This is a genomic window from Nitrospinota bacterium (genome assembly GCA_016208975.1).
Classification (GTDB): domain Bacteria; phylum Nitrospinota_A; class UBA7883; order UBA7883; family JACRLM01; genus JACQXA01.
On sequence record JACQXA010000004.1, the window covers coordinates 227339 to 341546 of the forward strand.

Annotated in this window: 113 protein-coding genes, 1 tRNA gene and 1 other RNA gene (2 of these 115 cut by a window edge); 38 read left to right on the plus strand and 77 right to left on the minus strand. The window is 56.0% G+C overall.

Going from position 1 to position 114208, the window contains the following annotated elements; all coding sequences use genetic code 11:
• The 6 genes from HY751_04620 to HY751_04645 form a co-directional block, all read right to left on the minus strand.
• Positions 1–65, minus strand: partial view of a type II toxin-antitoxin system HicB family antitoxin gene (locus HY751_04620; GenBank protein MBI4665678.1) — the start only. The gene continues 154 nt to the left of window position 1, outside the view; the window shows 65 of its 219 coding nt (coding positions 1–65); it begins with the start codon at positions 63–65; its stop codon lies beyond the left edge, outside the window.
• A gap of 47 nt (positions 66–112) precedes the next feature.
• The gene (locus HY751_04625; GenBank protein MBI4665679.1) at positions 113–610 is read right to left on the minus strand and encodes a YajQ family cyclic di-GMP-binding protein; all 498 of its coding nucleotides are present in this window, start codon (positions 608–610) and stop codon (positions 113–115) included.
• 6 nt (positions 611–616) lie between these two features.
• Positions 617–2359 carry a threonine--tRNA ligase gene (gene thrS, locus HY751_04630; protein ID MBI4665680.1) on the minus strand — a complete coding sequence of 581 codons (1743 nt, stop codon included), beginning with the start codon at positions 2357–2359 and terminating at the stop codon, positions 617–619.
• An 80-nt stretch (positions 2360–2439) separates the two neighbouring features.
• Positions 2440–3048 carry a threonylcarbamoyl-AMP synthase gene (locus tag HY751_04635; protein MBI4665681.1) on the minus strand — a complete coding sequence of 203 codons (609 nt, stop codon included), beginning with the start codon at positions 3046–3048 and terminating at the stop codon, positions 2440–2442.
• A 97-nt stretch (positions 3049–3145) separates the two neighbouring features.
• Entirely contained in the window at positions 3146–4357 is a 1212-nt protein-coding gene (locus HY751_04640; protein ID MBI4665682.1) for a molybdopterin molybdotransferase MoeA, read from the minus strand.
• A complete protein-coding gene (locus HY751_04645; protein ID MBI4665683.1) occupies positions 4357–5088 on the minus strand; it encodes a class I SAM-dependent methyltransferase in 732 nt (243 codons plus the stop codon). Before HY751_04645 ends, HY751_04640 begins: the two co-directional genes overlap by 1 nt.
• Before the next feature lie 84 nt (positions 5089–5172).
• On the opposite strand from HY751_04645, the gene HY751_04650 reads away from it, so the two are divergent.
• The gene (locus tag HY751_04650) at positions 5173–5520 is read left to right on the plus strand and encodes a PilZ domain-containing protein (protein ID MBI4665684.1); all 348 of its coding nucleotides are present in this window, start codon (positions 5173–5175) and stop codon (positions 5518–5520) included.
• 31 nt (positions 5521–5551) lie between these two features.
• On the opposite strand, the gene ispD is transcribed toward HY751_04650, so the two are convergent.
• From ispD to pheA, 10 genes are all read right to left on the minus strand, one after another.
• A complete protein-coding gene (ispD, locus tag HY751_04655) occupies positions 5552–6256 on the minus strand; it encodes a 2-C-methyl-D-erythritol 4-phosphate cytidylyltransferase (protein MBI4665685.1) in 705 nt (234 codons plus the stop codon).
• Between the two features lies 1 nt (position 6257).
• A complete protein-coding gene (locus HY751_04660; GenBank protein ID MBI4665686.1) occupies positions 6258–9212 on the minus strand; it encodes a DEAD/DEAH box helicase in 2955 nt (984 codons plus the stop codon).
• 1 nt (position 9213) lies between these two features.
• Positions 9214–10281, minus strand: coding sequence for a chorismate synthase (aroC, locus tag HY751_04665; GenBank protein ID MBI4665687.1), 1068 nt, complete (start codon positions 10279–10281; stop codon positions 9214–9216).
• 11 nt (positions 10282–10292) lie between these two features.
• Positions 10293–10874 (minus strand): hypothetical protein, encoded by a 582-nt coding sequence (locus HY751_04670; protein MBI4665688.1) that lies wholly within the window; start codon positions 10872–10874, stop codon positions 10293–10295.
• 33 nt (positions 10875–10907) lie between these two features.
• Positions 10908–12380, minus strand: a complete 1473-nt coding sequence (locus tag HY751_04675; GenBank protein MBI4665689.1) for a glycosyltransferase family 39 protein — start codon at positions 12378–12380, stop codon at positions 10908–10910.
• Position 12381: 1 nt separating this feature from the next.
• Positions 12382–13209: a signal peptide peptidase SppA gene (gene sppA, locus HY751_04680; protein MBI4665690.1), complete on the minus strand. Its 828-nt coding sequence runs from the start codon at positions 13207–13209 to the stop codon at positions 12382–12384.
• Between the two features lie 130 nt (positions 13210–13339).
• Positions 13340–15121 (minus strand): 30S ribosomal protein S1, encoded by a 1782-nt coding sequence (locus tag HY751_04685; GenBank protein ID MBI4665691.1) that lies wholly within the window; start codon positions 15119–15121, stop codon positions 13340–13342.
• A 61-nt stretch (positions 15122–15182) separates the two neighbouring features.
• Positions 15183–15887: a (d)CMP kinase gene (locus HY751_04690; GenBank protein MBI4665692.1), complete on the minus strand. Its 705-nt coding sequence runs from the start codon at positions 15885–15887 to the stop codon at positions 15183–15185.
• 38 nt (positions 15888–15925) lie between these two features.
• The gene (locus tag HY751_04695; protein ID MBI4665693.1) at positions 15926–16807 is read right to left on the minus strand and encodes a prephenate dehydrogenase/arogenate dehydrogenase family protein; all 882 of its coding nucleotides are present in this window, start codon (positions 16805–16807) and stop codon (positions 15926–15928) included.
• Positions 16808–16825: 18 nt separating this feature from the next.
• A complete protein-coding gene (pheA, locus tag HY751_04700) occupies positions 16826–17929 on the minus strand; it encodes a prephenate dehydratase (GenBank protein MBI4665694.1) in 1104 nt (367 codons plus the stop codon).
• 174 nt (positions 17930–18103) lie between these two features.
• On the opposite strand from pheA, the gene HY751_04705 reads away from it, so the two are divergent.
• Positions 18104–18679, plus strand: coding sequence for a hypothetical protein (locus HY751_04705; protein ID MBI4665695.1), 576 nt, complete (start codon positions 18104–18106; stop codon positions 18677–18679).
• On the opposite strand, the gene HY751_04710 is transcribed toward HY751_04705, so the two are convergent.
• Together HY751_04710 and HY751_04715 are read right to left on the minus strand one after the other, a co-directional pair.
• Positions 18676–20844, minus strand: coding sequence for a PAS domain-containing sensor histidine kinase (locus tag HY751_04710; protein MBI4665696.1), 2169 nt, complete (start codon positions 20842–20844; stop codon positions 18676–18678). The two genes, HY751_04705 and HY751_04710, sit on opposite strands and share 4 nt — an antisense overlap.
• A 30-nt stretch (positions 20845–20874) precedes the next feature.
• On the minus strand, positions 20875–22599 hold the full coding sequence (locus HY751_04715; GenBank protein ID MBI4665697.1) for a proline--tRNA ligase: 1725 nt from the start codon (positions 22597–22599) through the stop codon (positions 20875–20877).
• A 180-nt stretch (positions 22600–22779) separates the two neighbouring features.
• On the opposite strand from HY751_04715, the gene nhaB reads away from it, so the two are divergent.
• On the plus strand, positions 22780–24285 hold the full coding sequence (nhaB, locus tag HY751_04720; protein MBI4665698.1) for a sodium/proton antiporter NhaB: 1506 nt from the start codon (positions 22780–22782) through the stop codon (positions 24283–24285).
• 15 nt (positions 24286–24300) lie between these two features.
• On the opposite strand, the gene HY751_04725 is transcribed toward nhaB, so the two are convergent.
• Positions 24301–25227 (minus strand): hypothetical protein, encoded by a 927-nt coding sequence (locus tag HY751_04725; protein ID MBI4665699.1) that lies wholly within the window; start codon positions 25225–25227, stop codon positions 24301–24303.
• Positions 25228–25349: 122 nt separating this feature from the next.
• On the opposite strand from HY751_04725, the gene HY751_04730 reads away from it, so the two are divergent.
• Both HY751_04730 and ligA read left to right on the plus strand, forming a co-directional pair.
• Positions 25350–25595: a hypothetical protein gene (locus tag HY751_04730; protein ID MBI4665700.1), complete on the plus strand. Its 246-nt coding sequence runs from the start codon at positions 25350–25352 to the stop codon at positions 25593–25595.
• A gap of 40 nt (positions 25596–25635) precedes the next feature.
• Complete coding sequence (ligA, locus tag HY751_04735; GenBank protein MBI4665701.1) at positions 25636–27687, plus strand: NAD-dependent DNA ligase LigA; 2052 nt, start codon at positions 25636–25638, stop codon at positions 27685–27687.
• Here the strand turns inward: ligA and HY751_04740 are convergent.
• From HY751_04740 to HY751_04755, 4 genes are all read right to left on the minus strand, one after another.
• Positions 27684–28019, minus strand: a complete 336-nt coding sequence (locus HY751_04740; protein ID MBI4665702.1) for a nucleotidyltransferase domain-containing protein — start codon at positions 28017–28019, stop codon at positions 27684–27686. The two genes, ligA and HY751_04740, sit on opposite strands and share 4 nt — an antisense overlap.
• A gap of 5 nt (positions 28020–28024) precedes the next feature.
• The gene (locus HY751_04745) at positions 28025–28420 is read right to left on the minus strand and encodes a nucleotidyltransferase substrate binding protein (protein ID MBI4665703.1); all 396 of its coding nucleotides are present in this window, start codon (positions 28418–28420) and stop codon (positions 28025–28027) included.
• Between the two features lie 5 nt (positions 28421–28425).
• Complete coding sequence (locus HY751_04750) at positions 28426–29544, minus strand: 6-phosphofructokinase (GenBank protein ID MBI4665704.1); 1119 nt, start codon at positions 29542–29544, stop codon at positions 28426–28428.
• A gap of 123 nt (positions 29545–29667) precedes the next feature.
• On the minus strand, positions 29668–30063 hold the full coding sequence (locus tag HY751_04755; GenBank protein MBI4665705.1) for a hypothetical protein: 396 nt from the start codon (positions 30061–30063) through the stop codon (positions 29668–29670).
• Positions 30064–30438: 375 nt separating this feature from the next.
• Here HY751_04755 and infA point away from each other — a divergent pair, with 375 nt between their 5' ends.
• Complete coding sequence (infA, locus tag HY751_04760; protein ID MBI4665706.1) at positions 30439–30747, plus strand: translation initiation factor IF-1; 309 nt, start codon at positions 30439–30441, stop codon at positions 30745–30747.
• A gap of 54 nt (positions 30748–30801) precedes the next feature.
• Here the strand turns inward: infA and HY751_04765 are convergent, their stop codons facing one another.
• The 10 genes from HY751_04765 to HY751_04810 all read right to left on the minus strand — a co-directional run bounded on the left by HY751_04765 (position 30802) and on the right by HY751_04810 (position 39112).
• On the minus strand, positions 30802–31065 hold the full coding sequence (locus HY751_04765; GenBank protein ID MBI4665707.1) for a redoxin domain-containing protein: 264 nt from the start codon (positions 31063–31065) through the stop codon (positions 30802–30804).
• 57 nt (positions 31066–31122) lie between these two features.
• Positions 31123–31254 (minus strand): redoxin domain-containing protein, encoded by a 132-nt coding sequence (locus HY751_04770; protein MBI4665708.1) that lies wholly within the window; start codon positions 31252–31254, stop codon positions 31123–31125.
• A gap of 22 nt (positions 31255–31276) precedes the next feature.
• A complete protein-coding gene (locus HY751_04775; protein MBI4665709.1) occupies positions 31277–32470 on the minus strand; it encodes a pyridoxal phosphate-dependent aminotransferase in 1194 nt (397 codons plus the stop codon).
• A gap of 26 nt (positions 32471–32496) precedes the next feature.
• Positions 32497–33207: a methyltransferase domain-containing protein gene (locus HY751_04780; GenBank protein MBI4665710.1), complete on the minus strand. Its 711-nt coding sequence runs from the start codon at positions 33205–33207 to the stop codon at positions 32497–32499.
• A gap of 32 nt (positions 33208–33239) precedes the next feature.
• Complete coding sequence (gene coaD, locus HY751_04785) at positions 33240–33725, minus strand: pantetheine-phosphate adenylyltransferase (GenBank protein ID MBI4665711.1); 486 nt, start codon at positions 33723–33725, stop codon at positions 33240–33242.
• Positions 33726–33962: 237 nt separating this feature from the next.
• Positions 33963–34190 (minus strand): hypothetical protein, encoded by a 228-nt coding sequence (locus tag HY751_04790; GenBank protein ID MBI4665712.1) that lies wholly within the window; start codon positions 34188–34190, stop codon positions 33963–33965.
• 217 nt (positions 34191–34407) lie between these two features.
• Positions 34408–35721 (minus strand): 6-phosphofructokinase, encoded by a 1314-nt coding sequence (locus HY751_04795; protein ID MBI4665713.1) that lies wholly within the window; start codon positions 35719–35721, stop codon positions 34408–34410.
• 108 nt (positions 35722–35829) lie between these two features.
• On the minus strand, positions 35830–36561 hold the full coding sequence (locus HY751_04800; GenBank protein MBI4665714.1) for a hypothetical protein: 732 nt from the start codon (positions 36559–36561) through the stop codon (positions 35830–35832).
• A gap of 77 nt (positions 36562–36638) precedes the next feature.
• Positions 36639–38465, minus strand: a complete 1827-nt coding sequence (locus tag HY751_04805; protein ID MBI4665715.1) for a tetratricopeptide repeat protein — start codon at positions 38463–38465, stop codon at positions 36639–36641.
• Positions 38466–38611: 146 nt separating this feature from the next.
• Positions 38612–39112 carry a DUF721 domain-containing protein gene (locus HY751_04810; GenBank protein ID MBI4665716.1) on the minus strand — a complete coding sequence of 167 codons (501 nt, stop codon included), beginning with the start codon at positions 39110–39112 and terminating at the stop codon, positions 38612–38614.
• 108 nt (positions 39113–39220) lie between these two features.
• On the opposite strand from HY751_04810, the gene HY751_04815 reads away from it, so the two are divergent.
• From HY751_04815 to galU, 7 genes are all read left to right on the plus strand, one after another.
• Positions 39221–39634, plus strand: a complete 414-nt coding sequence (locus HY751_04815) for a YjbQ family protein (GenBank protein ID MBI4665717.1) — start codon at positions 39221–39223, stop codon at positions 39632–39634.
• 47 nt (positions 39635–39681) lie between these two features.
• Entirely contained in the window at positions 39682–40830 is a 1149-nt protein-coding gene (gene gcvT, locus HY751_04820; GenBank protein ID MBI4665718.1) for a glycine cleavage system aminomethyltransferase GcvT, read from the plus strand.
• Positions 40831–40858: 28 nt separating this feature from the next.
• The gene (gene gcvH, locus HY751_04825; GenBank protein MBI4665719.1) at positions 40859–41245 is read left to right on the plus strand and encodes a glycine cleavage system protein GcvH; all 387 of its coding nucleotides are present in this window, start codon (positions 40859–40861) and stop codon (positions 41243–41245) included.
• Positions 41246–41248: 3 nt separating this feature from the next.
• A complete protein-coding gene (gene gcvPA / locus HY751_04830) occupies positions 41249–42598 on the plus strand; it encodes an aminomethyl-transferring glycine dehydrogenase subunit GcvPA (protein MBI4665720.1) in 1350 nt (449 codons plus the stop codon).
• A 22-nt stretch (positions 42599–42620) separates the two neighbouring features.
• A complete protein-coding gene (gene gcvPB, locus HY751_04835) occupies positions 42621–44102 on the plus strand; it encodes an aminomethyl-transferring glycine dehydrogenase subunit GcvPB (GenBank protein ID MBI4665721.1) in 1482 nt (493 codons plus the stop codon).
• Positions 44103–44240: 138 nt separating this feature from the next.
• A tRNA-Glu gene (locus HY751_04840) sits at positions 44241–44316 on the plus strand.
• Between the two features lie 171 nt (positions 44317–44487).
• Positions 44488–45354 carry a UTP--glucose-1-phosphate uridylyltransferase GalU gene (gene galU, locus HY751_04845; protein ID MBI4665722.1) on the plus strand — a complete coding sequence of 289 codons (867 nt, stop codon included), beginning with the start codon at positions 44488–44490 and terminating at the stop codon, positions 45352–45354.
• Between the two features lie 88 nt (positions 45355–45442).
• Here the strand turns inward: galU and HY751_04850 are convergent, their stop codons facing one another.
• Positions 45443–46081, minus strand: a complete 639-nt coding sequence (locus HY751_04850) for a DUF4412 domain-containing protein (protein MBI4665723.1) — start codon at positions 46079–46081, stop codon at positions 45443–45445.
• 269 nt (positions 46082–46350) lie between these two features.
• Between HY751_04850 and HY751_04855 the strand changes: the two genes are divergently transcribed.
• The 4 genes from HY751_04855 (at position 46351) to HY751_04870 (ending at position 52303) form a co-directional block, all read left to right on the plus strand.
• Entirely contained in the window at positions 46351–46752 is a 402-nt protein-coding gene (locus HY751_04855) for an Hsp20/alpha crystallin family protein (protein MBI4665724.1), read from the plus strand.
• The gene (gene lon, locus HY751_04860; protein MBI4665725.1) at positions 46753–49287 is read left to right on the plus strand and encodes an endopeptidase La; all 2535 of its coding nucleotides are present in this window, start codon (positions 46753–46755) and stop codon (positions 49285–49287) included.
• Positions 49288–49413: 126 nt separating this feature from the next.
• Positions 49414–50679, plus strand: a complete 1266-nt coding sequence (locus tag HY751_04865; protein ID MBI4665726.1) for a carbohydrate porin — start codon at positions 49414–49416, stop codon at positions 50677–50679.
• 40 nt (positions 50680–50719) lie between these two features.
• On the plus strand, positions 50720–52303 hold the full coding sequence (locus HY751_04870) for a restriction endonuclease (GenBank protein ID MBI4665727.1): 1584 nt from the start codon (positions 50720–50722) through the stop codon (positions 52301–52303).
• A gap of 245 nt (positions 52304–52548) precedes the next feature.
• Here HY751_04870 and HY751_04875 read toward each other — a convergent pair whose 3' ends face one another.
• Positions 52549–52977 (minus strand): hypothetical protein, encoded by a 429-nt coding sequence (locus tag HY751_04875; GenBank protein MBI4665728.1) that lies wholly within the window; start codon positions 52975–52977, stop codon positions 52549–52551.
• Between the two features lie 157 nt (positions 52978–53134).
• Here HY751_04875 and HY751_04880 point away from each other — a divergent pair, with 157 nt between their 5' ends.
• From HY751_04880 to HY751_04895, 4 genes are all read left to right on the plus strand, one after another.
• Positions 53135–53551: a glycine zipper 2TM domain-containing protein gene (locus HY751_04880; GenBank protein MBI4665729.1), complete on the plus strand. Its 417-nt coding sequence runs from the start codon at positions 53135–53137 to the stop codon at positions 53549–53551.
• 110 nt (positions 53552–53661) lie between these two features.
• Positions 53662–54669, plus strand: coding sequence for a thiamine-phosphate kinase (gene thiL / locus HY751_04885; protein MBI4665730.1), 1008 nt, complete (start codon positions 53662–53664; stop codon positions 54667–54669).
• A gap of 272 nt (positions 54670–54941) precedes the next feature.
• On the plus strand, positions 54942–58544 hold the full coding sequence (smc, locus tag HY751_04890; GenBank protein ID MBI4665731.1) for a chromosome segregation protein SMC: 3603 nt from the start codon (positions 54942–54944) through the stop codon (positions 58542–58544).
• Between the two features lie 186 nt (positions 58545–58730).
• Positions 58731–59072 carry an alkylphosphonate utilization protein gene (locus HY751_04895; protein ID MBI4665732.1) on the plus strand — a complete coding sequence of 114 codons (342 nt, stop codon included), beginning with the start codon at positions 58731–58733 and terminating at the stop codon, positions 59070–59072.
• A 175-nt stretch (positions 59073–59247) separates the two neighbouring features.
• Here HY751_04895 and HY751_04900 read toward each other — a convergent pair whose 3' ends face one another.
• The 7 genes from HY751_04900 to HY751_04930 all read right to left on the minus strand — a co-directional run bounded on the left by HY751_04900 (position 59248) and on the right by HY751_04930 (position 64513).
• Positions 59248–59478, minus strand: a complete 231-nt coding sequence (locus HY751_04900; protein ID MBI4665733.1) for a hypothetical protein — start codon at positions 59476–59478, stop codon at positions 59248–59250.
• A 174-nt stretch (positions 59479–59652) separates the two neighbouring features.
• Positions 59653–60399, minus strand: a complete 747-nt coding sequence (locus HY751_04905; GenBank protein ID MBI4665734.1) for an ankyrin repeat domain-containing protein — start codon at positions 60397–60399, stop codon at positions 59653–59655.
• 13 nt (positions 60400–60412) lie between these two features.
• Positions 60413–61168 carry an MBL fold metallo-hydrolase gene (locus tag HY751_04910; GenBank protein ID MBI4665735.1) on the minus strand — a complete coding sequence of 252 codons (756 nt, stop codon included), beginning with the start codon at positions 61166–61168 and terminating at the stop codon, positions 60413–60415.
• A 4-nt stretch (positions 61169–61172) separates the two neighbouring features.
• Positions 61173–62516, minus strand: coding sequence for an acetyl-CoA carboxylase biotin carboxylase subunit (accC, locus tag HY751_04915; protein ID MBI4665736.1), 1344 nt, complete (start codon positions 62514–62516; stop codon positions 61173–61175).
• A gap of 12 nt (positions 62517–62528) precedes the next feature.
• Positions 62529–62990: an acetyl-CoA carboxylase biotin carboxyl carrier protein gene (locus HY751_04920; GenBank protein ID MBI4665737.1), complete on the minus strand. Its 462-nt coding sequence runs from the start codon at positions 62988–62990 to the stop codon at positions 62529–62531.
• 154 nt (positions 62991–63144) lie between these two features.
• Positions 63145–63729, minus strand: coding sequence for an HD domain-containing protein (locus tag HY751_04925; GenBank protein MBI4665738.1), 585 nt, complete (start codon positions 63727–63729; stop codon positions 63145–63147).
• A gap of 16 nt (positions 63730–63745) precedes the next feature.
• The gene (locus HY751_04930) at positions 63746–64513 is read right to left on the minus strand and encodes a protein-L-isoaspartate(D-aspartate) O-methyltransferase (GenBank protein ID MBI4665739.1); all 768 of its coding nucleotides are present in this window, start codon (positions 64511–64513) and stop codon (positions 63746–63748) included.
• 160 nt (positions 64514–64673) lie between these two features.
• Here HY751_04930 and HY751_04935 point away from each other — a divergent pair, with 160 nt between their 5' ends.
• The 4 genes from HY751_04935 to HY751_04950 are packed head-to-tail and all read left to right on the plus strand — an operon-like array spanning position 64674 to position 68538.
• Positions 64674–65240 carry a YkgJ family cysteine cluster protein gene (locus tag HY751_04935; protein MBI4665740.1) on the plus strand — a complete coding sequence of 189 codons (567 nt, stop codon included), beginning with the start codon at positions 64674–64676 and terminating at the stop codon, positions 65238–65240.
• A 14-nt stretch (positions 65241–65254) separates the two neighbouring features.
• Positions 65255–66550 carry a tRNA (N(6)-L-threonylcarbamoyladenosine(37)-C(2))-methylthiotransferase MtaB gene (mtaB, locus tag HY751_04940; protein ID MBI4665741.1) on the plus strand — a complete coding sequence of 432 codons (1296 nt, stop codon included), beginning with the start codon at positions 65255–65257 and terminating at the stop codon, positions 66548–66550.
• 1 nt (position 66551) lies between these two features.
• Positions 66552–67352 carry an SAM-dependent chlorinase/fluorinase gene (locus HY751_04945; GenBank protein ID MBI4665742.1) on the plus strand — a complete coding sequence of 267 codons (801 nt, stop codon included), beginning with the start codon at positions 66552–66554 and terminating at the stop codon, positions 67350–67352.
• Positions 67330–68538: an MltA domain-containing protein gene (locus HY751_04950; GenBank protein MBI4665743.1), complete on the plus strand. Its 1209-nt coding sequence runs from the start codon at positions 67330–67332 to the stop codon at positions 68536–68538. The genes HY751_04945 and HY751_04950 overlap by 23 nt, the downstream gene beginning before the upstream one ends.
• Positions 68539–68546: 8 nt before the next feature.
• On the opposite strand, the gene HY751_04955 is transcribed toward HY751_04950, so the two are convergent.
• Positions 68547–69188, minus strand: a complete 642-nt coding sequence (locus HY751_04955; protein MBI4665744.1) for a hypothetical protein — start codon at positions 69186–69188, stop codon at positions 68547–68549.
• A gap of 64 nt (positions 69189–69252) precedes the next feature.
• The gene (locus HY751_04960; GenBank protein MBI4665745.1) at positions 69253–69834 is read right to left on the minus strand and encodes a CoA pyrophosphatase; all 582 of its coding nucleotides are present in this window, start codon (positions 69832–69834) and stop codon (positions 69253–69255) included.
• A gap of 116 nt (positions 69835–69950) precedes the next feature.
• Here HY751_04960 and HY751_04965 point away from each other — a divergent pair, with 116 nt between their 5' ends.
• Entirely contained in the window at positions 69951–71381 is a 1431-nt protein-coding gene (locus HY751_04965; protein ID MBI4665746.1) for a formylmethanofuran dehydrogenase subunit A, read from the plus strand.
• Here HY751_04965 and HY751_04970 read toward each other — a convergent pair.
• A complete protein-coding gene (locus tag HY751_04970; GenBank protein ID MBI4665747.1) occupies positions 71378–72868 on the minus strand; it encodes a response regulator in 1491 nt (496 codons plus the stop codon). The genes HY751_04965 and HY751_04970 overlap by 4 nt on opposite strands.
• A 168-nt stretch (positions 72869–73036) precedes the next feature.
• On the opposite strand from HY751_04970, the gene ccmA reads away from it, so the two are divergent.
• The 6 genes from ccmA to recO are packed head-to-tail and all read left to right on the plus strand — an operon-like array spanning position 73037 to position 77070.
• Entirely contained in the window at positions 73037–73771 is a 735-nt protein-coding gene (ccmA, locus tag HY751_04975; GenBank protein ID MBI4665748.1) for a heme ABC exporter ATP-binding protein CcmA, read from the plus strand.
• 18 nt (positions 73772–73789) lie between these two features.
• Complete coding sequence (locus HY751_04980) at positions 73790–74467, plus strand: heme exporter protein CcmB (protein ID MBI4665749.1); 678 nt, start codon at positions 73790–73792, stop codon at positions 74465–74467.
• A 51-nt stretch (positions 74468–74518) separates the two neighbouring features.
• Entirely contained in the window at positions 74519–74635 is a 117-nt protein-coding gene (locus tag HY751_04985) for a CcmD family protein (GenBank protein MBI4665750.1), read from the plus strand.
• Complete coding sequence (gene ccsA / locus HY751_04990; protein MBI4665751.1) at positions 74632–75321, plus strand: cytochrome c biogenesis protein CcsA; 690 nt, start codon at positions 74632–74634, stop codon at positions 75319–75321. The genes HY751_04985 and ccsA (HY751_04990) overlap by 4 nt, the downstream gene beginning before the upstream one ends.
• 45 nt (positions 75322–75366) lie before the next feature.
• Positions 75367–76293: a GTPase Era gene (gene era / locus HY751_04995; protein MBI4665752.1), complete on the plus strand. Its 927-nt coding sequence runs from the start codon at positions 75367–75369 to the stop codon at positions 76291–76293.
• A 21-nt stretch (positions 76294–76314) separates the two neighbouring features.
• Positions 76315–77070: a DNA repair protein RecO gene (gene recO / locus HY751_05000; GenBank protein ID MBI4665753.1), complete on the plus strand. Its 756-nt coding sequence runs from the start codon at positions 76315–76317 to the stop codon at positions 77068–77070.
• 6 nt (positions 77071–77076) lie between these two features.
• Here recO and HY751_05005 read toward each other — a convergent pair whose 3' ends face one another.
• Genes HY751_05005 through HY751_05015 form a run of 3 tightly spaced genes read right to left on the minus strand, consistent with a single transcriptional unit; the run spans position 77077 to position 79111 of the window.
• Positions 77077–77994 (minus strand): zf-HC2 domain-containing protein, encoded by a 918-nt coding sequence (locus HY751_05005; protein ID MBI4665754.1) that lies wholly within the window; start codon positions 77992–77994, stop codon positions 77077–77079.
• Positions 77995–78039: 45 nt separating this feature from the next.
• Entirely contained in the window at positions 78040–78681 is a 642-nt protein-coding gene (locus tag HY751_05010; protein MBI4665755.1) for a hypothetical protein, read from the minus strand.
• Between the two features lie 13 nt (positions 78682–78694).
• Positions 78695–79111 carry a hypothetical protein gene (locus HY751_05015; protein MBI4665756.1) on the minus strand — a complete coding sequence of 139 codons (417 nt, stop codon included), beginning with the start codon at positions 79109–79111 and terminating at the stop codon, positions 78695–78697.
• A gap of 204 nt (positions 79112–79315) precedes the next feature.
• On the opposite strand from HY751_05015, the gene HY751_05020 reads away from it, so the two are divergent.
• Positions 79316–80332 carry a cytochrome-c peroxidase gene (locus HY751_05020; protein MBI4665757.1) on the plus strand — a complete coding sequence of 339 codons (1017 nt, stop codon included), beginning with the start codon at positions 79316–79318 and terminating at the stop codon, positions 80330–80332.
• 90 nt (positions 80333–80422) lie between these two features.
• Here HY751_05020 and HY751_05025 read toward each other — a convergent pair whose 3' ends face one another.
• The 12 genes from HY751_05025 to ffs form a co-directional block, all read right to left on the minus strand.
• The gene (locus HY751_05025; protein MBI4665758.1) at positions 80423–80848 is read right to left on the minus strand and encodes a hypothetical protein; all 426 of its coding nucleotides are present in this window, start codon (positions 80846–80848) and stop codon (positions 80423–80425) included.
• A 16-nt stretch (positions 80849–80864) separates the two neighbouring features.
• Positions 80865–81305 carry a hypothetical protein gene (locus tag HY751_05030; GenBank protein MBI4665759.1) on the minus strand — a complete coding sequence of 147 codons (441 nt, stop codon included), beginning with the start codon at positions 81303–81305 and terminating at the stop codon, positions 80865–80867.
• Between the two features lie 212 nt (positions 81306–81517).
• A complete protein-coding gene (locus tag HY751_05035) occupies positions 81518–81910 on the minus strand; it encodes a response regulator (GenBank protein MBI4665760.1) in 393 nt (130 codons plus the stop codon).
• Positions 81911–82149: 239 nt separating this feature from the next.
• Positions 82150–82566 carry a hypothetical protein gene (locus HY751_05040; GenBank protein ID MBI4665761.1) on the minus strand — a complete coding sequence of 139 codons (417 nt, stop codon included), beginning with the start codon at positions 82564–82566 and terminating at the stop codon, positions 82150–82152.
• A 286-nt stretch (positions 82567–82852) separates the two neighbouring features.
• A complete protein-coding gene (locus HY751_05045) occupies positions 82853–83650 on the minus strand; it encodes an SDR family oxidoreductase (GenBank protein MBI4665762.1) in 798 nt (265 codons plus the stop codon).
• A gap of 5 nt (positions 83651–83655) precedes the next feature.
• On the minus strand, positions 83656–84108 hold the full coding sequence (gene fabZ / locus HY751_05050) for a 3-hydroxyacyl-ACP dehydratase FabZ (protein ID MBI4665763.1): 453 nt from the start codon (positions 84106–84108) through the stop codon (positions 83656–83658).
• A gap of 243 nt (positions 84109–84351) precedes the next feature.
• On the minus strand, positions 84352–85092 hold the full coding sequence (fabG, locus tag HY751_05055; protein MBI4665764.1) for a 3-oxoacyl-ACP reductase FabG: 741 nt from the start codon (positions 85090–85092) through the stop codon (positions 84352–84354).
• A gap of 1 nt (position 85093) precedes the next feature.
• Positions 85094–86503: an NAD(P)/FAD-dependent oxidoreductase gene (locus HY751_05060; protein ID MBI4665765.1), complete on the minus strand. Its 1410-nt coding sequence runs from the start codon at positions 86501–86503 to the stop codon at positions 85094–85096.
• 21 nt (positions 86504–86524) lie between these two features.
• A complete protein-coding gene (locus tag HY751_05065; GenBank protein ID MBI4665766.1) occupies positions 86525–87910 on the minus strand; it encodes an NAD(P)/FAD-dependent oxidoreductase in 1386 nt (461 codons plus the stop codon).
• A 50-nt stretch (positions 87911–87960) separates the two neighbouring features.
• Positions 87961–88212 (minus strand): acyl carrier protein, encoded by a 252-nt coding sequence (locus HY751_05070; protein MBI4665767.1) that lies wholly within the window; start codon positions 88210–88212, stop codon positions 87961–87963.
• Positions 88213–88269: 57 nt separating this feature from the next.
• Entirely contained in the window at positions 88270–89511 is a 1242-nt protein-coding gene (locus tag HY751_05075) for a beta-ketoacyl-[acyl-carrier-protein] synthase family protein (GenBank protein ID MBI4665768.1), read from the minus strand.
• 151 nt (positions 89512–89662) lie between these two features.
• Positions 89663–89759, minus strand: an RNA gene (gene ffs, locus HY751_05080) — signal recognition particle sRNA small type.
• Between the two features lie 172 nt (positions 89760–89931).
• Between ffs and HY751_05085 the strand changes: the two genes are divergently transcribed.
• The 5 genes from HY751_05085 to HY751_05105 all read left to right on the plus strand — a co-directional run bounded on the left by HY751_05085 (position 89932) and on the right by HY751_05105 (position 95234).
• Positions 89932–91245 carry a radical SAM protein gene (locus HY751_05085; protein MBI4665769.1) on the plus strand — a complete coding sequence of 438 codons (1314 nt, stop codon included), beginning with the start codon at positions 89932–89934 and terminating at the stop codon, positions 91243–91245.
• A 179-nt stretch (positions 91246–91424) separates the two neighbouring features.
• Positions 91425–93269: a TonB-dependent receptor plug domain-containing protein gene (locus HY751_05090; protein ID MBI4665770.1), complete on the plus strand. Its 1845-nt coding sequence runs from the start codon at positions 91425–91427 to the stop codon at positions 93267–93269.
• A 117-nt stretch (positions 93270–93386) separates the two neighbouring features.
• The gene (lptG, locus tag HY751_05095; GenBank protein ID MBI4665771.1) at positions 93387–94478 is read left to right on the plus strand and encodes an LPS export ABC transporter permease LptG; all 1092 of its coding nucleotides are present in this window, start codon (positions 93387–93389) and stop codon (positions 94476–94478) included.
• A 145-nt stretch (positions 94479–94623) separates the two neighbouring features.
• Complete coding sequence (locus HY751_05100) at positions 94624–94848, plus strand: AbrB/MazE/SpoVT family DNA-binding domain-containing protein (GenBank protein ID MBI4665772.1); 225 nt, start codon at positions 94624–94626, stop codon at positions 94846–94848.
• Positions 94845–95234: a type II toxin-antitoxin system death-on-curing family toxin gene (locus HY751_05105; protein ID MBI4665773.1), complete on the plus strand. Its 390-nt coding sequence runs from the start codon at positions 94845–94847 to the stop codon at positions 95232–95234. Before HY751_05100 ends, HY751_05105 begins: the two co-directional genes overlap by 4 nt.
• Positions 95235–95297: 63 nt before the next feature.
• Here HY751_05105 and HY751_05110 read toward each other — a convergent pair whose 3' ends face one another.
• The 17 genes from HY751_05110 to HY751_05190 all read right to left on the minus strand — a co-directional run.
• Complete coding sequence (locus tag HY751_05110) at positions 95298–96467, minus strand: iron-containing alcohol dehydrogenase (protein ID MBI4665774.1); 1170 nt, start codon at positions 96465–96467, stop codon at positions 95298–95300.
• Positions 96468–96479: 12 nt separating this feature from the next.
• Complete coding sequence (locus HY751_05115) at positions 96480–97640, minus strand: ATP-grasp domain-containing protein (protein MBI4665775.1); 1161 nt, start codon at positions 97638–97640, stop codon at positions 96480–96482.
• 111 nt (positions 97641–97751) lie between these two features.
• Positions 97752–98675 carry a hydroxymethylbilane synthase gene (gene hemC / locus HY751_05120; GenBank protein ID MBI4665776.1) on the minus strand — a complete coding sequence of 308 codons (924 nt, stop codon included), beginning with the start codon at positions 98673–98675 and terminating at the stop codon, positions 97752–97754.
• A gap of 130 nt (positions 98676–98805) precedes the next feature.
• On the minus strand, positions 98806–99036 hold the full coding sequence (locus HY751_05125) for a type II toxin-antitoxin system PrlF family antitoxin (GenBank protein ID MBI4665777.1): 231 nt from the start codon (positions 99034–99036) through the stop codon (positions 98806–98808).
• Between the two features lie 77 nt (positions 99037–99113).
• The gene (locus HY751_05130; GenBank protein ID MBI4665778.1) at positions 99114–100382 is read right to left on the minus strand and encodes a glutamyl-tRNA reductase; all 1269 of its coding nucleotides are present in this window, start codon (positions 100380–100382) and stop codon (positions 99114–99116) included.
• Positions 100379–101164, minus strand: a complete 786-nt coding sequence (ccsA, locus tag HY751_05135; protein MBI4665779.1) for a cytochrome c biogenesis protein CcsA — start codon at positions 101162–101164, stop codon at positions 100379–100381. Before ccsA (HY751_05135) ends, HY751_05130 begins: the two co-directional genes overlap by 4 nt.
• A complete protein-coding gene (locus tag HY751_05140) occupies positions 101161–101793 on the minus strand; it encodes a bifunctional precorrin-2 dehydrogenase/sirohydrochlorin ferrochelatase (protein ID MBI4665780.1) in 633 nt (210 codons plus the stop codon). The genes ccsA (HY751_05135) and HY751_05140 overlap by 4 nt, the downstream gene beginning before the upstream one ends.
• Positions 101790–102251 (minus strand): transcriptional repressor NrdR, encoded by a 462-nt coding sequence (nrdR, locus tag HY751_05145; protein MBI4665781.1) that lies wholly within the window; start codon positions 102249–102251, stop codon positions 101790–101792. The genes HY751_05140 and nrdR overlap by 4 nt, the downstream gene beginning before the upstream one ends.
• Positions 102252–102260: 9 nt before the next feature.
• Positions 102261–103535 (minus strand): serine hydroxymethyltransferase, encoded by a 1275-nt coding sequence (locus HY751_05150; protein ID MBI4665782.1) that lies wholly within the window; start codon positions 103533–103535, stop codon positions 102261–102263.
• A gap of 6 nt (positions 103536–103541) precedes the next feature.
• Positions 103542–104021, minus strand: coding sequence for a ribose 5-phosphate isomerase B (gene rpiB, locus HY751_05155; protein ID MBI4665783.1), 480 nt, complete (start codon positions 104019–104021; stop codon positions 103542–103544).
• A gap of 82 nt (positions 104022–104103) precedes the next feature.
• Positions 104104–105915 (minus strand): PAS domain-containing sensor histidine kinase, encoded by a 1812-nt coding sequence (locus tag HY751_05160; protein MBI4665784.1) that lies wholly within the window; start codon positions 105913–105915, stop codon positions 104104–104106.
• Positions 105908–106453: a hypothetical protein gene (locus tag HY751_05165; protein ID MBI4665785.1), complete on the minus strand. Its 546-nt coding sequence runs from the start codon at positions 106451–106453 to the stop codon at positions 105908–105910. Before HY751_05165 ends, HY751_05160 begins: the two co-directional genes overlap by 8 nt.
• A gap of 9 nt (positions 106454–106462) precedes the next feature.
• The gene (locus HY751_05170) at positions 106463–108580 is read right to left on the minus strand and encodes a TonB-dependent receptor (GenBank protein MBI4665786.1); all 2118 of its coding nucleotides are present in this window, start codon (positions 108578–108580) and stop codon (positions 106463–106465) included.
• Between the two features lie 833 nt (positions 108581–109413).
• On the minus strand, positions 109414–110646 hold the full coding sequence (locus HY751_05175; protein ID MBI4665787.1) for a PilZ domain-containing protein: 1233 nt from the start codon (positions 110644–110646) through the stop codon (positions 109414–109416).
• A gap of 16 nt (positions 110647–110662) precedes the next feature.
• The gene (locus HY751_05180) at positions 110663–112147 is read right to left on the minus strand and encodes a DUF3391 domain-containing protein (protein ID MBI4665788.1); all 1485 of its coding nucleotides are present in this window, start codon (positions 112145–112147) and stop codon (positions 110663–110665) included.
• A 2-nt stretch (positions 112148–112149) separates the two neighbouring features.
• On the minus strand, positions 112150–113721 hold the full coding sequence (locus HY751_05185; GenBank protein ID MBI4665789.1) for a diguanylate cyclase: 1572 nt from the start codon (positions 113719–113721) through the stop codon (positions 112150–112152).
• A 92-nt stretch (positions 113722–113813) separates the two neighbouring features.
• Positions 113814–114208, minus strand: partial view of a PocR ligand-binding domain-containing protein gene (locus HY751_05190; protein MBI4665790.1) — the 3' portion only. The gene runs 244 nt beyond the window's last position; 395 of the gene's 639 nt are visible here — the last part of the coding sequence; its start codon lies beyond the right edge, outside the window; its stop codon occupies positions 113814–113816.

The window sequence follows — 114208 nt, forward strand, 5'->3', positions numbered from 1 at the left end:
TCGGGAACATCCACGACATAGCCGCCGTATTCAGGATCGCTCATTATTATCACTTTGTATCGCATTCCCGAGCCTCCATTTACGATTATTATATCGCTGGCCGCAATCTCCCTCACCTGTAATTGGTGAACTGCATGTCTATCCCCAAATCCTCCTTCTTCACGGCGGCGATGACGGTTTGCAGGTCGTCCCGGCTTTTGGCGGTAACGCGAACCTGCTCGTCCTGGATGGAGGCGTTCACCTTGAGTTTCAGGTTCTTGATCAGCTTCACTATCTCCTTGGCCTTTTCCGTGGGTATGCCCTGCTGGAGCTTTATTTTCTGCCGCACGGTGTCGCCCCCGGCTGGCTCCACATCCCCGTATTCCAGCGCCTTTAACGATATGCCGCGTTTTACCAGCTTGGACTGCAAAATGTCCGTAACGCTTCTAAGCCTGGTCTCGCTCTCGGCGGACAATGCCAGCGAGTTCTCCTTCTGGTCCAGCTTCACCTCGGCGTTGGAGCCTTTAAAATCGAACCTCTGTTTGATCTCCGCCATGGTCTGGTTAACGGCGTTGGTCACTTCCATAAGGTCGGTCTTGCAGACGATGTCGAAAGAACTGTCCTTGGACATATTTTCCTACTCCTCCAATCCGGCCCAAAGCTCATTGGCCCGCGCCATCTCCACGGCGCGCAGGCCTTCTATAAACTTTTCCAGCGGCATGGCGCCCAAATCTTTCCCGGTCCGCAAACGGACGGCCACGGCGCCGCTTTCGGCCTCCCGTCCGCCCACCACCAGCATGTAGGGGATCTTCATAAGCTGGGCGCTCCGGATTTTTTTCTGCACCCGCTCGGCGGAATCGTCCACCTCGGCGCGAACCCCCGCGGCTATTAACCTGTCCTTCAAACCTCTGGAGTATTCGTTCTGCCCGTCGGTGATGGGCAAAACGATGGCCTGCGTCGGAGCCAGCCACGCGGGGAAGGCGCCCATGGTGTGTTCTATGAGTATGCCGATGAACCGCTCCAGCGAGCCGAATATGGCGCGGTGAACCATGGCGGGCCGTTGCATGCTCCCGTCCGGCGCCACATATTCCAGCCCGAACCGCTCCGGCAGGAAAAAGTCCACCTGCGCCGTGCCCAACTGCCACTGGCGGCCGATGCAGTCTTTCACGTTGAACTCTATCTTCGGCCCGTAGAAAGCGCCTTCCTTGTCTTTTATCTTGTAGGCCAGCCCTTTTTCATCCAGCGACTCCTTCAGCACCTCTGTCGCCATGTCCCACACCGCCGGGTCGCCAATGGCCTTGTCCGGCCTGGTGGCGATGTATATGACATACTCGTTGAAGCCGAAATCGCGATAGACCTCTATGGTGTAGTCCACGATATCTTTAATCTCGGCTTTCAGGTCATCCATCGAACAATAAACATGGGCGTCGTCCTGGGTGAAGGCGCGCACCCGGAACAGGCCGTGTAGCACGCCGGAGAGCTCATGCCTATGCACCAGGCCGAATTCCGCCACGCGCATGGGCAGGTCGCGGTAGGAGCGCAGTTCTTCTTTGTAAAGCAACATGGCGCCGGGGCAGTTCATGGGCTTTATGGCGAACTGCCGCTCGTCCACCGTGGAGAAATACATGTTCTCCCGGTAATACTCCGCATGACCGGAGGTATGCCACAGGTCTTCCACCAGCATTTGCGGGGTGGATACCTCCACATAACTCCGGGCGGCGTTTTTCTTGCGGTTATAGTCTATTAGCAGGTTGAAAATGGTCTTGCCCGAAGGGAGCATGAAGGGGAACCCCGGCCCCTCGTCGCGCCAGGTGAACAGTTTTAGCTGTTTGGCCAGCAGGCGGTGATCCCGTTTCTTGGCCTCCTCCATCATTTTCTCGTAGGCGTCCAGCTCCGCTTGGGTGGGGAAACAAAGGCCGTACACCCGCTGGAGCGGCTCGTTTTTCGCGTCCCCCAGCCAATAGCTTCCGGACACCTTGTTCAACCTGAACGCGCCGATATCCCTGGTATTCTCCACGTGGGGGCCACGGCACAGGTCCAAAAACCCGGCCTGACGGTAGATAGACACGCTCTTCTCGTCCTTGAGCATGGTTTCAAGGGTGATGGCCTTGAATTTCTGCCCCGCGAACATCTTCAGCGCCTCCTCGCGGGCGGTCTCCTCCCGCGTGAACGGATGTCCCCCTTTGGCTATCTCCTTCATCACCTTTTCTATCTTTGGCAGGTCCGCCTCGGTAAGGGAGTGGGATGGTATTTTGACGTCGTAATAGAAACCGTCCTCAGTCTCCGGCCCGTAGGCGAACTGGGCGTCGGGATAAAGCCTCTGAATGGCTTCGGCCATCACGTGCGCCGCCGAATGGCGCATGGCGTGAACATCGGTCATCTAACGCAAAGCTCCTAATCTTGTTTAAGGGGACTATTATAAATGACAGACGCCCCAACCGGGAGCCTAAGGCGCGAAAATTACCAGATAGCTTCCCCTTTACCCTGCCGGATAAGCTGGGGCTCCGCCCGGGTAAGGTCCAGCACTGTGGAGGGTTCGGAGCTCAACGGCCCCACGGAAAGGGCCAGATCCACCGCCGACGAGAAATTTACAGGCAGGTCGGCCGGGTCTGTAATAGGCTCGTCCCCGGAAAAGTTCACAGAGGTGGTTACTATGGGCCTGCCCACAAGCCCCACAAGCTTTGAGCATATGGCGTTGCCTGGGATACGCACCCCCACGGTGTTGCGCTTGCTGGTGATTTTTTTTGGAAGGCCGGTTTTGCGCGCCTCAAGTATGAAAGTGTACGGCCCTGGCAACAGCCTGTTCATAAGGCGATAGGCCCAGTTGGACACGAAGGCGAACTCGCTTATCTGCGCCACATTTTCGCAGATGAACGAAAAGGGTTTTCCCGGCTCCCTTTCTTTTATCCTGGCCAGTTTTTCAATGGCGGTCTTGGAGTAAACGTCGCATCCCAGGCCGTATATGGTATCGGTTGGGTAGATGATGGTTCCGCCAGCCAACACCATATCCGCCGCTTCCTTCAGCGATGAGTAGTCGGGCCTGTCCGGGCGCATGTGCAAAGTTTTCATCGTGCCAGCGTAAATAGCCTGTGTGATTCAAGATGGTACGGCAGAGCGGGCCGGATGTCAAAACCGTAGTTACGAATTGTAACAATTTATTTACCTGTTACCGCCCCTCCCGTATGAACCTCGCTTCCACTTTCGACCCACCGGCTATCTCCGTAACTCCCACCGGAACCTTTATCAACCCGTTGGCGGCGGTAAGCGCATGAAAATGGCCAGACCCCTGGTAACGCACCTTTTCGGCAATAAACCCCCCATCCCGCCACACAAGGTTTACAGGAACATACTCCTCCCTCTCCCCTTTCTTCCGCTTGAAGTTGAAAAATAGCGTGGTCTCCACTTGTAATCTACCTGCGGGAGTATCGCCCTCGAATAACGCCAGGGCGTTGCGGATGAACAGCTCAAAGATCACCGCTGTTGATACTGGATTGCCCGGCAGTCCGAACACATATTTTCCATCATCGGCGGCGCCGAAGGTGAGCGGCTTGCCCGGCCGGACCCGGACGTTGCGGAAAAGTATTTTATAGCCAGCTTTATCCAGGGCCTCAGGCACATAATCCCTATCCCCTTCCGAAACGCCACCGGAGATAAGCAGGAAATCGTGTTTCTTGCCTTCGGCCATTTTTTGCGCCAAATCGTCCCGCTCGTCTTTGGCTATGCCAAGCAGGCTTGGGGTGATTCCCACGGCCTTCAACTGGGCGGCCAGCGAGTACTGGTTGCTATCCCTTATCTTGCCGGGTTGAGGTTTAACCGATGGCGGCACAAGTTCATCCCCTGTGGCCAGCACAGCAACCGATGGAAGGCGGAACACCGGTACAGGCTCGGCCCCTACTGCCGCCAGAGCGGATATCTCAGGGAACTCCAGCCTTGTACCCGCCGGAAGTACCAAGTCACCCTTGCGCAGATCCTCACCCATTTTTGCGACGTTTAACCCGGACGCCGATTTTTCGAGGATTTGCGCCATTTTGCCCACTTCCACAAACCCGCCGGTTTTTTCCACCTGGATAACCGCGTCGGCCCCTTCAGGCAGAGGGGCTCCGGTCATCACCCGGCTCACTTTCCCGGCTGTGAGGGCAACTTTTGGGAACGCGCCCGCGGGCACATATTCGCAAACTTCGTATTTCCCCGGCCCGTCGGAGGAAACAATGGCGTATCCATCCATGGTCACCCGGTTGAAGGGTGGGATGTCCACATCAGACAACACCGGCGCCGCCAAAACCCTTCCAGCCGCTTGCGACAGCGGTACATTTTCCACCGCGCTGGTGGGTTTTACAGCCCCTGCGATTATTTCCCGCGCCTGCTCAACAGTAATCATTATTTGCCCCTTAATGCCATGAGAGCGGTCATGCCCTTCACGATTTCCCTTCGAACCACCGCAAATCCGGTGGTTTTCAACATTCGTTCCACTTCATCAGCAGAAAACCGGAGTTTGTGATAGTTACTTTTGCTTAACAGCCACCCGGCTGGCGTCCTTAAATACAGTAGATCGTAAACATTTACCCGACTTGGCTCGTACTCCAGAAAGCAGGTTAAAATACGGTCGGCATCGGCCTGTACCGGGATGAACCGTTGTTCGCCAAAACGCTCCACCGACAGGTCCCTGTAAGTTATCAGAAACTTTCCGTTTGGCGAAAGCGCGTTGTAAATATTTTTAAACAGCTCCCTCGCCGACTCAAGGGAGGGAAGATGCGTGAGAGTGTCCCCCATCAGCGTTACAAGCTCCACCGGGTGGCCGCCAAAGTTTTCAGGCTCGAGGATGTCGCCATGAACTATGGTCACAAGGGCGTTCCCGGCGTTGGCGCGAAACTCCTCCAGAAGTTTTTCGCACAAATCCACCGCCCTTACGCTAAAACCCCTTCGGGATAGCGCAATGGAACCGAATCCCGGGCCTGCTCCCAGATCCAGCGCCTGGCCCTTCTGTTTCGGCGATATGTCCCAGGCGTCAAAAAATTCCAGGTTTTCGGCGATTTTGTTTTCCCGCCCGCCGCTCATCCATGTATAGTGGCTGGCGAGAAAATTGTTATAGTGGGCTGACACGCCGGACATCTTGGCCAAGGCCTTTCTTAAAGATAACTAATTAAAAACCAATATCTCCTTGCGGGATTATATTAAAGATAGGGGGGTTTGTATATGAAGGCTACCATGGAAGGGCCGAAGCGGCTTCGAGCCCATTCGAGGGTGCCGAGCGTAAAGCTCACCGCTATTGATATGCTGGGTGAATTCGGCGAAGTGGCCGAATCCACCATGGGCCGAACCCTTAACATATCCGAAGGCGGCATGATGCTGGAACTCACCCGCCCCCTGCCCCTGCTGTCGGAAGTCACGCTAAACGTGGCTTTCGAGAAGGACATTATCCCGTTGTCAGGCCAGATAGTGCATCTGAAGGTCAACGACGAGGGGCGTATAGAGGCGGGCATCCGGTTTACCAGGATGGACGAAATCGCCCGGGAAAAATTGCGGAGGAACATCAGGCATTAGGCGCCTGAGGGGGGTTTTAAAGCGCGGCGGATTACTGCGCCAAGATCGGCAGAAGGGCGGCCGCCACGCGCAAATCATCGGGGGTGGTGATTTTTATATTTGTCTCCGCCCCTTCAACGATGCAGGTTTTTATCCCAGCCCGTTCGGTGAGTGAAGACTCGTCGGAACCGGTGAACCCGTCCCTCGCCGCCGCTTCAAACGCCTGTTTCAACACATTGTAATCAAAGGCTTGGGGGGTTTGTATCCTCACCACATCTTCCCGGTCCACGCTTCCGGTTATGATCCCGTTCCGCGCCTGTTTCAACGTGTCCTTTACCTTTATGGCCACGGTGGCGGCGCCATGTTCATGGGCGGCGGCCAGGGTTTGGGCCACCATTTCGATGGTGATAAAGGGCCGTACCCCGTCGTGGATTAGCACCAGCCCGGTGTCCACCGAAAGCGCGTTGAAACCGAGGCGGACAGAATCCTGCCGGGCCGCGCCGCCCGCCACGATATTTGAAACTTTCTGGAACCCGAGGTTTTCAACAATCTCCCTGCGGCAAAACTCCAGGTTTTCAACGGGAGCCACCAATATGATCTCGTCCACCAGCGGAGAGGATTCAAGCACAGCAAGAGGGTAATAAACAATGGGTTTGCCGTTGAGCGACAGGAACTGCTTGAGTCCTCCCATCCCCATGCGGGTTCCAGCGCCGCCCGCAGGCACAATGGCCGCCACTTTTCGGTTCTCGAAAGGCATTTTAGAACTTTATCTTCCTTTGTGGAGCCGTCTTGGCCTGTTGGGCCGCTGAGGCGATTATCTTGTCCAAATCCCACTCCAGTTGGAGCCGCACGGCCTCGCCGCTTTTCATACGGTATATCAAATGCTGGTTCTCCAGCCCGAACTCGAACAGCGTTTTGGTAACCTCCACGTCAGACTCGCAATACACGGCCACCATCTCGTGCTCGCCATCGGCCCACCATTTCAGCGACTGCAATCCATCGGCGGTCTTGCCCCGGTTCAGCGTTGCCGTGGCCAGATGGTCCAGGCTAAGCCTGTGCCCCAGCCGGTTCCACACGTCCAGCATTATGTCGAAATTTTTCGTTTCGCGTTTTAAGTCCGCCTTTGTGTATGCGGCCAGAACCCCATAGTCGAACCTCACATGGTTGAATCCCACCACCAGGTCCGCCTCGATAAGTTTTTCAATCAGCCCAGGCGCGTCTTTCTCCCAGTAGCGGATGTACTTTTTTTCGATGGAATCGTACACCACGCCAACGGCCAGCCTCATGGCGTCCAGCTTGTCCCAACCGCCCACCTCGTTGGCGCCTTTCTGGGTCTCCAGGTCGAAAAACACTATGCGCTTGTCAGGCGCCGGGTTGTAGTACACGGTTTCTTCCTTCACTGATGGAGTGGTTAACGGGGCGGTAACGGTTATGTCCGGCCCCGCCCGCTCTCCCGACGGTTTTTTAATTCCGCAGATATATTCCAGTATCAACTTCGCCCCCCGTTTGTCCAGCGGCTTGTTGCCGGAGCCGCATTTTGGTGAGTGGATGCACGAGGGGCACCCTTCGTCGCACGGGCATTCCGAAACCAACTTTAAAGTATCCCGCCAAAGGTCTTCGGCTTGGTTGAACCCTGCCTCGGACAACCCTACCCCGCCCGGATAACCGTCGTAGAAGAATATGGCCGGTTTGCCGATCCCCGGATAGTGCGGATATGAAATGCCGCCGATATCGTCCCTGTCGCACAGGGCAAACAGGGGGAACAGGGCTATGGAGGCGTGTTCGAAGGCGTGGATGCCCCCCATAAAACCGTACCCGCGCCGTTCCACCTCTTCACGGGTGGCGTCGTCCAGCTCTATCCAGAACCCCACGGTTTCAAACTCGGTTAAGGGCATGGAAAGGTCGAACACACCCAGCGATTCCTGACCGAAGATGGAGCGTTTCTCATAACCTGTCACCTGTTCGGTAACTTTCAGCCTGCCCAGGCTAACCTTGTAGCCGCCCACCTGTTTGACGTTTAAAGTTTCCAGTATCTCCGTCTCTTTCTCGCTCCTGGGCCGGGTGTAGTATCGTTCGTCCATGGGGGCAACGTGGATGGCCTTCTTCTCCAAATCCAGCTTTTTGACGATGTATTGCCTTCCCATGTGGAGATACACCGCCCCCTCATGCCCCTCGGAATAGACCCGGGAGCCGGATATTTTGCCGATAACGGTTTTTCCGTCGGGGCCGAAAATGGCGAAAGTCTCCCCGGCGGAACGGATGTCCACATCCCTCCAAGGGCGCAATCTGCGGGAGAGCCAGCGGCTGTTTTCGATGGATAACGCCAGTTTTCCTTCCCCTTCCATTTCCGCGAAAAGCGTTTTGAACGTTGTTGGGTTGAACTGTTTATCCTCCGGTGTTATGGGAAGCTCCGCCGCGGCGCAGGCGATGTGGGCTTTTAGAATGTTCACGTTGCCCGGATCCAAAATGGCCGCCTCGAAACCCCGGTTGAAAAAATCGTCCGGGTTCTTAATGAAATGCTGGTCCAGCGCGTCGGGCTGGGCCACCATGATTATCAGGAACTCCCGGTCGCCCCGGCCCACGCGGCCGCCCCTCTGCCAGGTGTTTATGATGGAGCCGGGGTATCCCACAAGAACGCACACGTCCAGCCCGCCGATGTCCACCCCCATCTCCAGCGCCGAGGTGGTTATAACCCCGTCCATCTTGCCGGTGAACAGGTCGTTCTCTATTTTCCGGCGCTCCTCGGGCAGGAACCCGGCGCGATAGTTGCCTATCCGCCCCGCCAGCTCCGGCTCGGCCTGGATGGACCAGGTGTATATAAGCTCCGTTATCTTCCGCGCCTTGGTGAACGCTATCGTCTTGAACCCGGCGTTCACCGAATAGCGGAACAGCCGGGAAGCGTCGGTGTATGGGCTACCCTCGGTGTTGTAGAAAATAAAATGCCCGCCGGGACGCGGCGCGCCGGAATTGTCCACCACCGTGAACATTTTTCCTGTGAGGGTTTCGGCGAAGGATCCGGGATTTTTTATGGTGGCCGAGCAGGCGATGAACGACGGGTTGGAGCGGTAACTTTCGGTGATCCGCGCCAGGCGGCGGAACACCTGCGCCACGTGGGAGCCGAACACGCCCCGGTATGTATGCGCCTCGTCCACCACGATGTACTTGAGCCGCTTGAAAAACTCCTCCCATTTGCCGTGGCCGGGGAGCATGGACAGGTGAAGCATGTCCGGATTGGTGAAGATCACCCTGGGCACGGAGGTCATTATCCTCTTGCGGACGTGGGGCCGCACGTCCCCGTCAAAAACTTCCGCCTGGATTCCCTGGGGCAGTCCGTAGCAAAGCTCGTTGAACGATTTTAGCTGGTCCCGCGCCAGAGCCTTCAACGGGAACAGGAAAAGCGCCGTGGAGTTTTTATCGTTGAGGATTTCGTTTATGACCGGAACGGTGTAACACAGGGTTTTCCCCGAAGCGGTGGGAGTGGCCACGATGACGTTCTCCCCCCGGATGGCGGACTCAATAGCCTGGGCCTGATGGCTATACACCCTGGAAAGGCCCATACCAGACAGCTTTTGCCTTAGCGCCGGATGGATGTTTTCGGGCAGATCGGCGTAATCGGGAGTTTTTCCGGGGATGGCTCGGTGATGGATTATGTTGGCGCCGATCTCCCGGCGCCGCTTCAGTTCCTCGATAAAGTCGGAAACGGCGAAGGCCATTCTAAGCCCTGGCCGACCTGTTTCTTAAAAAATGGTCGGCTATTACTAACCATGTCATGGCTTCGGCCACGGGAACGGCGCGGGGGCATACGCATGGGTCGTGCCTGCCTTCCACGCTTACGGTGGTGTCTTTCCCGTCCACTGTGACGGTCTGCTGTTCCTCCAATATCGAAGGGGTCGGTTTCACGGCTATACGGGCAACTATGGCGTTCCCGTTGGTGATGCCGCCATCTATACCGCCGCTGTTGTTGGTGAGGAACGAGGGTTTCCCATCTTTCATCCGCATGTTGTCGTTGTTTTCGGAGCCGTATTTTTCCACGGCGGAGAACCCTGCGCCTATCTCCACCCCTTTCACTGCGTTGATGGACATGAGCGCCCGGGCCAGCTCCGCGTCGAACCTATCAAACACCGGCTCCCCCAATCCGGCGGGAACGTTCAGCGCCACCACCTCTATAACGCCGCCTACCGAATCGTGCTTGTCCCGCGCTTCAAGTATCCGTGACACCATCCTCGCCGCCGCTTCCGTATCGGCGCAACGGACCTCGTTCTTTTCGATAGCTCCCCGGTCGAATTTTTCCGCGGTCACGTCATGGACTTTTACAACGTGGGCGTAAACATCCATACCGTAACGGGAAAGGAACGCCCTGGCCACCGCTCCGCCCGCTACCCGGCAAGCCGTCTCCCGCGCCGAGGACCTGCCGCCGCCGCGATAGTCCCTCAATCCATATTTTTGGGTGTAGGCGTAATCGGCATGGCCGGGCCTGTAAAGGTTCTTGATGGCGTCGTATGAAGACGACCGGGAGTCTTTGTTCTGTATCTCGATGTGAATGGGCGCGCCGGTGGTTACCCCCTCGAACACTCCGGACAGGATTCTACCCGCGTCCGGCTCGTTGCGTTGCGACGTTATCCTGCTCTGCCCCACCCGGCGCCGGTCCAGCTGGGTCTGTATCATCTCCTCCGTCAGGGACACGCCTGAGGGGCATCCGTCCACCACAACCCCCACCGCCGGGCCGTGAGACTCCCCCCAGGTGGTTATCCTGAACTGAACGCCGAATGAGTTTCCAGCCATGTTAGTTCCCTTTACTCCCCGGGCTCCAGCTGAACCCCGGCGCCCAGCGCTGTCCTTATCTTGCCCAGTTCGGTTATGACGTTCTCCACAGCTTCCTCCACCGGACACGACGTGTTTTCCACGGTAATATGGGCATGCCGTTCATACACCGGCGCGCGTTCGGCGAATTGTTTTTCAAAGGATGCGCTGGGATTGGCCGGGTCGAAAAACGCCGGAACCCCGTCGCGCATTATCCGCTGGAACAACTCCTCTTTTTCCACCTTCAGGTAAACGAAGACTGCGCCGGAAAAATCCACCCCCGCCGACTCGGCGTTTACAAGGGAGCCTCCGCCGAACGATACCACGCTGTACTGGTTGTTCTTTAACGATTCCTTAACCGCCTCCAGCTCCAGCTTGCGGAAATAATCCCCGCCACGCTTTTTATAAATCTCGCGGCAGTTCAACTGCTCCCCCTCGAAGATAGTATAAAGCCCTTCGATGATGGCGTCGGTGTCGGTATATTCAAGGTTCAGGCGCGCCGCCAGCATGCGGCCAATGGTGGATTTGCCGCTGGCCTTGAACCCTATGAGGACTACCGGTTTGGAGATGTTCATGCGCGTTATTTTAGGGGTTTTGTAGCGCCCGCGCTATATCTTTACGAGGCCGCCCTTGTAATTGTAGCATCTGTAAAATGAAAATTCCCGGATTAGCTCCCCGTGGCGTTCGATCCGTAATACACCTGCTGGTTCCACCTTGCGGAAATAGCCTTTGATGGCGTTGAGATCCACCCGCCCGGTCTCCTCCACATAAAGGACGTTCTTGCCCTTCAAATGATCCACGGAGCCAAGATAGCCGAACCGTCCCTCGCCTGCCATCATGTAAGCCTCTGGCCTGCCGGGGGCGTAATATCCCAACAACGAGGATATCTGGTACCTGCCGGTGAGCATGAAAGCCCCGGAGCCCATGGGTTTTAGCAACCGGGCGGACTCCTCCCCCAAAACCTTCCAGCCATAGATCCTTCTGCTTATCTCACGTTTCTGCGGCATGGGAAGGATGGGATCCACAATCTGAATGTGCGCGTATATTATAAGTAGCGCCGAAACCGCCACCGACGCCGCAAAACCCCGGAACAGCCAATCCTTTTTCCAGCCAGCGCCCCGCTCCCGCATGCGGGCGTAAAATATTGGCGCGGCGATGACGGCGGCGACATACGCCATGGCGCTCCAGTTCCCCTCCATCCGCGCCCGCAGGCTGTTGATAACGAAGAAAAGCAGGACAGGGGCGGACATGAGGGATAGATACAGATAATCGTCCCGGCGACCGCGCAGGCCAAGCTTGCCGATACCCACGGAGGCCGCCACAATAAAGAAAAACAGGAACAGCCCGTAAAGAGCCACCTGCCCGCCCCAGAACTCGGCGGCCATCCGGAGGTTATCCACAACGGGATCCATTCCATGGCTAAACTGGAACTTGAACGAGGCCCAGTCATGGGTATAGTTCCAGTAAACCACCGGGGAGAAAACGGCCATTCCTAAAATAAACGCCAAATATGGAGTCCACCGGAACAGCCAATGCCGGTTCTCCGGCGAGGCCATCAGGAATATCAGGAACGCGGGGCCGAAGAACACCGCCGTGTACTTTGAAAGCATTGCCAGCCCATAGCAAAGCCCTGTGGCGTAGAACCAGCGGGGCTTTTGGGTGTCTATGGCGCGGTATCCGCAATATAGCGCCGCCGACCAGAACAATAATAGAGGCGAGTCCGGCGTGGTTATCAGTCCGCCAACCGAAAACATAGGAATCGCCAGCGTCAGCAACGCCGCCCAAATACCCACGCGCATGCTGTTGGCCACGCCTGAGGCGATGGCGTAGCTGAACGCTGTAACCCCCGTCATGCACAATATGGCTGGCAGTCTTATAAACCTCTCGGAATCACCCAGTAAACCGGCGGCGTATATGAAATAGGCCACCATGGGCGGGTGGTCGTAATAGCTCAATTGGGGGTATAGCGACCAAAGCCAGTAATATGGTTCGTCCAGGGAAAGCTCGAACAGCCCGGCGTAATATATCCTCGCCGCGGTGGCGGCGAAAAGAATGGCCAGTATGGGTAAATGGCGTTTCACGCTACCAGGCGGCTGGCCATAGGTAGTAAATGCCCGTGGGAAGAAGGAAACGGAAAGGAAGCGAGACCTCATCCCCCTCCTCTTCTCCGAAAAGGACGCCCATCAAGCCTTTACTGGTGGTTTTCTCCACGGTCTCCGGCTCCCCCTCTATGCCTCCCAGCCTGGCGGCCAGCTCTACGGCGTCTTCCATGTCTCCCAACTGGTCAACGAGCTTGGTTTTGAACGCCTGCCTGCCGGACATCACCCGGCCGTCGGCCACTTGGCGCGCCTTTTCCACGGGCATTTTGCGCCCATCGGCCACGGCTTGCAGGAACTGGTCGTAAGTGTCGTCCACAACCCCCTGCATCAGCTCCCGGTCCTCTTCGGTAAATGGGCGGTGGGGTGAGCCTGTGTCTTTGAATTTACCGCTTTTCACAACCACGGCGCCAAGCCCTATCTTGCTCATTAGGTCATAGGTTGTGGAAAACATCATGATGACGCCGATGGAACCCGTGATGGTTCCCGGGTTGGCCACGATCTTGGAGCAGGGCGCGGCCACGTAATAGCCGCCGGAAGCCGCCACGGCGCCCATGGAAGCCACCACCGGCTTCTCCTTTACCGCCCGTTTAACGGCGGAGTGGATTTCCTGCGACGGCGCCACCATGCCGCCGGGGCTGACGATATGAAGAACGATGGCTTTCACCGAATCGTCTTCGGCCCAATCCCGAAGTTGCTCTTTTACTTCCTTCCCGTCAACGATAACACCGTGAAGTTTCACGATCGCCACTTTGCCCGGGGAGAGCAGGTTTGCCTGGATTCCGGCTTTTTCATGCCCCCCGGGGCGGGCCATGATGTAAAAGACAAGGCCGGTGATGGCGAAAAAAATGGCCACAGCCAGGAATGGATTGAACTTTCCCCGCTGTGGCCCCATTTTCAGATTCTTCCCTTAAAGGAGGATATCAGCCGATTAAAACCTGGCGCTAGCCCTGGTTATCGCTCCCTTCGCCAGCGTCCGCCATGGTCTCTTCGGAATCAATATCCTCTTCGCCGCCAGCCGCCGCCTCTTCCATTGCCTTAAGCTCGCGCTCCACCTCTTCGGGCGACAACCCTTCGAGGAACGCCTTGATGGAAAGGCCTATCCTGCGGTTGGGCACGTCCACCTTTATCACCTTGGCGGTAACCTCCTGCCCGACCTTCACTGCCTTGCGGGGGTTGGCCACCCGGTTCGTGGAGAATTGCGACACATGGATGAGCCCCTCAACCCCGGTCTCCAGCTCCGCGAATGCGCCGAAGTTGGTGACCTTGGTGACAATGCATTTCACCTCGGCGCCCAGCATGTAGCGTTCTTCAACGCTGTCCCACGGGTCTTTCTCCAGCTGTTTCAAGCCCAGAGAAAGCCGCTCGTTCTCCCTGTCCACGGAAAGGACCTGGCAACGGACCTTGTCCCGCTTCTTCAGGACCTCGGAAGGATGTTTCACCTTCTGGCTCCAGCTCATGTCGGATATGTGTATAAGGCCGTCCACCCCGTCTTCCAGCTCCACGAAGGCTCCGAAATCCGCCAGGTTGCGAACGCGGCCTTCCACGATGGAGCCCACAGGGTAGCGCTCCTCGATGGTGTCCCAAGGGTTGGCCTCGGTCTGCTTCATGCCCAGGGAGATGCGTTTTTTCTCCCTGTCCAGGGCCAGCACAACCGCCTCCACCGCATCGCCTATGTTCACAAGCTTGGCGGGATGGCGGATGTGTTTGTTCCAGGTCATCTCGGAGATGTGGACCAGGCCCTCTATCCCCTCTTCCAGCTCTATGAAAGCGCCGTAATCGGCGATGGATACCACCTTGCCGAAAACCTTGGCGCCAACCTTGTATTTGTCTTCGGCGTTCATCCACGGATCCGGAGTCATCTGCTTTAAGCCCAGGGAGACCCGTTCGGTGTCTTTGTCGAACTTGAGCACCATCACCTTCACGGAATCGCCGATGGAGAACATCTCGGAAGGATGGTTCACGCGGCCCCAGGACATGTCGGTGATATGGAGCAGGCCGTCTATGCCGCCCAGGTCTATAAATGCGCCGTAGTCGGTGATGTTCTTCACTATACCTTCCACCACCTTGCCCTCGGCAAGCTGGCTGAGCGCGTTCTCCTTGGAGATCTTGCGCTCTTCCTCGAGCATCACGCGGCGGGACAAAACGATGTTCCCCCGCTTTTTGTTCATCTTTATTATCTTGAACTTGTACCGCTCGCCGATGAGCCTGTCCAGGTTCTTTATGGGGCGCAAATCTATCTGGGAGCCGGGCAGGAAGGCTTTCAGGCCTATGTCCACGGTCAGTCCGCCTTTTATCTTGGAGGTGACAACACCTTCCACCACGCCATCGGCTTCGCACACCTTGGCCATTTCGTCCCAAACCCGGATCTTGTTGGCCTTGTCTTTGGAGAGGATTACGTTGCCCTCGGCGTCTTCGGAACTTTCCAGGAGGACTTCCACCGTGTCGCCAACTTTAAGGGAGGCGCCCTGGATCCCGAACTCGCTTATCGGTATCGCGCCTTCGCTCTTGAGCCCGCCGTCCACCACTATGTGGGTGGCGGTTTTGCGCACCACCGTGCCGGTGACCAGCTGGCCCTCGCGGTAGGCGAGCATGCTCTGCTCTATGAAATCCCCCAAGGAGCCGGCGGCGGCCCCTTCCAGTTCGAAATCCACCCCGATGCCGGAAGCGTCGGCGTAGTCTTCGTCCTTTACTCTTTTTATGATGCCCTTTTGACCTGCGGCCATACTGATTTAAAAGTCCTCTCTTTCATCCGTTTTTACGGCCAACAAGGGCCGCTCCCAAGCCTTATGCAAGCCGGGGAAACATCCTTTCTAACATTTTGGCGAGAACTTCGTCAATAGACAAATGGGTTGTGTCTATCTCTATGGCGCCGGGGGCCTTCACAAGGGGTGAGGCCTCCCGCTGGCTGTCCAGCCTGTCCCGCTCGCCGATGTTGGCCTTCACCTCATCGTGGGAGGCGGTTATGCCCTGGCCCTCCAGGTCTTTCACCCTGCGGACGGCCCGGGCGGAATTGTCCGCCACCAGATAAAACTTGAAGTCCGCGTCCGGGAAAACGTGGGAGCCTATGTCCCGCCCTTCCATCACCACCCGGCCGTTTTTCCCCATTTTCCGCTGGAGCGCCACCATTTTCTCCCGCACGGCTGGCTGGGCGGCGACGATGGAAACGGCGGCGTTCACGTCAGGCATCCTTATCCTTGTGGTGTAATCGGCCCCGTCGGCGAATGTTTTTTGAGCCCCGCCCTCCCTGGAGAATGTTATGGATATGGCCGAGGCCACGCGGCCCACGGCCTCGGTGTCGTTCACATTTATGCCCATGTCCAGCGCCTTGGCGGTGACGGAGCGGTACATGGCGCCGGTGTCTATGTTAACGCAGTCCAGCTTTGCGGCCAGAAGCTTGGCCATGGTGGATTTGCCTGATCCCGCAGGCCCGTCTATGGCGATGACCAGGCGGGAGGGGAGGCGCGAAGTATCATTACTGTTGGATGTCATTTTTCTCCTGAAGCCGAGTAGGGAGATAAACTAGCCGGTTATTTTGCAGAATTGCCGGAGTTTTCCATTTCCTTGCGGTTAACGGATATACTTTCCAGCGTCCTCTCCAAATCCTCAAACCGCCCCTCGGATATCATGTATTTCAATTCCCCCAGGCTTTTCTCAAACGCTTCCACGGCGTTCAACACCTGGCGGCGGTTCATCGAAAATATGTCCCGCCACATGGCCGGATGGCTGGCGGCGATGCGTGTTGTGTCCTTGAAACCCCCGGCCACATATCGGCGGATGGTTTTATCCGGATCGGCGGCGTTGAGCGCGTCCACCAGGGCGAATGCGGCGATGTGCGGCAAATGGCTTATCATCGCCAGAGCCGCGTCGTGCTCTTCCGGTGTCATTTCCACCACAATTGAACCCACTTTCTCCCACATTTCGCGCGCGGCGGAAAGCGCCCGGGTATCCGTGGCCTGTGTCGGGGTGAGTATGGTGTACCGGTTGTCGAACAATGTGGAAAACGCCGCGGAAGGGCCGGATTTCTCCGTACCGGCTATGGGGTGCCCCCCAACGAAACGCCCCGGGTTGGGTAGCAACCGTTCCATATCCTCCACTATTCTTCCCTTCACGGAGCCGCCGTCGGTCATGACGCACGATTCCGGAAGATGCGCTCCGGCGTTTACGCAAAGGCTCACTATGGATTCCACCGGCGTGGCGGCGAAGAAAAGGTCCGCCCCGGCGCAGGCTTTTTCAAGCTCCGTATGGGCTTCGTCTATAAGACCCAGCTCCAGGGCTTTCTTGAGTGTATTCTCGTTTCTGCCGAAGCCTGCGACTGTTTTAAAAACGCCCCTCTGTTTGCCCGCCAGGCCCAGCGACCCGCCGATAAGCCCCACGCCGGCTATGACCGCCCGGTTGAAAAGAAAACTCAATTTAGCGCTCCCGGCAGGTTACGTTCTGGCGTTGGGGTAAGAGCCCAGCGCCTTGAAAAACTGCGTTTGCCCTTTCACTCGGTTCAAGGCCCATTGCACCCCGGGGTCGCCCAGGTTCCCCTCGAAATCCACGAAGAAGAGATATTCCCAGTCCGGGGTTTTGGTGGGGCGGGACTGTATTTTTGAAAGGTTCAGCCCTTTGGAAGCGAAAGGCCGCAAAATGCGGTGGAGCGCCCCCGAAGAATCCTTGATGGAGAACACTATGGAAGTCTTGTCTTTGGAACTGGGGGGGGCCTTGTCCAGCGAGATAACAAAGAACCGGGTCTGGTTACCGGGCCTGTCCTCTATCTTCCCGGCAAGGATGGGCAGGCCATAGATGGCCCCGGCCTCCGCCGCCCCTATGGCGCCGCCGGTTTTGTCTTTCTGCGCGCGGATGGCCGCCTCCGAAGATGAGGATGTCTCTATTATCCTCACGTCCGGCAGGTTCCGCGCCAGCCAGCCCCGGCACTGGCCCAACGGCATGAATTGGGTATAGATGGTCTTGATGTTTTTCAGCGACGCGGCCTTTGACAGTATGTTGTGATGAACGTCGAAATAGGTTTCGCCATAGATGTTCACCCGGCCTTCGGTCAAAAGGTCCATGGTCTGGCCGATGGCCCCTTCAATGGTGTTTTCGACCGGAACTATCCCGAAATCCGCCTTGCCGTTCTCCACCGCCTTGAATACCGATTCAATGCCAGACTCCAGAGCGTATTTTGACGACGCCCCGAACAGCCGCATGGCCGCAAGATGCGAAAACGTGCCCGCCGGGCCCAGGCAGGCCACCAGTATTTCCTTTTCCACAGACCGGGTGGCGGAGAATATTTCCCTGAAAACGCCTTTAAGGGCTTCGCTAGAGAGCGGCCCCCGGTTGTTTTCCGCCACCCTCTTTAAAATCTCGTTTTCCCTGGACTGGACGTAGACCGGGGAATTCTTTTGTTTTTTCAGCTCCGCAATTTTTCTGGCCAGCCCTGCGCGCCGGTTTAACAGCTTTACAAGGTCGTCGTCTATGCGGTCTATCATCGCGCGGATGGCGCCCAGGTCGTCCATAAAGGAATTGCCCCATTGGTTCAGTATCGACATGCGAATCGTAAACCAAACGTGGCGCGCGTTCAACAGGCAAAACGCCCCTGCGGGATGGTATGGTATATTTGCATGATAAGGATATCGCGCCCCAACGCGGCGCGCGCGGCCTGGATGTAGCGCCGCCGGATTTTATGCGGCGCTCAATACCCCCGGTTAACCTGGAATTTAAACGTGAGCGTTTGGCTACTTGCTATTTGCGGTGTCAGCATGTTTCTGGTGCTGTTGTCCTGGCCCTCGGCGTGGCTGTCCTCGGCCGAATTAATACCATTTGGCATCCATGTCATTTGGGGCGTATTCGCCTGTTTTATCGTCATGTTAATGCTGTTCCTCACCATGTTTTATTTTATCGTCACAGGCAACGCCGTTACAAAGCTGGCCATGAGCGAGGAAGGAAGCTCCAAGTTCCACTACCGGAGCAAGCGGATAAAAAGAAGGCTGTTCATATGGATGCTGGTGAGCATGGGGGTCATTATGGCCGCCCCGATCTCTGGCGTCTCCCATTATTTGCTGGTGATCCCCAAATGGGAACACACTCTGGCGGCGGTGCTGGCTCTGGTATTCCAGGTAATCACGACGGCCCGGATTTACCACATGATGGCGGAGAACGCCCTTATAATAAAAGAGGCCTTCAAAGACATTGGGGCGTATGAAAGAAACCACTACCGGGATTACTGGGGCAAACTTACCGAAGAAGATCTGAAAGCCAGGGGAATTAGGGGGGGAATAAGGCCTTTAAAAAAAGGTTAGGCCTCCGCTTCTCCATTTTTCCCGCCGGAGAGAAGTCTTCCGGCGATCTCCTTGAAAAGTTCACCGCTTTTTTCGCCTGGCTCGGGTTTGGCCACAAACCCATCAGCTTGCGCCGCCGCGTCGAAAATCCCCCCTACCACCAGCGCCGGAACCGGGAAGGATCCAAGATTTTCCCTCGCCTGCCTGATGAACCGCCCCTCATGAGCTTTTGCGATGGAGGATTCCACAACCAAGAGCGCTGGTGCCGGGAATTTTCGCAAATATCCATCAGCCTCCACGATATTTTCCGCGGTTACTGACTCCACGCCTATTTCCGCTAAAAGCTCCGCAGTGGTTTCCCTGCTTTTTTCAACCGGATCCACAACCAGGGCATACGCCCCGGCCGGGGGCAGGCTCAAATAAAACACCGTCCCCTCCCCTTTGACCGATTCCACCGATATGGAGCCGCCATGGGCTTCCATCAGGTCCCGGCAATATGGCAGGCCCAGCCCTGTGCCCTTCTCCCCCCTGGAGCCCAAAGTGGTGGTCTTCACCTCGTGTTTGAAAAGGTCGGGCAGTATTTTCGGGTCTATTCCCGGACCGCTGTCTTTTATCGCGACAACATCGCTTTTGCCCTCCGGGATAAAGAAAACCACAGAATCCCCGGAATCCAGAAATTTTAAAGCGTTGGACAGCAGGTTCCTTATCACCTCGCCGTAAAGGCCCATGTCCGCAAAGATCATTGTCCCTTCCGGCGTCCGGTTTTCCACATTTATGTTTTTCATATCGGAGGCGTAAGCCATGCTGGCAATGTGCATGTCTATCAGCGGTTTGGCGTCGAGGAAAATCTTTTTGGCCCTTATCCTGCCCGTCTGGAGCCTGCTTATGTCCAGCAACTTGTCTATCATGGACAGCAGTCCGTCCCCGGCGGCCATGGCGCGGCGCAGGGGATCCAGTTCCAATACGCCCCCCTTTTGACCCACCTCCGACTCCATCAGGCGCAACATGCCTATGATGGAACCCAGCGGCGCCCGCAAATCGTGGGATACCAGCGACACAAACTTGTCTTTCAGCGCCGTGGCGTCTTCCGCGCGCTCCTTGGCCAGCTTCAGGGCTTCTTCATCCTTCATCCTGCGCGTCACGTCGCGGGCGATACCCTCCAGCGCCACCACCTCACCCCATGAGCCATAAACCAGCGAGTTGGAAAGCTCCATCCATACCGTTTCGCCGTCCTTGGACTCAAGCCGCAAAGTGACCGCGCGCTCCACGTCGCTGGCCATGTTGATGATGTCGCTCATCACATGGCGGTCGTCCTCATGGATGCATTCCAGCCAGAGCCTGTGGTTTTCGTAGTATTCCTCCGGCGTATATCCCAGCACGGCCACAATGGAGGGGGACACGTACTCCAGCCGGATGGACGGAGTAAGGCTGAACCGGTAAATGATGTCCCGTGCGTTCTCCACCAGCAGGCGGAACCGCCGTTCCTCCTCCACAAGCCTCATTTCCGCCTGCCGCCTCTTGCCTGCCATATACCCGATGGCGACAACCACCCCGGCGATGGACATTAACCACGCGGCCACAATCTGGTAGAACACCTTTTTGACGTGCGCCAGGTCCGTCCGCTGATGGTACGCGGCCCGCTCACCGGCGTTTTTCAGCTGGAGCATGGCTATGTTGTACATGGCGTCGAACCGGCGCATGGCCTGTTCGCCGGACGGGCCTGTTATTTCAGCCAGGTTGTTCCGGGTGAACCGCTCCAGGTCTTCTAAAAGCCGGGTGGTGTTCCGGAGCTTCTCCTTGATTACCGGGTCGCCCGTGTCCGGCGCCAGCCTTATGCTCTCGGCCATGGATTGGCTTGTTTCGGCGAAAATGGCATCCAGCTTTTCCATGTCCGGCTCATAAGCGGCCATGGAGGCCTCGTCCAGCCAAAGATGCCCCTCGGTAAGGAGTAGCTCCACATTCCTGATATGGCTGTGCAGAGCCACCTCTTTTTGCACGAGGCGTTCCCACACGAGGTTGCTGTATATGATGAGGCCCACGGCCGCCAGACCCACGAAGGCCACCGCGGCGATGGCGGGCCTGCCCGCTTTCCATCCGCCGCCCAAAAGCCGCCGGATGGCCCGGAGCGCCCGCCGGACAGGAGCCTTCCGCCGCTCCTGTCCGCCACGGAGCGGCCCGGCGCTCATACTTCGGCTCATAATCCCTTAAAGATAAGGTTAAACCCCGGCTGTGGAAAGCGTCGCCAGCAGAGCCTTGGCCTCGGCGGGAATGGCGCCCGGCTCCACCAGCCTCTTTTCGCCGGTCTTGCGCGTCTTAAGCTCCACTTTCCCCTCTGCCAAACCTTTTTTGCCGACCACCACCTGCAACGGGAACCCGATGAGGTCGGCGTCGTTGAATTTCACGCCGGAACGCACGTCCCGGTCGTCCAGTATGGGGTCGAACCCAGCGTCCATCAGGGCCTGGTATATCCCCTCCGCCGTTTTCACCACCTCGGCGTCATCCATGTTCAGGGGAACCACCGCCACGTCGAAAGGGGCGATGGCCGGGGGCCAGATAATCCCCTTGTCGTCGTGGTTCTGCTCTATGGCGGCGGCGGCGCTCCTGCCCACACCGATGCCGTAACAGCCCATTATCATGGGTTTGTCCTGTCCGGAAGCGTCCAGAAAAGTGGCTTTCATGGATTCGGAATACTTCACGCCCAGCTTGAAGATGTGCCCCACCTCTATGCCTTTGGCCAGCTTCATGGCGCCATCCCGGCACCGGGGGCAAGCGTCGCCCGCTATCACATTCCTGATATCGGCGTAAGTTGTAACGTTAAAATCTCGGTCCGGATTAACATTCACCAGATGGGTGTCCGCCTTGTTGGCTCCGGTGGCGGCGCCGCTCATCACTTTCACGGCGTTGTCGGCCACTATCCTGATTTTCATGCCGACAGGGCCCAGGAACCCGGCTGGGGCTCCGGTGGCGGCGGTAATCTCCTCATCGGCGGCCAGGGCCACTTCCACGGCTCCAAGTGCCCGGGCCAGTTTCACGTGGTTCACCTCGTGGTCGCCCCGGCAAAGGGCCGCCACTATCTCGCCGCCGTCTGTGCGGTAGATAAGGGTTTTAATGAGCATGGCGGGCTCCAACCCCAGGAAGGCGGAAACTTCCTCTATGCTCTTTTTACCCGGCGTGGGCGTATAGGCCATGGGTTTTTGCTCCGGCGCGCCGGATTGAGCAGGCGCGGATATTTCCACCTTCTCCACGTTGGCCGCATATTCACACTTGTCGCAATAGGCTATGGTGTCCTCGCCGGACTCGGCCAGCACCATGAACTCGTGGGAGAACGACCCGCCAATCTGCCCCGTATCCGCCTCCACCGCCCGGAACGAAAGGCCGAGCCTGCGGAATATGGCGTTATAAGCCCCGCGCATGGCCTCGTAATTTTTATTGGCCCCGTCGTCGTCCATGTCGAAACTGTACGCGTCTTTCATGGAAAACTCGCGGCCCCGCATCACGCCGAACCGGGGGCGGATTTCGTCCCGGAACTTGGTCTGTATCTGGTACAGGTTCACCGGCAGGTCGCGGTATGAGCGCACGTCACGCCGCACCAGGTCTGTCACCACCTCCTCGTGGGTGGGGCCGTAACAGAACTCCCGGTCGTGCCGGTCTTTCAGCCTCAACAATTCCTTGCCGTAAACGTCCCACCGGCCCGATTCCTTCCACAGCTCCGCGGGCTGTATGGAAGGCATGAACACCTCCATGGCCCCGGCGCGGTCCATCTCCTCTCGCACGATGTTCTCTATTTTGCGCACGGTCTTAAGCCCCAGCGGCAGAAGGGAGTAAACCCCGGCGGCCAGTTTTCTTATCATGCCGGCCCGCATCATAAGCCTGTGGCTGGCCACTTCGGCCTCGGAAGGAGCTTCTTTAAGCGTGGGAGCGTAGTATCTGGTAAATCTCATCCTGTGTGCCGCCTGAAAAATCGTTATTGTCTTATCGGGACATATTAGGTGAAAGGTTCCACCGGCGCAACATAACCCTCGTGGAAAAACAGGGCCGAAGCTTCACAACTGCGGCCAGGGCGTGTTATGGTTTATCGCGTCCGTCAACACAGGCGGAGGCATTAGCTTGATAAAGGAAACATGACGTTAAAAGATTTCACCCGCTCGTTCACCGAAAACTTCATGGGCTCGGCGCCTAAGTGGTACAAGCTCACGGTCATCGCATTCCTTGTCGTAAATCCCGCGCTAATGCTTCTGGCGGGAAAAACCGCGGCAGGATGGGTCCTGGTGGCGGAGTTCATATTCACCCTGGCAATGGCCTTAAAATGCTACCCGCTCCAGCCGGGCGGCCTTTTGGCGCTGGAGGCCATTGTCATGGGCATGTCCACCCCGGACAGGGTTTACGAGGAGGCCCATCATAATTTCCCGGTCATCATGTTACTCATGTTCATGGTGGCGGCGATTTTTTTCATGAAAGACCTCCTGCTTTACATATTCAGCAACGTGCTGGTGAAGATCCGCTCGAAAATCCTTATTTCCCTTTTGTTCTGCGCTTTGGGCGCGTTCCTTTCGGCCTTCCTGGACGCTCTCACCGTTGTGGCGGTGATTATGACCGTGGGCACGGGCTTTTACTCCGAGTACCACCGCCACGCCTCCGGGGCCGATATTGGAAAAGAGCGGGACCATTCCGACGATTCCCAGGTGAAGGAAGGACACAAGGAAGACCTGGAGGAGTTCCGCGGGTTCCTGCGTAACATCCTGATGCATGCGGCGGTGGGCACCGCTTTGGGGGGTGTGACAACTCTTGTGGGGGAGCCGCAAAACCTTTTAATAGCCCACGTGATGGGTTGGCATTTCGGCGAATTCTTCCATATCATGTCGCCGGTCACCATGCCCGTGCTTTTCATTGGGTTCCTGACCTGTATTGCGGTGGAAAAACTGAAAATCGCCGGGTACGGGCGGCAATTGCCGGATTCTGTAAGGGATGTGCTTCGAAACTACGCCGAGCGGGAGGCGCTAAAACTGGGCCCCAAAGACCGGGTTAAACTTGCCGTTCAGGCGGCCATGGGCGCAACGCTCATCATGGCGCTGGCGTTCCATGTGGCGGAAGTGGGGGTTATCGGGCTAAGCATGATAATCCTGCTTACGGCGTTGAACGGCATAACCGACGAGCATCAGTTGGGCCGGGCCTTCCATGAGGCGTTGCCGTTTACGGCCCTTATTGTGGTGTTTTTCGCCGTGGTGGCGGTTATCCACGACCAGGCTCTTTTCAAACCCATTGTGGACTGGACCATGACCCTTCGGGGACAAGGGCAGTTAATGGCGTTCTACGCCGCCAGCGGCGCGCTCTCCGCCGTAAGCGACAACGTTTTCGTGGCCACCATTTACATATCTGAAGCAAAAACTTTATTCGATGCGGGGTTAATAGACCTGGCCCAGTACAACCTTATAGCCGTGGCCATCAACACCGGCACCAACATACCCAGCGTGGCCACACCCAACGGCCAGGCGGCTTTTCTTTTCCTGCTCACATCCACGGTGGCGGCGCTGGTGCGGCTCTCCTACACCCGGATGCTCATCCTTGCCCTGCCATATACCATAACCATGACCACGGCGGGTTTCATAGCCGTGGCGTTCTGGCTGTAAACGCCGGGCGGGGTTTTAACCTTCCGCTTTAAGTGATTCGATATTTTTCTTGAGCGCTCCGGCGCGTTTTTTCATCTCCAGGGCGCCCAGAACGCCTTCCTCTGTGATGTAGCCTGTTATCAACTCCGGCGGCACGGACTCGAAATATACGTTGGCGCATATCTCCGGGTGAAGCTCCCATACCTCCTCCGGTTGGTTGCTTTCCATGTCTAACCCCAAACCGTCATCTGTGGCGTTTATTTTATACGTGTCCGCCGCAACCATGAATTTTACGCCCCGCTCCCGGGCCAACAGCGCCAGCTGGTAACTTCCAACCTTGTTGACGGCGCCCATGTCTGGCAATAAGGTGTCGGCGCCGATGAGGGCCATTCCGGCTTTCTCTATGAACACCCCCATCTGCGCGTCGGTAATCAGGGTTACCTCGGCCCCGGCGCTCCTGGCTGAAAGCGCCAGCTTGCGCCCCTCAAAAAGGGGCCGCCCCTCGGCGATAATCACCGGCGCGCCGCCGCCGCTTTCAAGCAGTATGTTCTCCACTGTGGAGGAGTAGCTTATGGTCATAACCGGGGCGCTGGAGGAAACCAAGCTCCCGCCCAGCGTGGCGATCTTCGCCATCCGTTCCGCCGCGTCTTCAGCCACCCGGGCGGCGGCCCATTGGGCCATGGTCACTCCGGGCCGCTCACCGTGCCCCACCACCAGCTCCCGGATTATCCTGTAATATTCCGCCGCCAGGTTGGCTATGGGGGCCATGGCCGGGCGGACGCCCGAAAGGGCCAAGGCGGTTTCCCGTGTGTTGGCCAGGGCCGTGCCGATATCCCGCCGGATGAAATACTCGAAGGCGTCCCGTAAAAACTCCACTCCCGTCAGGGCCAGCTGGGCCGCCCCCTTCTCCCGGTCGCCCCGAATGCGGGCCAATCCGTTATCTATAAATTCCATGTTTTCCATCGGGCGATTCTACACTCCACGGCCATCTTCATTCCACAATTAACCTGCGCATCGGGCCATGCTATAATCCGGAAACCACGCCCGCCGGAAGGTCCCATGCGGGCTCTCACGGAAGTAAAACGATGAAAGACACTATAAAGTTCGACATCCTTTATGGCCGGTGCCAAAAATGCGACGGCCCAGTTTTTTTCACCCAGACAATAGACTGGGACGGGAACAGGGTAAACTCGCTCCAGTGCTGGAACGGCCACTATGAAAGTATCCAGGTGGCGGAGTTCGAGTTTGTGGACGAGAAAAACCTGACACGGGAACAGATAGAAAGCATCCTGCCTTTCGTCGGCTTTGTCCGCCTGGACGGCGAGGCTTAAAACCCAGGGCTGACCAGCCTTTTTTCCGAAAGGGAGCGCCGTGCCGGATTCCGCCGCCAAACGGCTTGAAAAACTTCGAGAGCAAATCCGCAAGCACGAGCGGCTCTATTATGTGGAGGACGCCCCGGAGATTTCGGACTCCCAGTTCGACACGCTCATGCGGGAACTTCTGGATTTGGAGGCGGCCCATCCCCATCTGGTCACGGCCGATTCACCTTCGCAAAGGGTTGGCGGCGCCCCCGCCGATGAGTTGAAACCAGTAGCCCACAACCCCAACGCCCCCATGCTTTCGCTGGACAACGCTTATAGCCTGGAAGAGCTGGAGGATTTTCATAAACGCGTCATCAAGAACCTGGGCTCCGAAATTTTCAAATACACCGCCGAGCCGAAGATAGACGGGCTTGGTGTGTCGCTGGTTTATGAGAACGGCGTTTTAACCTTGGGCGCAACCAGGGGCGATGGAGTTACCGGCGAAGATGTGACGGCAAACCTGAAAACCGTGCGGTCTGTGCCATTGAAAGTAAATCCTCCCAAGGGGATGGGGCGGTTCGAGGCGCGGGGCGAGGTATATTTGCCCAGGGACGCTTTCGAGACGGTTAACGACCAGAGGGAAGCCGAAGGTTTACCGCTATTCGCCAATCCCCGCAATTGCGCCGCCGGGTCTTTGCGCCAGCTGGATCCCAAGATAACCGCCTCGCGGGGGCTGGAGTTTTTGGCCTACGCCCTCATAGCCACCGATGCGGCGGGACGCCCCATAACCGTGGTGGACTCCCATCACGCGGCCATGGATCTGCTAAAATCGCTGGGTTTTAAAACCTCCGGCGCCACGCTGTTGCAGGGTTTGCCCGAAGTGGCGGAATATATCGAGACCTTCGATAAAAAGCGGGACACCCTCGGTTATGACGTGGACGGGGTGGTGGTGAAGGTGGACTCTTACCGGCTCCAGGCCGAGCTTGGCGCCACCTCCAAATTCCCCCGGTGGGCCATAGCCTATAAATACCCCGCCCGGCAAGCCACCACCAGAGTACTCAACATCACGGTACAGGTGGGCAGGACCGGGGCGTTAACCCCCGTGGCGGAGCTTGAGCCGGTGGAGATTTCCGGAAGCGTGGTGGCCCGGGCCACCCTTCACAACGAAGACGAGATCCGCAGGAAAGACATCCGCATTGGCGACTGGGTTTTCGTGGAGAAAGGGGGCGAGGTAATCCCCAAGGTTGTGAAGGTTGTGGAGTCCCGCCGCACGGGGGAAGAGATAATTTTCCAGATGCCCCCCCATTGCCCCGCCTGCGGCTCGGCGGTGTTCCGGCCCGAGGGGGAGGTTGTGGCCCGGTGCGCTGGCTCCTCTTGCCCGGCCCAGTTGAAAGAGCGCCTGCGTCATTTCGCATCCCGCGGGGCCATGGACATAGAGCATGTGGGCCCGGCGCTGATAGACCAGTTGCTGGAAAAAACCCTGGTCCATGACGCGGCGGACATTTATTACCTGACGATGGAAAACCTGATGGGGCTGGAGCGGATGGCGGAAAAATCGGCGGGCAACGCGCTTTCGGCCATCGAGGAGAGCAAATCGCGCCCGTTAAGCAGGCTGATATTCGCCCTGGGCATCCGTTACGTTGGAGCCCGCGGGGCGAAGATATTATCGAAGAATTTTCAATCGCTGGACGACATCCTCTTGGCTTCGGTGGAACAGTTGACGGCCATCCCCGAAATTGGCCCCAGGGTGGCCGAGAGCGTTCATGTGTTCGCGGGGCAGACGGCCAATAAAAAATTGGTCGAGAAGCTAAAAAAAGCAGGAGTGAACATTAAGGGGGAACGGCAAGCCGGGGGACGCGGGCTGGCCGGAAAACAGTTCGTGCTTACAGGGGGTCTGGAAGGCATGACCCGCAACGAGGCCAAGGAGCGTGTGGAAACCATGGGGGGCCGGGTGACCTCCACCGTCAGCAAGAAGACCGATTACGTGGTGGAAGGGGCCGAGGCGGGCTCCAAAGCCGAAAAAGCGCGCGAGCTGGGGCTGAAAATAATCAGCGAAAAGGAATTCGTCAAACTGCTGGAAGATGCGGCAAAAGAGGGAAAGGGCCAGCAGAACCTGTTTTAGCGTGAAACGAAAATGGCGTTACCGGCGGAACGTCGGTAAATCTCCACGCCTTCGCGGATTATCCTGCTTTTCATCGTCTCGGCGCCCAATCCTTCATAGTGAACCGCGTCCACGGTGAATATAATGGGCAAATCATCCAGCGCCGCCCGAATGGCAAGATATTCCTCAAAACTCATATCCGGGGCAAATACCGCGATGTCTATATCTGAATAGTTTTTGTAATTACCGGTGGCGCGGGAACCGAAAATCACCGCCCGCTCCACCTTGCCAAAACCGCGCAAGACGTTTGTTATTTTCTCAACCAGTTTTTCATCCAGGCCGAACCGGGTCATTCCCATCAACCTAATGATTCCAGTTTTTTAACTAGAGTCTCAAAAAGCCCCGTTGCATGGTCTTTTATGAAACTGTAAACCCGCCTGGCCATTTCCTCGTCATAGGTGTGGCTTGTCAGGTTCCTGGTTTCATGAAGCCCGGACCATCCATTGCCATCATCGATCAATCCTTGCTTTAACGCTTCACGAAGAGTGTCTCGCGGGTTTCTTGCGTCTATGTCCAAATTTTCCAGCCAAAGCTTCATGGCCTTCCACGCCAATTCATAGGTGGACTCGAAACGCTGAATGGCCGCGTCCCGTATCATGGGCGATTCAGGCTCGCTCAAAGCTTCGCCCAACCTGGCGGCCGCTTTGATGAAATCGCTCCTTTTCTCAACAAACCGTGGTTTATCAAACGCCATTTTCCCTACCCCCGGAACTCGCCAGCGACATACTTGCGGAGGCTTGGTATCGCCATCCGGTCTATCAGGTCCAGCAGGCGCGGATCCACCTGGTTGGCGGTCTCCAGCTCGTCGAAACCGCGGATGCCATGATCGTGCTCCCCCAGGTAATAGGGCATAACGCGGGTTTGCCCTTTCTCGAAGGCGTCGAACAGGTTGAAAGCCTTCAGAAAAGCGATGGCGCACTCCAGGTAAAGGGGACGGATGCCGCGCAAATATCGGGAGAAGGGCTCCGTGATAATCCGCCGGGTCGGGGTTTCGGAAAGCCCATGGTTCACAAGCTGTCGCTTGAAATACATCGCCGCGTCCACCCGTTCGGGCAGGAATTTCGCCCGCTCTTCCCGCTCATACCCTTCCGCAACCACTATAAGGGCATGGTCGTTTTCAGCCAGTTTCCCCGCGATGTCGCCAAGGATCGCGTCCGGCAGTTTGAAACCCGGCAGAACGATAAGATGCGCCCGCGCCGACGCGCCGGACATAAGGGCGTGTTTACCACTGTCCCGCCCCATCATCTCAAGAATGTATATCCGTTTGTGGGTGTAAGCGTCGTCGAAGAGCCCCCGGGCGATCTTGGCGCCTTCCTCGGCCCCGGTAAGGTAGCCCACGGCTATATCGCCTTTGATGTCTGAATCCACGGAGACGTTTATAAATCCCGTCTGCGCGTCCGGCAGAAGCTCGTTGAGCGCCTTGATGCCCATAAGGGTACCGTTGCCACCCACGCCGATGACGTGGGAAAACTCCATCTCCCCGATATATTCGGCGGCTGATTTCTGTTTTTCAGGCTTGATGAATTCAGGGAAACGTTCAGAGCGGAACTCGCACCCGGGCTGGTCCACCGCCCGGTATAGCGAACGGGTGGGTATCCCCTTGGCGTTGAGTTTCCAGCTTGTGCGTCTGCTCATCACCAGCCGGATGAGCCGTTCTTCGGCGTTATGGTCGCCGGTGAGCGAGCGGAACCCCTCGAACGCGGCGTAAACCTTGTACCCGCGTTTGTCCCCCTCTTCGGTCAGCGATGTGGCCACGGCTGTGTAGCCCGGCGCATTGCCCCCGTCGAATACCAGCAGAACCTTTTTATTTTCGGCCATGGCCAACATTATAAACCAGAGGCCATGGGAATACTTAAGCGGACGGTTATATATTTTTTAATTTTCCGTTACCGTTCCGCCGGATTGCTGGCCGTGGGATCATGAGCCATCCGTGCGCCGCCGTCACTTCCGGATCACATACCCCACTATTACCCCAGCCGCCAGGGACTCCGCCAGCGTGCCCAGGAACCAGCCCAGGGCCAGCATATATGGTATAGGCATAACAGAATAAGAGCCGTAGCCCATGGAAATACCCCATGCGATCCCGAACAGCCCGCCAAAGGTAAGGCCGTTCCTCATGCTCTTTTCCGCCACCAGGCTGTAATAGATATGGACGAACACCACAGCCGAAACGAACGTCACAAGATACATCAACCAGATAATCATCTCACCCATTGGCCGCCAAAGCGCCTGGGACGCCTCGTAAAGCGGCATAAGCAAGACGCCGTGTATGAGCGCGTCCATCAGCGTCCACACCACAAAAACAGCGGCCACCGCCGCAATATAGCGCTTTTCCATGGCAGGCCTCCTTGTGAAACCGCGTTATGGGTACTTCTACCGGTTAATATAAACCTTCATGGAAAAATCGCGCAAACCGCGCAAGACCCGCCGGACCCCAGGACAGGATAGAACGCCCGCCCAAAGGTAGTGTCTCAGTTTGAAAGTACAGGGGAGATTCTTCACTTACGCCCAGAATGACAATATAAAAGCCGTTGATAACATTGTCATCCTGGGCGAAGCGCAAGCGAAGTGAAGGATCTGTCTATTATTTGGGATTCAAACTGGGACACCACCCGCCCAAACAACATGTTGAATTCCCGGAGCCAATAGGGTAGTTTTAAAGGCTGTATTTGTGAACCACCGGCTAGCGACATCCGCCGGCGAGAGGAGATTATGCCCAAATTAGTTCCAAGCGAAGACGACCGGGGTAAACGCCCCAAGAGAAGAAGAAGAAGGGCCGACGCCGTAGAAGAGACTCCCAAAGATGTGGGCGACAAAGCCGTTGAGGTTGAAGGCACCGTGCTGGAGGCGCTTCCCAACGCCATGTTCAAGGTGGCCCTGGAGAATAACTTCACCGTGCTGGCCCACGTTTCCGGCAAGATGAGGAAGTTTTTCATCCGCATCCTTCCCGGGGACAAGGTGAAGCTGGAGCTTTCCCCATACGACCTTACCAGGGGCCGGATTACCTACCGCTACAAATAAAAAAACGGCGGCCCGTTTATGATAAACAGGCCGCCGCAACCTTCGGCGGTTCCTCTACAAGTCCGCTAAAACCTTTGCGGCGTGTCCCGCGGCCTTAATGTTGTAATAGGTCTTGAATACCCTGCCCTCTTCGTCTATCACCACCGTGGAACGGATCGCGCCTTCGCTAACCTTGCCATAGTTGTTCTTTTCCCCCCATGCGCCGTAGTCCCGCAAGATTCCGCCTGAAGGGTCGGACAATAGCGTAAATGGCAGGTCGTACTGGCCGGCCCACTTTTTCAGGGCTTGGGGAGTGTCGCGGCTGGCTCCGGCGATCACAGCGTTCTTCTTCCTGAAATCCTGTATAGCGTCCCGAAACTCGGTCGCTTCCGTGGTTCACCCGCTGGTGTTGGCTTTGGGGAAGAAGAACAACACCAGTTTTTTCCCCGCGAAATCTTTCAGGGTTTTAGTGGCGCCGTCCTGATCCAATAGAGAGAACGCCGGAGCTTTAGAACCTTCTTTCAACATGGGCCTAACCTCCAAAGATTTTTCAGGAAAGCCCGCTTACTGCCTTCCTTATGCGCTCTATCCCCTTCCCGATGTCCTCCATCGAAAGGGCGTATGACAACCTTATGTTCTGAGGGGCGCCGAACGGGTCCCCCGGCACCACGGCGCAGTTGGCCGATTCCAGCAAAAACTTCGCCGCGTCGTAAGAGTCGCAGATAACCCCGCCCTCCCATCTCTTCCCGAACCAGCCGGAGATGTTCGGGAACACGTAAAAAGCCCCCATGGGGTTTAAGCAGGACATTCCGGGTATCTGGTTGAACGCCGTCACCAGAGCGTCCCGCCGCTTTCTAAACTCGGCAACCCATGCGGGCAGATGGGTAACCCCCTCCTTCAAGGCCGCCAGCGCGCCATACTGCGCGAAAGAGACCGGATTGGAGGTGGACTGCCCCTGTATGATATTCATGCCCTCTATTATACGCTCGTCCCCCAGCGTCCAGCCTATACGCCACCCGGTCATGGAATGGCTTTTCGACAGCCCGCTGACTATGAGCGTTAGCGGTTTTACCTCCGGGTTGTAATAAGGCAGGGAGCGGAGCCTTCCCTCGCCGTAATAGATGTCTTTGTAAATCTCGTCCCATATGACCAGTGCGCCATGTTTAATCGCCACGTCGCATATCCCCTTAATGGTGGCTTCGTCATACACGGCCCCGCTGGGGTTGGAGGGGGAGTTCACTACTATGGCCCGGGTTCTCGGCGTCACCAGTTTTTCCAGTTCCGCCGCGCCGAACAGAAATCCGTTCTTCTCGCTGGTGTTAAGGAACACCGGGGTTCCACCGGCCAGTTGAACCATGTCCGGGTATGAAACCCAGTAAGGGGTGGGGATGATCACCTCGTCGCCGGGGGAAAGGATCGCCATGAAAATGTTGTAAAGCGAGTGTTTCCCGCCGGACGAAAAAATGGTCTGGTTCCGTTTGTATTCCAGCCCCTCGGTTTTTTTATAAAACTCCACCAGCGCGTCCCTCAGCTCGGGTATGCCCGGAGTGTCGGTATATTTGGTCTTGCCAGCGCGCAGGGCCTCTATGGCGGCGTTCTTGATATGGTCCGGCGTGTCGAAATCCGGCTCTCCGGCGCCAAAGCCTATAACATCCACCCCCGCCGCCTTTAACGCCTTGGCTTTGGCCGTTATGGCCAACGTTGGAGAAGGTTTGACGCTGGAAAGACGCTCCGCTAGTTTCATTTTTAACTCTCCCTGGGAATATTCGGTCAACAGGAAAGGATAAGACGGGTGGAGCTTCCCTTCTGGAACTCAAACCCGCAGGGCTCCACCATGGCGGTTATCCCCTTCCGGCCCAAGTCCGAAAGAAGGTCGCCGAAGAACTCGGGCTGTCTTGCGTCCAGCCCCAGCAGGGGGTAAACCCGCGCCTCGCCCCGGCTGACCCGGCAAAGCTCCATAAGGGATTTCATGTGGAAATTGTAATCCAGCCTATCGCTGTAAGTGAACAGAAAATGGGCGGACAACACGATGTCAAAAGAGCCGTCCGGGAAGGGCAGGCCCGGCAGGGCGCCATGTACATAGCGTCCCTGAGCAAGGCCCGTTTCGTAATCGTGCAGGAACCTTCGCAACGCCGTAAGCCGATAGGCTTTTAACACTTGTGTAGAGGGGTAATAATCCCATTTGAAAAGATGGGGCGCCTCCTCCACTTTTTCCAGAACATGCGCCACGTCCGCCACGCCCATGCCGGAAAGCGATTCGGCTGGCAAGCCGAAAAGCGGATCCACCCCCACGGCGTCCACCCCAAGTTTTGTAGCTTCCGCCACGAACGAGGCGGCTCCCGCCGGGCAGTCCAGCGCCCGTTTACCCGCGAATTTCTCGTGGTCGAACCCGAAAAACAGCTGGTATTCACCCAAGGTGCGGCCATAGAAGGCCACCCTGTCCAGTTCAACCTTGTCTTTAACTGTTCCTGTATCGGTCATTTTTCCGGCAAACCCTTCCGTGTACTTCTAATTCACCGTTTTCCGTACCGTTCCTTCAACGCCTCCGCCACCGCCGGAGGCACCAACGACTCCACATCCCCATGCAAAGAGGATATTTCTTTGATCATCGAAGACGATATGAACGAAAACTCCTCGCTGGGCATCATGAACATCGTCTCCACACCGCTTTCCAAACGCCGGTTTATCAGGGACATCTGCAGTTCATAATCAAAATCCGAAACCGCGCGGAGACCCTTTAAGATCACCTGGGCGCCAGCTTCCCGGGCAAAGTCCACCAGCAAACTTGAGAAAGGCCGCACGCTGATGTTGGGGATATCAGTTGTAGCCTCCACAAGGAACTTTACCCTTTCGTCCACCGAGAACAGGGGGTGTTTGCGAGGATTGTGGGCCACGGCCACCACAAGTTCGCTGAAAATGGCGGAGCCGCGCCGCATAAGGTCTATATGCCCGTTGGTGACGGGGTCAAAAGTTCCTGGATAAACTGCCCGGATTTTCACGGCGATATGGCCTCTCAACGGTAATTGGGAAACGACAGATAGGGTACTTTATAGGCCGCCGCGCCGCAAGCGTAAAGGATTAGGGGTGGTGTCCCAGTTTGAATCTCAAATAATAGACAGATCCTTCACTTCGCTTGCGCTTCGCCCAGGATGACAATGTTATCAACGGTTTTATATTGTCATTCTGAGCGTAAGTGAAGAATCTCCCCTGTACTTTCAAACTGAGACACTACCAGATTAGGCCATTATGTTCACCTTGCCGCCGGGCGGGGCCGGAGGCAGGGCGGCGCGGGCGCTCTGCTGGAGGGCGGCAATCTGGGCGTTACCGGTTTGCCGCTTGGAGATTTTTACAGGCGCGCCCTTCCCGGCCATGGGCACGTGGGGGCTTTTACCGGACAAGTCGGTGATGTTTATCCCGACAGGCGTGCCCTGATAGGTAAGGTTGCTGTTTATGCCCGCGGCCATGCAAATCCTAATACGGTTCTTCTAGAAACCATATCGGCGCGGGCAAAGCCCGGCTTTAACCATAATTCCGAAGTTTAAGGGAGATTCTTCGCTATCGCTCAGAATGACAGCCACTTGAGTGTCATTCTGAACGGAGCATGGCGAAGTGTGGAATCTCAAAGAAAAGCAAAATGATTAGCCGTCACTGCGCTTTCAACTTAGGAATACTGGTTTAACCCTAAATGTCCGGCCCGCCGGAAAAACCCGGTTGCTGATAGGGAATGTAGGTGGTTGGCCCTTCATATTCAACCGCCACTCGTTCGAACCGTTTCCGGAAATCCTCCGGCGAAAGGTTCGTTTGCGCCGCCAGGGATTTTACGTAATCCTCGTGCTTGAAATCCTCTTTTTTCAGCCGGATCATATACTCCAGGGCCATTTCATAAGTTTCGGTATGGATGTCCACCAATCTAACCCTTGTGCGGCCCGTGTCCGGATCCATCACACTGTAAAAAGGCATGGGAACAGATTTGCCTTCCTGTATGGTTATCATATCCCCGGTGCCGCCCAGCAAGGCGTGTTTGGCGGCGGCGAAACCCAGTTCCTTGGTGTACTCCATGTCGAAGGGCACAGGCTCCACGCAACGCAGTTCATAGCCTATGTCCTTGTCCACTATGGTCAGCTTCAGGCCCAGCTTGGCCAGTTCGTCCCGCAAGGCGTTCTTCACCATTTTGCCGAAATCCAGTTCCCCCAGACGCGGGTGCCCATGCTCGTCAAACTCCAGCTGGCCCAGCCGCTCCAAATCCTTCTGAGGCAGTTTTTCCGCCAGCCCCTCGGCCAGGATGGCCACCCCGTAATGTCTTCCCGCCGCCCGGCGTTTCACCACGGCGCCTATCAGGGTGTCCACGATCCAGTCGAACTCTATTGTCGGCCCGTGGACTTCTTCCGGAATAACGGTGAGTGTGGCGCCGGAGGATTTTCCGATACCCAGCGCCAGATGCCCCGCCTTCCGGCCCATGGCCACTATCAGGTACCACCGTTTAGTGGTCTTGGCGTCGTTCATTATGCTCTTGGCTATCTGCACGCCGAAATGCCGGGCGGAGGCGAACCCGAAGGTGCGGATGCCGTGAGGCAAGTTCAAGTCGTTATCTATGGTCTTGGGCACGTGGATGACGCGGATCTTCCCCAACGCCGTTTTGGCCACCATGTGGGCCGAAAAACAGGTATCGTCCCCGCCGATGGTTATAAGGCAGTTAACACCAAGCTTGTCCAGGCTTTCCACCACCGCTTTAAGGTCGGTCTCCTTGGTAGTGGGGTTGGAACGGGAGGTGCGGAGGATGGAGCCCCCCTCGAAATGGATGGTGGATACGTCGTCTATAAAAAGCTCCTTGACGTTGGCGACATCCCCTTTCATCAGGCAGGAAAACCCGTCGTATATCCCGATCACCTTGATGCCATGGTTGCGGAGTTTAATGGTGGCCGCCCGGATAACGCTGTTGATGCCTGGCGCCGGCCCGCCGCCCACAAGTATGCCCACCGTCAAAGGTTCTTTCATAAACTGCCTCCGCTCTTTTGTTAAGCGTCAAACCGGCTTGACGCTTTGTTGATTAAGTATAAATCAGGCCGGGAGACGGTAAAAGAGGTTATATCGGACGCTTATATTTCAATACTCTTGCTCCGGCTCATCATCGAAGGTGAAAAACCCCGGCGGAAAAACGGCGCTCAGGTCCACATCCGTCCACTCCACTGCGATAGAGGACCCTGGGGCGGAAATTTTAAAACCCGAAATGTGTCTGCCCCGAGGCCCGGGAACGACGGGGCCGAACGCTATACCGGCGCCCTTTTCAGGCTCTTCCATCAGTATTATTTCTTTAAGACTTCCGGCGTAAACCAGTTCCATGGATGGATGGCCGGTTGTTATCCTGCCACCGCCGCCGAAAGGCCGGGCGGTGATAATTTCCCCGAATACCGGAGGCGCCCCGGTTATAAGCGTCCCCAGCAGGCTCAATGGTGTGCGGGTCCCGGCTATGGAGACATACCCCTTATCTTCCCCCTGTTCAACCTGGCTTTTAACGCCGGTGGCCGCGTCCACCCGGTAAACCTTACCGGCCTCGCCTGCAAAAGCCTCCACGGCCCGGTTGGCGGCGTCCACCACCACCAGCCGGAACCGTTCTCCATCCACGGCGAGCAAGACTGTTCCGGTCAAACTTGCGCTGGGGCTTTCCACGCGGATTGTTCCTTTGCCGGACAGACCGGCGGCGCTGGACTGGCCCCGGAGTATTCCAATGTCGTGAAAGGCGGTTTTTTTGAATTCGGCGTCACCGCCCATGTGGGCGCATGCGGAAGGCAGGACGGTTATCAGGGAGATTACGACAATTTGACGGATTTTATCCAAAGCGAGCATCCCCCAAAATATCAATAACCATATCCAAATGCGGTTAAAAGAAGCGGGTGGAGGCCTGGCGCTCCCCGCTAGTTGCCGGAAGCTTTACCTTTCGCCTTCTTCTCCGCATCCTCCAGTTTCTTTTTCACCGGCTGGCGGTTTATTTCCCTTTTTTCCTCCGGTTCCGCCTTCAGGGAACGCTCATAAGCGTCAATCGCGGAAGCCGGGTTCCCCAAGGCCATGTAAACGTCCCCCAGATGCTCCAGCACCGTGGGATCCGGCGGAATGTTGCGCACGGCGGACTGAAGTTTGTCCAGCGCCTCGTTAAGCCTTCCCTGCCGGAAATAGATCCAGCCCAGCGAATCTATGAAATACCCGTTGTCCGGCTCAAGCTCCAGCGCTTTGTCCAGAAAGCCCTCGGCTTCCTTGAGGTTTATGTTTTTCTCGGCGTATATGTAACCTAAATAGTTCAACGCCGCCGCGTGGGAGGGATTAAGCTCGATGGCTTTCTTCATGGACTCCACGCACTTGTCGATTTCGCCGAGCTTCTCGTAAACCGAACCCATGTAGAAATAATATTTCTCGTCGCCTGGATTGAGGCTGATGGCCGTCTTGAACGATTCCACAGACTCGCGGTTCTGGTTAAGCTTGTTCTGGAGAAGGCCCACGAAATAATGGAGGTCTGGGCTGTTGGGATCAAGATCCCGGGCTTTAATGGCGTATTCCAGGCTTTTTTCCGTTTTCCCCGCCCGCTCGTAAAGCTCGGCCACTTTTAAGGCTATGTCCCGCGACTCTTTGTCGTCCTCCGCATCTTCAAGCAGTTGTATCCAGGTCTCCACCGCCTCATCGTAAAGCCGCATCCGCTCGAATATGGCGGCGATATAGAAAGACACCCGGCGGTTTTCCGGGTCCTTGGCGCGCACCAGCTGGAACTCGGACAGGGCCATTTTGTAGCTTTCCAGGTCGCCAGCGCCCTCGGCCTGCTTTAAGTATGAAAAACCCAGCCGGTAATGGAGGCTCAGGTCGTCCGGCGTAAGCTCTACCATGTTCTGATACTGGTCTATGGCCTTGTCGTAAGACTCCTGCAACAAATAAGTCTCCGCCAGTTTGTTGCGGATCTCCTCGTCATCCGGGTGTTTCTCCAGGTACCGTTTGTAGGTGTCCGCCGAAAGGTCCAGCCTTTTCCTGGCCCTGTAAGTCAGCGCCAGGCCGTCGTACCCTTTGGAGAAATCGGGGAACCTGGATATGACATCCTTATAAAGCTTCTCCGCCTCGTCAGGCTTCTCCATTTGAAGGTATGCCCGACCCTTGTAATATAGGCCCAAGGCGTCATCGGGGAATTTGGCGGTGAATCCGTCCAGCGCTTTGATGGCCGAACCGAAATCCTTTTGCTGTAACAAAGAGACTGCAAGGTATATCCAGGCTTCTTTCCGTTCAGGCTCTATTTTCGTTATCCTGTCGAAATACTCCGCCGATTTTGTGAACTGGCCGGTGCTGGAATATATACCCCCAAGGATGGCCAGACATGGCACATAGTTGGGCTCGAAAACCAGCGCCCGTTCAGCGGTTTTCCTGGCCTCTTCTATCATGCCCATCCGAAGCTGAAGACCAGCCGCCCTCTCATAGGCCTGGGCCAGCCCCTCGTCTTCCTCCGCCGCGGCCAGGTAACGCTTTACAGCTTCTTTGTAATGTCCCTGGCGCTCCGTAAGCAGACCCAGCATGTATTGGTAATAGGCGAAAGACCTGTTCACCTCCGGGCCGGGCTTTTCAACTTCCTGTTTGGCTGGCTTGGAAGCGGGCTGTTCGGCCACCACAGGTTTATTATCGGGGATAGTGGTATTTTGCGCTGTGGTTACCGTGGCGCAGGAGACCAGAAGAACCGGCGCCAGGATGGTAGATATTAAACCGGCTCTCATTAGAATAAGAAACCAACCCTGAACATGTTATGAATCATCGGCCCGGCGGCGGACCTCGTAATAACCCAATAAAAAAGCCTGGCGGCGCGCCGCAGGCTTGAAAAACAAGAACCGGATCGCCAGAGTGGCCAGAGGCCAATACCGGGTCATTTCTTTTCCCGGCGCCCTCCGGCCAAATCCTTAATTACACTTTTCAGCATAACTCTTTTAAGGGCGGCGCGCAATTCAGAATCCTCCACGTTTTCAAGCTCCTTGTCGATCCTTTGCGCCTCTTCCGCCGGGATTTCCCTTAAAATTTCTTTCTCCCGCGCCTTGGGCCCGGTGGCTGTGGGCAACTGCTCAAAATCGCTCCGGTATGTGATCCTCGTCGAGGTCACCGCCTCTTTCTTAAGTATGCTGTTGGCCTTTTGGGCTATCTGCGGTTTTAGGTATGACATGGAATCGGCCCAGACCGGCTCTTTCACCCATATAACAAGCCGTTTCCGGGAAAGCTCCGCCGGGCGGGACACGCGGGAGAGCGCATCGCCCACTATTTGGGGCCAGTTAGACTCCAAAATGGCGAAATCCATGAGGGAAGCCTGCCCCACGACAGACAATATCCGCTCCAGCGACTGGCTGGCGGTGGCCCAAACAGGCTTTTTTTTCAACGCCATCCCCCCATAACGCGAAAACCCTGCGGGTTTGGGTTGCTTTCGGGGCTCAATTCTATTATTTTCAAACCTTGTTTTTTTGGGTTTAGGGTACCACGGCGCGCCATGACTTTCCACACGGAGTACCTCTGGTTCAACACCAGTAAACGCAGGGAATACGTGAACATCACCGCCACAGTGGCGGAGATAGTTTCGAAGTCGGGAATAGCCGAGGGGATGACGCTGGTTTCGGCCATGCACATCACGGCGGGTATTTGGGTAAACGACGCCGAGCCGGGCCTGCTGGACGATATAGACGAGTGGCTGGAGAATCTGGCGCCTTTCAAGCCCGGCTATCGCCACCACCGCACAGGCGAGGACAATGGCGACGCCCATCTTAAAAACCTGCTGGTCCACCACCAGGTGATCCTGCCGGTGACGGCGGGAAGGCTGGACCTTGGGCCGTGGCAACAGGCGTATTACGCCGAGTTCGACGGACGGCGGCGGAAGAGGGTAATTGTTAAAGTGATGGGCGAATAGCCCGTGGAAACAATATATACGGAGATCCGAAATTGTCATCACAAGGACTGAAAAAAACCCCCCTTTGGCAGGCCCACTGCGCCCTTGGGGCGAAGATGGTGGATTTCGCCGGCTGGTCCATGCCGGTCCAGTACTCTTCCATTCTCGAAGAGCACAAGGCCGTGCGGGAGAAGGTGGGGATATTCGACATTTCCCATATGGGCGAGATAGAAGTGAAAGGCCCGGGAGCCATGGAGTTTCTGCAGTGGCTCGTGCCGGGGGACCTTTCCCGGCTGGAGGACGACAACGCCCTATACTCCGCCCTGCTCAACGACAACGGCGGGATAATAGATGACATTCTCATATATAAGATAAGCGGCCAGCGCTTCTTCCTGTGCGTGAACGCTTCCAACGCCTCCAAGGACTATAAATGGATAGCCGGGCACGCGACATCTTTCCCGGATGTGGAGGTGGCCAACCTGTCCAGGGATTTCGGCATGCTCTCCATTCAGGGGCCAAACGCCGAGCCGTTGCTGAAACAGATAGTCCCCTACCCGCTGGAAAAACTGGGCTACTACCAGTTCGCCACCACCACCATAGACGAAACCAGCGTAATCATCGCCCGAACGGGATATACCGGCGAGGACGGGTTTGAACTGTTCATTAACTGGCAGTCCACCGCCGCCATATGGGAACGGATATTTAGCCGCGGGAAACCTTTCGGCTTAAAGCCCATAGGGCTTGGGGCAAGGGACACCCTTAGGCTGGAGATGCGTTACCCCCTTCACGGGCACGAGATAAACGAAACCACCACCCCTTATGACGCCGGGCTCGGCTGGATAGTGAAGCTGGACAAAGGCGAGTTTATCGGCAAGGAGGCGCTGGTAAAACAGAAGGCCGAAGGGCTCAAACGCAAGCTGGTGGGCATGGAGCTTCTGGACAGGGGCATACCCCGAGAGGGCTTCAACGTGATCCATAATGGCGAGCAGGTGGGAGTTTTCACCTCCGGCACCTTAAGCCCCACCCTCAACAAAAGCATTGGGCTGGCCTTTGTGCCGGTGGAGCTTTCAGCGGTGGGTACACAGCTTTTGGTGGACATCCGCGGGAGGCATGCCCAGGCAGTGGTGTGCAAAACTCCCTTCGTACAGCCCAAAGTTAGGCGAAAACCGGCGGGGGAGGCTGTCACCGAGCCTCAATCGGCCCCGGTGAACCAATAACAACCCTGAACCGGAACTTGGAGGAATAATGAAATTCCCGGACAACCTTAAATACACGAAAGACCATGAATGGGCCCGCGTAGATGGGGACACGGTGGTGGTAGGCATCACCGATTTCGCCCAGCATGAGCTTGGAGACATAGTTTTCGTGGAGCTTCCCGCCACGGGGAGGACTCTTTCCGCCGGGGAAACCTTCGGCGTGGCCGAGTCCGTTAAAACCGTTTCAGACCTTTACTCCCCCATATCTGGCGAGGTTGTGGAGGTCAACGACGGCCTGGAAGGGCGCCCCGAGCTGGTAAACAAAGAGCCTTACGGCGGCGGGTGGATGATAAAAATCAAACCGTCCAATCCCGCGGAGGTCAATTCCCTGTTAACCTCCGCCGCATACTCGGCCTTGATAAAGGAAGGGCACTAGAAGTTGCGATTCATACCGCTGACCGATAAAGACAAGGCGCGGATGCTGGAAGTTGTCGGCGCCGGTTCCGTGGATGACCTGTTCGCCGATATACCGGCCGAGGCCCGTTTGTCCAGACTTCTGGATATCCCCGCTCCCATGGCGGAGCCGGAGTTGCTGGATTACCTGGAAGGTTTATCCGCCAATAACGCGACGGTGAAGCCGTTCAATATGTACCTTGGCGCCGGGGCTTATGCCCATCACGTGCCGGTGGCGGTGGACCAGCTTCTGCTTCGATCCGAGATTTTCACGGCCTACACCCCCTATCAGCCGGAAATAAGCCAGGGGACGCTCATGGCCATCTACGAGTTTCAGACTTACACCGCCGCCCTTTTGGGGATGGACATAGCCAACGCCTCCATGTATGACGGGCCTTCGGCCCTGGCCGAGGCGGTTATCATGTCCAAAAGGATAACCGGCAAATCCAGGGTGGTGGTTTCAAACCTGGTCCATCCCAACTGGCGGCAGGTGGTAAAAACATACACCCGGCATCTTGGGGTGGACATAGCCACGGTGGACTGCGTGGAGGAAGGGCTCTCCACGGCGGAGCGTCTTGGGTCCGTTGTGGACAAGAACACGTCGGCGGTAGTGGTTCAATACCCCAATTTCCTGGGTCACGTGGAGGATCTTAAAGAAATACGCTCCGTTTGCGATTCCGCCGGGGCGCTTTTAATCGTGGCCGTGGCGGAGCCTGTGGCCATGGGCGCGCTGGAAGGGCCGGGCAAGTTCGGCGCGGACATCGCCGTGGGCGAAGGACGCTCTTTCGGCGGCTCGCTTTCGTTCGGGGGCCCGGCGCTGGGCCTTTTCGCCACTAAAGAGAAGTATGCCCGGCAGATGCCCGGCAGGCTGGTGGGTAAAACCGTGGATTCCGAGGGAAGGGAAGGGTTCACCCTTACCCTGGCCACCCGGGAACAGCACATCCGGCGGGAGAAGGCCACGTCCAACATCTGCTCCAACCAGGCCCTTTGCGCCACCGCCTTCGCCATGCATGTAAGTTTCCTTGGCAAGAACGGGCTGAAAACCCTGGCCCTCAAAAACCATTCGGCGGTCCGCTACCTGGCGGACCAGCTTTCAAAGGTGAAGGGCTTCAAACTGGCCTATGGCCTCCCCTTCTTTAACGAGGTGGCGGTGCGGGTTCCTGTCACTCCATCGGTGGTCAATAAAAAACTGGCCCAGGAAGGGATTGTGGGCGGGTTCGACCTGTCGCAGGTTTATCCCCGGATGGAGCAAACCATGCTGTTCTGCGCCACCGAGGTTCACACTAAACAGTCCATCGACCGGCTGGTATCAGCGCTTTCCGGCTTTTGGCGATAGGAAACGGGGGTTGAATAAAGAAATGACTTCGCAATACCGGCGCGGGCTGGTTTTCAACGAGAAAGATATATTCAGCAGAGGCTCCGCTGGCAGGACCGGCGTGGATTTCGCCGACACCGGCATACCCGATGCGGATTTGAACGAGTTCGCCCCGGAGGATTTCCGTCGAAACGGGCTGGAAGGGTTCCCGGAGCTTTCGGAGCCCGAGGTTATCCGGCATTACACACGCCTGTCTCAATGGAACTATGGGGTGGACGCAAATCTGTACCCGTTAGGCTCCTGCACCATGAAACACAACCCCCGCGTGAACGAGGCTGTGGCCAGGCTGAAGGGATTCACCGGCCTGCACCCGCTCCAGCCGGACACGGCGGCGCAGGGGACATTGAAAATCATTCACGACCTGGGCCGGTGGCTTTGCGAGGTGGTGGGGCTGGACGAGGCCACACTTCAACCAGCGGCTGGCGCCCATGGTGAGTTTACGGGGCTCCTTGCCATACGGGGGGCATTGACTAAAAGGGGCAACCCCCGGTCGAAAGTGTTATTGCCGGACTCCGCCCATGGCACAAATCCCGCCTCGGCCACCTATTGCGGCTACCAGGCGGTGACAATAAAGAGCGGGGCCGATGGGAAGATAGACCTCCAGGAGCTTGATAAGCTCATGGACGAGAACGTGGCGGCGCTGATGGTAACAAACCCCAACACGCTTGGCATCTTCGAGTCCAACATCGTTGAGGCGGCGAAGATCGTCCATAGCCGGGGCGGGTTCTTGTACGCCGACGGCGCAAATCTAAACGCCCTCATTGGTAAAGCCCGGTTCGGCGACATGGGGGTGGACGTGTGCCACATCAACCTGCACAAGACATTTTCGACACCCCATGGCGGCGGCGGGCCCGGCGCAGGGCCGGTGTGCGTGGTGAAAGAGCTGGAGCCGTTCCTGCCCGCGCCAATGGTGGTGGAAAGCAACGGAGCCTACCGGCTGGATTATGACAGGCCCCATAGCGTGGGCCGGGTACACGGTTTCCACGGAAACGTGGGAGTGCTCCTGCGCGCGGCGGCTTACATTTTAACGGTGGGCGCTTCGGGGCTGAAAGAGGCGGCGGAAGCGGCGGTGTTAAACGCCAATTACATAAAGGCGCGGCTGAAGGACTATTACAACGTGCCCGTCCCGGGTTTAAGCCTGCACGAATGCGTTTTCAACGACAAGAAGCAGAACGAATACGGCGTGACCACTCTGGACATCGCCAAGGGGCTGATAGACCGGGGTTATCACCCGCCGACGATATATTTCCCGCTTATCGTGCGCGGGGCGCTGATGATAGAGCCCACGGAAACCGAGAGCCTGGAGACCCTGGACGAATTCTGCGAGGCGATGATAGACATCGCCAAGACCGCAGAGACGGACCCGGAGTCGCTCAAGCGCGCGCCGGTGAACGCTTTCGTGAGCAGGCTGGACGAGGCCCAGGCCGCGCGGAACCCGGACTTGCGTTGCGAGCTCTGCCGGTAAGTCTGCCGGGCAGGCGGGAGTTTTAGATGGGAATGGAACGCCGCGGGGCGCGGGGATAAAATAATCCCCCAAATCCCCCGGCGGATATTGTATATTAAGTGTCTGTTTTGCTGGTTTGGAAAATATTCAAACCGCGTTGGCCTCATCGTCTAGCGGCCTAGGACGTCGCCCTCTCACGGCGAAAACAGGGGTTCGATTCCCCTTGGGGCTACCAAAACCTCCCCCGCCGGAAAAAAAACCTTTTCAGGCCGCCTCCAAGGTAGTACGCTTTGCTATCGCAGGTTTTCAAACGGGCGCAAACCCCGGAATTTCCGTATAAAACCCGGCGGCGATACTGGTTCAAAGTGGATTGCGCTGGCTCAAGCGTCATCAAGGGGGTTGTTACATGATAATACGAAAAGCAGTGTTCCCCGTGGCGGGTATGGGTACCCGCTTTTTGCCCGCCACAAAAGCCTCCCCCAAGGAAATGCTGGCCCTGGTGGACAAACCTCTCATCCAATATGTGGTGGAAGAGGCTATCGAGGCGGGCATCAAGGAATTCATAATGATCACCGGGCGTAACAAGTACGCCATAGAGGACCATTTCGACCGCTCGGTGGAGTTGGAGCTTCTGTTGGAGCAAAAGGGGGACAAGCATCTTCTGGAGATCGCCCGCAACATCTCCGACATGTGCGATTTCTTCTATATCCGCCAGAAAGAGCCTAAAGGTTTGGGGCACGCCATTTTAAGGGTGAAAGACCTTGTGGATGGCGAGGCTTTCGCCGTTCTTCTGGGGGACGACCTGATATATTCCGAGGGCAAACCTGCCATCGCCCAGCTTAAAGATGTGCATATGAAGACCAACGCTCCGGTGGTGGCGGTGGAGCGGGTGGATCCTGACTCGGTGTCCTCCTATGGCATAGTGGAGCCGGTGGAGGTGGGGCCGGGGCTGTATAGAATAAAAAGCATGGTGGAGAAACCCGCGCGAGACAAGGCCCCGTCTAACCTGGCCATCATAGGGCGGTATATTCTGACTCCCGACATTTTCCCACACATCGAGGCTTTGGAGGCCGACCACAAAGGTGAGATACAGCTTACCGCCGCGCTGAACTCGCTGTTGAGTGAACGGGAGATATACGCCTGCGAGTTTTCAGGCAAACGATACGACGCCGGGGACAAGCTTGGGTTCCTCAAAGCCACGGTGGAATACGCCTTGCGGCGGGAAGACCTGGGCGCGAAGTTCAGGGAATACCTCAAAACCCTTTCGCTGTAGCTTTCCCAATAAAAAAACCGGGGTTTATTGCAACCCCGGCCGTTTTAAAAAAGCCGCCGCTGTTCCGCGACAGCGCTGGGAATAAACGCTACTTGCGCTTGTGCATACCGTCTGATCCTGGCATGCCCATTCCCCCCATGCCCCCCATGGCAGGCATAGTCATTTTTTGGAAACCGGCTGGAGGCTCGAAAGTGGAATCGGGGACGGCCCCAAACTTTATGTTCTTCCAGGTTACTGTGGAGGACTTGTCGTCGGGCTGGTAGCGGATGGGGAAATTATCCAGATCTGTGGCTTCCCAAAGATAGCCGGAATCCTCCTTCTTTCCGTTCCTGGTCATGGACATGTGGTACTTCTTGCATGGATGCCCATCTATAGTCTCGTTCCCCAATGGTTCCTTGGTCACCTTGGAGTTGGGGTCGTTCAACTTGGAGTTAATGTCCTGGTGGCTCATGTCCAGCGGCATTTCCATATACATCTTCTCGTTGGCCATGATGGTCCACATCACTTTTTTATCCATCCGGATAATGGAGATCATTTTTTCCCCCTGCTGGGTCATCTCCATCCTTTGCTTGTTGTCGGCCACAGCCATTTTCATCATGAACGTGCCCTGTGCAGTGACGGTTTCCATGTCGGCGGTGTAGCTTTTCATTTTGGCGGCCTGGGCCATGCCAGGGGCCATCAGGATCAAGACCAACAAAGCGAAAACTGCCGTTACTTTCCTTGTCATGCTTTTCCTTTCCTGCTTTGCCAAATAATTCGTAGTAAGCCGGGGTTACCGGTTTGGAGGCAATAATACCAGATAAACCGGGTGACATTGATGTTTGTTCCCTCTATAAACAGCCTCGCGCATTTTTGTTGTTGCGCCAAGGCTTGCCGAGGTTATGGGTGTGATATATGATTGACTCACGGAAAGCAACGCTTTGATACATTCAAGGGGCTTTGGGCTAAATGGGCTCTGAATCGCGTGGTGGCCGCCCGCAAAGACCGCGGGGGATGATGTCCCAGGCCGGCCTTGTCCGGCAGGACATGGTATCGGTGAAAACCGACATGCTCGGGGAAACCTTTTTCGTGCAGATGGACCTGTACGAGACTGCGGACGAAGTGGTGGTTGAGATGGACTTGCCAGGGATGAACGTGGCGGACATCAAGGTTACCAACCAGGGGGACAACCTTTTGGTGGAAGGGGTGAAAAAGGAGTTCAACGAAGCCTGCGACAAGCTCAATTATCTGTGCATGGAGCGTATATTCGGCCCTGTCCGGCGGATATTACAGCTTCCGGCCCCTATTAACCCGGCCTCGATTTCCGCTATTTATAGAAACGGCGTCTTAATCATCCGCGCCCCGAAGCTTTCGGAAAGACGAAGCAGGGTGCGCCAGATTTCCATACAGGGAGAATAAATGGCCAAAGAAGCCGACGACGAGCAGGAGACCATCACCAAGGAACCTCCGGTGGACATCCAGAGCGAGTTCGTAATACCGGACACGCTCCCGCTTCTGCCCGTGCGGGACATTGTTGTGTTCCCCTTCATGATACTTCCGCTGTTCGTGGGACGGGAAAACTCCATCAACGCCGTAAACCAGGCGCTGGCCGGGGACCGGATGATGATGCTGGCCGCCCAGAAAGACGCCGGCGTGGACAACCCCACTCCCGAGGACCTTTACAATATCGGCTCGGTGGTGATGGTCATCCGTATGCTCAAACTTCCCGATGGGCGCATCAAGATACTGGTGCAAGGGCTGGCAAAAGCCAAAATAGTGGAGTTTTTGCAGAAAGAGCCGTTCTACAACGTGAAGATAGAACGGATGGAAGACGAAGAGCTGGAGAAAAAGGAAACAAAGGAAAAGCGGGAGCCGCTGGCTGTGGAAGCGGCCATGCGCAACGTGAGGGCACAGCTGGAACGGGTGATAAACCTCGGCAAACAGATATCCCCGGACATCCTGGTGATAGCCGAAAACCTGGAGGAGCCAGGAAAGCTGGCCGACCTGGTGGCGGCGAACCTGGGGTTGAAAGTGGAAGACGCCCAAATAGCGCTGGAGCTTACGAACCCTCTGGAACGGCTGAAAAAAGTATCGGAAATACTCAACCGCGAAACGGAGCTTCTGAGCATGCAACAGAAGATTCAATCCGCGGCCCAGGAGGAGATGTCCAAGACCCAGCGGGAATATTACCTGCGGGAGCAGTTGAAAGCCATCCAGCGGGAGCTTGGGGATATTGACGAGCGCCAGCAGGAAATAACCGAGTTCCGCGAGAAAATCGAAAAGGCCAAAATGCCCGAGGAGGTGGGGAAGGAAGCCCTAAAGCAGCTGGACAGGCTTGGCAAAATGCACACCGAATCGGCCGAGGCCACCACCGTGCGGACGTATCTTGAGTGGCTCATAGAGGTTCCATGGTCGGTAATGACCACGGACAACCTGGATTTGAAGGCGGCCCAAAAGGTGCTGGACGAGGACCACTACGACCTGGAGAAGGTGAAGGAGAGGATCGTAGAATACCTGGCCGTCTGCAAACTTAAGGAGAAAAACAAAGGCCCGCTCCTTTGCCTTGTGGGGCCGCCGGGGGTGGGAAAAACATCCCTGGGCCAGTCGGTGGCCAGGGCGCTGGGCAGGAAATTCGTGCGGATGTCTTTGGGCGGCGTGCGGGACGAGGCGGAAATACGCGGTCACCGGCGCACATACATAGGCTCCATGCCGGGCCGGATAATACAGGGGTTAAAACAGGCTGGAACCGCCAATCCGGTGTATATGCTGGACGAGATAGACAAGCTGGGCTCCGATTTCCGGGGCGACCCCAGCTCCGCCCTGCTGGAGGTTTTGGACCCGGCGCAGAACCACGCCTTTGTGGACCATTACCTGGGCGTGCCTTTCGACCTGACCAACGTGATGTTCATCACCACCGCAAACATGGTGGACACCATCCCCCCTCCCCTGCTGGACAGGATGGAGGTGATCCGCATCGCAGGTTACACCGAGGATGAGAAACTAAAGATAACGCGCAAATACATAATCCCCCGGCAATTGGGCGAGAACGGCATTTCGGCAAAGCATATAAACATTAGCGACGATGCCATCCGGGGGGTTATCCAGCAATACACCCGCGAGGCGGGCCTGAGGAACCTGGAGCGCAACGTGGCCAACATCTGCCGCAAAGTGGCGAAGGACGTGGCGTCGGGCCAAACCAGGCTTCACAAGGTGTCCCCCAGGGATCTAAGCAAATATCTGGGCATCAGGCTATTCTCCTCGGAAGTTGAACAGGAGAAGAGCATGGTGGGCGTGGCCACCGGCGTGGCGTGGACCCAAACCGGCGGCGAGGTGATGCACGTGGAAGCCACACCCATGAAGGGGAATGGAAAACTGATGCTCACCGGCAAACTGGGCGACGTGATGAAAGAATCGGCCCAGGCGGCGCTAACCTACATCCGGTCGCGGGCGCGCAGGTACGGCATCCCGGAGGATTTCGCGGCCAATACGGACATGCACATACACGTGCCCGCCGGGGCAATTCCCAAAGACGGCCCCTCGGCGGGTATCACCATGGCTTCGGCCATAGTATCGGCGTTGACCGGCATACCGGTCCGAAAGAGCATCACCATGACCGGCGAAATAACCCTTCGCGGGCGGGTTTTGCCCATAGGGGGGCTTAAAGAAAAAGCTCTGGCGGCCAACCGCGCGGGCATAACCGAAATGATAATCCCAGAAGAAAACGAGAAAGACCTGGAGGAGGTTCCGCCCCAAGTCAGGAAGAAGATGAAGTTCCATTTCGCCCGCACGGCGGACCAGGTGGTGGAATGGGCGCTGGCGCAAAAACCGGGGCCCGACAATCCGGCCAACAGGAAGAACGGGAAACCAGTCCCGCAACCCGTGAGGGCTCCATTAAAAACAACAGCGGTCAAAAAATCCGCTTTGAAGAACAAGAAAACGGGAAAGCGGAGATAACAACCGCTTGAGGGATCCCGTTCTTTCGTCTGATTAGGGCGCATTTTTACAATTGGGATGCGCCCTGCATAACCATTCACAGCAGTTCCGTCATGATAAATGCCGGTTTACAGAATAGGAGCGGCAATGAAAAGCGCATGGATATTGGGGGCTTTTATCGCGGGGGCCATACAGGCTTTCGCGGTCCCGGCTTTTGCGGATGGCGATTCGGCCGGGGGCGTTACAGTGGCGGCCGCGGACGCCGGCGACCCAGGTTTCCTCGGCTCCGCCGGTTCGGCTGAAAAGGAAGCCAAGGTGCATGGCCACGAGGAAGGGCTGGTGGAGCGTCCCGGCATTACCGGCAACTGGGGAGGCTTGCGCGACACGCTGGAAGAAAATGGAATCACGATTGAAATGGTATATACCGGCGAACTGGCCAGCAACTTTTCGGGCGGAGCATTGAACCGCACCGGTAGCCTCTACCATGACAATCTCGACATTACCCTTACACTGGACACTGGCGCGGCGGGTCTATGGAGCGGGGGCACGCTCTTCGTGTATGGACTGCGCAATCACGGGGGTGACCCAACGGGTGAAACCATCGGGGACGTACAGGCCGCCAGCAATATTGAAGCCCCAGACCAGTTCATCGTGCACGAGGCCTGGTTTAACCAGGATTTTGCCGACGGGGCGGTATCGCTCCTGGCCGGACTCCATGACCTCAACTCTGAATTTATGGTGACCAACTACGGCTCGCTATTCATAAACTCCTCGTTCGGCATACAGCCGGATATAAGCGGCAACGTGCCGCTTTCCATCTTTCCCCAGGCGGGGCTGGGAGGGCGCCTGCGCATAAAACCGGCCGAAAGCGTGTATCTGCAGGCGGCCGTTTACGATGGCGACCCCTCCACGCGCGAAGTGTATCCTTCCGAAGGTAATTTGATCATCACCGAGGCCGGGCTGGAGACAGACGGAAGCAGTTACAAGATAGGGTACTGGAGCCATTCCGCCGAAAAGGTTTACGGCGAAGAAACCTTTGATGGCGACTTCGGGTATTACGGCATCATAGACCAGGCGCTTGTTGAATTCGACAACGAGGCCCATAGCTCCATCGGGGTATTTCTGCAATATGGATGGGTACCGAGCGACCGGAACGACATAACGGGATATATCGGCGGGGGCGTACATTTACACGGCCTTATCCCCACCCGCGACGTGGACGACCTGGGCTTTGCGGTGGCCCACGCCAATACCCATCTGGACGCCGAAACCGCTTACGAGCTTACCTATCGGCTGGTGGTAGCGCCGTGGCTTAGCGTGCAACCTTCTTTCCAGTGGATTAAAAACCCCGGTGGCGACGCCACGTTTCCCATGGCGCAGGTGGGCTTCCTGCGGTTTGAGGCGCAATTATAGAAGGTGTTGCCCGTTTGTGCTGACAGGCAGATTTAATTCAATGGAACGGCAAACCAACATTGAATCCGCTCCAGAAAACGGGGGGAAGGTCATTAACACTCCAGTTGACGGGGCGCAGTCCACTATGCGCGAGGGGAAGGTCAAAATGAATATGGACAGAAAAAATAAATTTGACAGCCTGCTTATTGATTTATTCAAGATTAAAAATAAAACTCAGTTAGGTAAAACTTTTGAGAATCTTTGCGAATATTATCTCAAAGGTCGTTTTCAATACTTATGGGGTAGTTCAAGCAAACCCCCTAATTCAATCCCCATCACAATTCCTGATAATATCGACATTACCCGAGGAGATACGGGTGTAGATTATTACGCTTGTGGTGAAAATGGAGAGGTATGGGCCATTCAGGTAAAAGCACGTAAAAACAAACTGGTCAAGGGCGATTTGAATTCATTTATTGCAGACACTACAATACGGAAAATAAATAAGTTAATGGTAGTCACGACTTCAAACGGTCTTTCAAGTAATGCTACCAAATATGTTGCCGAACGCCAAATCACGATGGTGTTCGGGAACGACCTCAGGGATTCAAACACCAACTGGCCAGAGTCGCTACGCATCGACCCCATTATTGCCCCACAACGCAAACCTCAAAAGGGCAGTAAGTGGTTGCCATTCGCGGTGGCAAGACAATATGCGCAGGCCCTTCGCCTACGAAACCATAGAGCTTGGCTGACATTCGTAAGGTCAGGGCACAAACGAGAGGATGTCCCTGCAAATCCCCAAGAAACATACGGAAAAAAGAAGGAGTGGACTTCGTGGGGCGATTTCCTGGGGACAGGAAATATACGAAGTGGAAAATGGCTTTGTTATGAGGATGCCAGACAGACAGTTCTGAAGCTTGGACTGAAAAATGATCGCGATTGGAGAGAATGGAGCAAGTCAGGAAAAAGACCAAAAAATATACCTGCAAACCCTGATCAGATCTATGCTCACAAGGGCTGGTGTAGCTGGCCCCATTGGCTTCGAAATGCGGAAAACAAGAGTTTTGTTGACTTCGAAGCGGCTAGAGAGTTCGCCAGGTCTTCTGACATTAACAAAGCAGCCGAGTGGAATAAAATAGCCAAATCCGGAAGTCTTCCGGCAAATATACCCCGTAGCCCTCGGACAGTGTACCTACATAAAGGATGGAAGGGATGGGGGGACTTTCTTGGCTCAGGCGCAACGAGCCCAGCTCAACCGAAAAATTTCGTCTGTTATGAAGAAGCAAGTCAATTTGCACAGTCTCATAAGGTCAAGTCAGCATCAAAATGGCGGATTTTATGCCAATCGGGTGATAGACCTACAAATATCCCCGCCAATCCATCAAAGGTCTATAAAAATGACTGGACTAATTGGGGAAAATTCTTGGGGAAAGATCCCACAAGGCGTGATTTGAAATTGAAGTGGTTGCCATTTAATGAAGCACGGAAAAAAGTATGGGAAATGGGCATGATGAGCAGGGAGCAATGGAGGAGAGAACGTCATAATTTACCAGAAGGAATCCCTCGTAGTCCTGAAGATGCGTATAACAACCAAGGATGGAAGGGATGGGGGGACTGGCTTGGGTTTCGAAGGCCAAAATAAACTTCGTTGTAATCGAGCCTTTCGGGCCTTTGTAATTATTGAGTCAATCCCTTTTTTAGTTGAAACTCCCGGCATGGCCGTCACGCCGCTCTCGCCGCTTTCTTCCCCGCCAGAACCCGTTTCATGATCTCACGCAGTTCCGGCAGGTGTTTATAACCACCCACTTTCTACATCGATGACCATGGATGAGTTTGAGGCTAAACAACGTTCAAGAGGACCTCATTAAAACATGAAACATTTCAACCTCACGCCATATGCGCCTTCAGTTTCCCGTCCTTGCTGAAAAAGCTTAACGCCGCCCGCTGGTCGCCGGTTATCACCACCTGAAGCAGTTTCGCGCCGTCTTTGTCGTACATTATCAGGGCCGGGTCGCCGCTGTCGTCCAGAGACAATTCCACCCGGGTGGAGCCTTTGGCGTCCGTCAGCCGGGCCGAGGGTACGCCATGGTCTTCCAGCGCCAGCTTGGCCCGTTCCCTGCCCCTCCCATCGTACAGACCCACGCCAGGGGAACCATCTTCCCTCAACGCGAAGATGGCCCTGCGCTTGCCGTCTTTGCCGTAAAATCCCATGAACGGCGCGCCGCCTTCCCGCAAGCCGAACACTCCGCGCAGTTTACCTTTTTCATCCACCAGCCGAAACTCGTCGGCGGTTACGATATTCTTGCGATCGCTCATGGGCCATCCTTTCCTTTTCGCGGCGTGAGAGCTTTTACGCCAACCGGGACAATCCGCCCGGCCCCACCATTTTAGTGCAATAAAAAGCCCTTTTTGCGCCCAATCCCGACAATCGGTTATAATAGTGGAAATCCATCTACTGGAGTAAAAACGTAGAATGAAAAGCAAGGCGTTAATTCTTGCCGGGATAATAGCCATATCTTCATTTGCGTGCGCCACCGAGAGACAAGAGCGGTCGGCCATCACGGGCGCGGCGCTTGGCGCGGGCGCTGGGGCCATAATCGGCCACCAGTTCGGCGAAGGCGGCAGAGACACTGGCGCCCTGATAGGCGGCGCATTGGGCGGGGCCACAGGGCTAATGTATGGCCAGGAAGAAGACGCGAGACTGCAACAGCAAAGCGGAGCACCGGGGCCAAGAGGCTACCAAGGCAGGCCTGTTCCGCCAGGTCCAGGCCCCAGGGGGCCACAAGGCGGCGGGGATGATTTCCGGAACCCTTACAGAATGCCCTCTCCCCAGTATTGCCGGGGCCAGTGGGTGTGGGATCCGGGCGCAGGTTACTGGCAGTGCAGGTAAGTTTCATCTATTGACCGCGTCTTACAAAGCAAAGCAGGGGCTTGGGTTTACGCCTTGCCCCTGCGGCTCCTTTAAATGCCTTCCCACGGCGCCATGAAGGGGCTTTCGTTGTGAAAAAAAACCGAGAACTGGCCATAATCCAAAAGGTTGAACGGCTTTTTGGCCCCCAAACGGTCAAACTCAAAAACCTGTCCATCGGCATAGGTGACGATTGCGCCGCGTTCCGCCCACCGCCGGGAAAAGAAGTTCTCGTCACCACCGATTCGCTGGTGGAAAACGTCCATTTCCGCCAAGCGGGCCTGGATAGCCGGTTGTTGGGTATAAAAACCGCCATGGTCAATCTTTCAGACATTGCATCCATGGGCGGAACGCCAAAATACGCACTGCTGTCCATCATTCTGCCCGGTCATTTGGAAGAGCGATGTATAAACCAATTTCTGGCCGGGTTCCGATTTGCGCTGGATAAGTATAACTGCGGGGTTATCGGGGGGAATGTCTCATCTGGTAAAGAGGCTTCTTTCACGGTAACGGCCATTGGCGAGGTGGATAAGCGGCTGACGCTGAAACGAAACGGAGCAAGGGCGGGAGAACACATTTTTATCACCGGAACCCCCGGCGATTCGGCTCTGGGGTTTGAGGTATTAAATCGTAGAGGTAAAACACTGACTAAAGACGAAAAATACCTCGCCCGCCGCCATATGGCCCCCACCGCCCGGGTGGAATGGGGCCAAATAATAGCCAAAGAGCGGCTAGCCTCGGCCATGATAGATGTTTCCGATGGCGTGGGGCTGGACCTTGAACGGATGATGAAAGCTTCCAGCGCAAGGGCCGAGGTTTTTCTGGACAGGTTCCCCATGTCAGCTCCGGCGCGGAGGCTTCTTGAAAAACAAGGCCCTGGGTTGTGGCAAAAAATCCTTTCCGGCGGGGAGGACTATGAGCTTATCTTCACCGTGCCGCAGGGCAGATTGAAAAAAACAGCCCGGCTAATCCGGGAAAAAAGGCTGACAGCCACCTGCATAGGTCAGGTTTTGAATGGAAAACCAGGAGTGGCGTTCTTCGATGGAATGGGGAGAAAAGTGGAGTTAAAAAATAAAGGTTACCTCCATGGATCCATTTGAAATATCCTGAAATAGGCAATCTCAATGGCTAATCAAAATATTTCAACTATATAGGCAATACACATCATATTGTGGTCAAGGTAGCGGTTTGTTCTATATGCAGTCTTTAATCTTTACAGTACCCGGTGGAAGTGGTACCCTTTCCCAAGTTCAAAGGGTCAGGTTTTGCCCAAGCGGAAACGCTGGGCGAACCGGTGGTGAGGGGGGTGAAGGGGTGTTTTCCTCCCCAGGCGCTTCTACGGAACAGCGGATAAATAGGAGGCGGTTGCCCGATGTATTTTAAAAGCATCGAGATGCGCGGGTTCAAATCTTTCGTGGATGAAACCCGGCTGGTGTTCGAGCCCGGAATTACGGTCATCGTGGGCCCCAACGGGTGTGGCAAAAGCAACATAGCCGACGGCATCCGGTGGGTTCTGGGCGAACAGTCCGCCAAGATGATGCGCGGCGTGAAGATGGAGGATTTCATCTTCAACGGCTCTTCCAGCAGGAAAGCCACGGGTTTTGCCGAGGTGAGCCTCACCATATCCAACGCCGACGGGATAATCTCCACCCATCCTTATTCCGAATATAGCGAAGTGACCGTCACCCGCAAGCTTTACCGCACGGGCGAATCGGAGTATTTCATAAACAAGGTTCCTTGCCGTCTGAAAGACATAGTGGACGTTTTCCTGGACACCGGCGTCTCCACCCGGGCGTTTTCGATAATCGAGCAGGGGCAGGTGACCAAACTGATCAACTCCAAGCCGGAGGAGCGGCGGTTCATAATTGAAGAAGCCGCCGGGGTGATGAAATACAAACACCGGCGTAACGCCGCCCTGAACAAACTGGAGGCCAGCCAGCAAAACCTCCTGCGCATCCAGGACATTTTGGGGGAACTGGAGCGCCAGCGGAACTCCCTGCATCGCCAGGCCAAGAAGGCGGAGCGATACAAGGAGTTCAAGACAGAGATAAAAGCCAGCGCCCTGGTGTGTTTCGCTTCGGAATTCCAGGGATATGTGTCGGAGTTGTCGGAAGTGTCTTCCCAGCTTACCGCCGAGCGGGAGAAGGAAGCCATCATTTCTGCGGAGCTTTCCACCCGCCGCAACGATTCGGAGACTTTGGCCGCGCAGATAACCCGGGAAGAAAAATCCCTGTCGGAACTCAGGGAGGAGCGGCAAACCATAACCTCCTCCATCGAGCGCAACGACCATCACCGGGGCTTGCTCTCCCGCCAGTCGGAAGACCTGGCCGCCGCCAATGACAACGCGTTAAGGGAAATCACCCAGCTTGAGGGGGAGGTTGTCACCGTAGATGAAACGTTGACCTTGCGCCACGGCGAGAGGGAAACCATCTCCGGCGAGATCGGCTCCATAGAGGGGCTTTTCTCCGGTTTGAAGGAGACCGCCAACGGAGTGCGTTCCACCCTGGCCTCAAAACAGGAGGAGTTCGGGCGGGCCACTCGCGATTCTTTGAGGATATTAGAAGAGATCGGCAAGAGCCGGGACAGGCTGTCGTCCATCCGGGCGCGGATGGAAATGGCGTCTGGCCAGGTGGAGAGCCTGGCCGCCCGGGAGGGGGAAGCTTCCTCCACCATCGCCGCCATCTCGGCCAAAATAGAGTCTTTAACTGAAGAACTCGGAAAGCTCACCGGGCAGATCACCTCCGGGAAAGAGAACAACGCCGCCATCCGTGAAAAGCTGAAGGCCGCCGAAACAGAATTGAAAGCCGCCGAAGAGCTTGTGCGCTCCGTGGAGAGCGAGTTTACCCGTCAAACCTCCCGGCTCGACTCGTTGAAGGAACTGGACAGGAACCTGGAAGGGTTCGGCGAGGGTGTCCGAAAGCTTATGAAGAAGAAAATGGAGGGTAGCGGCGCCCTCTCCGGGGTGCGTGGATTGCTGGCCGATGGTGTGCGTGTGGCGCCGGAGTTCGAGGCGGCCCTGGGCGCCATTCTTGGCGACAAGCTGGAGGCGGTTATCACGGAGAACTCGTCGTCGGCCCTGTCCGCCATTGGCGAAATGAAAAACACCAATATGGGCCGGGCCAGCTTCCTGGCGCCGGACATATCCCCAGCCTTGGGGGTGGAACCGCATTCTGTCCGGCATCCTTCGTTTGTGGGATGGGCGAAAGACATCGTAACCCTGTCCGCCGGTGTGCCAGCTCAGGTGAATCACATTTTGTCCGGCGTGGCCATCGCCCGGGACCTTGTGGGGGCCATGGAGATTCGCCAGTCCGCTACCGCGCCTATCACCGTTGTAACCCTTGAAGGAGACGTGGTGGAGGCTTCCGGCGTGGTCAGCGGCGGATCGCCCAAGGCCACGGCGGGGGCGGGAATCGTGGCCCGCAAGAGGATGATTGAAGAGCTGGAGGCTTCCATAAGGGAAGTGGAGTCGAAAAAATCCGCCGCTATCGAAAAACGCGCCATGGCGTCGCAGGCCGTGGGCGCGGCGAAAGAAGAGCTTGCCGCTTCCGAAGAGGCTTTGCGGAAACTGGAGATGGGCAATTACGAAGTCTCAAGGGAGCTCCAGCGGGAAGAGGCCGAGAAACGCCGGGCGGAAAGCCAGCTGGCTTCATTGAAAGCTCAAAGGGAGCCGGTATTGGCGGAGCGCGAAAAGCTGTCCGCCAGTGAAGTGGAGATTACCGCCTCCATGGACCAGGTGTCGGCGAAGAAAGACGAGCTGGAAGCGCAGGCCACGGCCTTGCAGGCGGAAATTGAACAGCTCCGCAAGAACCTGGAGGAAACCAGCGCGTCCCTCACCCGTGAAGAGGTGCGGCTTACCGAAGCCCGAGGCAGGCTTAATAACGTACAGGCCGATTTGAAACGGCTTGAAGGCGCCAGGGCCGATCTTGGGAACCGTCTTGCCAGGCTGAAAGACTCCATCGGCGGGTTTGGCGCCAAACAGGAAGAGATAAAACGCTCCATGGACACTCTGTTGAGCGAAAACGCCGACAGTTTGCGGAAGAAAGACAGCCTGACCCAGGAGATAAACCAGATGGCCGAGGCCATCGAGGAGAAAGTGGCCGCCAAAACCGGGCTGGAGCAAACCGCCCGGGAGATGGAACGGGCGCTGGAAGAATGCAGGGGGCTGGTGAACTCGCTGTCCATTCGCAACAGCGAACTGGAGCTGAGGCTGGAGAACGTTATAGAGAAAGCCGACGTGGAGTTTAACATCCCCATAGATGACATGAGGAACACATCGTTGGAGGGGGTGGACCTTGAAGAGGGTACCCGGCGGCTTGCGTTCCTGCGGAGCGAGCTTTCCCGTATTGGGGATGTGAACATGAGCGCACTGGAGGAGTACGAGGAGGTGAACGGCCGGTTCGAGCATATGAAGAACCAGCATGCCGACCTGGTGGCCTCCATCGCCAACCTGCGAAAGACCATAGAGAGCATCAACGAGACCACCGCCGAAATGTTCAACGAGACCTTTAAGGTGGTTTCGGCCAATTTCGAGAACGTGTTCAAACGGCTGTTCGGCGGAGGCCGGGCCGAGATGCGGCTTGTGCAGGAGGAAGGCCAGGCCGAGCCGGGGCTGGAGATATTCGTACAGCCGCCGGGCAAGAAGGTCCAGAACCTCAACCTGCTTTCCGCCGGGGAGAAGGCCATGACGGCCATATCGTTGCTGTTCGCGGTGTTCATGACCAAACCCAGCCCCTTCTGCCTGCTGGACGAAGTGGACGCCCCGCTGGACGAGGCCAACATATTCCGCTTCCGCGACATGCTGATGGAGATGAAGAAGAACACCCAGTTCATCATCATCACCCACAACCAGAAAACCATGAGCTTCGCCGAGCGCATGTACGGCATCACCCAGGAGGAAGAAGGGGTATCTAAAATACTCTCCGTCAACCTGGTGGACCACAGGCCGGAGGAAGAGCTGGAGCTTACCGCGGCGTAGTGTTTCAGACCGGATTTTACAGGGGCGGGCCAATGGTTCGCCCCTTTTTTATGGATATTTAGAATCAGGGGGGGGACTTATACATTGCCGGAGGCCTGGTTTTCTTCCTTCACAGAAATATAAGTTGAGATTGATGTGATATTCAGGCTACAATTTGCCCCTTTTCAATTAGCTGGATTATCTCTCATGGACACGTTACCCAACTGCCCCAAATGCAACTCCGAACTCACCTACGAAGACCGCGGTATGTATATCTGCCCGGAATGCGCTCATGAGTGGCCGAAGGATGACGTCCATGCAGAGCGTTCTGAATCGGCAGAAGTTCGTGATGCGGTGGGAAATGTCCTTAAGGATGGCGATACAGTCACGGTGATCAAGAATCTAAAGGTCAAAGGATCGTCCCTGGTAGTGAAAGTGGGCACAAAGGTCAAAAATATCCGCCTGGTCGAAGGTGATCACGATATCGATTGCAAGATAGATGGCATTGGTTCCATGGGTCTGAAATCGGAGTTTGTGAAAAAGGCGTAAGTGTCTATGGCTCACAGAAATGGGCCAGCATCGCGCCGAACGAATTAGGGTGGCATTCATGAGGTAACCCCATCCCCCCATCATCTGGCGCCATGGTCATTTCATAGCAAAAAACCTGGGTCGCTACCACGGTAAAACGTGGGTTCATCATGCTATGACGCACCCTTGCCCTCCCTTACTTATACCTCCCATCCTCTATCGCTGATTTCGCCCTCTCCACCGCGGCGGATACTGCTTCTTCTTCCGTGGCGTAATCGCCACCGTAAGAGGCGGACATTACTTTGCGTTTGCGCCCTTCACCCGTGGGCCAGGATAGCACCGCCTCGGCCTCAAACCGGCCGGTGTCTTTTTTCCTGGCGCCGGGGAATATCTGGTAGTTTTTATGAATCACAGGTTGCTGGGCCATTTACTTCTCCACTATTCTTCAATTGGACAGTAACTAAGTTTTTGCCAGGATGGCCCAAGGCCAAATGTAACGTATGGCAAAACCGAGGTGTTGCAACAGTTGTTATCCCTCGACAAGCTCGTGATGACAATTATGTAAAGCGCCCGAACAAGCCGGGGATGGCAAATTTGAGCCTCACCCCCCAGCCCGTTTTAACGCGGCTATCGCCGCTTCGTTTTCCTCCTCACCGGCGATGTTCGCGGGGGTTTTCCCTTCGTTGTTTTTCACTTTGGGGTCTGCCCCGGCTTCCAGCAGGGCTATTACGGCTTCCGCGCCATCGGCCTGGGTGGCGTAATGCAGGGCGGTGAAGCCGAACTTGTCCTTGGCGTCCACTTGCGCTCCGCGCTGGATCAACAGGCGGATTATCTGGGCGCCGCCGTTTTGCGCCGCGCCCATAAGCGGGGTGAAATTTTCCACATCGCCGGTGTTCGCCCCGGCGCCCTTGTCCAGCAGGGTTTTTACGAAATCCTCGTCCCCAAACTCCGCCGCGGTCATCAGGGCCGTCAGGCCATCATCATCCCGGGCGGTCACATCGGCCCCGGCCCGCAGAAGCTCCCAGAAAATGTCCTCATCCCCTACCCGGATGGATTTTATAAGCGCGGTTTCCCCGTAAGCCCCGGGTATGTTCGGGTTGGCGCCCCGGTTTAACAGGGCCCTGGCCATCTCCGCCTGCCCCTTTTCCACCGCTGTTGTAAGCGGGGTGCTACCGTTACCCAGCTTCACATTTATATCCACACCCTTTTCCAGCAACCCTAGCGTAGCATCCATATCACCATCGCCAGCGGCTTTTACAAGCCTCATGTCTTTATTGGAGTAAGACATGACGGCCTTGGCGGCCAGCGCCAGGATAACTATCGCCAGAACTACCGTTTCAATTGACATATTCCACCATCAGCTAAAACTTTATCCGCATACCGTCATGACCCGCGAAAACCTCGCCCCGGTACCCGCCCTTTCGCACGGCCTCCACAGCCTTGGCCGGGTTAACCTTCGGCGTCATGTGGGTCAGCGCCAGCCGTTTGCATCCCGATGCCACGGCAACCTGGGCCAGTTCACCGGCTGAAAGATGCCCTTCCATGGCGTCATCTTCCGGGAATGAACATTCCGCCAGCAACAGGTCCACCCCGGCGGCAAGCTCTAAAAGCTCCTGGCAATAGCCGGAGTCCCCAGAATACGCGAACGAGGGCCCGCCGGGTTTCTCCACCCGGAACCCCACGGCGTTAGCCGAATGAAGCATGGGGAGCGACCGGATGGCGTAACCGGGGGCCTCCCAGGTATCCGAACTCATTTCCACTATCTCTATCCGGTAATCGTCGCTGATCACCCATTGGCCGAACACATCCATCAGTTTAGCGAAAGCGGTGCGGAACTCCAGCGGGGCCAGGATATGGACATCCCGTTTGGGTCCTTCAACGCAGTTTTTATAGGTAAAAAGATATGGCAGAAGGTCGGCGCAATGGTCCAGATGCAGATGGGTGATGAGGATGGCTTCCACATCGAAAGGATCCACCCCCGCCTCCACCATGCGGCTTACGGCGCCCGGCCCCGGGTCTATTATGAACCGTTCGGGGCCAGCGTTAAGGTAGTAGCAGGGAGGGGTTCTTCCCGGCGCCGGGTGGCATGTTCCTGTGCCGAGAAGGTAAAGCTCCACGGCGTCACCTGGCGGCCAGTATCCGCTCCAGGCTTCCCGTATGATACCCCCCGCTTAAAAACTCCTCGGTGGATAACACGTGCTGGAGCAGGGGGATTGTGGTCTTGATTCCCGCCACGTGGAATTCGGACAAAGCCCGGTTCATCTTGGCCAGCGCCTCGGCGCGGTCTATCCCGTGGACTATCAGCTTGGCCACCAGCGAGTCGTAATATGGGGGTATCACCGCATCGCTGAACAGCGCCGTATCCACCCGTACGCCCGGGCCGCCGGGGATGTTCAGCCCCGTCAGCTTTCCGGCGCATGGCACGAAGGTAAAAGGGTCTTCCGCGTTTATGCGGCATTCAATGCTATGGCCGTATTCGCGGACCTCGTTCTGGCCGTATCTAAATTTCTCGCCGGCGGCGATGCGGATTTGCTCTTTCACAAGGTCCAGCCCGGTAACGCTCTCGGTAACGGTATGCTCCACCTGTATCCTGGTGTTCATCTCGATGAAGTAGAAGTCGTCTTTCCCGTCGTACAGGAACTCCACAGTGCCAAGGCTCTGGTAGCCAATTTTTTTAGCGATGGCCAGGGCGTGCTTTATCATGGCCTCGCGCACCTTCTGGGGCATGGTGACCGAAGGGGTTTCCTCTATCAGCTTCTGGTGACGGCGCTGTACCGAACAATCCCGCTCCCCAAGGTGGATAACGTTGCCGAAAGCGTCGGCCATTATCTGTATTTCTATGTGCTTGGGGTTTACGATAAGCTTTTCTATGTAAACGTTGGGGTCGCCGAAAGCCGTGGCCGCCTCGGAACGCACAACCTCGAAAATGGCCTCCAGCTCCTTCTCGCCGGTGATCATGCGCATCCCGCGCCCTCCGCCGCCCGCCGCCGCTTTCAGCATTACGGGATAACCGATTTCCCCGGCGATGCTTTTAGCGTCTTCCAGGCTCTCCAGTGTCTGTTTGGATCCGGGTATCACGGGCACGCCCGCCTCCATGGCCGTTTGCCGCGCGGCGGACTTGTGCCCCATCAGGCTTATGTGCGAAGGTTTGGGGCCGATGAAGGTTATGTGGCAAGATTCGCACACCTCGGCGAAATGGGCGTTTTCCGCCAGATAGCCGTAACCGGGATGGATAGCGTCGGCCCCCGTGATCTCGGCGGTGCTGATGATAGCTGGGATTTTAAGATAACTCTCCGAAGATGGCGCGGGGCCGATGCATACCGCTTCGTCGGCGAACCGCACATGCAACGCATGTTCGTCCGCCGTGGAATGCACCGCTACGGTGCTTATCCCCAGCTCTTTGCAGGCGCGGATGATGCGTATGGCTATTTCGCCACGGTTGGCGATAAGTATCTTTTTGAACATTGAACTCGCCTCTTAAAGCGGCGCTATCTCGAACAGGGGCTGGTTGAACTCCACAGGCTTGCCGTTTTCCGCGCAAATCTTCACTATGCGCCCGGCGGCGTCGCTCTCGATCTCGTTCATAAGCTTCATGGCCTCTATTATGCAAAGCCGGTCGCCTTTTTGAACGATGTCACCCTCTTCCACATATGGCGGGTTGGTGGGCGACGGGGCCCGGTAGAAAGTGCCCACGATAGGAGAGCGGACGATATGGTTTTTGGATTCACTCTCTTGCGTAGCCGCTTCCGGCTGGCCGCCAGCGGCTGGCGCGGCCGGGGCGTGGGCTGGCGCCACGTGATGGACAATGGCCGGGGCATGGGCCACAACAGCCCCGCCCTTGCTCATCCTGACACGGGAGCCTTCCCGTTCCAGCTCCAACTCCGAGATCTTGCTCTCTTCGAACATTCGGATAAGTTTCTTAAGCTCGGAAAGATCCATGACGAATCCTTTTTTATTGAACCATTTGGTTTTACGCCGGTTATATCAATATCCGGCTTATGAAGTTTTGTATTCTACCCTATATTCCATAAAAAAAGGAAGGAATCACATTAACCTGAAAATGCCCATAAAACGGCCTGCAGGAACATGCGCCTTAGGCTGGCGCGTCCATATACCCCGCCCGCTCCGCCCTGTCCTTCAATTCGTCCAGGGTGGCGCGGTATTCATCCTTTAGCCGGTGGGCGATATTGTCCCTCTCAAGAAACAGGATAAGCCTTTCCCAGCTCTCATACTTCTGGGCGGGGCCTTTTTTCAACTTCCGGCACGGATTGTAGCCAGCTTTTATGGAGGCGATGTCATGCCGCATCCGCTGGATGTTCATAGCCAGGGCCACGGCGCGGCTTTCATCATCTCCGCTTGCGAATTTGGCGTAATAATTCTCCTGCCTCGTTTTTTGGGAGGCAACCTTGTCCGGCTCGGAAACGCTAAGGGTCAATTTATAAACCTCGTCACCAAATTCCATAAGCTGGCCCGGGGTGGTCTCGCTTTTCTCCAGTACACAACCCAATATACCGGCGGCCACCACCTCGTCGCGATAACCGGCCCGTTGCAAAATGAAGCCAACCGCTGACGGATATGAAATGAACGGTATCACCTTCTCCGGGCTTTCCCGGTACTGGCCGTGATGGGCCAGCGATGCGAAGGTTATTGCCCTGTCTATAAGCTCCGAATAGCTCATAACCCACCCTGACCCTCTATTTTCTGGTTCGCGGCGCAGGGGCGGCATTCGCTGAGTGAGGCTTCACGAGTCCCACGTTTTTGCCAAACCCCCGCTCACCCACCAGGGGGACGAACCGGCAATCCTCCAGCTCTTTTACATCCACCCCCCATTTGCGTTTGCGCGCCAGAACCAGCTTTTGTTCCGGACCAGTACCCACAGGGGCCACCAGCCGCCCCCCGGTCTTCAACTGTTTTATAAGCGGCTCCGGCAGGCTTGGGGCCACTGCGGTCACCAGTATGGCGTCGTAGGGGCCGTGTTTCTCCGCGCCCAGGCTACCGTCCCCCACAAGGCACATTATGTTGGACAACCCAAGGTGGTTGAAAACCTTCCGGGCCTTGTTGGACAGGCTGTTTATCCTTTCCACGGTTATCACGCGTGAGCACATCAGGCTCAACACCGCCGTTTGATAGCCGGAGCCGGTGCCTATCTCCAGCACGGTTTCGTCTCCGGCAAGCTCCGCCACCTGGGTCATAAAGGCCACGGTGTATGGCCTGCTGATGGTCTGGTTCTTCCCGATGGGCAGGGCGTTGTTGTCGTAGGCCATGGAGGTAAGCGCGGTATCGAAAAAAAGGTGGCGCGGAAGGGCGCGGACGCATTCCAAAACGCGAGGGTCGGTTATCCCCCCGGCCTTCAGCTCTTCGACAAGCTTGCGCCTGCGCGGCTCGGCGGCGTCACCCTCAAAAGACCTGATAGCCGCCGTAAGTTTTACGGCATTCGACCCGGTGGGCTTTTGATTTCGCATTAAGCCATTTCCAATCCGCAGTTTACAGGCCTTTTATTTTGGAGGCTCAAGGACCGGTTGACAACATCAATTTCAATGATTCACACTAGTTAATTTGGGCTGTTACGATGGCTCAAACTGGAACATGCAGGAAATCAACAGAATCGTTCCAGCGGGTTTGATGGAAAAACTCGCGGGAGAACCCGGCCAGCCGGAGGAGGAAACCGCCAGGACCCGCTGGAAGTCCATGGTGTGCATGACCTGCGGAGCATGCTGTTTTTCCCCGGTCATACCCATTTCCGAAACGGATTTTGACGGGTTTTACGGGCGGCTTGCCCTGCCGGTCGCCAAAAAGGATTTTGCGGAGAAGTTCCTGCAAGACCCTGGCTCCATAGGCCCCACCCATTATATAGAGACGGAAAAAACCGGCGGCAGATGCATGTTCCTCTCCAGGAAAGGTTATTTCGATTGCGTGGCGTGGAACCTGCGCCCCGGCGTGTGCGCAGAGTATTTCTGCTGGGAGATGGTCAATTTTGAAAAATGGATGAACGGCGAGCCGCAGGATATTTTTTCGGCCGACGCCTCGTTCGAAGACAATATGGCCCTCCTGTTGAAGCTGGTGTCGCAGGATTCGCCATTATCGGTTTTCCCGCAGGAAATGGCCAGGTACATCGCAATATCGTCTAAGGAAAAGGCCCCGTCTTACTTCGAGTCCCACCCCAAAGAGTTCGGCGGACCGGCAAGGTGAATGGCATGAAGTCTATGCGCAAGGTATCGTTTGAAACGCTTGGGTGCCGGTTCAACCAGTTCGAGACGGCGGAAATGGCCTACGAACTGTCACAGGCCGGTTTCACCGCCGCCGATGAGGGTGAGCGGGCGGATGTGGTGGTGATAAACACCTGCACCGTCACCGGCAAAAGTGACGCCCGGTGCCGCGCCGCCATAAGGAAAGCCAGGGCCGACAATCCCGGCGCCAAGGTGGTGGTGGCCGGATGCCTGTCTGAAATGTATCCGGAGAAAGTGGCCGCGGAAGAAGGGGTTAACCTTGTGTTGGGGAACGTCTCCAAGTTCGAGCTTTCCTCGGCGTTGAAAAAACTGGAGGGGTGGAAGAACGGTCCGCTGGTCATCACCGGGGGAGAACAATCCGGAGTCCTGCCTGTGAGGCCTGTGACAAACCTTGCGGGGCGCACTAACGCCTATATAAAAATCCAAACTGGATGCGGCGAGGTTTGCTCTTTCTGCGTGGTGCGAATCAGCCGTGGCGCCAGCGTGTGCGCCGAGCCTGGGGCCATCGTAAACCAGGTGAGGGCCATGGCCGGGGCTGGCGTGAGGGAGGTGGTGCTGACCGGCATAAACCTGGGCCAATACCTTTTCGATGGGCTGAGCCTGCCGGGGCTTATCAGGAAAATCCTGAATAAAACGGATGTGGAAAGGATACGGCTCTCCAGTGTTAACCCGCAACACGTCAGCGATGAGCTTGTCGGGCTCATCGCCGGGTCAGCCAGGATTTGCAGGCATCTGCACATTCCGGCGCAGAGCGGTTCAGCCAAAGTACTTACGCTGATGCGCAGGCCCTACTCCCCCGAATTTTATGAGGGTCTTGTAAACAACCTGGCCCGGAACATACCGGGAATAGGCATAGGGGCAGACGTGATGGTAGGTTTCCCCGGCGAAACGGAAACGGAGTTCACGGAAACCTTCGATTTACTCAACCGTTCGCCGCTGATGATGTTGCATGTTTTCACATACTCGCCCAGAAAAGGAACCGACGCTTTCGAAATGAGCGGCAGGCCCGTGAAGGATGAATTGAAACGCCGCGCCGGGCTTCTAAAAGCGTTGTCGGCGGAGAAACGGGCCCAGGCCGGGGAGAAAATGGCGGGGCAAACCCTGTACGTCCTGGTGGAGAACACGCGGACGGCCCGGGGCCAGCTTAAAGGGTTCACCGACAACTATTTCCCCACGGTTTTCGATGGGCCGGACAGCCTGATGAACACCATAGCCCCGGTGAAAATCCTATCCGCCTCAGCCACCGGGCTTTCCGGTGAGTTCATAGGTTAGCGTGGCTATAATAACCCTGACAACGGATTTCGGGATTACCGACCCGTTCGTGGGGGTTATGAAGGGTGTAATGCTCTCCATCAACCCTTCCGCCCGGTTTGTGGACATCACCCACGAGATAGAGCCCCAGAACATAAAACAGGCGGTGTACGTTATAAGCTCATCGTTCGAATATTTCCCGGCGGGCTCCATACACCTTTGCGTGGTGGATCCTGGCGTAGGCTCGGAACGAAAACCTTTGGCGTTCGAGGCGGAGGGGCATTTTTTCGTGGGGCCGGACAACGGTATTTTCACCGAGGTGGCCCGCAAACGCAAACCGGCCCAGATACGGGAAATAACAAACCCCGCCTACATGTTGGAAAAAATATCCGCCACATTCCACGGGCGGGACATTTTCGCCCCTTCAGCGGCCCATCTTTCCATGGGGGCTCCGCTTGAGTCTTTCGGCCCCAGGCTTGCCAACTTGAAAAGCATGGATCTCCCGTGGGAAATGCGCCCCTCACCCAACCTTTTAGTGGGAGAGATAATTTATATAGACCAGTTCGGCAACGCCATAACAAACCTGACCCGCGCGCTGATAGAAAAAACGGCGCGGGAGCTTAACTCCTCAGTCATTAAAGTGGAACTGGAGGAGGCCAGCGTGGACGGCATTCTTCCCCACTATTCAGCCGCCGGGGATGAAGACACCTTATCGGCCACCTTTGGAAGCTGGGACACGCTGGAGCTTTTCGTGAAAAACGGCGATGCGGCCCTGCTCTACGGGCTGGAGACAGAGACTGATGTCCGCATCCGGTTCCTTTAAGCGCCTTTTAGCGGTTATCGCACTGGCGTTAATGCCTTCCTGCGCGCCTTTCATCCGGCCCGAAGCCAAACCCGCTCCATTAACGTTCGTTAAAACCGGGGCCATACCCGATTTGACAATGGATTTGACGGACGGCCCGATTGTGTCCGCGCTGGAACGGTCGATAGAAGCCCTTGCCGCCAAAGATCCCGCCGCACTTATAACCGTGGGAGGCATGAGCGTTACCAATGGAGATATCGACAGGTCCGCCCGGCGGTTGCTTGAGATTATACATATTGAGAAAGACCCGGCAAAACGAATCGCGATAATCCAGCGTGAGTTCGGCATTTACCGCTATGCGCAAGAGCCCAGCGGGGTGGAGACCCTGTTCACCGGATACTACTTGCCTTTCATCAGGGCTTCCCGTGAAAAAACGGATTCTTATAAATGGCCCATCTACGCTTTGCCGGAAGATTTGGTAACGGCGGACCTGGGCCTGTTCCACAACGAGCTTAAGGGGCGCAAAATAACCGGCAGGGTGGAGAACGGAAAACTTGCGCCATATCATGACCGGCAGGCCATAGACCTGGACGGGGCGCTGGCGGCCCGGGGGCTTGAGATTGCCTGGGCAAACGACCCATTCGATCTATTCGTTATGAGCGTCCAAGGCTCCGGCAGGGCGGTCTTTGAGGATGGCTCCTCTGTTTTCCTGAATTACGCTGGAAGTAACGGCCGGGCCTACCGCTCCATCGGCAAAACGCTGATAGAGCGGGGTGCGGTGAAAAAAGAGGATATGTCGTTAAATGCCATCCGCAGGTGGACGGACGAAAACCCGGAGAAGATGTTCGAGCTTTTATTTACAAATCCCAGTTATGTGTTCTACCGGGCCATGGAGGATGGGCCTTTCGGATCTACTGGAGTGAAACTCACGGCGGGCCGGTCGGTGGCGGTGGATCCGGCCTATTACCCGGAACACGCCATATTGCTGGTTTCGCTGGACCTGCCGGAAGTAAAAGATGGGGTGGTTATGGGCTGGAAGCAAACAGCCCGTCTGGCGATAGCGCAGGACAGGGGCGGAGCGATAAAAGGCCCGGGACGGATGGATATTTATTTCGGCGAAGGGCCGGAAGCTGGCGCCACCGCCGGCCTGTTAAAACAGACCGGCCCGGCGTATTTCCTGATATTAAAGAGCACCACCCGGCAATAAAACCACCGTCACCCCAAGGTAATGGTGGCCCTGCAGGAGCCAGCCCCTTCAGCCAAGGTTTCCTTAACCTCATAGACTGCGGCTGGGTTCAATTCGCTGACAAAACCCGCGAGCCATGCGTTGGTGAGACCGCACATGGCCTTCACATCCGCTCCAGTATAGCTCCAGTTCTGAATGTGGTTACAGCTGGAATGGCAATAACCCATAACGGTTTTGGATTCCTGCGTTGTTTCAGCTCCAGGGTCGCACGGCATCCCTTCCATGTGGTGGTCATTAACCTGCCGGTATATGTCTTCCAGTGTTTGCGGATTGCTCCCCGCTTTTGCAACGGCCCCGCGGGCGGTCTGCCTGCCATGCTCTTCGGCGACCTTTACCAATTGAGCGCCACCGTCCCCCGCCAGTTCCATAAGGCGCGCTTCCATTATCTGGGCGCGGCCTATGAGCCCGTACAGGAACTGGTGGATGGAGTTGTCCCCCAAAATGTCAGCAAGGTTCCGGCCTTCCAGCCTTTGGCCATATTCTTCCACCACGGCGCCCACGCCGCCGTTCCCGCTTTTTTCCAAAGCCTCGGCCAGGGCGAACGCCCGCGATTCGAGGATCAATATCTTGTTAAACATCCATATGTGGATGGGGCCTAAAAATAAACTCATATCTACTCCTGAAATCTCCTCATTTTTTATAATACGCGGCGGGCCGGTGGCGATATAACTTTGGTCATACATACTCCCCGCCATCTGTTTGGGCGGAGTTTAGCATTATCTGGATTATGCGGAGCGTCAAGCCCCATACTTCATGGCCATGGTAATGATATGCCGGGCGGGGAGCGCTTTCACCTCTCAGAATTTCCGTCCTCCGTTCCAGATTGGCAGGTTCCAGAAAATGGGAGACCGGCGCCCAGAAAAACTCCTCCACCTCCACCGGCGACACTTTTATCTCTGGCGCCCCGTTTATAACGCCCACCACAGGCCACACCGCAAAACCGGTGCTGACTGTCTGCAACACCGGCAAGTGACCAGCGACGGTGACCATGTTTCCGCCTATCCCGGTTTCCTCCTCGGTTTCCCGCAGGGCGGCGGTCAACACTGTTTCCCCCTTTTCAATCCTGCCGCCGGGAAACGAAATTTGCCCGGCGTGCAGAGGCAGTTTGGCCGAACGCCGTATGAAGCCGAGAACCGCCTGTCCTTTGTGGCTTGCGATGGGTATCAGCACCGCCGCCTTCACACGGGTAGTGCTCTTGCGTTGTGGCTCACCGAGAAGAGCCGGTTTTATAAGCTCTAAAACATCTTCAACCACCATGGCGCCGCGCCTTTCTCCAATATCATTGAAAAACATACCCCGGGGGCCAATAATTACAGTTTACAGCAGTAGCGCCAGTTAATAGCTTATATCCGGACAGAAAGGTTTCGCCTGGAATGGACATTAAAATAATCAACGGCGAGGTGGTGGACCCTGCGCAGGGTGAAAACCTTGTCTGGCGAGACATTTATATCCGCGATGGCATAATAGACAAATCCACCGGGCCGGACTTCGTCACCATAAACGCCGAAGACTGTCTAATAATCCCCGCCGGGATAGACCCTCACACCCACCTTCTGGGGCCGCTGGCGGATTCGGCTTCGGAGCTTACATCTGAAAATCCCGAGGATATGCGTAAAGACGCTGGGCTGAATTATGCCCGCATGGGTTACGCTGGCGTTATAGACCCGGGCGTGCCCCCCGCTTCAGCCGTGGATGCCTGGCGTGAGGCGAAGGAAATACCGCTGGTGGACGTGGGGATGATAGCCATGGTCGTATCGTCCCCACCACTTATAAAAATGGCCGAGGGAAAAAACACGGCGGGTCTGCGCCGGTTCGTTGAGCAAACCATAAACGACACCGGAGCGCTGGGGATAAAACTGGTTAACCCCGGCGGGAAGTTTTTGGACAGGCCTCTGGAGGCCGGGGCCGTTGAACGAAAACTGGATGGGTTCAACATCACCCCTTTGGAGCTTATCCGGCGCATGGCGGAAGCCGTGGCCGAATCTGGCGCGAAGGCTCCGTTACATCTGCATCTGAATGATCTGGGCGCGCCATGGAGCCATGAGGCCACCATAAAAACCATAGAAGTTTTAAAAGGCGTAAGGGCCCATATCGCTCACGCGCAGTTCCACAGTTATGGAGGAAGGAGCGGTTTTTCATCGGAAGCCCCGCTGGTGGCCCGGGCGGTTAATGAGAATCCAAACATTACCATAGACGTGGGGCAGATTGTGTTCGGCAACACGGTGACGGCCACGGCGGATGAAACTTTTGGGCCGGATTTTGGGCGGCGTGGGGCCACCGGCTCCGTCATCACGGAACTGGCGGATGGCGCATGCCACTGCGCCCGCTATGAATATCGCCGCCAGTCCGCTGTGAACAGCGTCCAATGGGCCTGCGGGCTGGAGCTTTTCCTGCTGGTGGAAGACCCCATGCGGGTATTTCTTACTACCGACCATCCCAACGGCGGGCCTTTTACCGCGTACCCAAACATCATCGCCATGCTGATGGGCGGGGATTTGAGGCGCAATGAGTTTTCCAGGTTACATGAAGACACCCAAAACCGCTCCACGCTCCATACAATAAACCGGGAATACACAGCGTATGAGGTAGCCTCCATCACCTCCGCAGGACCGGCGAAAACGCTGGGGCTTTTGGACAGGGGGAGCCTGACGCCGGGAGCTATCGCCGATATGGCGGTTTACAGGAAATCCGGCAAATCCAGCCACATGTTTTCATCACCTGGGGTAGTTATAAAGTCCGGCCGGGTGATTGCAAGGGATGGGGAGATTGTTAAAACTGGCGTTGGGGTGAGGGTAACAGGTTAAAACCCTAAAAACCGGCTTACCCTTGGCACAAGCTCGTTGGGGGCCACAGGTTTGGTTATAAAATCATTGGCTCCCAGGTTTAAGGCCTTGTGGCTGTCCTCCATGCCAACGCTGGACGTGGCCACTATCACGGGTATGTTTGCGGTCTTCTCAGAGTTTTTCAGGCTCTGTAAAAACTCGAAACCGTCCATCTCAGGCATGCGGCAGTCGGTAATTATAAGGTTCGGGGTGGTTTCCATTATCATCCGCAACGCCTCGTAACCGTTGCTGGCCTCCATGAACTCCACCTTAAGGCTCTTTAATATATCCTTGTAGGATTCGCGGGCAATTTCCTGATCGTCCACCAGCATCACCAGCGCGCGGGTTTCGGGAAACTCCACAATAACCGTGGAGCCCTCGTTTTGGGCGGACTCTATCTTAAGCGCTCCGCCGTGGGCCTCCACAATGTCCTTGCAGAACGACAGCCCCAGCCCCGTGCCTTTCTCCCCGGCGGTGCCGTTGGAAGAGGCAGTCTCCCCCTCGCCCATTATCAGGCTGATAGTGGCCTCGGTCATGCCGATGCCCTTGTCTTTCACGGCGATTATGCGGCTCCCCCCGTCCGGAGAATATATTTTTATAAAGCAACCTTTGCCGCAAAACTTGATGGAGTTGCCCACAAGGTTGCGTATCACCTCGGCGAACAGGTCGCCATCAATAAAAAGCTTCATGTTCTCCGGCAGGTCGTTTACCACCGCTATGCCCTTGGCGTCGGCCTCCATCAACACGCTTTTCACCACCCTCTCGCCAAGGGCGCGCATGTTGTGGTATTTGCGGTTGAGTTTTACGGCGCCGGACTTGAGCTTGCTGACGTTTAGAAGCTGGTTGATCATGGACAGCATGCTTTCGCAGATGAAGATGCCTCTTTGCATAATGTCCGCGCTGTCGCTGGCGGAAGCCTGGCCGCCGTCTATAATCCTCAAGCCTAACAACAGGTTGGAGATAGGCGAGCGCAGGTCATGCGACAGCAAGGTTATGAAGCGGTCTTTGAGCTTCGTGGCGGACTCCGCCGCTTCCTTGGCCTTCCGGAGTTCCTCCTCTTTCCTGATCATCTCGCTTATCTCCCGGCCAGTGCCCATAAAGCCGGTTATCTGGCCGTTATCGTCCTTGATGACCGAGCCGATGCAGTGGAAAGGAACCAGCGAGCCGTCGCCCTTTATGAAGCGGTAAACGTTGGAGTGGAAACCGTTCTCGAAGACTTTTTGCACGTCTTCCATCACTACCGGCCTGTCGTTCTCGCAAACGAAGTCAATACACGGACGCTCTTTCATAACGTCCGGGGATAGCCCGCAAAGCTCCTGCAGACGGCTGTTCCATCGCTGGAGTTTGCCCGTGAAATCTATGGTGTAAAAGATGTCAGGCGTGGTGTTTATAAAGCTTTCGTCTTCATTTATGATGCGCGAAAGCTTTGTATTGAGCGCCTCCAGCTCGCCTATGCGTTTCTTAAGCAAGGCGGAGTCTTCCCAATTTATATTGCTTTGAGCGGTCATCCCTCTTTGACCCCAAAACTGTTAAACATGCAGTGAATCCGCATTATATCAAAGCGGTGTCAAGTTTTCCTGAAAATCGCGCCGCAACTCGCTGTTGACTAACCATTACCCGTTTACGACAATACACCGATGCGAAACGACACCCCAAATCCTCTTATCACCCTGGAAGCTGTCACCAAACGGTTCGGCCGGGTTGCGGCCGTGGATGGTATGGGCCTTTCCATCGGCCAGGGGGAGTCGTTAACCATTTTCGGCCCCAACGGCGCGGGGAAAACCACATTGTTGCGAATCATTGGCGGCCTGGTAAAACCGACGGCTGGCGCCATATTCATCGGCGGGGATGACGTGACTGGCGGGCATCACGACGAGGTGCGAAAGCGCATAGGCTACATTTCGCATCAAAGCCTGGTTTACCCCGAGCTTACCGCCCGGGAGAACCTGACGTTCTACGCCAGCCTGTACGCCGTGGAGAATGGCGCGGAGCGCGTGGAAAGCCTGCTTTCAGAAGTGGGCCTGACAAGCCGGGCGGACGACACCGCCGGAGCGTTCAGCCGGGGGATGAAGCAGAGGCTTTCCATCGCCCGGGCGCTGGTGAACAACCCTGACATAATATTGCTGGACGAGCCTTTCACGGGGCTGGACCAGCACGCCGCCGAAATGCTCAAAAACCTGCTAAACCGGCTCCGGGGCGAGAAGCGCACCATAATAATGATCACCCACAACCTCAAGATGGGGCTGGAGATGGGCTCCCGCGTGGCCATACAGGCCGGGGGGAAGATAAGGTTCGACTCGCCGGTGGGCGGCATTGACCAGTCGAATTTCCACGACCTTTATGTGGAAACCGTGGGTAGCGCCCACTATTGAGCGAAGAGAGGGCGTAAAATGAGTTTCACCCACGGCGTATGGGCCATAATGGCCAAAGACCTGCGGATGGAGTTTCGCGGGAAAGAGATACTTACCACCACCCTGACCTTCTCCCTGCTCACCATCCTCATGTTCAACTTCGCCATGGATTTGACCTCGCTGAACACCAAAGATCTTTCAGCGGGGGTGTTGTGGGTGGCGTTCCTGTTCTCCGCCTCCCTTTCCATGAACCGCTCGTTCCTATATGAAAAGGAGGAGGGTTGCCTTTCGGCGCTTATGCTGGCGCCCCTTTCCCGCTCGGCCATATATTTCGGCAAACTGCTGTCGAACCTCATAATCACGCTCCTTTCCATCGGGGTGATAATCCCTGTGTTCACGGTGTTGTACAACGTGAACGTGATGGAGAGGTTTTTCATGCAGTCCCTCACCTTCTTCATGGGCGCGCTGGGTTTTAACGCCGTGGGCACGCTTATCGCCGCCATGGCCGTGAACCTGCGGGCGCGGGAGATGATGGGGCCGCTTTTGCTACTGCCGGTGGCGGCCCCCGCGCTCATCGCGGCGGTGAAGATATCCGGCGGGCTCATAACAGGCGCCCCGGCGGAGGATCTGGACGCCTGGTACAAGATACTGGCGGCTTTCGACGTGATATACTTGGTGGTGTCCTGGCTTACGTTCGAGCATATAATCGAAGAGTGACGCGGCCCCTACCAGGCCGCGTTTTGGTTTGACGGAGGTTTAAGAATAAACGTGGACTACGTGATTTACGCTTACGCGCTCATCTGGCTGGTTTTCTTCGGCTATGTTTTCATGCTGGGCCGGAAGGTTTCCAAACTCGAAAAAGACCTGTCCGGCCTTAAAAAATGAACGTTTTCCGCAAAAACCTGCCGCTTATCGCCGACGTTCTGACCATCATCACCGGGGTTTTGATGGCGCTGTCGGTGTATCTTGTGTTTTTTCACGCCCCGCTGGAAGAAGTGATGGGCTGGCCGCAGAAAATTTTCTATTTCCACGTTCCCATAGCCATCTCCTGCTATTTCGGCTTCTTCTTCACGTTCATAGGCTCCATAGGCTACCTGTGGACGAAAGATTTCAAGTGGGACCGGCTGGCGGTTGCCGGAGCCGAGACGGGCATAGTGTTCACCATACTCATGCTGGGTACTGGCATGTTGTGGGCAAGGCCCATATGGGGCTCCTACTGGACGTGGGATCCGCGCCTGACCACTTCGCTTATCCTGCTGATTATCTTCGTGGGCTACCTGATATTGCGCTCCCGCGTGGAAGACGAAACCCTGCGCGCCAAATACGCCGCGGTTATGGGCATCGTGGGCTACGCGGACGTGCCGCTGGTGCATTACAGCGTGAAACTGTGGAGCCGTGGGATTCACCCGGTTATCGAGCGTTCGGCCAACGACCCCGGCATGCACCCGGACATGTTCACCGCCTTCAAGGTGTGCATCGTGACTTTTATCCTTCTATTCGCGCTACTGCTCATCCAGCGGGTCCGCCTGGGATATGTGAACAGCGAAATTGAGCGGCTCAAACACTCGTGACCCGGAACAACCCTTGGACAAGGGGACAACGGCAGGAATTATCAAATGTCATCGGGTGATATAAAAGACGCGCTACCCGCAAATATCAAATCCGGCTTTGTGGCGCTGGCTGGCAGGCCCAACGTGGGTAAATCCACACTGTTAAACCTTCTTGTGGGGGAGAAGGTCTCCATCACCTCGCCCAGACCCCAAACCACCCGCAACCGGGTGATGGGCATTATGACCCGGTCTGGCATACAGGTGGTGTTCATGGACACGCCGGGGATAATGCGGGAACGCTCCCGCCTTAACAAGTTCATGATAAACCAGTCGCTAAAGGCGGGGATGGAATGTGACCTCCTGATTTTCATGACCGACGCGGAAAGACCAAATTATGATAGCGACCGGTACGCGCTGGAAAGATTGGGCGGGAAGAAGGTACCCCGCCTTTTGCTCATAAACAAGATAGACGCTGTGAAAAAGCCGGAACTTCTGGCCCAGATAGCGGAGCTTATAAAAATAGCCCAGTTCGACGAGGTGTTCCCCATATCCGCCCGCACCGGCGAGGGGGTGGAGGCGATGGTCTCCAAGATGGTTGAATATCTCCCCGAGGGACCCCAGTTCTATCCGGCGGAAATGAAGACCGACCAGCCAGAGAGGTTCTACATAGGCGAGATTATCCGCGAAAAGGCTTTCAGGGCGTTGCAACAGGAGTTGCCCTATTCCACCGCCGTGGCCATTGAATTGGTGGAGGACCGGGAGAACGGCGCCACATACATCATGGGTAGCATTTTCGTGGAGCGGGATTCGCAAAAAGGCATCGTTATCGGCAAGGGAGGCTCCATGCTCAAAAAAATCGGGACAATGGCGCGGGAAGAGCTGGAGTTCCGGTTTGGGGCGAAGGTCTTCCTGGAACTGCGGGTGAAGGTGAAAGAAAAGTGGACAGTTAATCCCGCTTCCTTAGGCGACCTTGGTTACGTGGATAAAGAATAACAACCCCCACAAGCCCGGATAATGCCCCTTTACGAGTCCCCAGCCATAATCATAAGAGGCATCAGGCTCAACGAGTCCGACCGGATAATAACCCTCTTCACCAGAGACTACGGCAAAATAAAGGCCGTGGCCAAAGGGTGCCTTAAACCTAAAAGCAGGCTCATGGGAAGGCTGGAGCCGTTCCTGCACACCAGGGCCATCTTTTTCGGGAAGGAGAAGGCGGAACTTTTCTACCTTAACACCAGCGACATTATAGAGACTTTCACCGGCATGAGGGACGATTATGAAAAGCTCATGCGGGCGTTTGCGGCGGCGGAGCTTGTGGATGTTTGCCAAAAAGAAAAGGACGCCAACCGAGACGGGTTCAACATGCTCCTTGTCCTCCTTCGCAAGCTTTCCGCCAGCGCCATGCCTGCGGACAAGCTGGACATGCTGTTGCGTCTTTTCGAGTTTAAATATCTCTCGAGCATCGGGTTCATGCCATCCATGGGAGCCTGCGCCGTTTGCGGTGGGGCTATCGCCGGGCCCCGATGCGGTTTCAACCCGTCCAGGGGAGCGGTGTGCGGTAGTTGTCTTCATAAGTCGGGGGCTCAAACTATCAACGCAAGCCCCGGCGCCATAAAATTGCTGGAGCGAAGCCTCTCCACCCCCATGGAACGGCTGGAACGGATATCCTCCGGCACGTCTTTATTAAATGACGTGGAGCGGATGGTGCGCGCCATGATAGACACACACACCCGCAAAAGGATGAAATCGGAAAGGTTTCTTAAACTTTAAAGAGGCCTATTTGTTGAAAGCGAACTGCCCGGCGGCTGAAAACACCTGGTCGGAATTGTTTACGCCAGTCACTTTATACCTGTAGGCCGACCCATTCAAAAGCGACAACGCGCTTACGGATATTTCCGGATTCCCGGTTTTCTGGCCGAAAACATCTTTGAGCCCGCGTGGGGTTATCTCCAGGAGCGTGAAGCCATACTCTTTAGCCCCATCCACGGCGTTCCACGAGAAATGGACATCTCCGCCAGATATTTTCATCCTAAGCCCCGCCGGGGTCTCGGCCACTTTGCCTCCCGCGTCCGGGAAACCGAATGAAGCGCCCGCCTGGTCCGGTTTCACATATATGGTGAAATTGGAGTCTGATTTTAGCGGGATAAGCTCCCCGCCGGTAAACCACCCGTCCCCCAAGAACATGAAAAGCGCCAGAACCGCCGCGAAAGCATAAGCGGGAACAGGGGACTTCAAGGCATTGCCGAGAGCGACCATCAATTTCCGGCCAATCCCCATGCGCGTGGGCGCCGGGGCCGCGGCGTTTAAATATTTCTCCGGAGTGGCGGGCGTAACCAGCACGCCAGCGGCCATTTTGATCGCTGAACTGGTGAAATATGTGGCCCGTTCAAAACAGGCGTCGCACCAAGCCATGTGGGTAGCGTATTTTGCCCGTTCATCAGCTGGCAGACGGCCTCCAAGGTAATCCCCCATGGTCTCCATGGGCGGGCAATCCGCTGTGACGGGAAGCGGTTTCGGCGATTTCAAATCCGCATCCATGAGCCTTGCGCCCGCCGACCTCAAGGAATGGATAGACACAAGCCTGTCCCGGCATTCCGCGCACCCGGCAAGATGACCCGCCAGAGAAGCCTTGCCATCTTCGGGCAATGAAGGGTCAACGCAGGCTATAAGCTCTTCGAGCGTAAGATGTTTCAAATCCGCCAAGCTCCATAATTAAATCCGCCAGCCCTCCGGCGGCTCTCAATCCTCAGAAACTCCCACTTCGTCCAACGCGGCTTTCAACACCGCCGGGGTAATATCAAACTCCCCCTGTTTCATATTTGAACGGACAATCTTCAATAGATTCAGCGAGTTTTTTTCAATGGCGTAAAAAACGTCGCCCACGCCCGTATTTTCAATGGGTTTGCCGGAAATAAGATTTACACCGAGGTTTCTGTAAAATTTCAGGATGTCCGCCGCTTTCATCTCCCGTGTGAACCAGAGCGACAGAAGCCTGCGCCCCTCTCTGGGCATCATGGAAATGGACTGGCGCAGTATCTCATGAAACCGGGTGATTTCCAGGCTATCGGTCATGTCCATCCCTCCGGTCTTTAGATTTATGGGCGGGTATTCCTTTTCATTATCCGTGGCGGGGATGTCCAGAGGGTAGAACACCGGGTCTTCCACCATATCCAGCGACCCATTTTTTATCAGCGCATCCCGAACCCGGGCAATGGCTTCCAACGCTTCTTTCCGGCCTAGCTTCAACTGGCGCGCTATCTGGAACTCGTCCCGCCGCATTCGCAAAAAGATGAACACCACCTGATCCAACTCCGGCAAGGCCCGGATGGAGGCTGGAAGCCTTTTTCTGGTGGATTGGTTTAGAAAACCGGAGGATGGCATTGTTCCCTGATTATCAGAAAGCCCGGCCATATTTCCAGCGGAGCCAGTCTATATAAAACTCGCGGGAATTGAGGATGGTCCAAACATAGGTGGAAAGGAGGCAACCGTTCCTGCCGGTGTAGGTTTTAAGCTTCCTTTTCAACTGGTCGAAGATCCACAGGTATGTGTCCATCCCTTCATCGCACTCTTCCAGCCGGTTTTGAGGGATTTTCCCGTTCAACCTTAATGAAAGCCCCGTAAGCCCGCAAAACACCCCCCCCGCGCGGTGGGGGCAATGCTCCACGCACCATTCCCTGGTTTTATAGAGCGCCCAGCGGGTATGGGTTTCCACGAAACTTCTTAAAGCCTCACCATCGCCTTCGGATACGCGGCGGACCAGTATCAAATCCTGCTCGATTCTTGAGGTGGGAACTTCGGATGCGCTTGCCATTGGGGGATTATAATCACAGGCTCAAAGAGGGTCAACTAAAGCGGCTCTCTCCATGGCCTGTCTTTTCTTTAGAATATGTGGAAGGAATACTGTTTATTCACCATTAAGACCCAGTTTAAAATACATCCTTCTTTTGGACAAGCTTGTTTGGATGTTCGATAACACTCGGAGAATTGTATGAACGCGACCAGGTTCTTTGTGGCGATGTTGGTGGTTCTTATGTTGGCGCCGGTTTTCGCTGAAAGCACGGACAAGGGCAATACCTCGTTGATGAAAGCCGCGCAGGAAAATTTCGCCCCCCTGCCTGACAAGCCGGTATTCAAAAGCGACAATCCCAGCCTTCCCGCGAAACTTACGCTGGGCAAGATGCTTTTTTTCGACACCCGTCTGTCCAAGTCCAACGTGTTTTCATGCAATTCATGCCATAACCTCTCCACCGGCGGGGTGGACAACAATTCGTTCTCCACGGGCCACAACTGGCAGGCAGGCGGCAGGAACTCTCCAACCGTTTTAAATGCGGCCCTCCAGGTGGCGCAATTCTGGGACGGCCGCGCGGCGGACGTGGAAGCCCAGGCGCAGGGGCCAATATTAAATCCCATCGAAATGGCCGCCACGCAGGAACTGGTGATAGCCAGGCTGAAAACAATCCCCGAATACGTGGCCCTGTTCAAGCAGGCGTACCCTAACCAGAAGGAATCCCTCACTTATAAAAACCTGGCTGACGCCATCGGCGCTTTCGAGCGGACGCTACTGACACCCTCGCGGTTCGACGAGTTCCTAAAGGGCAATGAGCGCGCCTTGAACGCCAACGAAAAGGCTGGCCTGAAACTGTTCATGGACAAAGGTTGCGTAAACTGCCACAACGGCGTTACGGTCGGGGGAAACTCTTTCCAGAAGTTCGGCGTGATGAACACCCCCGGGTTCCTCAAGGACAAAGGCCGGTTCGACCTGACCAAGAAGGAAGACGACTTGAACGTCTTCAAAGTGCCAACCTTGAGAAACGTGGCGCTTACCTACCCTTATTTCAATGACGGTAGCGTGTGGGACCTGAAAGAGGCGGTGAAGGTTATGGCATGGACTCAGCTTGGTGACAAACTCTCCGACGAGGAAATCGGCAAGATATTGTCGTTCCTTAACGCCCTTACCGGCAAACAGCCGGAGGTGGTGATGCCTATCCTGCCTCCATCAACGCCCGCTACGCCCAAACCCAGCAGGGGTTAATTATGGCTGGCCGTTAAATGCGGCTTATGTGATTTAACATGAAAAACCCGGTGGCTAAAATCCTCCGGGTTTTTTTAATTTCCGGCCGCGTTACCGGGGTGAAGCGCCCGGCCCTCCACCGGACGAAGCGCCACTATCAGTCCCTTCGGAGGATGCCGATGAGCTCACGGCGCTAATATCGTCTTCGTCGGAATCCGGCTCACCAAACTCCACCGCCTGGGCCTCTTCGCCGCCATGCCGCACGGCGGCCCTGCGCGGATCTTCGTAAGTTATGGGGCGCTGTACGGGCATCTGGCCGGAAAGGAATACAGACGCTGGCGATATGGCCGCCTGCACCGAAGCGCCCGGGCTGGCCAGGTTCCGCGCGGTTTGGGCTTCGGGCGAAAAAGTCACCCTGTCCTGCGCCCCAACCTGGGTGGTCTTGGGGATTTTCAGTTCTACCGCCCTTTCGGCGTAGAACTGTTGCCGCCCGTAAACGCCGGATACCCTTATGGGCCCGCCAATACCGTCTATCATGATGTTCCGCCGAACCTCACATCTTCCTGTCTATAAACTTCGCGTAAACAGGTTTGGATGTTTTCCCGTATGTGGCCATGGTGCGCCTGCCGGAGGCCATGGCGCTAAAATCGTCTTTTATGGATACCGCCACCGCCTCCATGGCTTTCATACCGGAAGAGTCCATCTCCATTATCCGCTTCAGCGTATTTTCAATGTCTCTCTTCAGCCCAGCTACTTCCTTCTTATCCAGCCAATCTTTCCGGCCGGGTTTGCCCAGGATACCGGCCAGCTTGCCATCCCCTTCCGTAAGCTGGAGGATCAAGCCGTCCCGCCCATCCACGGCTCCCATGATATCCTCCAATGGAGCGCCCTCCTGGGTAAGCGTAAGTATCCGGCCTGTTCTTTCCTCCAAATCCTTAAGTTGAGCTTTTTTCTCTTCTAAAAGCTTTATCGCCAGGCCAAAGTCCTTATCCATTTTTAACTGTCACCCTGCCTGATTTAATTGTACGCTTCCTGCCTCATTAAACGGCGCCCAGCCAAAGTTTATATTACCTCTATCTGCCTTATCGGAGAATTTGTTTAATTCTTAAGTCCCGGGGGCAAAAAAATGGATATTTTTGAGACAGGGGGGAGCAAACCTGGAGGGCTAAACAGACAACCTATTGATTTACAAGACAAAGAATGGATTTACTGGGAAAGCTCCACGTTTTGGGAGATTATTTTTTTTACTATGGTCAGGAACTCTTCCATCTCCACGGGCTTAATGATGTATTCGAGAGCCCCAAGATCGTAAACGGATTCCATGAAACTTTCAACGTCGCCATGGCCGGTCATGATAATGGCTTTCTGCCCTTTTCTTATCCCGGCTACTTTCCGGACAAAGTCGGTACCGGACATTTCAGGCATCACCAGGTCTGAAATTATCAAATCGTAAGGCTTGTTCTGGAGCATCTTGAGGGCGGCCTCGGCCGAGAAGGTGGTTTCTATCTCGTACCCGCTTTCCTTGAGAACTTCGGAGGACCATAAAAGATGGGCTTCGTCGTCATCTACCAGAAGAATGGATTTCTTTTTTCCGCTCATTACTACCTGTCCACCTAATTAACGCCCCTTACCGCCGGTTCATTATAAATTCATGGCTCTGAAAAACCAAGCTATAAATGGCTTTGGATAAAAAGGGGCAGGTGTTGGAGGCATTGATGACGCTCGATGTGTCGAGCTTAAGTCAAACCGCGTCGCGCTATGAAGGGGTGGGAAGAACCATTCCCGCCTATCCCCAGCCCGCTTTTAAATACAATGGGCTGGGGTGGCGAGATGGCGGATTATCGTCCTTTTCCGGCTTTCCGGGACAGGCCCCGTTTGGAGGTTGAAGGCGCAATCTTGTCCAGAATGCCCTCCAACAACTCTATATCCTTCTCGTTCCTCGAAGAATAAAGCTGTTTTACCCGCTCCAGCGAGTCAGCCCGGCGCAGATTCAACTGGCCATATACAGGATTGGGTTCTTTTACCAGCATCAGGCCGTCAATCTGGTCCAGATCCACAGCTTTACCGGTCAACAGCCAATCCAACGAACAGCCAGTGAATTCCTGGATCTTGAGCAGATTGTCGTAAGTGGGTATCCTCCCCTTCTGCCAGTAATACTGGAACAGACCTTTTTCGATACCCACTTTCCTGGCCCACGAGTAAGGTTTGTCGCCCTTCATAAGCAACCTCAACCTCTCGCGGAATTCATGATTCATGATTTCCTCCTGAAAGTACCCATTTGGGAATAACTATTTTTGGTTACGCCAAGGGGTGGCGGCCAAAACGCAAATTGCTCCAAAGAAAATCCGGATGAAGGTTTTCGTTTGAAACTGTTAATACGAAGAAAACATAAATTGTACACAACTGGAAAAAGGGCGCAACACAATTAACCCATACTTTTTATATACCACTTTATGGTCAGACTCGCCGGACCGAAACCACAAGAAGCATGTTTGTATTGTGATGATTCGATTCAAAAAAGGATTCTACCGACAGTAGCGGTTAGCGCACAACCTTTTGAATAACTTGGGAATCAAAATAATTAACGCCCATGCCCGCGTCCACCACAACTTTCTGGGCGTTCACTCCGCTGGAAGCGTCGCTGAGTAGAAACGCGGCCACCCTGCCAGCCTCGGCGGTGTCCAGCGCGCGCTTGCGGGGAATAACTTTTTCCGCGTAAAGGTAGGAGTCCACATATCCGGGGATCCCTGCCGATGCGGAGGTCTTCAACAATCCCGGCGCCACGGCGTTAAACCTAACCTCGGAGAAGGCCGAGAAGCTCTTGGCCAGAAACGCCAGGGAAGAATCCAGCGCGGCTTTTATGGGCGCCATGTACCCGTAGTTTTCCGAAGCCATGGTGGTGGTGGATATGGATATGGTAACCACAGAGGCTTTCTTATCCATCATATCCTTGAAGGCGTTGGACACGGTGATAAGCGAGAAACAGGAGATGTCCAGCGCCTCCATGAAATCGCCTTTCCGTATCTGGTGGAACGGTTTTGCGCCATCGGAATACCGGGCGAAAGCCACCGAATGGACTATTCCGTGAATGACTGGGTGTTTTTCCCGCGCCTCCTCAGCCATGGCCTTTACGCTATCTTCGCTGGACACGTCACATATATAAGCGTCGGCCCCGGGGAAAAGTTTTTCAACTGTCTCTTTCCGGGCCTGGTCCTGAACCGAGAAGACAACCTGCCCGCCCTCTTTGCTTATGATGTCGGCCACGGAATAGGCCACGCTTTTTTTATTGGCCACGCCTATGACCAGGTATGTTTTCCCCTCAAAACCCAGAAAGCTCATTTTAATCAGGCTCCCATCGGCTCTGGCGTTTTGGCCAGGGCGCAGGTGAACGATACGCTCACGGCCAGTTCGCCGTTCACGGTGGCTTTCCCTTTCATGAAGAACGCCATGCCCACCTTGTCCTCCAGTTCCACGGTCAACGCCACCATATCCCCCGGGCGCACAAGCCTTTTAAACCGCGCGTCGCGTATGCGGGCCAGCACCGGCACGGATCCGCTTTCCATCATACCCCCTTGCTGGGATAGCAGTATGGCCCCCGCCTGGAAAATGCTTTCGCAGGTTAATACACCGGGCATCACCGGGAAATGGGGGTAGTGCCCCTTGAAAAAATCCAGATCCGGCGAAAGGAACTTTTCCGCCACGATATGTTTATCATCCACCTCCAATACCCTGTCCACAAAAAGAAATGGGGGACGGTGGGGTATCGCCCGGTGGATTTCTTCCGTTCCGTAAATCATGTTCCGCCAAAAAATGGGGTATTGTACCACGGACGGGGGGTAATTGGCCGGTCAGGGAAACAGGGTAGTGTCTCAGTTTGGATCTCGAATAATAGACAGATCCTTCACTTCGCAGGCGCTTCGCTCAGGATGACAATGTTATCAACGGCTTTTATATTGTCATTCTGAGCGTAAGTGAAGAATCTCCCCTGTACTTTCAAACTGAGACGTTACCGAAACAGGGATTTATTGAGAAACGACGGGCTACAGCCCGCCCGTTATTTCCATAACAGAGCCGGTTATATACGAAGACTCCCTGCTCGCCAGGAACAGCACCAGCCGGGCCACTTCTTCCGCCGTGCCGAACCTTTTCAACGGGACCTGGTTTGTATATGCCTTTTTCATATCTTCCGGCAGGTCGCCGATAAAATCGGTGTCTATAAAGCCCGGGGATACGCAGTTGACGGTTATTTTCCTGCCAGCCACTTCTTTGGAGAGCGACCGGGTAAGCCCCACCTGGCCCGCCTTGGACGCGGCGTAGTTTGCCTGCCCCGCGAAACCGTATTCGCCGCAGGGGCTTGTGATGTTTATTATCCTGCCATACCGGTTTTTCATCATGGCCCGAACGCCGAACTTGCTCATGTTGAACGTGCCGGTAAGGTTTGTGTCCAGCACGGCGCGCCAGTCGGCCTCGGCCATCATGCCCACCACGGCGTCGCGCCGGATGCCCGCGTTGTTCACCAAGGCCTCCAGGCTTTTGTGTTTGGACTCGAACTGGTTGAAGAACTCTTCCACCGCCGAATGGTCGGCCACGTCCACCCGCGCTACCTCCAGCCTGTCGCCGAAAGCCGCGTTCCGCTCCCGGAACTTGTTGGCCTGCTCCTCGTTGCCGCCGTAAACGGCCACAACCTTCGCGCCCGCTGATAGGAACGCCGCCGACACGGCGCCGCCTATGCCCCGGGTGCCGCCGGTAACTATCGCTGTCTGGCCGTCGAACTCGCCCATGTCACACCCCCAGGTATTTATCCACTTCGTTGGCCACTATAACCCCGTAATTGGCCGCGCCCAGCCAGCCGGACATGATTATGGCCACCGAACCGGTATGAAACACGCCCGGCGCTTCCTGCGGCAGACCCTGGCTTATCTGGAGCCCTTCGAACTTGGTGCCGAAAGAAGAGCCATCCACATGCAAGGTGTACCGGTGGAAGGTGCGGGGCGTGGCCACCTCCACATGGTCAATTTTATCCCGTGCGCCGGGCAGGTATTTTTCCAGCGCGTTCAGCGTATCCTCCGCCAGCGCTTTCTTGCTGGCCGAGTATTCCTCTTCCGATAGCCCCGCCCAATCCTCATACCGGGCGTTGGAGGATGCCACTATGGTGTAGCGCTCCTTCCCCTCTTCGGGGCGGATGTCGGGATAATACACCGAAAATGTCCGGCTGGTCACGTTGCGGGAGAGCATCAGTTCCGCGTCGAACTTATCCGCGGTTGAAGTGAAAAGCAGGTCTCCCATGTAATCGATTTTCTCGCCGGGTTTTATGCCGAAATAAACCTGGCAGGAGCTGTTATTCACCCGCACTTTCTCGGTTTTCTCCTTGAAATCCCGCGAGACACCGCCGTTTAACATGTGGGTTACCGTGGTTTTTATATTGGCGTTGGAGACCACCGACCGGGCGTTTATCCTCTGCCCCCGGCAGATTACGCCGGTGGCCCGCCCGTTTTCCATCATGATCTTTTCCACCAGGGCGCCCACCCGCACGTCCACCCCGTTCTTCACAAGCTCGTCTTCCAGCATCTTTATGAACAGGTCTGTGCCGCCACGGAAGGTGTAAACCCCCTGGCTCATAAAGTTGGAGAATACGATTCCGTAACTTATGGCCGGGTCTTCCAGCGTGGATCCGTTGGCGTAGGTGATGGGCTCCATCAGGAGCCTCCAGATGTCGTCCCTGTCTGGGAAAAACTCCTGGAAAAGCTGGCGGGTGGTCTTGCTCTGGTCGTCAAAGAAATTCATGTCACGGGTGACGATGAAGAAATTTTCAACCGTTTCCCGCGAAGCGCCGAACTTTTCCACGAGAAGTCGCGTAAAGTCTTCCCGTTCGTAGGTGGTCTCAAGCTGGAACTGGGGGTTGTCGAACCGGATGCCCTTTAGTTGAACTATCCTGTCGGCTATCTCGCGGCTCCAGTATTTCCGGCAGGTTTTCACCATGCCTATGGGGAACCCGTGGAGGGCCACATCAAAAATGTGCTTCTTGCGTTTGAACCATGTGGCCAACCCCCCAAGCTGGGTGTGTTGCTCTAACAGAAGAACGCTCCGGCCCGCCCGGGCCAGCCGGTTGGCGCAGGTCAATCCGCCCAGCCCGCCGCCTATTACCACGCAATCGTAATTGCTCTTTATATTCTCCAGCCCTCGTACGGCCATTTTACTTCCCACCCGTATCCTTTAAACTTCCACAAGACGGCTGTTGGCCACCGTGATTCCAGACAACAAAGCGCCGGTCACCCCCAGGAAACCCTGGTCCGTGCCGCAAAGATAAAGCCCATCAATGGCCATCACCCCATCCCTCAGTTTCAGCGGCGAACCGTACACAGCCCCGTTCATCCTTCCGGTGTACCGGCGGATGGTGCGGGGTGTGAAAACATCGGAAAAAATCACATTCCCGCTAAAATCCCCCGTCACGGATGACAAATTCCTCAAGGACTCACCGCTCCAATGAGCCTTCGCCTCATGGTATTCCCCTTCGTCCACGAACCGCGACCAATACCAGTGGTTAGCCAAATTGGTTATCCTTACCATCGGCGGTTCAAACCGCTTGGCGTATGAAAAATTGCCCGGGAAGCATATCACGCCGCTGGTTATGTCCACAGGCGCTTCCGGCCTCCTGTAATTAAAGGAGGGCTTATTATTATAAAAGATTATGGAATCGTGTTCTCCCAAATCGTCCGGGCTTTTATCCAGCACCAGCGCCGTTTCCATAAAAGACATCTCCCCGGGCGCGGGAGCGGAGCCGCCCACAGCCGCCTTCGGGCAGATGGCCACCGTTTCCGGATACCCTATGGAAGAAAGGACGCGGGAACACTCTATCTGCTCGCCGCCTCCGGTTACAACCCCGGCCACCCTGCCATTGTCGACCTTTATCCCGCTTACGCCGGTCTCCAGCCTGAGCTCTCCCCCGGCCTTGGCGTAAGCGGCGGTTAGCAGGTCCAGCAGGATTTTTATGCCTCCCTCCGGCCTGGCCAGCCCCTCTAAAAAGATGCTTTTGAACATTATCACGAACTGGCCGAACTCCATGTCCTCCTCGTCGGGACAGCCGTAATACATAAGCGGAAGGAAAAGCATGTCCTCCAGCAAGTGGTCGGTGACGATGGCGCGCACGGCCTTTCTGCCGCTTCGCGGGCTCCAGCCTGGCAAGGTGGGGTCGGTGTTCCGCACAAGCCCGGCGAGCTTCTGGAAATTGTCTTTCTGGTACGGAAAAACCTGGTTTACGCTTTGGGTCAGCAGGTCAAAATCGTTGCTGAAGGCTAAAGAAGCTCCGGGGAAGGATATGCGGCTGGTCCGCTGGGGGCATAGCTTTAAATCCTCCATACGCAGACGCAACTGCCTTAGAAGTTTTTTTATTGGAGCGGACGCCGGGCCATCAGGGGCGTAATTGGTGATGGCGTGCAGGCCCGAGTCCATATAATACCCGCCAGCCATGTACCAGGAGTTTAGCCCGCCCACGCGGCTGTGCCGCTCCAGAATGAGCGTTTTGCCGCCGTACATCGCCATACGGATGCCTGCGGCAAGCCCTGCGGGGCCGGCCCCTATGATAATGGTGTCGTAACGCAATCTTTTTCGGTTAGGAAGACGCCAAGGCCGGGCTTAAAGGGAAAACCGGCCTAGATGCGCTCCATCTTGGGCAGAAGGTAGCTGACCGTGCTGTTCATCGTGGCAAGATGGGCATAATCCTGCTCGGGCACCTCAACGCTGTACCGTTTCCTCAACTCCATCACTATGTCCAGAAAATCCATGGAGTCCAGGTTTATCTGCTCGCGAAAAGCCTTGTCCGGCTCTATGGCGGACAAGTTCTCGTCCGGAAGGATGTCCTGTATTATGTCCAAAATAGCCTGGCGGATACCGTCTGCCGTCATTTGCCCTTTCCTTGTTTTGCCACGAAATAACAACGTTATATTATCGCTAAAAGCGCGTCAACTTACAAATCGTTTAACCACTACTACCGAGTTTATGCCCAACATCCCGAAAGAGTTGTTTAAGATTACGTTAACCGGTTTTTCCGCCCTATGGGGAGAGCCTGTTACCATGCCTGGCAATGCGCATTCCGGATCCACCTCATCCAGGTTTATAGTGGGGTGGACAAGGCCGTCATCGAACGAGGGAAGGTTCCCGGCCAGTTCTAAAGCCCCGGCGGCGCCCATGGCGTGGCCGATGTAGCTCTTCGTATTGTTTATCATTGGCCCGGGGCCATCGCCGAACACCTCGCGGATAGCCTGGCACTCATGCTGGTCTCCCTGCCCCGTGCCGGTGCCGTGGGTGTTCACGATATCCACTTCCTGAGGGGAAAGCCCCGCCCGCTTTAAAGCCAGCCGGATGCATTCGGCCTGCCTTGCGGGATTGGGCAGGACAAAATCGGTGGCATCGGAATTATAAGCGTAACCGGCGATCTCCCCGTATATTTTCGCGCCGCGTTTTTGCGCGTCTTCCAGGCGCTCCAGCACATACAGGCATCCCCCCTCCGCCACAACTATCCCGTTGCGGTTCTTGTCGAACGGCCTGCTGGCCTTGGTGGGATCTTCATGGGCCGCCAGTGCGCCCTGCGCCTTGAAACTGGCGAAAATGCCGAACGTATGGATGCTTTCGGAAACGCCTCCGGCTATGGCCGCGTCCACCTCACCGAGCATAAGCATCTGGGCGCCATAGATAAGCCCCAGGTTGCCAGCGGCGCAAGCGGCCCCAAGGCAAAGGTGGGGCCCCGTAATGTTCATGTTCAGCGTGACTTCGCCCGCCGGGTTGTTGGCCACGGTGCGGGGGTTGTGATGGTGGGTCCAGAACCGCACGTCGTTATTGTACTGGCCCAGGTTGTAAACTTCGTTTTCGGTCTCCACGTTGCCATGCTCGGTTATCCCGATGAACACGCCAACTTTGTCCCTGCCGGTGGAGTCTAGGCTCAATCCGGAGTCGGCCACGGCCTCGTTGGCGCAATATATGGAGATGGCCCCGGCCCTTGTTCCTCTCCGGGCCGCTTTCTTGTTCTGATGCTTATACTGGTCGAAATGGCAAACCCCGGCGGGCACGGGAGGCATGTATCTGGTGTTGAGCCATTCAACGCCAGAGCGTCCCTCCAGGAGAGCCTGGCGGAACTGGGCAAGGTTGTCGCCATTGGGGGCGCAAAGCCCCACCCCTGTAATCACTATGCGAGCCGTATGGGCCATTTTTTTAAACCACTACCAAAGCGGACGAAATACGGACGGCGGAATAAAAAACCGCCTGGACGCCCGCGCATACAGCATGCTGGCGCCAAAAACAGGTTATTTTATTTTTCCCGGCGGGGTTCCGCAAGTTTTTTCGCCATAGCCTGAATAAAGGCGCCGGGCTTGCTACGCACATCGAAAGCTCCACTGCCGCTGCTCCCTTCCGGGCCTGACGGGGTTCGCGGGTAACGATTGCGTAGGGCCCGGCGCCAAAAAATACGGGTTTCCCGCTAAAGCGAATTTTGGATTATAAGGAAAAGACCCGGGGAATACAACCCGGTTTATAGCGCCTAAAGCGCAAGATGGATACGGCGAACCTATGCTATTATTATTGCGAAAATACTTGCGGCATGGCCGCGCCACCGGCAAATTGAGGGATATATGGGAAATGAGTACCGCCAGGCCCCCTGGCTAATTACGGAAAAAGACCCGGCGAGGAAAGACCATTTCCTGGTCCACAATAACCTGACCGGCAGGACATTCCGCCTGCAAAAGAAGCTTGCGGGCCAACCCATAGGCAAAGGCGTGGACGGCCGGTGGCTCAATTTCCTTGTGGCCGAAAAGCTTGTGGTAAAGCAGGAAGACATAGAGCCCACCCTGGACGAATACCTGAGATACTGCATGTATGGGCACCCCACCAACGAGTCGCAGGTGGTTTTCCTGCCCACCTATTCATGCCAGTTCGCCTGCACATACTGTTATAACGACCAGGTGCGCGCCCAGAACATGGAGAAGAAAAGGCTTGCCCCGGAGAAAATAGCCAAAAAGATGGCCGACCACCTGGAGTCCTCGCCGGGACAAACCTGGAAATTGCTGGTGACCGGCGGAGGGGAGCCTTTCCTTGTGGCCGACTACCTTTACAAAATAGCCTCGCTGTTAAAAAGCGCCGCCAGAAAGAACGGGCGGGAATTCACTTTCCAGATCATCACCAACGGGCAGGCCGCCACCAGGGATAAAGTTGAAAAGCTCATGAAGGCTGGGCTGGCGGGCCTCCAGATAACCATAGACCCGGAGCACGACAAAACCCGCCCCATGAAAGGCGGCAAACCGTCGTTGAGCCAGGTGCTGGCGAATATAAAAGCGCTACCGCCCCAAATAAGGCTGACGTTGACCACCAACATCCACGCCGGTGAAGAGGAAGAATACCGGAAAATGTTGAAAATGCTACTTCCGTTGCGGGAGCGGTTCGCCAGTACTTCAGTGACTCCGATAATGGACAGGGTTCCAACGTTGAGTCCAGAGGAAGAGGGAAAAATCAGCCGTCTGAACACGAAAAAGACCTTGGCCACTTTAGTGAAATGTTTCGACGCCATTGATGAGCTCGGTTACATGCGGAAGCTTGCGTTCCCACGCATCGTTTGTGAGGCTTTCATCATGTGCGAAGAGCTTATGATGAACTTCGCCGGAGAAACCACATTTTGCGCCGCGCTCGACAGCCTGCCTCAATACCGGTGTGACGCGAAATCAGAAGAGGCTAAAGATAAATTCGAGCTTAGGATAGCCAACCAGGGGTGGAAACAGCATTGTTTCAAGGAGGGCGAGCCTTGCGCCTTCGCGCCCTCCTGCTGGGGCGGTTGCAGGATGATAAGCGTAACCCAGGGGAAAAATTGGGACACCATCAATTGCGAAAAACCGATGTTCGATGAGATGGCCCGGTATGAGCTGAGGCGTTGGGCCGAGGTTTGGTCCATGTAACGCGCCCGGCCGTAACATGCCTGTTTTTCTTTAAGGCTCTGGTACAACACGTCATTACCTGTTGGTTTTTAATACATTACCGGGCATCCGCCTTATTTAAGCCCTGTCATCTTTGTGACATTCCGTGATATAAAAGTAGCCTACACAAGAAATTATTTTCATCCAGTGAGGGGATGGTTATGAAAAAGATTTTTTTCGCCATTGTTGTGTCCGCCATTTGCTCAGCTACTTCAGCGCCCGCCCAGGAGGCGCAACCTGAACAAGCCGTTTCCATCGAGCCTGTGGTGATAAGCGCCAGCCGGTGGGAAGAGCGTTTAAGCAACCAGCCCGACCGGGTGACTATTGTGGTACAAGAAGAGATCCAGTCGCTCCCGGCCAGGGACGCGGCGGAGTCTTTGGTGACCATGCCCGGCGTGACGGTGGATTCCAACATCGGCGCCAACTCTTTCGCCTATCCCCTGGTTCAGGGCACGAGGGATTACGAGACCCCGGTGTTCATAAACGGCATTCCGCTGACCGACCTGGAGAATGGCATCGGCAACATAGGCATGATCCCCGCCGAGCAGATAGACAGGATAGAAGTGGTGCACGGCCCGGCCGGGTCTGAATGGGGTTCGGCCATGGGCGGCATTGTGAACGTTATCACCCACAAGTCCGACCGGAAACGTAACGGCTATGTGAAGGCTGGCGGTGGCGACCATGGAACCGGTTTCGCCGCGGCCAACCTTGATTATTTCAACGACGCCATAGCCCTCTCGGTAGGAGGCGGCACGCGCAACCAGACCGGGCTGGAGGGGGACAAACGGGTCATCCACAACAATAACGGCGTGGCCAGTTTTGAGGCGGACCTCGGCGGGCTAGCCACCATTTTCGCCCAGGCTTACACTTTCCAGGTTGAAGCTGGCAGTGGCGAGTACAGGGATTTCCTTGCCGGATACTACGATAACTACAAGCAGAGGACCTCCGGCGGCGGCGCCACCCTTACGGCCAACGCCGGGCCCGGCGCGTTCAAGATTACGGCTTACGGCCAGAACTCGGCCAAAAACGTTGACCAATACCTGGTGGACTTTGGCCAGTATGGTTCGCTTTCATCCAAAGAAAACGTATATGGAGGCTCCGGCATCTGGCGCGGAGTGTTCGACGCCACAACAGTTACGGTGGGCGCCGAGGCCAAGAACGGCGCCCTTAACGATGAAGTCGCCAACAAAGAGTACAACATAGACACCAGCGGCGTGTTCGGCTCCGTCCAGCAGAATCTTGACAATATTATTTTGCAGGCCGGAGCGCGGTACAGTAACGAGGAGACGTTTGGCACGTTCACGGGCCTTAACGCCGGTGTCCTTTACAGGTTCAATACTGCTCCAGTCACCTTGCGCGCCACCATCTCTAATGGATATACCGTTCCCCCTCTTGGTTACCGGTACAATGAAGCGGGCGGGCTCATTAAACCCAATCCGGACCTTGGGGTGGAAAAGGTGTTATCTTACCAGGCCGGGGTGAACGCAGGGCTTGGCGGCGGACTGACATTGGACGCCAGCGCGTTCTTCTCCACGATTAAAGACGCTATCAACTTCGTGGCCAACGAAGACGGCACGGTTATGTATGACAACTTCGAGGAGTACGACCGCAAAGGGCTTGAGGCCCAGCTGAAATGGGTTTCCGGCGACTTCAACCTGCTGGCCAACACCCTCCAGCAGGAGATAAAGGACGTCACCACAGGCCAGGTGGTTAAAGACAAGGCCCGGGCCACCTACACCCTGGGCGGCGGCTACGATAACGGCCGGGTGATGGGCAACATTACGGCCACTTACTACGACATGAACATGTCCGAAGATTTTGGCGGTAAAGACAAGACCTGGACGCTCAACGCCAAGACAGGTTATACCTATCCATTGGGCGGGGGTAAAGTTATCCGCCTCTCGGTGGGCGCGTACAACCTTACGGACGCGGAAACTTTCGCGCACAAGGCGTTGCCCCTGAGCGCCCAGCGCCAGATAGAAGGGTCGCTGGAATACCTGTTCTAGACATTCACGGCTGTTGGCCCCGTCTTGAAAAAGACGGGGCTTTTTTTATGGCGCGACAGACCGGGCTGGGCTCATAATTTAACCCCATGAAGACAATCGCGCAAATAACGGCGGACGATGAAAGTTATTGACCGCTATATACTAAAGGAATTCCTGCGGATATTCCTCATGTCCATGATCACCCTTCTCATGTTTTACGAGATGGTGGTGTTCCTGGACATGGTGGGGTATTTCGTGAAGTTCGGAGCCACCACCGACATGGTGGCGCGATACATGATATTCAGGATACCCATGGGTGTTTTCCACGTCACCCCCATATGCGTGCTGTTGGCGGCCCTTCTTTCCATCGGAAGCATGTCCCGCCACAGCGAGCTTACGGCGTTAAAAGCGGCGGGCTTGAGCCTGCTTCGCATATCGGCCCCGGTACTGCTGGCCAGCCTGGCCATATGCGCCCTATCATTTCTTGATAGCGAGTACCTTTTCCACATCTCCGCCCGGGAGTCTAACCGCATCTATTACGACGAAATAAAAAAACAGCCCCGCAAAGGGTTATTCGCCAACGACCGTATCTGGTACAAGGCCGACGACGGATCCATCTGGAACATAGGCCATTTCGACCCGAATGAAAAAGAGCTTAAAGACATCTCCATATTCGTGTTCAACGACAAAGGCGACAAGCTGGCGGCCCGGATATTCGCGTCGAGAGGGAAAATGACAAACGGCGCATGGGAGCTTGAAAGCTATGTGGAGACCCGGTTCGGCGAGAAGGGGGCGTTCGAGGAAAAATTCGAGGAACGCCACATCATCCCCGCCGGGGCCATATCCTACGAGGAGCTTTCCCAGGCCCAGCTGGACCCGGAGGAGATGAACCTTGCCCAGATCAAGGAATACATTAAAGATGTCCGCCAGAACGGATATGACGACACCAAATACACCGCGGACATGCACGCCAAAGTGGCTTTCCCCCTCATTAGCCTGGTTATGCCTCTTTTGGCCACGCCGCTGGCGGTGCGTTCCAGCCGGGCCGGGGGCGCGCTGGTGGGAATAGGCGTGGCGGTGGTCACCGGGGCGCTGTTCTGGTTCACATTCTCCATGGGGGTGGCATTCGGCCAGGCGGGCAAACTGCCGCCTTTAGTCTCCGTTTACGGAGCGCATATAGTGTTTGCCCTTGCGGGGGTGTGGATGTTTTTGAAGCAGGAGAGGGTGTAGGCTAGAATCCATCTTATGGTAACGGTGGCGCCAGCGCCGTGAAAAATGCGCGGCCCGGATTATCCTGCGATTAAGGACATTCCGGATACCTTAAACCTTACCTCCCGTTATAACATATGTTATAATCTAATTGAGAGGTACATCTATGATTAAACTAAAAGTTACTACAATTGGCAATTCGACCGGAGTGGTTATACCTCGCGAGGCGTTGGCCAGGCTGAAAGTCGCCAAAGGCGACACGCTATATATGACCGAAACCGCTTCCGGTTTCGAGATCACCCCGTTTGATCCCGGGTTCGAGGAAGAAATGGCCGCCGCAAGCCATATTTCCCGCAAGTACCGGAACGCTTTGCGCAAGCTGGGCAAGTGAAAATCCGCTGGGTTGGCAAGCGCGCTGTGCTGGCTATCCACACACAAATGATAGCGGAATATGGTGGAAGCGAGGGCGTCCGGGAGGATGGTCTGCTAGAATCAGCGTTAGCCCGCCCCCTTAATCTTCATGGATATGATAACCCTCCCGTGTTCGATCTGGCGGCCGCATATGCATTCGGCATTGTCCGCAACCATCCATTCATTGACGGCAACAAGCGGACAGGACTTGTGGTGGCAGGCGTCTTCCTATTTCTAAATGGATGGGATTTAGCCGCCTCCGAAGCGGACGCGGTCACAATGTTTTTCAGACTGGCGGAAGGTAAAATTACCGAAAAAGAACTGGCCGCATGGTTCAAAGGAAATTGCGTGAGGATTAAAAAATAAGGTTTCCAAACCCTCGTTACATCGCCATTAAAATCACTCCCGGTAACAAGGGATATAAACACCTCACCCCAGCGCTTTCTTGTAAATTTCCTCTATGTCTTCTTTTGTCAGGGTCACGAAATTCCCTATGGAGCGGAACTTCATGGCGGATGGGGCCATAACGCTTATCTTCGAGCCGTCCATGCCGTAATCTTTCATGGTCACGCCGATACGCAGGTTGTTTCTATAAAAGCCCTTCATGGCCTCTATGCCAGCGATGGCGGCCTGCTCGCCGGTCATCCCGCCAGTGTCCACATCCCAGACTTTCTCCGCGAACCGCCGGAACCGGGCGGGATTCGCTTTATAAACATGGGTCATCCACGCAGGGAAGACTATGGCCAGTCCAGCGCCATGGGCTATGCCGTAATGGGCGGAAAGCTCGTGCTCAATCATGTGCGAGGCCCAGTCCCCTTTCGCCCCGGCGCCAAGCAGGTTGTTCAGCGCCAGCGTGGAGGCCCACATAAGGTTGGCGCGGGCGTTGTAATCGGCTGGATTTTCTATGGCCAGGGGCGCGTTGGCTATCACCGCCCGCATGATGGTCTCGCAAAACCCGTCCTGGATGGGCGAGCTTTCCACATGATGGAAATACTGCTCGTAAACGTGGCTTAACGTGTCCACAGCGCCGTAAGCCGTTTGCTCCGCTGATACTGTGTATGTCAGTTCCGGATCCAGTATCGAAAACTTTGGATGCAACAAAGGGTGGTAAATGGGGCGTTTTTCATGGGTGGAGGGATTTGAGACCACGGCGTTTCCGTTGGCCTCGGAACCGGTGGCGGAAAGGGTCAACACCACTCCGATGGGTATCGGATTTTTTGGAACCGCCTTCTTGTCGAAAAAATCCCACGGGTCGCCATCATAATCCACTCCGGCGGCAATGGCCTTGGCCGCGTCTATCACCGACCCGCCGCCCACCGCCAGAATAAATGAAATCCCCTCACGCCGGCATGTGGTCACACCCTGGCGGACGGAAGCTATCTCCGGGTTGGGTTTTATGCCCCCCTGCTCCACATACACCACCCCTTGTTCTTTCAGGCTGGCGGTGATGGCGCCGTAAAGCCCGGTCTTCTTTATGCTCCCTCCGCCGTAAAGAAGCAGTGCCTTTTTCGCATGGAGGGCGGTTTCTCTCCCAACGTTCTGTACCTGGCCGCGGCCGAACAGGATTTTAGTGGGGTTGAAATAAACGAAGTTTTCCATGGCCCTAAAAAATTAAAGCCGGAGTGATGGCGTTGCGGTGGCCGGGAGCAGGCCGTTTAAAGCCTCGTCGGCATCGGCCCGCAGTTTGTTAAGCGCGCCATTGTAACTAGAACCTTTGGCAGTAAGGGTCATCACCGGCTCCCCGGCGCTTATATAGTCCCCATCAAAAGGTAAATCCCTAGCGCCCCGGTCATACCAAGCCTGGGAACCTGTGAATATGCACTCCGTCCTGGCGAAGATCCGGCCATGGGCGAAATAGCGCCCTGTGGGGCCGGGGTCTAAAATAAGGTTGGACTTTTTTCCCATCACGCTGTCTATATGGAGCCCCACCAGGTCGTTCCACGTGGCGGAGTCCAGCGGGCCCAGCGCTGAAGTGGGGCGGGGATTTATCTCTATGAGCGTGACAGATCCGGCGTAGATGAAATCGAACCCCCAGAGCCCTTTCATCTCAAACTCCAGCGTGAGCGCCTCGGCGATGGCTGTGGCCAGGGGGGTAATCTCCCGGGCGAATGGGTGCGGGAACACGTTGCCCACGAACCTGAAACCCGCGGCGTTGAAAGCTGGGTCGCCGATTATCTGGGTGGACACGCCCAGCAGGGCCGCCTCCGAGCCGTTGGACACCACCATGGCAGACGACGGCATGCCCGGAACGTATTGCTGGTAATACACCCTGCCCCGTTCCGGCGCCAGCCCTTCGTCCGCCAGCCGTATATCCACCCCTCCGGCGCTGGCGATGGGTTTTATAAGCCACCGCTCACCTTTGGGGAACTCCGTCATGTCTTTGCTGATCTTGGGATAGCTGAAATTCCAGGCTGTGGCGGCGCGGGCTATGGTTTCCGGATCCCGGGCTTTCCGGACGGTCTCGATAGAGCAACCCATCACCAGCCCCAGGTCTGAAAGGCGCGCCAGGGCGAATATGTCGTTCTCGAAACCGGGACCGTAAACCACGCCGGAGTTGGCTATGCCGTCGGCTATGGCTGGAAGGGCGCGCAGGTCGAACACACCCGCCCCTTCGCGCTTGACAGAGCGGTTGGGGGAAAGCTTTTTGGCGTCCCAGTCCCCGTAGAAGTCCACCGTGAAAACGTCACGCCCGTGGCGTATGGCGTTTTCGGCCAGGAAGCGGACATTGGAGCCGATAAGTATCACCGGCGGCGCAGTTATCGTGTTAGACATAGTTGTTTTTGCGCTGTATTCCACCTGTGGTGTCAATCATCTTAAAGTATAGCATCAATCGGCCCGAACCAAAAAATTCAGCCCGCCTTGGCGTGGAATAGCCGGTTTGGGCTATTTGCCGTAAGCTTCTTTAAGGATTTCCCCGGCGCCGCTCTTTAGCAAATCGTCCGCCAGCGCCCTGCCCATATCTTCGTGAGCGCCCACTTTGCCCTCCGCTTTATTCCTATGGATTACAGATCCGTCCAGCGAGCCTACAAGGCCCTCCAGCGCCACTTTTTCGCCATCCACCACCGCATGGCCGGCTATGGGCACCTGGCATCCGCCTTCCAGCCGGGTGAGGAACGCCCGTTCCGTCTCCACCGCCACCCTTGTTTTGTGATGATCCAGAAACCTTATAAGGTTCAACACCCGCTCGTCGCCGATACGCGCCTCCACCCCAACGGCGCCCTGCGCCACGGCAGGGAGAGACTCCGTCACGGACATATACGAGGTTATAAGGCCCGCCTGCTCCAGCCGGACAAGCCCCGCCGCGGCGAGGATTATCGCGTCCAGGTTGTTTTCCTCCATCCTCTTTATCCGTGTGCCCACGTTGCCGCGCAGGGGGACTATTTTCAAATCCGGCCTGCGGTGGAGTATCTGGGTCTGGCGGCGTAACGACGAGGTGCCCACCACCGCGCGTTGCGGCAGGTCAGCGAAGGATTTCACCTGCCGCGCCACGAAAGCGTCCCGCGGGTCTTCCCGTTCGCAGATGCAGGCTATAAACAGCCCCTCGGGCAGTTCGGTTGGCACATCTTTCATGGAGTGGACGGCGATGTCCACGCTGTTGTCCAGCAGGGCGCTCTCTATCTCTTTCACGAAAAGCCCCTTGCCGCCCACCTTGGCCAGCGCCACGTCAAGGATCTTGTCCCCCTGGGTCTGTATGATCTCCAGCTCCACGGAAATGCCGGGATGCTGTTGTTCAAGCTGAGCCTTAACCCAGTTGGCCTGCCACAGCGCCAAGGGAGAGCCACGAGTGCCTATTTTTATATCAGACAAAATAGAACTCCATATCCAGAAAAATAATTTCTGTAAACGTTATTTCAACAAATTCTCCAGGTTCTTCTGGACTTTTTCACTGTCCACTCCAGAAAGCTTCCCAAGCTTCCCGCGCGCCACACCCCACGCATCAAAGGTCACGGTAAGCCTTTTCGTCCTCGGGAGCGGTCCATTCGCTCATGGTTCCCTCCAACGCCCGCAGATATTCCATGTCCGTGGGTTGCACCCTTCGGACTTCCACATGCCCATTGGCGGCGACTTCCCACGCTATCAGATCGCCAGCCTTTACTTTCAAAGCCAACCGGATCTCTCGAGGAATCGTGGTTTGACCTTTGGCGGTGATTTTAGCAACAGTGGTCATAAATATTCCTTTTGTAAGGATTGCATTACACCCTTACAGTACTATTGCCACCTTTTGTTGGCAATAGAGCCGCATCTTCACTCCCCTATCTCGAAAAGGTCCCGCAAGGCTCCCAGATGTTTGTATCCGTCCTCGGTCTCTGCCCTCTTCTTCAGGTTCACCACGGGGGTGTGGAGCATCTTGTTCACCATGGCCTGGGTCATTTTCTCCAGCGTGTCCCGCTCCTCCGGCGTAAGCGACGGCAGGCGGTTGAGCGTCCTATCCAGCTCGTTCCTCCGTATCTTCTCCATTTTCTCCCGCAGGGCGATGATGGTTGGCGCAACCTCCAGATGGTCCAGCCATGTCATGAACTGGCCCACCTCCTTCTTCACTATATCCTCGGCCTTGCGCGCCTCTTTGGCCCGCTCGGCCAGGTTGGAGTCCACCACGCTCTTTAAATCGTCTATGTCGTAAACATAGCAGTTGTCTATCTCGTTTACGGACGGCTCGATGTCCCTTGGCACGGCGATGTCTATGAAGAACATGGGGCGGTTGTGCCGCTCGGATATCACTTTGGTGGCCAGGTCTTTGCGCACAACGAAATGGGGCGCGCCGGTGGAGCTTATTACTATGTCGCACCGTCTAAGCTCCTCATGAAGGTCGTCGAACAGCACAGCCTCGCCGTTAAACCGTTTGGCCAACTCCACGGCCCTGTCGTATGTGCGGTTGGACACCAGCACCGTCTTCACCCCTTGGGCTATAAGATGCTTGCAAGCCAGCTCTATCATCTCCCCGGCGCCGATGAGCAGAACTGTTTTCCCGGAGATGTCGCTGAATATCTTGCGCGCCAGCTCCACCGCCGCATATGAGATGGACACGGCGTTTTCGGCTATCGCCGTCTCCGTGCGAACCCTTTTGGCCACCGAGAAAGACCGTTCGAACAGGTTGTTGAGGATGGAGCCGGTCACCGCCAGTTCCCGCGCCTCTTTGTAAGCGTCTTTCACCTGGCCCAATATCTGCGGCTCGCCTATCACCATGGAGTCCAGCGACGATGAAACCTTGAAAAGGTGTTCTACCGCCTCTTCCAGCGCGTATATATAGGTGGATTTCTCCAGCGATTCCAGGTCTATCTCGTGGTAGTCGCAAAGGAATTTTTTAAGAGACTCCACTCCATGTTTTATATCCCCCACGAGGGCGTATATCTCCACCCGGTTGCATGTGGAGAGGATGACCTCCTCGCGCACCTCCGGCGCCCGCTCCTTTATCATCAGAAGCTGGTCTTTTAGCCCCTGGCCCGACACCGACAGTTTCTCCCGCACCTCAACCGGCGCGGTGTTGTGGTTTAAGCCCAGAACAACCAGGTTCATTTTGCCCCCAGATGAATCAGTAACGAGGATACTACAACGCAAAATCCGCAGATTCCCAAGACCGCCGCCCGCCTGCCGCGCCAACCCATGGAATAACGCCCCACCGCCAAGGCGGCGTATACGCCCCATCCCGCGATGAGCGCCACTGTTGAGGCGTTCATCACAAGGGCGCCGTAGCTTTGCGCCGCCCAGACCTGCGCCGCGATGGCGCCCACGGTTATTATGGGAAACCCGAACGTAAGCCCGATACGGTTGGCGTCGTCCAGCGTTGTCAGAGACGGAAGGCGGTGATACCAGCCGCCGAAATGTTTCAGTTTCAGCTGGCGTTCCTGGATAAGATACATCACCCCCGCCGCGAACATAAGCGAAAACGCCCCGAAGGACAGGAACGACAGCGTCCTGTGCATGGTGAGCCACCAGGCCTTCACCGGCAAAGCGGGCTCGGCGTCCGGCGAAATGGCGAACGAGATGAGCATCAGCAAGAACCCGATGGGCGCCATGAAGGCCCCCAACGGCGTCATTTTAAAATAACCCTCGGCCACCAAAAACACGGCGAACACGGCCCACGCCAGAAACAGGCAATACTCGTAAGCGTTGGTGTAAGGCCCATGCCCGGTAAGGCTGGAGCGCTGTACAAGCCCCACAGTCTCCAATACGAACCCGATCAGTATCATCACCGTGGCCAGTATGAAAAGGATCCGGTTGCGAAGCCCCAGATGGAGCAGGTACTTGACCATCCCCACGAAATACAGGAACGTTGCCAGGGCGAAAAGCGTGGTCATTGGGTCAGTATCTCCTCCATCACGCGACGCGCCCCGGCAAGGTCGCCCGACTTTATTTTGTCGAGCATGGCCGAATCCGCCAGGCGGTTGAACACCTCTTCCCTTTTTCGCTGATCGGCCTCTCTGCTCAACAGGATCTCCCGCGCCTCGCCCATCATGGAAAGATATACCCCCCACTCGTCGCCGAACACCTTCTCCAGCGCCCGGCGCACCCGTTTGGCCACCGCCGGGCTTTTGCCGGAGGTGGAGGCGGCGATGGTCAAGTCCCCCCGCTTAACCACAGAAGGCACGATGAATGTGCAAAGCTCCGGCTGGTCCACCACGTTCACGGGGATCCCCCGCTCCGACGCCTCTTTATAAACGCTCCGGTTCACCATGTCGTCATCGGTGGAGGCTATAACCAAAGCCGCGCCGTTCAAATACTCCGGCGCGAACGGGGCTTGAAGCCATTCCACCTGGCCGGTCTTTATCATTTCGGCCATAGCTTCACCAGCGGCTGGCGCCACAATCGTCACCATCGCGCCGCACTCCACAAGCGAAGCGGCCTTGCGCGCCGCCACCTGCCCGGCTCCCACTATCACGCATTTTTTTCCAAGGATATCCAGGAATACGGGGTAATAACGGCTCATTGCTTGCCGTTGCTTATTAGTTTGTCCAACTCGTCCTTGAACTGCCTGATGTCGCGGAACTCCCTGTACACCGAGGCGAAACGCACATACGCCACGTCGTCCAGTTTTTGAAGCCCGCGCATGATGGCCTCTCCCACGAACGCCACCGGCACTTCCTTTTCTCCAACGCCCATCACGGCCCGAACCACCTCTTCCACCAGTTCGTCCCGGTCCTCGGCGGACACGGGGCGCTTGTGGCAGGCCTTCTCGATACCGGAGATTAACTTTCCCCGGTCGAACGGCTGGCGCGCGCCGTTCTTCTTTATTATAAGCGGCAGGGTTTCCTCTATCCGCTCGTAGGTGGTGAACCGCCGCTGGCATTGCAAACACTCCCGCCGCCTGCGGATCATGTCGTTCTCCTTGGTCAGGCGGGAGTCTATCACCTTGTTCTCAAGGTTTCCGCAGGCGGGGCATTTCATCGCTTACGGTCAGGAAAGCGCGCCCGCCTTGCGGCGGTACAGCGGGAACCTTTCGCACAGCTCCCGCACTTTTCCGCGGATGACGCCGAGCTTCGCCTCGTCATCCAGGCTGGATAAAGCCTCGGATATCCACCCGCCGATAATATCCATCTCCGCCTCTTTCATCCCACGTGTGGTGATGGCCGGTGTGCCGATCCTTATGCCGGAGGTTACCAGTGGCTTTTCCGGATCGAAAGGTATGGCGTTCTTGTTCACGGTTATACCGGCCTTCTCAAGCCCGGCCTCCGCCGCCTTGCCGGTTATCCCTTTGCCGCGCAGGTCCACCAGCATCAGGTGGTTGTCCGTCCCGCCGGAGGTCAGCCGCAACCCGCCGGCCATAAGCCTGTCCGCCAGGCGTTTGCAGTTTTTCACAATCTGGCGCTGGTAATCCTTGAACTCGTCGCTCATCGCCTCTTTTAAAGCCACGGCCTTGGCGGCGATGACATGCATCAACGGCCCGCCCTGCAGGCCGGGGAACACCGCCCGGTTCAGGTCCGCCGCGTATTTCTCCTTGCACAGCACCATGCCGGACCGGGGCCCGCGCAGGGTTTTGTGGGTGGTGGTGGTTACAAAATCGGCGTACGGCACCGGCGAAGGATGAAGCCCCGCCGCCACAAGACCGGCAATGTGGGCCATGTCCACCATGAAAACCGCGCCAACCTCGTCGCAAATCTCCCGGAACGGTTCCCATGGGATAACCCTGGGATAGGCCGAAGCGCCGGCGATGATGAGTTTTGGTTTGTTTTCGCGGGCCAGCTTGCGCATCTCGTCGAAATCTATGGTTTCCGTCTCTTTGCCCACGTTGTATGGCACAACCTTGAACCATTTGCCCGACATGCTCAACGGATGTCCATGGGTAAGATGGCCGCCATGGGCCAGGTTCAAACCCATTATGGTGTCGCCGGGGTTTAACACCGCGAAAAACACCGCCTGGTTCGCCTGGGAGCCGGAATGGGGCTGGACGTTGGCGTGGTCCGCCCCGAAAAGGGCCTTGGCCCGGTCTATGGCCAGCTGTTCGGCCACGTCCACGTTCTTGCAACCGCCGTAATAACGCTTGCCGGGATACCCTTCCGCGTATTTATTGGTCATCACCGAGCCCTGGGCTTCCAGCACCGCTTCACTGGTGAAGTTTTCCGAGGCTATCAGCTCCAAAGTAAAATCCTCCCGCTCCTCCTCGCCGTGGATTGCGGCCCAAAGCTCGGGGTCTTGTGTTTTGAGGATGGATTGGGTTTCGGCCAGACTCATCTTTATTTACTCCCGGTTATTTTCCAGATCGGATATTTTTTTAAGGCGCCTGTCGTGGCGGCCCCCTTCATACTCGGTGGTAAGCCAGGTGTCCACAATGTCCAGCGCCACGCTGATTCCCGTGGTGCGCCCGCCCAGCACCAGCACGTTGGAGTCGTTATGGAGCCTGCTCATCCTGGCGGTGTAGTTGTCGTACACCAGGGTGGCCCTCACGCCGGGGAGCTTGTTGGCGGTGATGGACATGCCTATCCCCGTGCCACAAAGCAGTATGCCCCGGTCAAAGTCTCCATCGCCCACGGCCTTGGCCACTTTTACGCCATAGTCCGGGTAGTCCACCGAGATATTCTCGTAAACCCCGAAATCCTCCGGCGCAAAACCTGTTTCCTTAAGATGGGCGACTATCTGCTGTTTGAGATCGAAAGCCGCATGGTCTGACGCTATGGCTATCCTCTTGGACGCCTGTTTTGATTCTTTGTCCCCGCTCAATTTCCGGCGCTACCTTTATTAAATGGTTCGTGAACGTAAATTATTATTATATAAAGCGGTGCGCCGCCTGTCAAAAGGCGGGTCAGAGGCGCTGGCCGGAACTATCCTTTTGCGGGAATGTGAGGTAGAAAACGGTTCCGGCCCCATCCTGGCTTTCCACGCTTATAGAGCCGTTGTGGGCCTTGATTATTTCATTGCAAAGGGGAAGCCCCAAGCCACTTCCCTTCTCCCCCGCCGTGCCTATCGTGGTGGTTTTCACCTCGGCGGAAAAGAGGTTGGGCAGGAATTCCTTCCTTATCCCCACGCCGGTGTCTTTAACGGCTATGTTCCCCTTGCCATCATCCGGGATGAACACTGTTACCGCCCCGCCGGGGGTGGAGAACTTTATGGCGTTCACCACCAGGTTCTGTATCACCTGGTGGAATAGTATCGGGTCGGCGTACACCAGGGTTTTTTGGGGAACATCGTTCACCATTTTCACCTCTTTTTTCGCGGAGGGCCCGGACATCTTGTAAAAGACGTTCTGAATGGAATGGTGCGCGTCCAAAACCTCGTGGTTGAGCTTGATCTTGCCGGTCTGCAACCGGCTCAGGTCCAACAGTTCCTTGATCATCTCCACCATGTGCTCGATTATCTGCTGGATCCTGGAGAGGTTCTCATGCGCATCCTTGGGGAGGTCGTCGGTAGTCATCTTTATAAGGTCCACGCTCATCCTGATGGATGATAGTGGCGACTTAAGGTCGTGCGAAACCAGCGCAACGAACCTGTCTTTCAGCTTTGTGGCGTCCTCCGCCTTGTTTTTGGCCTCTTTTAGCTCCCGCTCGGCCTCTTTTAGCTGGGTGATGTCTTTGGCCGCGCAAACAATTCCCCTGGCCTCGGCCGAATCCCCCCGCATAATAGAGGCGGCCACCAGCGCCGGGAACCACCCGCCGTCTTTTCTGCGCAACGGCATCTCCAGGTTCCGCACACTCTCCTGCTCCAGCAATCCGGATCCGGCAAGGAACTCCTCGAAGCCTTTCCCCTCCGGGGTAACGAAGATTTCATCGGCTTTGAGCCCTTCTATGCTTTCTTCCTCGTAACCCAACAGTTCGCAAGCGGCTTTATTGGCTTTTTCAATCCGGTGATCTGGGCCCAGAACCAGCAGTATGTCGGACATGCTGGACAATATGTTGTCCAGGTAATGCTTGGACACGGTAGCCGCGCGCTCCGACTGCCACGCTTCGCTTATGCCCTTTAAAAGGTCGTCCAGCGCCTGGGCCACCCGCCGGACCTCCTCGGTCACATATCCCTCTGGCGCGGGCAGGGAGCCTAGCTCCTTAAACTCCATTTTCGACAAACTGGACGCCAGCGCCGATAGGGGGGCCAGAAGATATACCGCGAACCTGTACGCCATGAAAGTGAACAGGGCCAGCCCGAAAAGCACATATACCAGCTTGCGCTTGGCGTCTTCGGCCAGGAGATTGTATTGATAATCGTTGTAGATTATTTCTATCTCGCCGCGAAGCTCCTGCGAAGTCTTAGAATAGATGGGGGCGCTCACAGGGAAAACCGGACTGACAAGGTCTAGATCCCGGGCCGTCACTTCCTCTCCGCCCAGAAGGCTTATTGTGACCCCCAGGAAAAGTTTTTTACCGGTCTTCGGGTCTTCCATCAGCATAAGCCGGGACACAAGATGCCCCAGCGCCTCCTCGTCGCCGGAATCCACGGCCTCTTCAGCCCCGTTCAGCGCATACAGCATAAGCACTTCGGACTTGGCCTGCTCGCTGGTCTTGATGAACGGCATAAGGTATTGCGCCCAGTAGATGGCCGCCGCAAAGGCTATGAGAAGCCCCATTATGGCCACCGCGCCCGGCAAAAGCATCGCCAGGCTTCTTGAGAGAGATGGATTATTCATAAATTTGCGAGTACTTTAGCGCGGCCTTGTGTATCTGTATTTGTGACTTGGCCAGGGTGGCCTTGTTGAAATAAGGGGCCACCTTTATTTGTATCTGAACGCTTGCCGTAACCCCTTTGCGGACATCGGCCTCGTAAGGGGAGAACAGGATTATCTTGTTCTCAATGGCGCAGGTCACGGCTTTTTTCAGCAACGCGTCGCTTATGCTCTCCACGATCATTACCGCCGAATAGCCTTCGCAATCCGCAGTGGCTCCGGATTGTAGCTCCATGGGTAAGCCGCTTATGTGAGGCGCCCTTTTCTTCAGATAGGCCATGGCCTCATCGGCCCGTTCCTTGTTGTCCTCATACAGCATGAGCACTTTCACTGAGCCTGATGGGGTCACTTTCCTTGCTATATCCAGATCCACCGCCAGGATGCGGGGGAAAATATCCAGCGAAATCCAAAGCCTTTCCTGCTCCATGTCACCGGCTCGCGTTCCCGCGGCCAGCGCCGTGGTCATAAAGACCACCGCGGCGGCGGCTATGAATTTACGCATGGGCCTTTGTTAAAAGTTGTACGACGCCTGTGCCCAGAACTGCCTGCCCGCGATGGACAGGTCATCACGATAGAGCGGAACAAAACTGCCATCGGGCAAATAAGCTATGGTTGAAGGGTCTTTGATGGAGTTATCCAGGGTGTTCTTCACCCCGACCCTCAAACTCAGGCCCTTCATCCCCACGTTGAAAAAGCTCCCCGTGAAATCCAGGGTGTTATATCCGGGAAGCTCGCCACGGGTGTCCCCGGCGGGCCTGGCCCGGTCCCCCACATACCGCCAAAGCGCGGACAGGGTAACGCTTTTGGCGGGCATCAGCGTCATCCCCAGTTTGGAGATAACCGGGGTGGAATCGGCCAATTCCCTGTCCGTATCCTTATCTATGGAATGGGCCAGGGAAACGTTGCCGAAAACTTTCATGTACTGGCCTGGTTTCGCCTCAAACTCCGCCTCCGCCCCGTAAGACCTGGCGCCTTGGAAGTTTTCAAACCCGTATCCGTTATTCCTTATAAGGTCTTTGATGTCGGAATAGAAAAGGGTCAGCCGGGCCACTACATCCTCTTCGGTGTAAACGTAACCCAGTTCGTAAGTCTCGATCCGTTCCGGATTAATGATGGTGGCAGGATCCAGCGCGTTAAAGAGCTCGGAGAATGTGGCCGGGCGGTAGGCCGTGGCGTACTGGGCTTTTAGGATGTGCGTGTCGTCAATGCTCCACACCGCGCTTAAGCGGGGGTTGAAGCTGTTACCGGCGTCGTCATAATCGTCATACCTGCCGCCTATGGTAAGAATCAGCTTTTCGCCAACCTGGGCCTGATCCTGCAACATAACGCTCTTGGCAGAGCGGGTCTTGTTCTCATTTATCCAGAAAGAGCCCCCCTGGTATCTAACCATCGAGTCCGTTTGGGTAAAAGTCTCAAGATCCACGTTAGACTCCACCCACGTGTCCAATACCCTTATCCGGCTGACCGACAGCCCAAGCAAAATCTCATGCCCGTTTATGCCTCTCCAAAGGGCATCCACCCCGCCACTGGTTTTAGACTCCTGGAAAAACATGCTGTAATACCAGCCGTCGGGATAAAACCCGCCGCCGGGGGGCATTATTAGCAGGGTGTCGTTAAATTCGGTGTTCTCGCCATACCCGGCCTTCACTTTCACCGAAAGGGAATCGGCGTGGTTATATTCATAAGCCGCTTCCACCATGCGCTGTTTACTCCAATCGGCCAGCCTGCTGGAGGGTTCCGGCAAAGAAGAAGAGATTCCGAAATGTTCGCCTAAACCGTCGTCAAGGGCTTGCGCGGTCAATGATAAACGGCCCGCGCCGATTTTCAGGACGGCGGCGTTGAACTGGCCGTTTTCGCTTGCGGGCCCGGGGGCGTTGGAAATTGAGCCCAGGTTGTAAAACGGCTCGTACAGCGCGTCTTTTCCGGCTTTGCTGTCGGCCCCGTCGGTAACGCGCCCGGCCAGGTTAAGACTTGCCTGAAGGTTTCGCCCGGGATCGTTGTATGAAAACAGGCCGCTACCGGAAAAGGTGGAAAAGCTCCCGGCGGCTCCGGTTATCCTCTGCCCCATGTCTGAGGTGATAACGTTTATCACCCCGAGGATGGCGTATTCACCATGCACGGTGGAGCCCGGCCCGCGGATGATCTCGATACGGTCCACCTGCTCTATGGGCATGTTAAGAACCGGGTTGGCCTTGGCGGCGATGGTCATGTTCATCGGGATGTCGTTCAGCATTATTTTCACGGCCCCGGAGCTGAAAGATTCGCTGAGGCCGCGCACCATGAGCTTCCAGGAGCCAATGTTGTCCAACAGCACATCCATCCCCGGCGCCTCGGTGAGCGCCTCGGCCACCGTGCGAACGCCGTGCGCCTCCAGGTCTTGCCCCCTCAAGACCGTCACGATACCAGGCACATGGTCCTGGTTCAGCTTGGTCTTGGTGGCTATCTCCGTTTTCTCCTCCAGGATGGAAACCAGGTTTTGCACCGCCTCGTCGTCGTAAACGGCGGCGTAAAGCGTATCGGCGGGCTTGCCATTGCCATTGCCCGATCCATTCAGCGCATGGGCGGAAGGACCGGCAAAGACTACCGGCAGGGCCGCCAAAATTATGGCCGCGGCCAGGCGGCCCAACATGGAATGATTCTGCGCCGTGAGATTTGAGCGGCAATACGGTTTTTGTGAAATAGATAACACGATCGGCTCCATCGTAGAAAAGTAACAGGGGTCCATCAACCCTCTACCCAAAGGGAGTTAGGCGCGCCAACCCAATTGAATCGCAAGAATTTGTGTTTGCTCAATATATCACAGGAAATACCGTATATTTTCATAAAAATCCCGGTTACGGAAAATTCAAACTGGTAAATAAATAAAACCGCCCGGCTCGAGGGGATTGAGGGGGGGTGAGACGGGCGGTTATTGAGGCTTAAACCCAAGGACCGGCTTCAGCCGGCCATACTGTCAGTAAACCAGGTTACGCAGGTATATCGCCATGTACATCAGCGAGAAAAAGCCGAACATCAGATCGTTTGCCCTGATAAACATCTCCTAAAACCTCCAATACCTGGTTAAACGGCATCAACCGAGAAAGGCCAGCTTGAAAATCATGGCGCAGGCCACATTCACCACCAACATGGAAGCAAGCCCAAAAACCCTTACCGCCATTATCTTGCCTTCTCTCGACATCGTCCGTCCTCCCTTTCCAATTTCAAGTTGCCTACGCCAACTAAAAAGCAATAGCCGTGCCATTTGCCATGACGCGCCTTTTCAATCGGTTAGCTAAGCCATATCTGTTTTACAGGGATGCTGTGTTTGAACCGGGACATGGTGGATGTCCTTAATCAAGACAAAAACCGGGTTATGCGTTCAATCAAACAGGGATATTGGAAGAGTTAAAGTTGCGGCTTGGGAATGGAGCGCCGGTGGAGAGCCAGGTTGGAAAAACGCCCTCCACCCGGAAAAAGCTAAGGTCAGATCAGCCTTTGCATGCAATCGTGGTAGAACGCCCGCACGGCTATCAAACGCGCCGGATCGGTCTCCTCGAAAGAAACCCCGACAATGGTTTTCCCCGCCACCTGGCGGGAGCTTCGCGCCACGCACTGAAGGCCGCCCAATTTCTCCCCCGCCGGAAGACTGAAACTTAATTCGCAAGACGACCCGGAGGCGCCCAGGGATTTTTCCGCGCATATTTTGGCCCCGCCTTCGCTCAGGTTCAAAATAGCCCCTTTGAGCCGGCCCAGCGAGGCGGTTATCTCCACGGGTATGAATGTGGACAACCTGTCGCTCTTTCGCAGGCTTACCCCCTTGAGCGGGCCAGGCCAGTTTAACGCCCACAGGCATGAGGGAGTGGTGTATTGCTTGACCACTTCAGACTCATAGCCGTAAACCTTGCCTCCATGGGCGAACCTGGCGGTGATAACAGAACCGCGAGCCAGGATCACCGGCCTTCCCTGATCCATTGGAGTGTCCGTGAGCACATGTTTGGACGAGACCCCCCGGAACATGGTGACAAGTTTCTGCGTGCCCACCTGCACAAGACACCTGCCGCCGATGGCTATTGGGGTTTGGGCGTCGGCCACGCTGGCGGAGGCCTCCTCGTCCTGCGCTTCCATGATATAGCCGTGCGCCAGTTCCATTAAAGCGGCCAGTTGCCCCCGGATAGCGGCCGAGCCGTTGAATTCAAACCGGCCGCCGTATTGGTAGCGTTTGCCCAAAGCTCCGCCCCTGCGGACATCCAGCGCCAGTTTTTCGATAGTGACGCCGCCTGGCAGATGAGCGGAAAGATAGGCTTTCTCCCCGGCGCTAAACATCATGTCGCACAGGAACCCGCACCCTTCGGCGCTGATGTCGGTAATAGCCCCTTCCATGGAAAAGTCGTCTTTTTCCTTGCCGCGGGACACCGTGACAGGCCAGGTAAACTCGAACCGCTCGTGTTTCCTTGCGGACGACTCCACCATGTCTTTAGGGTAGCGGATCGCCAGGAGATGGCTTTCCTGCAGGGCCGCCAGCGTTTCCGTTGTGAACCCGTAGTATGATCCATCGCTGAAAACCCTGCCAACCAGCTGGACGCCAACCTTCAGGTTCCAACTCTGCCCGGGCCGCTCCACAAGAACATACCTGCCCTCTTTCCAGCCGCGCACGTTGCCTTTTATGGGCGTCTGGCCGCCTTCCAGCGATATTTCCATCCCAGGTTTGAATATCATAAAACCCTGCCTTTCATTACGAAGCCTGCCTGTGGATTATGCTCACCAGCAACCTGAACAGGGCGGCGTCGTAATCGTTAAGCGCTTTTGAGATTATGTTCAACGCGTCAAAAGGTTTCATGGCCTTGCGGTAACTGCGCTCCGTGGTGAGAGCGTCGTAAATGTCGATAAGCGCCACTATCCGCCCGAAGATGTGGATCTGGTCCCCCGCAAGACCATACGGGTAGCCTCCCCCGGAGAGTTTTTCGTGATGCTGGATGAGCGGCAATAGCGCTTTTGCGCTTATCGCCTTGTTCCACCGCACCATCTCGTACCCCTTGGTGACATGGCTGGCCACCGCCGTAAACTCCTCGCTGGTCAGCGCCCCGGGTTTGTTTATCAGGTTGGGGCACACCTGGCTTTTGCCTACGTCATGCAATATGGCGCCCAGGGCCAGGTCGGCAAGGTCATGCTTGCTGGTGATCCCGGCCGCCATGCCCAAAGCTATGGACAAAGTGGACACGTTCACTGAATGGGTGAAGGTGTAGTAGTCGAAATTGTTTATCTTCATGACGGCGTAAAAGGTGGTGGGATTTTCCATCACCATGCCTATCAGGTCTTGCACCGCCTCCTTGGTCTGCCCCACCAGCTTTTCGCTTTTCGGGTCGGCCGCCAGCGATTCAACTATAATTTTAGAGTTTTCCCGGATGATGGCCGCTTTCACTTTGCCATCAGCGGATTTGCCAGCCTCCCCCAGGTATAGCTGGAACGCGCCCAGATCATCACGGCGGATTATCACTTTTTCGTCAAGACTTACCCATTGGGAGATGAACTCCGGCTCCACAACTTTGCCCCTGGACAATAGATGTTTTACATCCACCTCCGCCTTGGCCAATATGTCACATGGCGCGGCGGAGCCGGGAAGGAACGCTCTGGGATTTATGGGGTGATAATTGAGCATGAACCGTAGCTGGTTTTCCACCGCCGCGGGATTAAGGAAATCCCCAGAATACCCCTCACCGCGCTTCTGCTCTTTGATCTTATTGAGTTCTTCTACATACCTGCTGAAATCGGGCCGCTGGGAATTTTGTATGTAAACCGAGGAAACGCCGGTAGAAACGAAACTCGTCTCTACTTCCTTGCTATAGACCTGGCCGCTTTTCAAAAGGAGGTCCGGCGCATCACCCATAGCCCTGAATATATCCACGGGAACAGGCCGGTCCACCCAGAAATCGCTGAGATTGGCCTCGAACATGCTCAACAGCCCGGGCCCGGCTGGCATTATGAGAGCCTGGTTTTCATCTCCAACATCAATACCCTTGGAGATGTCTATGAAGACGTGTTCGATGTCGTATTCCCTGAGAGTCCGGATGTCCCTCTCCGAAGATACCTTGAAGTTGGACATGACAAGGGGTGACGAAAGCCACGAACTGTCCAGTTTTTCGATGAACATGCCCACCCGCAAGTCCTGCGCCCTTATCCTTTTTATGGGGGTTTCTGTCCGGCGTTTTTCAAACAGCATGCCTATACTTCCCTTCTGGCCAGGCCCGATGAGGCCAGGGAAAGGCTCATGACATCGTTAGAGCAAATCTTGTAACTGTTCCTGCCCTCCCGTTTGGCGGCGAACATGGCGTCGTCGGCTTTTTTTATCAGGGTCTCGGCGTCGGCGCCGTTGTCCGGATAAAGGCTCAAGCCGGCGCTTACCGTAACCATTATCTGTATGCCGTCGATAACGAAAGGCTCGTTGAATTCGCTTACGATTTTCATGGCGATAGCCGCGGTGTCCTCCTCCGAATGTATGTTCGGAAAGAGCACCGTAAATTCGTCCCCGCCAAGGCGCGAGATGGTGTCTGTGTCCCTCAGAGAGGTTGTCAGCCTTTCAGCGGCCGCTATAAGCAGTTTATCGCCGGTTTCGTGCCCGTAATTGTCATTTACCTGTTTGAACCGGTCCAGGTCTATGAACATCACCGCCATCAGGCCTCTTTCCCGCCTGGCGCGGGCCAGTTCCAGGTTGAGCCGGTCGTAAAAAAGGCGGCGGTTGGGCAGGCCGGTGAGGGGATCGTGATAGGCGTAATGCCGCTCGGTTTCCTCTTTCAGTTTTCTTTCGGTGATATCGCTTATCAGGATTATGCTTCTGGAGCCGCTCCCGGTCTCAAAATCTATGGTGGAGACGGAGACCCACGCGGGGAAGACCTGGCCGCTTTTGCGTTTGATCAACGCCTCTCCCTGCCAGCGGAGGCTCTTCACCAAATGTTCGGTCAGCTCGTGATACGCGTTGCTTTCCTGCCGCTCCGGCCAGAGGATGGCGGGGCCGCGGCCTATAACCTCCCCGGCGCTGTATCCGGTAACTCCGCTGAAGGCCGGGTTGACGCAACGGATTGACCCGTCGGCGTCGGTGATTACCATGGCTTCATTGGACTTCTCGAAAACCGCCGAGGCCATGCTGAGCTCTTCGCTCAACACCTCCAGCTCACTTAAATCCTCCGACACGTCCACCGGCGCCGGAGCCGCCATCTTCCCCCAAACTGAAATCAGCCGTTCGGCCAACAAACCGTGGAGCGATTCGTTTTTCCCATCCCAGGTTTTTCCGGCGCTGGCGATGGCCATGCTTTTTGTTATCCGGCGTTTAAGTTTCGCCATCCGCTTGTATAGCCGTTTTTCGCTCCTCTTGCGCTCGGTCATGTCCAGGCCGGCCATCATCACGCACCTGGAGCCGCCGCTTTCATCCTTTATTGCGTCGCATTTCCAAAGGATAAAGCGCCGCCGGCCATCGCTATCTATGTGGCAGTTCTCCATCTCCACAGGATAGGTAAGCCCCATCCAGTTTTTTCCTTGGGATTGCGGCGCGCCGCCGGTGATGGTATCGAACAGGTCCCAAAAATGCTTGCCCACCGCCTCCTCATCTTTCATCCCGGTGAGAACCTGGCAGGAGTGGTTGAGATGGAGGATCCTCCCGTCCATCCCCGCCACGACAAGCAAGAGACATTCGCCCTTTTGCAGGCAGTCGGCTATCAAGCAGGCGTACTGGTTGGCTCCGGTGTTCATCCCGGCCACATGGCCTGAGCCGCTGAATGCTTTAACCGCCACTGAATTCATCACTGCGCCTCCCCCGCTGTAAGGTTTCCGGGAACGGCCGGCCTTGCCATCAGGCGCCCAGCGGGCGCTTGGGCAAAGCCCGCGTCGGACCCTCAGGTCTCCTTGATGAAATAACGGGCGGCCTTGAACAGTATGTGGTAGGCCGAGGCGTAGCTTTTTTCATCCCCGCCGCCGGTTACAATGGCCAGGATCATCTCCCTAAAACAGGCCAGCGCCTCGGCGAGCTCGTCAACCCTTATGACGTTCACCTCGCCATACATGCGCTGGTACTGCTTTTTATCGAACCCGAAGGTCTGCGCCAGCTTGGCTATCTTCTCGTTTTCCATGGGGGCCAGAAGCACCGGCCCTAAAAATATGTCGCCCAGGTATTCGCCATCCAGGAAAATGGGGCTCACGGCGGTGGACAGGTCTATGTCGCACCGGCTTATCATCACCCCGGCCAACCCCCCTTCGTTGCTCAGCCCCGACACCTCTTTGCAGGTCAGGT

Bases quoted from the DNA above. Each gene is read 5' to 3' on its own strand.
- gcvH (MBI4665719.1), top strand. From the start codon at position 40,859: ATGAAATTCCCGGACAACCTTAAATACACGAAAGACCATGAATGGGCC.
- HY751_05180 (MBI4665788.1), bottom strand. From the start codon at position 112,147: ATGCTGTTTGAAAAACGCCGGACAGAAACCCCCATAAAAAGGATAAGG.
- HY751_04790 (MBI4665712.1), bottom strand. From the start codon at position 34,190: ATGGCCGCGGGCATAAACAGCAACCTTACCTATCAGGGCACGCCTGTC.
- HY751_04900 (MBI4665733.1), bottom strand. From the start codon at position 59,478: ATGGCCCAGCAACCTGTGATTCATAAAAACTACCAGATATTCCCCGGC.
- lon (MBI4665725.1), top strand. From the start codon at position 46,753: ATGGCCAAAGAAGCCGACGACGAGCAGGAGACCATCACCAAGGAACCT.
- HY751_04955 (MBI4665744.1), bottom strand. From the start codon at position 69,188: ATGAGTTTATTTTTAGGCCCCATCCACATATGGATGTTTAACAAGATA.
- thrS (MBI4665680.1), bottom strand. From the start codon at position 2,359: ATGACCGATGTTCACGCCATGCGCCATTCGGCGGCGCACGTGATGGCC.
- pheA (MBI4665694.1), bottom strand. From the start codon at position 17,929: ATGTCGATACTGAACCAATGGGGCAATTCCTTTATGGACGACCTGGGC.
- HY751_05070 (MBI4665767.1), bottom strand. From the start codon at position 88,212: ATGACGGCAGACGGTATCCGCCAGGCTATTTTGGACATAATACAGGAC.
- HY751_04965 (MBI4665746.1), top strand. From the start codon at position 69,951: ATGGACATTAAAATAATCAACGGCGAGGTGGTGGACCCTGCGCAGGGT.
- HY751_05090 (MBI4665770.1), top strand. From the start codon at position 91,425: ATGAAAAAGATTTTTTTCGCCATTGTTGTGTCCGCCATTTGCTCAGCT.
- HY751_04775 (MBI4665709.1), bottom strand. From the start codon at position 32,470: ATGAAACTAGCGGAGCGTCTTTCCAGCGTCAAACCTTCTCCAACGTTG.
- sppA (MBI4665690.1), bottom strand. From the start codon at position 13,209: ATGGCCCGCCCCGGGGGGCATGAAAAAGCCGGAATCCAGGCAAACCTG.
- HY751_04685 (MBI4665691.1), bottom strand. From the start codon at position 15,121: ATGGCCGCAGGTCAAAAGGGCATCATAAAAAGAGTAAAGGACGAAGAC.
- nrdR (MBI4665781.1), bottom strand. From the start codon at position 102,251: ATGAAATGCCCCGCCTGCGGAAACCTTGAGAACAAGGTGATAGACTCC.
- HY751_05160 (MBI4665784.1), bottom strand. From the start codon at position 105,915: ATGAATAATCCATCTCTCTCAAGAAGCCTGGCGATGCTTTTGCCGGGC.
- HY751_04980 (MBI4665749.1), top strand. From the start codon at position 73,790: ATGAGTTTCACCCACGGCGTATGGGCCATAATGGCCAAAGACCTGCGG.
- HY751_04690 (MBI4665692.1), bottom strand. From the start codon at position 15,887: ATGACATCCAACAGTAATGATACTTCGCGCCTCCCCTCCCGCCTGGTC.
- HY751_04930 (MBI4665739.1), bottom strand. From the start codon at position 64,513: ATGCGAAATCAAAAGCCCACCGGGTCGAATGCCGTAAAACTTACGGCG.
- HY751_04750 (MBI4665704.1), bottom strand. From the start codon at position 29,544: ATGGCCGAAAATAAAAAGGTTCTGCTGGTATTCGACGGGGGCAATGCG.
- HY751_04895 (MBI4665732.1), top strand. From the start codon at position 58,731: ATGGACACGTTACCCAACTGCCCCAAATGCAACTCCGAACTCACCTAC.
- recO (MBI4665753.1), top strand. From the start codon at position 76,315: ATGCCCCTTTACGAGTCCCCAGCCATAATCATAAGAGGCATCAGGCTC.
- HY751_05150 (MBI4665782.1), bottom strand. From the start codon at position 103,535: ATGAGTCTGGCCGAAACCCAATCCATCCTCAAAACACAAGACCCCGAG.
- HY751_05130 (MBI4665778.1), bottom strand. From the start codon at position 100,382: ATGAACCTGGTTGTTCTGGGCTTAAACCACAACACCGCGCCGGTTGAG.
- HY751_05025 (MBI4665758.1), bottom strand. From the start codon at position 80,848: ATGATAGACGGTATTGGCGGGCCCATAAGGGTATCCGGCGTTTACGGG.
- HY751_05035 (MBI4665760.1), bottom strand. From the start codon at position 81,910: ATGAGCGGAAAAAAGAAATCCATTCTTCTGGTAGATGACGACGAAGCC.
- HY751_04960 (MBI4665745.1), bottom strand. From the start codon at position 69,834: ATGGTGGTTGAAGATGTTTTAGAGCTTATAAAACCGGCTCTTCTCGGT.
- fabG (MBI4665764.1), bottom strand. From the start codon at position 85,092: ATGGGCGAGTTCGACGGCCAGACAGCGATAGTTACCGGCGGCACCCGG.
- HY751_05140 (MBI4665780.1), bottom strand. From the start codon at position 101,793: ATGAGCCGTTATTACCCCGTATTCCTGGATATCCTTGGAAAAAAATGC.
- HY751_05075 (MBI4665768.1), bottom strand. From the start codon at position 89,511: ATGGCCCATACGGCTCGCATAGTGATTACAGGGGTGGGGCTTTGCGCC.
- HY751_05165 (MBI4665785.1), bottom strand. From the start codon at position 106,453: ATGCGTAAATTCATAGCCGCCGCCGCGGTGGTCTTTATGACCACGGCG.
- HY751_05100 (MBI4665772.1), top strand. From the start codon at position 94,624: ATGATTAAACTAAAAGTTACTACAATTGGCAATTCGACCGGAGTGGTT.
- HY751_05170 (MBI4665786.1), bottom strand. From the start codon at position 108,580: ATGTTGGGCCGCCTGGCCGCGGCCATAATTTTGGCGGCCCTGCCGGTA.
- HY751_04745 (MBI4665703.1), bottom strand. From the start codon at position 28,420: ATGGCGTTTGATAAACCACGGTTTGTTGAGAAAAGGAGCGATTTCATC.
- HY751_04780 (MBI4665710.1), bottom strand. From the start codon at position 33,207: ATGACCGATACAGGAACAGTTAAAGACAAGGTTGAACTGGACAGGGTG.
- HY751_04920 (MBI4665737.1), bottom strand. From the start codon at position 62,990: ATGGATCTTTCCGAGCTTAAGAAACTTATCCGAATGTTCGAAGAGAGC.
- HY751_04725 (MBI4665699.1), bottom strand. From the start codon at position 25,227: ATGGAAAACATGGAATTTATAGATAACGGATTGGCCCGCATTCGGGGC.
- HY751_04650 (MBI4665684.1), top strand. From the start codon at position 5,173: ATGAAGGCTACCATGGAAGGGCCGAAGCGGCTTCGAGCCCATTCGAGG.
- HY751_05045 (MBI4665762.1), bottom strand. From the start codon at position 83,650: ATGAGCTTTCTGGGTTTTGAGGGGAAAACATACCTGGTCATAGGCGTG.
- HY751_04755 (MBI4665705.1), bottom strand. From the start codon at position 30,063: ATGGAAAAGCGCTATATTGCGGCGGTGGCCGCTGTTTTTGTGGTGTGG.
- HY751_05125 (MBI4665777.1), bottom strand. From the start codon at position 99,036: ATGACCACTGTTGCTAAAATCACCGCCAAAGGTCAAACCACGATTCCT.
- ccsA (MBI4665751.1), top strand. From the start codon at position 74,632: ATGAACGTTTTCCGCAAAAACCTGCCGCTTATCGCCGACGTTCTGACC.
- HY751_04875 (MBI4665728.1), bottom strand. From the start codon at position 52,977: ATGAGCGATCGCAAGAATATCGTAACCGCCGACGAGTTTCGGCTGGTG.
- infA (MBI4665706.1), top strand. From the start codon at position 30,439: ATGCCCAAATTAGTTCCAAGCGAAGACGACCGGGGTAAACGCCCCAAG.
- HY751_04905 (MBI4665734.1), bottom strand. From the start codon at position 60,399: ATGTCAATTGAAACGGTAGTTCTGGCGATAGTTATCCTGGCGCTGGCC.
- HY751_04625 (MBI4665679.1), bottom strand. From the start codon at position 610: ATGTCCAAGGACAGTTCTTTCGACATCGTCTGCAAGACCGACCTTATG.
- HY751_04795 (MBI4665713.1), bottom strand. From the start codon at position 35,721: ATGAAAGAACCTTTGACGGTGGGCATACTTGTGGGCGGCGGGCCGGCG.
- ispD (MBI4665685.1), bottom strand. From the start codon at position 6,256: ATGCCTTTCGAGAACCGAAAAGTGGCGGCCATTGTGCCTGCGGGCGGC.
- ccsA (MBI4665779.1), bottom strand. From the start codon at position 101,164: ATGACCACGCTTTTCGCCCTGGCAACGTTCCTGTATTTCGTGGGGATG.
- HY751_04670 (MBI4665688.1), bottom strand. From the start codon at position 10,874: ATGAACATCTCCAAACCGGTAGTCCTCATAGGGTTCAAGGCCAGCGGC.
- HY751_05060 (MBI4665765.1), bottom strand. From the start codon at position 86,503: ATGGCCGTACGAGGGCTGGAGAATATAAAGAGCAATTACGATTGCGTG.
- accC (MBI4665736.1), bottom strand. From the start codon at position 62,516: ATGTTCAAAAAGATACTTATCGCCAACCGTGGCGAAATAGCCATACGC.
- HY751_05185 (MBI4665789.1), bottom strand. From the start codon at position 113,721: ATGAATTCAGTGGCGGTTAAAGCATTCAGCGGCTCAGGCCATGTGGCC.
- HY751_04925 (MBI4665738.1), bottom strand. From the start codon at position 63,729: ATGAGCTATTCGGAGCTTATAGACAGGGCAATAACCTTCGCATCGCTG.
- HY751_04740 (MBI4665702.1), bottom strand. From the start codon at position 28,019: ATGACCCGGTTCGGCCTGGATGAAAAACTGGTTGAGAAAATAACAAAC.
- HY751_05010 (MBI4665755.1), bottom strand. From the start codon at position 78,681: ATGCCATCCTCCGGTTTTCTAAACCAATCCACCAGAAAAAGGCTTCCA.
- HY751_05040 (MBI4665761.1), bottom strand. From the start codon at position 82,566: ATGAATCATGAATTCCGCGAGAGGTTGAGGTTGCTTATGAAGGGCGAC.
- galU (MBI4665722.1), top strand. From the start codon at position 44,488: ATGATAATACGAAAAGCAGTGTTCCCCGTGGCGGGTATGGGTACCCGC.
- HY751_04640 (MBI4665682.1), bottom strand. From the start codon at position 4,357: ATGATTACTGTTGAGCAGGCGCGGGAAATAATCGCAGGGGCTGTAAAA.
- mtaB (MBI4665741.1), top strand. From the start codon at position 65,255: ATGCGCAAGGTATCGTTTGAAACGCTTGGGTGCCGGTTCAACCAGTTC.
- HY751_04645 (MBI4665683.1), bottom strand. From the start codon at position 5,088: ATGTCCGGCGTGTCAGCCCACTATAACAATTTTCTCGCCAGCCACTAT.
- HY751_04935 (MBI4665740.1), top strand. From the start codon at position 64,674: ATGGAAAAACTCGCGGGAGAACCCGGCCAGCCGGAGGAGGAAACCGCC.
- HY751_04855 (MBI4665724.1), top strand. From the start codon at position 46,351: ATGTCCCAGGCCGGCCTTGTCCGGCAGGACATGGTATCGGTGAAAACC.
- HY751_05015 (MBI4665756.1), bottom strand. From the start codon at position 79,111: ATGGCAAGCGCATCCGAAGTTCCCACCTCAAGAATCGAGCAGGATTTG.
- lptG (MBI4665771.1), top strand. From the start codon at position 93,387: ATGAAAGTTATTGACCGCTATATACTAAAGGAATTCCTGCGGATATTC.
- HY751_04660 (MBI4665686.1), bottom strand. From the start codon at position 9,212: ATGGCCTTCGCCGTTTCCGACTTTATCGAGGAACTGAAGCGGCGCCGG.
- smc (MBI4665731.1), top strand. From the start codon at position 54,942: ATGTATTTTAAAAGCATCGAGATGCGCGGGTTCAAATCTTTCGTGGAT.
- HY751_04850 (MBI4665723.1), bottom strand. From the start codon at position 46,081: ATGACAAGGAAAGTAACGGCAGTTTTCGCTTTGTTGGTCTTGATCCTG.
- aroC (MBI4665687.1), bottom strand. From the start codon at position 10,281: ATGGCTGGAAACTCATTCGGCGTTCAGTTCAGGATAACCACCTGGGGG.
- HY751_05020 (MBI4665757.1), top strand. From the start codon at position 79,316: ATGTTGGTGGTTCTTATGTTGGCGCCGGTTTTCGCTGAAAGCACGGAC.
- era (MBI4665752.1), top strand. From the start codon at position 75,367: ATGTCATCGGGTGATATAAAAGACGCGCTACCCGCAAATATCAAATCC.
- HY751_04950 (MBI4665743.1), top strand. From the start codon at position 67,330: ATGTCCGCATCCGGTTCCTTTAAGCGCCTTTTAGCGGTTATCGCACTG.
- HY751_05115 (MBI4665775.1), bottom strand. From the start codon at position 97,640: ATGTCTAACACGATAACTGCGCCGCCGGTGATACTTATCGGCTCCAAT.
- HY751_04715 (MBI4665697.1), bottom strand. From the start codon at position 22,599: ATGAGATTTACCAGATACTACGCTCCCACGCTTAAAGAAGCTCCTTCC.
- gcvPB (MBI4665721.1), top strand. From the start codon at position 42,621: ATGACTTCGCAATACCGGCGCGGGCTGGTTTTCAACGAGAAAGATATA.
- HY751_05085 (MBI4665769.1), top strand. From the start codon at position 89,932: ATGGGAAATGAGTACCGCCAGGCCCCCTGGCTAATTACGGAAAAAGAC.
- HY751_05030 (MBI4665759.1), bottom strand. From the start codon at position 81,305: ATGGATAAGGACTTTGGCCTGGCGATAAAGCTTTTAGAAGAGAAAAAA.
- HY751_04865 (MBI4665726.1), top strand. From the start codon at position 49,414: ATGAAAAGCGCATGGATATTGGGGGCTTTTATCGCGGGGGCCATACAG.
- HY751_04730 (MBI4665700.1), top strand. From the start codon at position 25,350: ATGAAAGACACTATAAAGTTCGACATCCTTTATGGCCGGTGCCAAAAA.
- HY751_05110 (MBI4665774.1), bottom strand. From the start codon at position 96,467: ATGGAAAACTTCGTTTATTTCAACCCCACTAAAATCCTGTTCGGCCGC.
- HY751_04870 (MBI4665727.1), top strand. From the start codon at position 50,720: ATGGAACGGCAAACCAACATTGAATCCGCTCCAGAAAACGGGGGGAAG.
- HY751_04805 (MBI4665715.1), bottom strand. From the start codon at position 38,465: ATGAGAGCCGGTTTAATATCTACCATCCTGGCGCCGGTTCTTCTGGTC.
- HY751_04770 (MBI4665708.1), bottom strand. From the start codon at position 31,254: ATGTTGAAAGAAGGTTCTAAAGCTCCGGCGTTCTCTCTATTGGATCAG.
- HY751_04815 (MBI4665717.1), top strand. From the start codon at position 39,221: ATGACTTTCCACACGGAGTACCTCTGGTTCAACACCAGTAAACGCAGG.
- HY751_04635 (MBI4665681.1), bottom strand. From the start codon at position 3,048: ATGAAAACTTTGCACATGCGCCCGGACAGGCCCGACTACTCATCGCTG.
- HY751_05175 (MBI4665787.1), bottom strand. From the start codon at position 110,646: ATGATATTCAAACCTGGGATGGAAATATCGCTGGAAGGCGGCCAGACG.
- HY751_04880 (MBI4665729.1), top strand. From the start codon at position 53,135: ATGAAAAGCAAGGCGTTAATTCTTGCCGGGATAATAGCCATATCTTCA.
- HY751_04710 (MBI4665696.1), bottom strand. From the start codon at position 20,844: ATGAGCGCCGGGCCGCTCCGTGGCGGACAGGAGCGGCGGAAGGCTCCT.
- fabZ (MBI4665763.1), bottom strand. From the start codon at position 84,108: ATGATTTACGGAACGGAAGAAATCCACCGGGCGATACCCCACCGTCCC.
- nhaB (MBI4665698.1), top strand. From the start codon at position 22,780: ATGACGTTAAAAGATTTCACCCGCTCGTTCACCGAAAACTTCATGGGC.
- ccmA (MBI4665748.1), top strand. From the start codon at position 73,037: ATGCGAAACGACACCCCAAATCCTCTTATCACCCTGGAAGCTGTCACC.